Source organism: Nostoc sp., assembly GCF_036917095.1.
GTDB lineage: Bacteria > Cyanobacteriota > Cyanobacteriia > Cyanobacteriales > Nostocaceae > Nostoc.
Map to the genome: position 1 here is coordinate 1 of NZ_JBALFH010000045.1, position 115,343 is coordinate 115,343.

Sequence of the window (115,343 nt, forward strand, 5' to 3'; positions counted from 1 at the left end):
TTTTGAGTCAGCAATATGCCTTTTTGCTTGCTGAATCTACCGAAATTAGTAAGCAATCAAGCATTTTGAGTCAGCAATATGCCTTTTTGCTTGCTGAATCTACCGAAATTAGTAAGCAATCAAGCATTTTGAGTCAGCAATATGCCTTTTTGCTTGCTAAATCTACCGAAATGAGTAAGCGATCGGGTATTTTGAGTAAGCAATATGCCTTTTGCTTATTGAGATGGACTTGATATCGATTTACGGGTTTAATTTGTTTAAGTTGCGATTGTGAGAATGAGTCTGACTCGCTACGATCGCATTAGAAATTTATTGCATCTGAGTATGGCAAAGCAGGACGCTCCACTCACAGGAGAAGCGCTGATTAAAGAAGTCTGTCGGCGGATTCGGGTAGCCCGCAGCTATTGGGATGCTCACAATAACGCTGCCTGTCGGGGTGAACGCGATCGCGCAATCTTCCTTTACAATACACTGAGCAAGGAAGAAAAAGAGCAGATTCCGCAAGCGTTACGGGTGTGGTTGCGCTATCGGAGTGAGAAGTACTTTGGCGCACACCGAACACCGCCTAAATCGGCACGAAAATCAAAATAGTCCTGTTGAGGTGAGCAGGGGGAGCAGGCTACGGTGTACACACAAGTCTTACCGCAGCCATATATTTATTCATAAATCTCGCACTGCGTTTCTATTCCGACTCGGAATTCATTCCGAGTCTCAGAGCTACTGTCCACTAAGCGTGGACTGAATTAATCGTTTAGTCCACGCTTAGTGGACTTGGGCTATCAGCCCTGAACTTCAGTTCTGGGCGGGATATCGGTGAGTGTAACAGTTTCACTCTGACAAAAATGTGGGTAGAGGACGACTTGTGTATACACGGTAGCCTTTATAAGGGGAGGGTTAGGGTGGGGTAAAACTGACGCGAAACAACCAGGTGAGTAAACTTTTTACTACTGGAATAGCCATAAATACACTTATTTCTTTCTCTCCCCAAAGCGATCTAACTTTTCACGGTATCTGAAAAACCTCTCTCTAAATCTCTCTCCTAAAAGGAGAGAGACTTTGAATTTTCCCCCTTCCCGTGTCGGGAAGGGGGTTAGGGGGTTAGGTTTTTGTGGACTTTTCCACATAACGTGAAAAGTCAGCAAAGCGATAGAGCCAGAAAAACTTGAGTGTTTATATGCTGCAAATTTGGGGAATCTTAAATTAGAGTTTACCAACAGCAGCTATGGTTAAAAGATTTGTCCGTCGCCAGAAGAAACCAGTGTTTAACGACAATGAACTGTGTACAGGGATTGTGCAACATCCAGTTACGCAACGTTGGCAGACATGGATTACCTTTACTGGGTATGATATTCAGTGCATCACTGCCCACAATAACCGAAATGATGCTAGTCAGGTGGCTAAACAGATTGCCGATGATTGGATTGAAGGAAAATACAAAACTGGGGAAGAGGTAACAGCTTTTATTAAATCTCTGCCTACCGATGCCCTAACAGATCCATTGCCACAAGATATTGTGATGCAATTGAGCCAACAGGCATTCAAATCAAGAAAGTAATTTGAGCTATGTTTACGCCCATCATAATTTACCAATATTGTTGAAATAGCACTGTCAAAGATAGTTTGAGTATTGTGCGATCGCTGAAACGATAATTCCTTTTTTTGACCTTTATATCTTTCAATTGCTGGGTTTAACCCTTTGCAATTAGCGGATGCTTTTCTTATAGAAAGCTACAGCAAGTAAAAAATGCTTTTTTTATCTATAGCCAGATAAAAATATTCTTACTTAGTATCTTGCAATCTGCTGTATTAAACTCATTGATTCATCAACCACTCGTATACAATAGCCAATGAAATTATGACGAATGACGCCTTTATTCTTGATAAAGCTTTACCCGATAAATAAAATCTAATGGAAAAACAGCAAGTTTTAAAACTGCTAATTGGCGATTTGACTTGGCAACGACTGGTTAAATCTTTAATATTTATCTATATATTTTTTAGTGGATATGTATATTTCCGAGCAGATAGCATGATTTTTCTTTCTCAACCTTCTAGCTATCAGGATAATTCAGAAATTATTAAGTTAACAAGTGGAGAAAATACGAAGATATCAGCTACATACTTGTTGAACAATCAAGCTAAATATACTATTCTTTATTCGCATGGTAATTCCGAAGATTTAGGAGATATCAAACAGGTACTAAAAAAACTACACGCATGGGGTTTTAGTGTCTTCGCTTATGATTATCGTGGTTATGGCACGAGTGAAGGAGAGCCGACAGAAAGTCACGCATACGAAGATATCAATAGCGCTTACAATTATTTGACCCAAAACTTAAAAATCCCTCCAGAAAGAATTATAGTTTTGGGGCGTTCGGTTGGCGGTGGTTCTGCGGTAAATTTAGCAATGCGGAAACCAGTAGCTGGTTTAATTATTGAAAGTTCGTTTATTTCTGCTTTTCAAGTCATAGTACCTTTTCGGATTTTACCTTTTGATAAATTTCCCAATCTGGACAATATCAAAAAAGTAAAATGTCCGATATTGGTGATTCATGGAAAAGCAGATGAGATTATTCCTTTTGCTCATGGAGAAAAATTGTTCAATGCAGCAATATCCCCAAAACTTTCTTTGTGGGTTGAGCAATCAAATCATAATGATTTATTCTGGGTAGCTGAAGAAAAGTATCAGAAAACTTTGCAAGAGTTTACTAGCCTTGTCAAGGCAAATCAGCAAGTAGGAACTTCCAAATAAAAAATATCCCATCGCTTTCAATACGGTTCGGTTAAGGCAAGAGACGCGATAAATCGCGTCTTTCTGATCTAGAATTTTCATCAAAAAACCTTATCCGAACCGTATTGCCATCACTTTTAGTTAATTTGGCAAACTTGAATAGTATCATCTCTACCTCCACTAATCAGGGTTTGTCCATCTGGGCTAATAACAACTGCTGGAACACCAAAAGTTACTTTTTTATGACCAGTCAGCGTGCGAATATATTGAAGATGCGATTAAGACTGAGTAATTGTACTTCTGTCAATAGAGGGATTTAAATTGGAAGAATGTATATTATCACAATGACAGTGATGTTTACTGCGATCGCGCAGCCTCTAGTAGAAAAGAGAGGAAATATGCCAGCAAGGATGTCTGCCAAATCTAACCAGTAGATAGATTTATCAATTGCTATGTGTTTTCTAGTAAATTACTAGCCAGTTGTAGCGAAGCGATGACCGAGCGCTGTAAGCTGCCTGAAAAGATATTCTACAGCGTTGGGCCAACAACTGGCGATTTGCACAAGTACTGAGGCATAGGGTAAACCATTCCTCGTGTAACCTTTGGGCTCTCCCGTTTTCTTGATATCTCATTTAAACTGCAAAACAGAGGCTTGTAATGCCAAATTGGCAGAATCTTTCTGTCTTTATTTAAAATGCCGCCGTCATTTCACCTTTTTCTTAACGGGGAAATGGAAAGAATTGATGGCAGTATGGGAAATGCTAGTTCAAAGAACTTGATTTATAATTTGTCACTGCGGTCAAATAATTGCTCGCTCTACAATTTAGAATAATAAGTTAAGTAATGAAGAGCCTTTATTTCAATAACTTATGCAAAATACTGTCAACACTGAAAACCCTGGATTAACCCTCTTAAAAGTCATTAATTTGACAAAAATCCTTACAATTTTTTGTTTGGTTGGTTTTGCTGTTGTTTTCGGTATCCAAGACTGGCGGCAGCTTATTTATATGTGTCTGCATATTAGCTACTGTCTGTGGTGGTTGCTGGAGCAGTGGTTGTTTCCAGAGCGACAAAAGATATTTAATGAGCCTGCTGGGGTAGGAACTCTCATTTTTACAGTATTAATTGTAGGATTTTTTTATGTCTTACCTGGATACTTAGCATTTATCAATCCTGTTCCCTTATCAATGGCAACAGCTGCTATTGCACTTTTACTCTACATTTTTGGTAGTCTGATCAATGCCACTGCCGATGTCCAAAAACTCACTGCCAAACAGTTTCAAGCGGGGCTAGTACGTGACAACATTTGGCGTTTTTCTCGCAATATCAATTATTTTGCAGATTTGCTACGGTACTTAAGTTTTAGCGTTGTAGCTGGCTCCTTCTGGGCTTATTTAGTACCAGGATACATTTTTATCTTATATCTCTGGCGTATATCTCAAAAAGAACAGGCAATGTCTGTCAAGTATCCAGAGTATGCAGAGTATCAACAATCTAGCTCTCGTTTTATACCATTCATTTGGTAGAACTGCGGCCAAAAGCGAGAACTGAATCTTTCTCAAGCTTAAAAACAAATCAACGCACCCGCGCGATCGCACTGTAGACCAAAGGTAGACACTCAAATCTCTTTCTACCATTTTTTGTGCCCAATTTTATATTTCGGACAGGTCTAATTAGATAACTTTTAGTAAAGTTCGTTAAGCACGTACAATTTAGATCGGTTCTTACACACACCAGTCTGATTGTGATTAGTCATAATGTAGTGTAGTAGTGCAATATATTGCACTGTTACAAAAGCTAAATACAGAGGTAAACTATGTTTCCTTTTTGGGGTAATACCTGTTATGGAAGCGAACCCATTTCGCGCAAAGCTGGCTTAGAGCGGAAATTAAAATTCTTGACTTGGATGCGAGATGATTTAGAGTCCAGACTGGCTGGCATCAATGCTTCTATTGATACCATTCGGCAGCAAATAGAACGCTCAGACTCAGCTATTTAGAACTAAGTTATTGCATTTGTACTTCAGCCGATTGTAACTCCTTTGTGACTGGGCGCTATAAATGGATTGCATTAGTTTTGTAGGTCTTTGTGCAGCGCCCAGTCACTAACTAACGCACAAAACAGCCAGTCTTGAAAACCGAAGCCTAGTCTTTTATGCTGGTGGAACTAACTTTGAATAAATAACTCAAGGCGGAGTTAGAGTCAGCAAAGTTTATTAAAATCTTGAACTTAAAGCCGTAATCGTCACGTAACGCGCAAAAAGTTATAGAAATGAAAAATATTATCTCGATTGGTTGGAATAGCTGGTTAAAACCGCACAAAGAATCTATTTTACTATTTGACTCAATTGCTGCCGCTAGTGAGATTGCCCTTATGCTTAACGCTGAGTGGGATGGCTGCAATGGTGTGATAATAGCTAAATGCGATGAGATAGCTGTTGACACTGCTACCAAACTATTAGAAGCTACATGGTGTTATCAAGGCGCATCAAAAGCTGTTTTAGACAAAGTAGCAACCGATGAAATTTTACGCCGTTATGCGATCGGAGAAAGAAATTTTATTAATGCTAATTTGAGGTGTGCAGTACTTGCATCGGTGAAGCTGAGTGAAATTAACCTAAGTTATGCAAAGTTGAGTTCGGCAGACCTCAGCCAAGCCAATTTAAGTAAAGCTGATTTAACAGCCGCAGACCTAAGTGAAGCTAATTTAAGTGGAGCTGACCTGAGTAAGGCATATCTAATGAGGACAAACCTAACCAAAGCAAACCTGCAACTAGCAGATATGAGGGGGGCTAACCTAAGTAGCGCTAACTTAAGTGAAGTTAACCTCACTGATGCAGACCTAAGAGGAGCCAATCTAGCACTAGCAGACCTAAGAGGGGCAAATTTCCACTCCTGCAATTTGAGTGGGGCTAACCTAACAGGTGCCAAGATAATTGAAAGTGACTTGGCTTTTGCTGAACAATAAGCACGCCTAGAGACGATTGGACTTAGGTGCGGTTTGTTTAAGTAACCAACAACAATAATGATTCATATTCAAATTCAGTAACATTGGAATTTTACTTAGTTTGAAAGATATTTTGTACCATTTTTTTGTCTGTATTCGCCGCCGCCTTATCCAACTCTGCAATCTCACTAGCGTCTAATTGCCAACCCAATGCACCAATATTCTCCCTCGCCTGTTCCACGCTTTTTGCTCCAGGGATGGGAATGGTTCCTTTACAGATACACCAATTAATTGCTACCTGTGACATAGTTTTGTTTCTGGACTGTGCCACCTCTCGCAAACATGCCAAAAGCGATCGCATTCCTGGTAATATCTGCCTAAACAGCAGACCTCGGATGCCTTTGGGCAAAGGGCCTTGCTCGGAGTATTTTCCTGTCAGTAGCCCCAAAGCTAGAGGGCTGTAGGCGATTAATTTAATTCCCAACTCATCACAAAGGTCTTTGAGCTTTAGTTGGGTGACAGGATATGTAGACAACAAAGAGTATTGAACTTGCAGAGTTGTAATCGGAACGCCTCGTTCAGCAAACTTTTTCTGCACTTGCTTAAGCCGTTTAGTCCCATAATTGGATAGTCCCACTCCTTTCACCAGTCCTTGCTCATACAAATCGCCAAGGCCATCTAACAGCCCTTCCTCTTGCCAAGGAGCATAATTCGCTGTAGACCAGTGCATCTGTACCAAATCTACGTTTCTTCCCAAGCGTTGGGCAGATGACTTGCAAGCCCTTACCATTGACTGGCGCGTCCATCTCCACGGGTAAGCAGCAATCTTAGTAGCAATACAAATATTTTCTTTACCCGAACCTACATATTCTCGGCTGAATCGTCCCAGGAGTAACTCACTTTGACCATTCAATTTCCCAGTTCCGTAAGAATCACCTGTATCAAATAAAGTTACACCGTTGCTTACACAAAGGTTAAAGACGGCTTGCAACTGGTCATCCATACTTTCGTCATATCCCCAAAGCAATTGGTTGCCCCAGGCCCAAGTCCCGCAGCCCATACTTGGGAGAGTGAGTTTTTGGAGAGTCTGCATCTTTGCTCTCTGTAGATTGCCTTATTAATTATCAGGCATATAGTAATTCAAAATTCAAAATTCAAAATATTCGCGTAGCGTCTCGTAGAAAAGAAATGCCATCCTAGCCAGCCTTTTAGTAATTGCTAATATCTAGCACGAGTAGCATGATTTCCAGGCAAATATAGCGGTTATCGTTTTGTGGGGTTAATCGGAGGACAGGTGGGTTTGGCAGAAAGGTAAATCGAATTTAAGAGTTTGCTGAATGATTATCGTTAACTCAATTGCAAACGACAAGAGTCAATACGCTTGAGTTAAGATAAATATCTAAATTTGTTGCAACTAATTTTTATTTACTCTAGATGACATTATCAAGAATAAGTAGCTTTAGGAATAACCCAGTTATAGTAATTTACTATCAAAAAAGACAATTTATCATTTAAAGTTATTAGTTTTGTATCTTTAGATAGATGACATTGGCTGCAAGGTTTAAGGAATCTCTATCCAGAGAGTAGTGAAAGAGCGTTAAGTAAGTCGCTGCGAAAAAACAAAACTATGTAAAGAGATGCTTGGTGGGCTGCATGCACTTATAGATGGACTCCATAGACGACAAGACTCATTAAATTAACAACTGTAGAGATAATAACTTTGGCTCATGATTGTGATATTCTATACTTTTTTATCCATTACCCAATCCTGAAAACCTTAAGTCTCACATTGACATCTATCAAAAGTTAGAGATTATTTAAAGCCCTTAAGCTTGATAGCTAGTAAACTTATTGATAAGAATTCTCTATTAATACTTGCTTGCTAAATTATATAGGTTGTCATTATAGTTAAGTGCATAGGCAAGAATAAACCAAATTATGAAAATCGCTCGTAGTAAGCGCTAAAGCTCTTTAGCGCTTACCACAAGCCTTTAACTATTTGTTGATGCTTACCTACTTAAGCATTAAGAGGTACTAAAAACCTTGCCATTATTCGTAAGAATTTAAATTTAGCCTGAATTGAGAGATGAAGCTATACTTCATCCTTGGAGTGCGATTGTTTCGCTTATTTAGAATTTTCTCAAATACTTGTGTGTGTTGTTTTACTTAATATTGAAAGTTTAATTCTGCCAAACAGAGTTTGCTTTAGCATTCACTGAATTTTGGTGGCAATAATGCGTAGTTCAGAAAAGTTAGGGAGTATATAAACATGACGAATACTGACGTAGTTTTTAACCAATATAAACAAAAATTTGAATTTATAAATTCCAAAAATAGCATAATTTTTGATTTTTCAGTATTGCTAATTTGCTGCTTAAGTTTTGGATTTAGCTGGATTGAATCAATTCTTACTTCTGATAGCCCCCATTGGGGATTGATGTATGTACAAGCTCTCGATCTAAAAAGAGGCTTAATTCCTTATAAAGACACATTTACTAGTTATGGAATTATAACAAATTTGATTCAGAGTCTTTCTCTAACATTATTTGGAGAGAGATTGATATCTATAGGTATAGCTACTGGCATATTTTATTCATTGAGTCTTTTTTTGTCATATCAAATATTTTTAAAATTTCTGCCTAAATATGCAGCATTTTTTTCGACTCTTTTAATCTTTCTTTTAAATGCATATATTACACAACCCTGGTCAAATTACTATTGTTATACATTTTTTCTATTATCAATATTTATGTTTTTTAGTAAAATAAACAAGAAGAATGTGTTTTTATCTGGACTATTCTTAGGATTATCTTTATTATGTAGATACACATCATTTCAAGCTATATTACCCCCTTTTATATTATTTTTTGCTTACGAAATTATTTTTCAGAAAAAAACTACTAAGTCCAGACTTGTATTTTTTGGCTTAGGGTTTCTATTTCCAACCTTGTTATTTTTATTATTTTTATTCTCTAATGGTCTTCTGTATGACTTTTGGATTCATAATCAAATCATTCTGTTAGAAGCAGCTAAAAATGAAGATGGATTAACAATTTTAAATATTTTTCCAGATCTATTCAAATCGATGTTTATTACATTTGGAAATGATATAGCTGACTCACGAATAATTTTCTTTACAATCATCTTTTGTTGGAGTTTTATTACACTATTTTATTTATTTAATAAATTGTTTTTGAAGAAAAACTTAGCTCAAGATGAAGCTCTTGTAATGGAATTTTGTCTAGTTACTCTTTTTGGATACTTAAATGGAATTAACTCGTATGATTTTTTTAGATTAATCAATGGTTCATCCCTCGGCGTAGGAGTCATTATTTACTCTGTTATTCAAACATCTCAACGGTTTGGTCGCAAGATTAAAATAATTATACTTTTACCATTAATTTCTATTTGTTTTATTTGGGCAAGTAGTCTTATCTTCTCAGCCTCAGCAACAAGCGCTGCTTATGTTCCTTGGAAATTAGATATTTTGATGGGTAAAGGAATTATTTCGACAGAAATTAGTATTTTTAAAGGAAAGATTTTGAGTCCAAAATACCATGAGTTTTATCGAGAAATATATCAACATATATCAAAATATCAAAATTCACACTACATAATAAATTATACGGAAGACTCTGTTGCTATGGTAATTAATAATTTACCAAAAGTTCAAATGACATCATGGTATATAGGCTTAATCGAACAAGCATACCCTGAAGAAAGAAAAAAAATTCAGCAAATAATTAATACAAAAAAGGCAGTCATACTTTCCGATGAAGATCTTCATCTACCTGGCTACAAAGTTATTTTTAGTAAGCCTTGGTTATCTGGTGAAGTGCAATGGTTAGGTAATCGTAGTTGGTTAGGTGAGCAAGGTTCAGGGAGAATACACATTAGTGTTCCAGAAGAAGAGAAAATTTAGTTTAGAGATAATTTTGGTTGAGGATTGTAGAGGCAATCACTCCTAGAAAATCATAGTAGAATTAGCTAAAAAATATCCGCGAATTAAAGGGATTCAATTTAGTCGCAACTTTGGTCAGCGATATGGTATCACATCTGGTTTATATCATTCTAATTAGTATTAAATGAAGCAGCAGGTTTTGTAAATGCTCATAGAGAAAAACGATGTAGAACTTTCTGTAGTAATACCCATGTACAATGAGGAACTCAACATAGATTACTTATTTGAGCGATTATTATGTGTACTAGCTCGTTTGAAAATGAAATATGAAATTGTTTGTGTAAATGATGGAAGTAAAGATAATACTCTGAAGTATTTAGTTGAGTATCATCAGTGTAATCCTACAATTAAGGTGGTCAACTTGTCCCGTAACTTTGGTAAGGAAATTGCTCTAACGGCTGGTATTGACTATGCAACAGGAGCAGCAGTAGTACCGATTGATGCAGATCTTCAAGATCCGCCCGAATTAATTGAGGAACTAATTGCCAAATGGCGTGAAGGCTATGATGTAGTTTATGCAACTCGTCTTTCACGTCAAGGAGAAACTTGGCTCAAGCGCTTTACAGCCAATGCTTTTTACCAAATAATAGCTCGGTTGAGTCCTATTCCAATCCCCTGCAACACGGGAGATTTTCGTTTGCTTGATCGACGCGTGGTTAATGTTCTTAAACAAATGCCAGAACAGAATCGTTTTATGAAGGGTTTATTTGCTTGGGTTGGTTTTAAGCAAACTTCAATTTTGTTTGAGCGTCCTCAACGTTACAAGGGAACTACTAAGTGGAATTATTGGCGACTTTGGAACTTTGCGATTGGCGGTATTACTTCATTTAGTTTCATACCTTTAAAGGTATGGAGCTACATTGGTCTTGCTTTCTCCTTGTTTTCTTTCTTATACGCTAGCTTTATGATAATTAGGACTTTCCTCTTCGGTATTGTTGTTCCTGGTTACGCTTCTTTAATGGTTGTAGTACTCTTTTTAGGGGGAGTGCAACTGCTTAGTCTTGGCATAATAGGTGAATACCTTGGTCGCGTCTATGAAGAAGTAAAAGGACGTCCTCTTTATGTAGTGCGAGAATGTTACGGCTTTGTGTCTGAATCTCTTAATCACACCTTTGTATCAAAATGAAGAATATTGATCGAAAAGTAAGAAGGAAGTTACTCATATTTATTACTTGCAAACATTTTGTGACTTGCCTTTAAGTTGAAACAAGTTTGGTTTTTTTGCATTCAACATATGATCCACTCTTAATCTTTAATTATTGCTATGACTACCAAATCAGAACTAGTCGAACTTCAACAGACACTTTACATATCAAAGAATCTGACAAGACGGTGGTTACACTGTACACGTCGAGATTGGATCATTAACAAAATACAAGCAATTGTAGCCAATAAGCAACATAATCGTGCTCTAGAGGTTGGTCCTGGGTCTGGTATTTATCTACCGATCCTAGCAGAACTATTTGAGCAAGTGACTGCTAGTGATGTGGAATATGCTTACTTGAAGTATGCTAGCAACCTTAGAGAGATGTATTCTAACCTGAGTTTTATTGTTGATGACATCACTAACACTAAACTACCAGATGCAAGTTTTGATCTTATCCTTTGCACAGAGGTGATTGAGCATATTGCCGATTCAATATCTGCTATTGCAGGAATGCACCGCCTACTTAAGCCAGGTGGCCTATTAATACTCTCGACACCCCAACGTTGGAGTCCTCTTGAGTTAATGGCAAAGATTGCCTTTATGCCAGGCATTATCGACCTAGTTAGGTTGATCTATAGGGAACCGATCCTGGAGACAGGTCATATCAACTTAATGACATCTGAGGAGGTAGTAAGGCAATTAGAAAGTGTCGGTTTTCATATCTGTGAACGCTTTAAATCTGGAATGTACCTCCCGTTTATTGCCGAGTTTGGAGGCAAGATAGGATTGAACTTTGAGCGTTGGTTAGAATCGAAGATTATTAATGGAGCGATTGATTGGTTGCTATGGACTCAGTACTATATTGTGGAAGCATGATATTTAAATCATAAAGCAAGAGATTCACATATTTTCAAGATATCTTTTGTACAAATAGAGATTAGTTATGAGGTTAATTTGGAGAGTATTTTTGTGAATCCTTATCTATCTTTAGCAATTTCAATTCTTATTGGTGTATGTGGTCAGATTAGTCTAAAAGCTGGAGCAATCCAGAGTTTTGGAAATAAAATGTTATTTCTTCAACCTTACGTTGTAATAGGTTTATTATCATATTTTTTGGCTGCACTATTTTATATATATTCCCTTAAATACATACCCATTTCAGTAGCTTTTCCGAGTGTTTCTATTAGCTATGTTGCTGTAGTTTTTCTGGGCCATTTACTCTGGGGAGAGGCTTTTGGAGTAAATCAAATTTTTGCCTTATTGTTGATTGGTCTTGGTATATACATATTAAACTATAGTTAATCATTTTCAGATTTAGTTGCATTACAAAAAGAAGGATTCAGGAAACCAAAAAGCAGAGGATTAGAAAGAGGTTAAAATTCCTTTGATAATCGGTTTCAAGTTTCAAGTCCCTAAATTTCTTCATGGAGAAAAAGGAAAATATTGTGACGAGATTGCTTGCAACGAGGAATTAGAACAGGTTAACACCTCTAAACTAAGACATAAAAATCATGAGTTTGGAGTAGAGACAGGATTAATTATTGTCTCTACTATCCCAGGGTAAGCTCATCTAATTTGGTATAATAAGAACTTGACAAAAGAACAAAGACAAGCTAGGGCACAACTTTTAGGTCGTGCTATCCGCAAACATTGGAGTATTGAAAACCAAGCTCATTGGATTCTTGATTGTACTTTTGCTGAGGATTCTTGCCGCATTCGCTCTTTTCATAGTCCCCGGCATTTTGCTCTTTTACGACGCATTGCTTTCAATGCTCTCAATCGTGAACAAACTTACAAACGTAGTCTCCGACAAAAAATGAAGCGCACTGCTATGGACAACAATTATATGATTCGAGTTCTCAGTTGTTGTTTTCTTGACCTACATTAGATTCCTCTCAGCCCTTATGTCAAGCCTGATTGAGATGCTCTTACCCTGGTTAATACTTGCCTGAATCAAGTACATTCACTTATTACTTCATACCTCTTTACTTCAAATTTGTATCTGCGAAATTCTGCTTAAATTCGCTTAAACATACCTTTACGTAATAACTACGTTAAATATATGATTTTCATGAATTGCTTTATTTATTTTGGCAATTAAATTATTAAGTTAAATCAGATCTAAAGAAAGCAATACGGTTCAGTTAAGGATTTTTAGTACCAGCCGGAAATTTCAGAACACCATCAGTAGTAGGGGCAAGGTTAAAGCGATCGCACTTGTGGAGGAATTGCCAACCATTAGGATATTGTAGAATTTGCAAGGAGCCAAGCTTTCTGCGTCCATGCGTTATTAAAGAACCCAACCTCTGGCACTTCTAATTCAAATGAATGAGGCGGTGATTGTAGTAACAAGGGCGAACCTTTATCATGAGCCTCAACTAAGTTAACTATCCAGGGAAGAAAGTCTAAGATTTCTTTTGGTAGTACAGTTAACTCAAAGTCCCACAGCAAATTTAGACCTCGGCATACTTGTCCTTTTCTTAACATCGCGATCCCAGCACTTTTGTTGATAGCTAGTCGAAGAATGAAGGGGCGAAATGGAACAAATTCATCAGGTGCTGTATAAGCGTATACATTTATATAGTTCAGTCTCTGCTTACGATCCATCCAAGATGCGATCGGAGAATTACTACTATAAGATGTACCAGTTACGATTACCGGCATATTCATCGCAGCAGCAAAGTTAGAGTAGAACTCACGCCTTAGTTCGCCAACAATATGTTTAGCTTCTGGGTTCATGATTGCTACACCTGTTACAAAAATGATACTTACGGTAAGCTATGCGTTAGCGTAGCTTTATAAAAGATAGTTATTATCAATTGCAAAAACTTCTCTGACCCTGTTTGTGCTTTTGCAGAGGCGTTTCAAAGTAACGATACTTTTTAATATCTGGAAAAACCCCGCTTTGGATACTTCTCGCTTAAATCGACGTGAGGCTGATTCAATCCCTTTATTTTCGCCTACAATTATCTTGGTTATATTATATTTCTACTAAATTGACTTAATTAGTAGTTGGGTTGTCCTGAATACTCCAGTCAACCTAAGCACAAAAAAAGGCAGACGCCTTGTCTGCCTTCAAGACTTTAGAGTGAAATTCTTAGTTTTAGACCTTAATAGCGACGAGACGAGCCGCCACCATCACCACCATAGTTTCCTCGTCTACCACCAGAGGAACCTCCGTCTGTTTTCGGCTTCGCTTTATTAACTTTTAAGCTCCGGCCCATCCACTCAGCATTATCAAGGGCCTCAATCGCTGCTTCTTCTTGTGCGTCTGATTCCATTTCGACAAAGCCAAAACCTCTCACCCGACCTGTTTCTCGGTCGATAGGCAATTGAACATTTTTTACAGTTCCGTATTCTGCAAAGACTTGCCGGAGGTCATCTTCTTTAACCTCATAAGATAGGTTACCGACGTAAATTGACATAGAATGTCTCCAGAATCAGGGGGTGTAGAGATTTATATCCGGAGAGGTCTGTAATACAAGTATATATAAAAACAAACTACACAGCCGAATTTAATCTTTCATGCATACTTTAACATAAATTGAGAAGTTATGTTCATAAAGAACACTATACTTATCTATCGATCTAAATACTCGGACAGTTGGCAAAAGCCTTTTAAAATCAACCTACCAGCGATCGCATTGAATGAAAGGTCACCAAAAAAATTGCGATCGCTGAACTTATTTCTCTTCAATGAGTATTAGTAATTTTTAAATTTTATTCACTCAAAATTTCGAGAGAGTGCAATTAAATAAAACCAGTGCGATCGCTTGTAACGTAAAATTAATTTCCATCCGGCATTTGCTAACACTTTGACGCCCATGTTTTGCGACTACCTCATCCAAATCCTGACTGCCCGTGTGTATGATGTTGCCCAGGAAACACCACTGGAGTATGCCCCAAATTTGTCTGCGCGGCTGAATAATCAACTTCTGTTGAAACGTGAAGATATGCAGTCAGTATTTTCCTTTAAATTACGGGGTGCTTATAACAAAATGGTGCAACTGCCACCAGATATATTGGCACAGGGTGTAATCGCCGCGTCTGCGGGGAACCATGCTCAGGGAGTCGCCCTTGCAGCCAATCGCCTGGGAACCAAAGCGATTATCGTTATGCCAGTAACCACACCCCAAGTCAAGGTGGACGCAGTTAGAATGAGGGGCGGAGCAGTCGTGTTACATGGAAACACCTACGATGATGCTTATAGCTATGCCCGTGAATTAGAAGTAGAAAAAGGTTTAACCTTTATTCATCCCTTTGACGATCCGCATGTCATTGCTGGACAGGGAACAATTGGCATGGAAATTTTACGACAATATCAGCAACCCATCCATGCGATTTTTGTCGCAATTGGAGGGGGCGGATTAATTTCTGGGATTGGGGCTTATGTGAAACGCTTACGTCCGGAAATCAAGATTATTGGGGTTGAACCAGTAGATGCTGATGCTATGTCTCAATCGCTAAAAGCTGGACATCGGGTGCGCTTGTCTCAAGTGGGGTTATTTGCTGATGGTGTAGCGGTGCGGGAAGTAGGTGAAGAAACCTTCCGTTTGTGTCAGCAGTATGTAGATGAAATTATTCTGGTGGATACAGACGATACTTGTGCTGCAATTAAAGATGTGTTTGAGGATACACGATCGATTTTAGAACCAGCCGGTGCATTAGCGATCGCAGCTGCCAAAGCCTACGCAGAACGAGAACAAATCCAGGGACAAACCTTAATTGCTGTAGCCTGCGGTGCAAACATGAATTTCGATCGCCTCCGTTTTGTAGCAGAACGCGCAGAATTAGGCGAACGCCGCGAAGCGATCTTTGCAGTCACAATTCCTGAGCAACGGGGAAGTATTCGCCAGTTTTGTGAATGTATTGGCAATCGTAATCTTACGGAGTTTAATTATCGCATTGCCGATGAAAAAACAGCCCATATTTTTGTCGGCGTGCAAATTCAAAATCGTGCTGACGCTGCAAAGATGGTAGAAACCTTTGAAGCTCATGGATTTGAAACCCTTGATTTAACCGACGACGAACTAACTAAATTACATCTGCGGCACATGGTGGGTGGGCACTCTCCCCTTGCTCACAATGAATTGCTCTACCGTTTTGAGTTTCCCGAACGTCCCGGCGCATTGATGAAGTTTGTTACTTCCATGAGTCCCGCTTGGAATATTAGTCTTTTTCACTACCGCAACAATGGTGCAGACTACGGACGAATCGTTGTTGGTATCCAGGTTCCCCCCCATGAGATGGAAGAGTGGCAAGCTTTTCTCGATAACTTGGGCTATCGCTATTGGGATGAAAACAAGAATCCCGCATACAAGCTGTTTTTGGGATAGATGGGGAGTAGGGAGCAGGGGGAAAATTCTTCTCTTCTGCACCCTTCCCCCTGCCCCTCTGCCTCTTCCCAATGCCAATTTAGCGAGAACTACCCTTCAATATCAGATTGTAGTCCAAAGTATAGAAGCCGATTTTGTCAGGAATCTTAGAGAATCTCCCTGTCCGATAGCCTCTAGATAATTCATTCAGCACCTTATTTTTGATCTCTCTAAGTTGCTGAGAATCTAGTTCTCCATAAATTCCGGCGATGACTTCAGCGACGCTGAAAACTTTACCTGGATTTTGTTCAAACAGAGAGGTCAGGGCATCAATTAAAAATTGACCCTCAAAGGCATTGAGCATTGGTACTGTTTTTGTCGGGGGTAAGAAAGGTTTCTTCTTTTTGTTTTTGATGCTTTTAAAAGCACCATTGCCATTACTTGGGACTACCAAACTTAAATCCAGAGTATAACAACCTGGCTCATCGGGAATAGTTACCCAGTAATTCCTTTCTCTGCCTTGGGTGAGGGAAGATTGAACCCTGCCTTTAACTACTTTGAATAGATTGGAATCTAACTCTCCATAAAGCGATCGCACGATAAAATCGATATGACAGACAGTGCCTATCTGCTCTTGCAATAGCTGTTTTATGGCTTCCATTCGCGAGAGAGTGTGCTGATACTTGGGTAGCATGGGTATTTCCGCCACCTTTGCTGCACTATCGTTATTCTCTGGGACGATCTTTGGATCTGGCGATATAGTTGGAGGTTGACTTTCTTTTGTATCAACAGCAGCAGAAAAAGAATTATCTATCTCAACCTTGTCTGAGTCTTTTTGTTCTGACTGTGCAGACTCTACCAAGTTGATTCGATCGATGTCATCAAGAGGTGATAAAAACCGCAGAGAGCCTTCTTGGGAAAGATTTGAGGTTTCATCAACCGCCGTTAGTCTTGATATCTGCTTGTTGGTATCAGAAAAAGACCAGTTAGATAATAATGCTTCTACATGATCTAGTTGCGATCGCGCTTGCACAAAGAGGCGTTCGTACTCTTCTGTAAGGCGAGCATAATAGTCTCGTAATTCCAACAGTGGTGAAACCAAGGTACCCGGAGGTGGTTCTAATTGTCCATTTTGAGTCATAAGGCTTCAATCAATTTAAATCGATGTCACTTTTGTAAGACATTGCTCTGGGTTTTGCTTTGTGAGATGTTGGCTGGGATTTTTTAGGCGCTTGGGGAGGGCGACATCTCTCACAATATAAAGGTCGAGGCCCAAAAGTCTCGCGCTTTGTCAGATCGTTACACTCTTTACAGACAAACTGGAAAACACGAGTATGAATCTGTCTTTTGTGCGCCCTGACAGTATATTCCCTAACATCAATGAATTTACTTGCCATAATCAGGAATTGTGAATTGCCGTCGTATCAATGTCCTATCAATATAGCTATTCAAGCAAATCAAACTGCATCAGTGTGTGTTTATGTAGAAGTTTTATTCAAATCAGTGAATTTAACGCCTAGCATAAAGTGCAGATGAGCGACTTGATAGTTAGCCATAGACTCTTCTCTCAGCATATAATTGGTGATGAGAAAAGACTACTACTATTCTTTAGGCTCTTTAGGCGCAAGCGATTTTCATCGCCTTGGTCAGAGAAATTGCAGATGGGAAAGTACGGGATTGCAAATTAAGCGATCGCCAGTGTGTCTAATTGCCCATCATAAAATTACCGCACTCCTAACCCCTCTTCTTCATGGTAGAGGGGTGATGCTTAACGAAGCCATTCCTGTCTAAAGAACAACCGCCTCCTATTTTTAGGAGGCGGTGAACCGCTAATCAAAGTATGATTCCAGTAAGTTTTGTCCCTCTACTAGTAGTCTGTCAACTCAACTTTGCTGGAACAATAAGTTCGTAATCAGGACTTTAGCCCTTGCGTTAAGCGCCCAAGCGGTTACTAAAAACCTATCAATTTCAACTTAACAGACTACTACTGGTGTGTCTCATTAAATTTCAGGGATAAGAGAACGAACCGCAAAGGCGCGAAGTACACGAAGAAAGAAAGAAAGAAAGAAAGAAGAGAAATTGAAATTTGATTCACCTATCAGAATTAATGGGACAGACTACTACTATGGACTGGGAGCAGCAGGTTGCGATTGAGGTTGTGAGCGTAAACGACGCAAAGAGTCCCGCAACTTGTTCTGGCTGGTGTTATCTCTTCGTCGTCGCCGATTTGGGGTTGCTTGTGGCTTTTGTGATGAATCGGTAGCCGTTTGCTCGCGTTGGATGCGGCGTAAGGAATCTCTTGCACTTCCTTGAGGGCGAGTTGTCCTAGCTCCAGATGATGAGTTTGTAGTAGTACTTTCCCGTCTTTGAGGTTCTAACCGTCTGCTAAATCCAGATATTGCTGGTTTTGGTATTGTGGCTGTAGCTTGATTAGATGCAGGTGTTAACTCTCGTCGCCTGCGTCTTGGATTTTCCTGTGTGGAGCTGGCAGTAGTTGTCTGCCGAGTTCTCTCTTGCGCTTCTCTTTGTGCTTGCCGTTCTCGAACTTGGCGCGATCGCCGCGAACCTTTGATGGCAAATTCAGTGGCGATCGATACTCCTTGTCTACCCCCTTCTGCGGGTTTTAATTTCCACTCACGCGCTTGTCTGGCTGTTTCTTCATCCAAGTCGCGGTTTCCACTGGAGCGAGCAATCCGTACATTGGTAACATTACCTTGTGCATCAGTATCTACAGCTACTTCTACTCTGCCTTCAACTCCTCGCCGTCTTGCTGCCTCTGGATACTTGGCATTACATTCGCGGCAGGCTGCACGACCATTACCATTGCCTGAAGTGTTAATTTTTGGAAGTGTAGGCGCTGTTGCTACTGTGGGACGGTTTCCAGTGCCGCTACCAGTGCCGCTACCAGTTCCACTACCAATTCCACTACCAGTCCCGCTACCAGTTCCACTACCAGTGCCACTGCCAGTGCCGCTACCAATTCCACTACCAGTGCCACTGCCAATTCCACTACCAGTGCCACTACCAATGCCGCTACCAGTGCCAGTGCCAGTTCCACTGCCAATGCCACCGCCAGTGCCAGTGCCAGTTCCTCCGCCAGTGCCAGTACCACTGCTTGTACCTACAGCAATACCACTACCTGAGCCTAAACCAACACCAGAGCCGCCGCCACCACCGCCACCGCCACCGCCACCCGCCGAACTTGCTCCTGATAGAGCCGATTGGGGAATGGGTGCAGATTTCACAGGAGTTTCTGTTGCCGATCGTGCAATGGGTGCAGATTTCACAGGAACTTCTGGCTTGGTAACAATTGCTTTTGGCGGCGTAATTGTCGGTTGTTGCTTCTGAGCGATCGCTGTAATCTGTTCTTGCTGCTGAACTTTTTCTACTGGTGCAGTTTCTATAGGCTGTTTTTGGACAACTTCTGGTTCTTTTGTTATTTCTTCTGGAATCTCTGTAATTGGTTTTTCTGGTTCCGCAGTCGGAGAATCAACGATCGCCACTTCTATTGGTTCATCTTCTCCTGTGGGCACTCTCGTCAAATAATTACTTATGCCTGAGGACAGTACGCCGATATGCAGCGCCAGTGAACCTATCAGACTGTAAGTCAGAAAAGACTTGAGAGCCTCAACTTCTTTGGAACGTTGCTCGACAGTAGTGCCGGAAAAGCTCATAGCTATTGCTACCTATTCTCACTAATCTTAGTCATCTTAGAATGTACGGTTACAAATATCAAGTAAACAATTAAAATTAGGTTGGTTAGCCTTACGGAACCCTGCAATCGCAAAACATCTTTTTAAACCACCAATATCATGGTTTCTACATAAAATTAATTTTTGTTTCAAATAAATTAAATTAAGTTATGTAAAACTAGCGAACAAGTAAATAAAAATCATCAGCATTCTATTTGAAAAATTTATCATTATATTCTATATTTTATTGAGAAAATGTTTCAGCTCTTGTCTAGATTCTGGTAGTCTGATTTTGTATTGTGGATGAGGTTATAGAGGCACTACATGGGAATTCAGAATTTGTTTGCAGCAGGCGGTGTGGTCATGTGGCCCCTGTTAGCGTTTTCAGTATTGGGTGTGGCACTGATCGTCGAGCGGATCAGGTTTTGGGTAAGGATCAACAAGCGTCAAAGCCGGGTGGTGCGAGATGTTTTGAATCTCTACCGTCTTGATAATGTTGTCGGCGCAATGGATAAACTCCAGAAAAACGCAGATTTACCACTCGCTCGGATTTTTCTCGCGGCTTTAGAATTAGAAGAACCAAATCCGGAGGAATTTCGTTTGGCGTTAGAAAGCGAATCGCAGGCTGAGATACCTGTGTTAAAACGTTTCCAAAACATGTTCGAGACAATCATTAGTCTGGCACCACTGTTGGGTCTTCTCGGCACAGTATTAGGATTGATAGCCTCCTTTGCTTCCCTAAATCTTGGTGATGTCGGAGGTAGCAAAACAACTGGTGTTACATCTGGGATCAGTGAAGCTTTGGTATCAACAGCATCAGGATTGATAGTTGCTATATTCATACTCATGTTTGCCAATACCTTCCGGGGACTGTACCAGCGGCAAATTGCACTAATTCAGGAGTATGGGGGACAGCTAGAATTACTTTACCGCCGTCGTTATGAACGAGGAGAAAAAACGTATGCGTCTACCAGATGAACCAGAACTTCCACTACAGATCAACATCGTGCCGATGATTGACGTGATTTTTGCAATTTTGACATTTTTTATCATGTCAACTCTGTTTTTAACGCGTTCAGAAGGTTTGCCAGTAAATTTACCGAAGGCCAGCACAGCCAAACAACAGCAAGTTCCTACTAAAATTACCATTACGGTAGATGATAAAGAACAGGTCAGCCTGAACCGTAAACCAATTGCAGTTGATGATTTGGTAACGCAAGTGCGTGCTCTAGTTGGTTCTAACCCAGAAGTGTTAGTGATTATTAATGCAGATGAGAAAGTTGATTATGGTCGGGTAGTAGCGGTGATGGATCGGGTACGTCAAGTTCAGGGGGCAAAATTAGCGATCGCTACCCAAAGATAAAAACTAGAAATATTGTGGATCGGAAGTTCAGAGAGTCAGGAAAATTCTATATTCTGACTCCTAACTCTTTTTTTTATGTGATGACTATGTTAGCGATGTTTACTACGAGCTACGCTTACGCATCTGCAATTCTTGAGATATCAGTTTAAATAATAATTCTTGCTGTGAGTGGATAAAAAAGTGGTCGCCGTTGAACTCATGTAATGAAAAAGCAGCGATCGTCTGTTCTCGCCATGCTTGCAAATTCTCATGACTAACTTCTTGATCTTGCAAGCCACCAAAAACAGTAATAGGACACTCCAGTGGCTGTTTTTGAGTGTAAATATAAGTTTCCAGAACGGCAAAATCTGCCCGCAAAATAGGCAGGAACATCTGCATTAATTCCGAGGATTCTAATATTGCTTTGGGTGTACCGTTAAGACTGCGTAGCTCCTCCTGCAAATCAGGGTCTGATAGAACGTGGAGGGGTGGTTTTGTGGGCGGAATTTGCGGGGCGCGACGAGCAGATATGAAGAGGTGAAAGGGAGCAAGACTATACTGAGAGCGAAGTAGACGGGTCACCTCGAAGCTAACTAATCCGCCCATACTGTGACCGAAGAAGGCAAATGGTTTGTCTAAGTATGGCATGAGAACTGGAGCGATCGCTTCAGCAAGAGGTTCTAATTGCGTTAAGGGTGCTGACTTAATCTGTCTTCCCCGTCCCGGATATTCCACAGCACAGACTTCAACATTACTAGGTAGATTATTAGGCCATGTGCGAAAAATTGCCGCGCTACCACCAGCGTAGGGGAAGCAGAATAAACGCAAGTTGGCTTGAGGATTTGGTTGAGGACAGATAACCCAGGAATTGAAGCTTGGTGTAGTTGTCATAATAGAGCTTAAAGTTGGATAATATAACTTTGCTTTAATTTTTAAGTATATTAACTGATAATCTTATGACAGGAATGGAACCTTGGGCGATATCAGCCGTTAGCGGTGTCGCCGCTATGTTTGTCCAAATCGGTGGTCAGGTTTTAGGAGGATTGGGCAAAACTCTGGATGAAAAAACCAAGAAGTTAATTTTTGATGCATCAAATCAATATCAAAAGAATTACGAAGAACGGCATGGCATTCTCAAAGTATTAGGAATGCGCGAACCTGTCAAGCTGGAATCACTTTATACAGCAGTACAGTTTTTAGATGATGATACTATTCATAATTTTGAATCTATTGAGAATTTAGAAAATTTTTATCGCAAAGCTAAAGTCCGAAGGTTTCAATTTCAAGATGATCGCAAACAAGAAGGAATAAAAGTTGCTAACGATAAGCAATATCTAATGGTTCTTGGTGGGCCTGGTGCAGGAAAGTCTACATTTGTGAGGAAGATGGGACTAGAAGCGCTCAAAGGTAAAAAAGGGGAGTTTAAACACGCCTGCATTCCAGTTTTTATCGAATTGAAAAGCTTTGCATCCAGCAATATCAATATTGAAACGTTTATTACTGAAGAGCTTCGTATTTGCGGCTTTCCATCACCAGATAAATTTACAGCCAAAGCCTTAGAAGAAGGTAAATTACTAATTTTGCTGGATGGTTTGGATGAAGTACCAACAAAAAACTTGACTGAAGCAATTAGCGAAATTCAAAACTTTGTTGACAAGTATGATCAAAATCGTTTCATTGCCTCCTGTCGCACGGCGGCTTATCGCAGTGGTTTTCGTCGCTTTAGCGATGTATCAATGGCAGATTTCGATGATGCTCAAATTCAGCAATTTATTTATAACTGGTTTCATTCAGATGCAGACAAGCAGCAGAAGACAGGCGAGAAATGCTGGGAGTTACTGCAAAAACCGGAACATAAAGCTGCAAAAGAGTTGGCGCACACACCTTTATTGCTGACATTTTTGTGTTTAATTTATGACCGTTCCCAAAGTTTTCCAGATAATCGCAGTGTTCTTTACCGGAAGGCACTGCGGATATTGCTAGAAGAGTGGGCATCAGAGAAGCGAATTCTCAGAGATGAGATTTATCAAGGACTACATACAGAATTAGAAGAGATATTACTATCAGAGATTGCTTATACAAATTTTGAGTCTGACAGGCTATTCTTTTCACAACGCGATATTGTTCAGCAAATTAAAACATTTTTAGCTAGTAATTTGAATGCACCTCAGCATTTAGATGGGGAATCGGTGCTGAATGCGATCGCTGTTCAACAAGGAATTTTGGTAGAACGCGCCGAGGATGTCTTTTCCTTCTCTCATCTAACGCTACAGGAATATTTAACAGCACAATATATTGATGACCATCGGCAAGTTGAGAAATTAGTTACTGAACACTTAATAGATAAACGCTGGAAAGAAGTGTTTTTGCTCGTAGTTGGGTTAATGCGCGGTGGTGCAGATGATTTGCTGCTGCTGATGGAAAAGGAAGCGCAAAAATATATTAATACCCCGAAGTTACAAGCTTTATTAAACTGGGTAGAACAGGTAACAGCTGGATCGCCAGGGGATTTTAAACCTGTGGGTAAACGCGCAGTTGCGATCGGTATGGTCAACGCTATGGCCATGGACAACGCTATCGCCATCGCCATGGCCATCGCCATGGCCAACGACAACACCTACGCCAAGTCCTACGCCAACGCCTACGTCATCGCCGACGCCAACGCCTACGTCATCGCCGACGCCAACGCCAACGTCATCGCCATCGCCAAGTCCTACGCCAAGTCCTACGCCATGGCCAAGTCCTACGTCATCGCCGACGCCAAGTCCTACGCCAACGCCCACTTCAAGGAGTTCATCGATCATATCATCATCGATGCTATCAACTACTCCAGTGAACTGGAAAAATCAAAAGTTTTCAATAACATCAATTTTACTGTGCTGATTGTTCAGCTAAAAGCACTGATAGCTAAAGTCCCCAATCAGCAACAGCCACAAGAAGCGCGTCTGGTATTTGCTGAACGTCTCCAAGAAACCTTACTTAATGCTTTGAATCTCACCCCTGAAATGGTCAATTTATCAGAGGAAGAAGCGAAAATACTCGGCGATTATCTCTACGTCAATCATCTCATCATCCAGTGTAAACAAGCAGCAGTGCGGGTGTTACCCCAAACCTGGGAAGCAATTGAGGCGCGGATGTTGTTGGTTCCATGTGATTAAGCAACAATAGGAAAATGAAAACATAGCCAGATAAACGCTGCATGAGTTCATTACAACAGGCTAAAGATACAAAAACTCGAACCTTTACAGTAATCTTGCACTGGCAAGAGGATATTTATGTAGCTGAATGTCCAAATGTGGGAACCGCCAGCCAAGGAGAGACGATAGAAGAAGCGATCAAAACTGTATTTAGAAGAGTTCTTGCTTGCTGAAGTCGCTACGCTAAAAGCTTTCATTAACAGAATTTGAGCCGTTGTAACAAACACTCAAGCTGTTGTTACTACAACTCCAGTTGTTATAAGTAGAATTAAAGCTGTTGTTACTACAATTTAAGCTGTTGTTATGAATGCCCAAGCCGTTATTACTACAACTCTTGTTGTGATAAGTAAAGTAGAAGCTGTTGTTATAAATGTTTAACTTGTCATAACAAACACTCAAGCTTTTGTTATGACACTAAGTCTTATCGTTAAGAATGCACAAGCTATTGTTTTCCCTCTTCATCATATATATCATGTTCTCTGTGAATGAAAACCTCAGATAATGCCTGATAAGCTTCAGTCCAAGCTGCTATCACTTCTTCTGTAGCTGCTTCCCCTAAAACATCTTTCATTGCTTGCAGTAAACTTTCTCCGACAATCGGATATTGCTCTGGTGTAACATGGGTTTGCACATGACGATGGGCAATCTTTTCCACCATCGATTTTAAAGCAGGTAGATTATCAATGTGGGTAGCATAGCTATAAACTGCTGTAGCCAACCTCGCAGGCTGAGAACCATTTGCTTGAGCAGACATATCAAATTGTTCTTTGATTTCTGGATGGTTGTGAAACATAATTTCATACATCCGAGTTGTGATTTGCTGACCGTTCTTTTCTAAAACAGGTGCTGTAGATTTGACAATATCTATTGTTTGTTGGCTAACCATAGTATCTTGAACCACTTGGAATGTTGATTAACTCCAATTTAGCGATTATTTCTAGCAGTTACTATGAGCTAGCTCAGTTAACGAGTAATATTATGTCAAAGCCTCTATACCTCTACAGCCAGAGGCATTGTTAAAAAATTGCCACAAAGATGAAAATGTCAGAATGCAACTATGTACATCGATAAGTTTATCAAACAATAATTTGACATGCATACTCTTGAAAGAAAGTCAACTAAAAAAGCTTGGGCTGGTGCGATCGCAGAACCGGCAAAAGAATTTCCCCCTACGCAATTGCCAATTATCTCTGGCAAAATTCCAGATGGCTTGCGTGGAACACTTTACCGCAATGGCCCCGCACGGCTAGAACGCGGTGGCGATGCCAACGGCGGGCTACGCCAACGTGTGGGACACTGGTTTGATGGAGATGGAGCAATTCTGGCTGTAAATTTTACCGATGCAGTTGCAACCGGGGTTTATCGCTACGTGCAAACCTCTGGCTATCAAGAAGAAGCCGCAGCAGGTAAACTACTCTACGGCAATTATGGCATGACTGCACCAGGGCCAATTTGGAATCAATGGCAAAAGCCCATCAAGAATGCTGCCAACACTTCAGTGCTAGCACTTCCAGATAAACTTTTGGCACTGTGGGAAGGTGGTAAACCCCACGCCCTCGATTTACAAACCTTAGAAACTTCGGGCGAAGATGATTTAGGGGGGTTAACTAAAGGATTGCTATATTCCGCACATTATAAGCGTGACAAGCAAACAGGGGAGATTTTTAACTTTGGCATCACCCCTGGACTAAATGCGACGCTGAATATTTACAAAAGCGATTCGACTGGTCGGATTATTCAACAAGCCGCATACCAGCTAGACGGTGTACCATTGGTGCATGATTTTGTTTTAGCAGGACAGTATCTTGTATTTTTCCTTCCACCAGTGCGGTTGAGTATTTTACCCCTGCTAATAGGGATAAACAACTATAGTGATTCGCTAGAGTGGCAACCTAGATTAGGAACTCAGATTTTAGTTATCGATCGCGAAACTCTATCTGTGGTGAGTCGTGGAGAAACCGAACCTTGGTTCCAATGGCATTTTGGTAACGGTTATGTAGATGCTAGCGGTTCTGTGATTGTGGATATCGCCCGTTATGATGATTTTCAAACTAACCAATATCTCAAGGAAGTCGCTACAGGTGAGACTCACACCCCAGCTAAAAGTACACTAACGCGAGTTCATCTGCATCCTCAAACTGGCAAAGTTACGTCAATTCAGCAACTATTAAACCAACATTGTGAATTTCCGAATGTACCACAGCAAAACGTAGGACAACCTTCCCGGTACACATATATGTCAACATTCCGTTCAGGAACAGATATTAGCCAAGAAGTAGTAAATGCGATCGCCCGCTTCGACAACAAAACCGAAACCCTCACCGAAGCAGACTTAGGAGAAAACCGTTATGCTTCAGAACCCATCCCCGTCCAAGACACCCAAAACCCCGAACAAAGTTGGGTACTAACCGTTGTCTACGATGGTAATTCTCATACTAGCGAAGTTTGGATATTTGATAGCGATCGCCTGGATGCCGAACCTGTTTGCAAACTAGGATTACCCAGCGTCATCCCCCACAGCTTCCACGGCACTTGGAACCCAGCCTAATAACCCCTTTGCGTTTCCTCTGCGTTAAAAAACATATCGCACTGGTCACTACATTACGCGGGTTAGAATAGAAGTAAACCTTATATACATTATCCTGATTAAGCAGAATTGCCCATGACCACTTCTAAACGCCACTACCACATCACTACCTTCGGTTGTCAGATGAATAAAGCTGACTCAGAGCGCATGGCTGGCGTTTTGGAAGACATGGGCTTTGAGTGGTCAGAAGATCCGAATAATGCAGATGTGATTCTCTACAATACTTGCACAATTCGGGATAATGCCGAGCAAAAAGTATATTCCTACCTTGGCAGACAAGCAAAGCGCAAACATGAGCAGCCTGATTTAACCCTCATCGTTGCTGGTTGTGTTGCCCAGCAAGAAGGTGAAGCACTATTGCGACGAGTCCCAGAATTAGACTTGGTAATGGGGCCACAACACGCCAACCGCCTCAAAGATTTGCTGGAGTCAGTCTTTGAGGGTAACCAAGTAGTCGCAACCGAGTCGGTTCATATTATTGAAGATATCACCCAACCGCGACGCGATAGCAAAGTTACAGCTTGGGTAAATGTAATTTACGGCTGTAACGAACGCTGCACCTACTGTGTAGTTCCTAATGTGCGAGGTATCGAACAATCTCGCACACCATCAGCTATCCGGGCTGAAATGGAAGAATTAGGACGGCAAGGTTACAAGGAAATTACTTTACTCGGTCAAAATATTGACGCTTACGGCAGAGATTTACCAGGAACCACAGTAGAAGGTCGGCATCTGCACAATTTCACAGATTTACTTTATTACGTCCATGATGTGCCGGGAATTGAAAGGCTAAGATTTGCTACTAGCCATCCCCGTTATTTCACCGAGAGATTAATTAAGGCTTGTGCTGAGTTGCCCAACGTGTGCAAACACTTCCATATTCCCTTTCAATCTGGGGATAATGAACTTTTAAAGGCGATGGCGCGGGGTTATACCCATGAAAAATATCGTCGAATTATCGATACCATTCGGCGATATATGCCAGATGCTTCGATTAGTGCTGATGCGATTGTCGGTTTTCCTGGGGAGACAGAAGCACAGTTTGAAAATACCCTGAAATTGGTGGAAGATATTGGCTTTGATATGTTGAATACAGCAGCATATTCGCCACGTCCAGGGACACCAGCCGCTTTATGGGATAATCAGCTAAGTGAAGAAGTTAAAAGCGATCGCCTCCAACGGCTCAATCATTTAGGAAACTTGAAGGTAGCAGAGCGATCGCAACGTTATTTTGGACGCATCGAAGAAGTTTTAGTAGAAGACCAAAATCCTAAAGATCGAACCCAGGTGATGGGGCGCACTGGCGGTAATCGTCTGACATTCTTCAGTGGCGACATCAAAGAATTGAAAGGGCAGTTAGTGAAGGTAAAAATTACCGAAGTTCGCCCTTTTAGTTTGACGGGCGAACCAGTTGAAGTGCGAGAAGTCATGCCAGTTTAATCCTGAGACTACCGCTCTTTTATCACTCTGGAAAAAGAAAAATCAAAAGACAGCAATTTGACTTATACCAATTTAATGTGAAGTTGAACATATCTTGATCCCCCTAAATCCCCCGATAAATTGGGGGACTTTGAATTCCCCCCTTTTTAAGGGGGGCTAGGGGGGATCGAATTCTATGCAGCTTCAGAAAGAATTGGTATTAGAGCTTTAGTTTTAAAACTATGGCTATAATCGTCTTTTTTACCGAAAAGTATTGTGTAGCAACAATATTTTTTCCTCTAGAGAGACTGATAAAAGAGCGTTGGGTAAATTTATCTCAGCCAGAGCAAACATTTGTGAATAATTTCTTAATTTAATTAGTTGCGGATAATGAATTCTGAGAATATACATAGTGTATGAACGCTGTAATGCGATCTAAGTACGTACTTGAGCAAAGACAAAGGACTTACTGAGAATGGTTAAAAATAAGAACTTGAGTTTGATGATTGCAGCATTAACACTATTTGGATTGAGTCCCTTACCAATAAATGCTCTAGAACAACGTCCATCTAAAGAAATACCTATAGATGAGTTCGTTAAAGAAACATTGCAATTTGCTCAAGTTGGCAATAATCAGATGAATGTGGCGTGGTATCTACCGTTAGAAGTGTTTGGGGCACCTCCTCAACCAGTACTCGTAATTGCAGTTGTCAAAGCAGAGATTTTATCTACTGACAGTTTTAAATTTGCTTCTCAAGTCGAAACTCAAAAAGGTCTAAAAGTTACATATACTGACTCTAGTGGTAAATCTATAGTTTTGGCACAAGCACCGAAAAATGATGACGTTGATCTTTTCATAACGGAAATGAAACCTTTTTTTACCAAACTTGCAGGCAAGTTTGGTGAAGGAATGTGGTTTCTTACATATAAAAATGTTGATGCTTCTGGGAAAAACATCGTCTCACCATATAAACCGGGAAAACTGAAAGTTTCTTTCAATGGAAAGAGTGGTACTCGGCAACCTGAATCTACAGTAGAGTTACCACTAAATTCACTCTTTGTTCCAAAGTTGTGTCCTAACGGGAAACCTGCACATATATCCTGGAAATATTGCCCGTGGGATGGCACTCCACTCACGGTTAAGTAATTATTTCTTGTTACTTTCCTCAAAGTAGGCTAACAAATTATTGCCAAGAGAAGCAAAATTTCACTGTCGTAATTTCTCTACCAGGCTTTGTACCGTAGATTCTGATTGCTGACGTGACACCGGCTTTTGCTGTCCAAAGCCATCAAACAATTCGTCCAGCTTGACTGTTAAACCCAAATACGGCCCGCCTGCGGAACGTGTCCCGGAAAAATCTCGGTCATCGACTTTACCAAAAGCATATCCAGCGGAAAGGCGTAGATTAGGAGTCAGGTAGTAACCTGTTTCCACCACAAAACCTGTCTCACTATAGTTAGATTGACCAATCCAGCGAACCTCACCAACTAAATCCCAGCTATATCCCAAACGATAAGTAGCTCGCAATTGTGCCAGATTAGCCATACTTGTGCCAACTAAATCGTTAGCTAAATAAGAAGTACTGTTACGCAAAGCATACTTCCCGTAAAATTCCCATTGCCAGTTAGGGGCGTAGATAGCTTCTAAAGCAAAGGTATGGTCTTGGGAACCGGTACCACTTCCTAAGAGAATGGTGTCAGGAATAATTGCCGGATTTTGGCGATATTCATAACGCAATAAAGCATTAAATTTATCGCTATTGGGGTCGCGGTAAGCTAAACCCAGCTTCAGGTTGGCGGTATCTCCTAGTCCTGAAAGCAGTTGATTGGAAGAGTTTGCTTGTTGATAGCGTACCAAAGCTGTCAGAGCCGGAGAAATTTTACCTGCGGCACCTGCGGTAATTACTGTATTAGTGCCACCAGAAGAGGAGCGATGTTCGTACCGAGCGCTGGCTTGAAACTGTGGATTATCAGAGTATTCCAACCCAATGCTGTAACTATCGCCACCATCAAATCCGATCGCAGATGCTGATTGACCAAAAGCGTAAGGTTGGGCATATTGTTGACCTGCGGCAGTTCGTGCAAAGAAACCTCCAAATACGTGTTCGTAAGCTAAGTTCAGCCGCAATCCCGAAGCAATAGTCCAACGATTATTCAGACCAATTGCTCCTTGGGTAGTAACTTCATTCGCACCACCCAAAATTGAGTAACGACCAGTCAAGGTGGTATCAGTACCGAGTTTGTGTTCGCCATTGACACTCAAGCTGGTGATGGAATTACCCGAAAATTGACCGCTAGTGTAAAACTGTTGGGCCAGACTGACACTGACACCAGGAATTACTCCCCAATTCAAACCTAAGATAGTACGGTCTGGGTAAACAGTATCTTTTTGGGAAGATAAGCTCAGTTCATTTTGGGCTTGGAAAGTCAGGTTTTTAGCTAGAGGCATAGAAAAACGCGATCGCAATTGATCGGAATTACTACTCAAAGCGTTAGTAGAAATCCGATCTTCCCGATGACGATGAATCCAATCCACATCAAAGGTAGCGCTACCCAAGCGTTGTTGAATCCCAGCGGAAATCGTCGTCAGAGAATTATCAACTTTGCTCCCAGGTATGGCCTCAGAACGGGGTGTAAATAGTTCTTCAAAGGTGTCTAGTGGTTGGGGAGCAATCCCAAAATTGTCTTCGCGATCGTATTGGGCCCTGACGTTGGTACTTGAGGTAAGTTTAGCTGTAACCTGCGCTCCATAACGGGTTTGTCCTGGGACAAAGCTAACAGTGGCATTATTGGCAAAACCCGTATCAGCAAAGCGATAATAGGCACGACCTTGAATCCCATTGATAATTTCTCCCTCAGCTTCCAAGCGATACGCATCACCGCTGACCTTTCCTACAACATCAGAATCATTATTGGAATGGGCATATTCTGCGATTAACTTACCCTTTTCACCCAAAGCTATCAACGCATCTGCACCGTAGAGTTGAAAGTCACGCACTCCGTGATTTTCTTGAACGTAAGTTGCTCCTACCCAACTTTCCTGGTTCAGCTTGCGGGAAAGGTTATATTGCAGACGACCAGCATAGATATTCCCATCAGAGTTTTGGCTGTCATATTGGTAGGTAACAACAATTCGGCGTACCAACACTTGTCCAGTCTGATCGATATCGGTGCGAAGAATCGGTTCGCGGAATAATAAAGTACCGCGATCGTAGTCGATTTCGTAGTCTGGGCCTCGGTTAAGCTGTTTGCGTTCTAGTACAGTCCCAGGACGATTGAGTTCTTCTAACTCGATAAAGACATTTTCACTACCTGCTTGTAGTAGCCTGCGAGAGAGGAAGTAATAACCACTGGTGCCATCGGGAGCAATGGTATCTCGTTGGAATCCTTCTAAATGGTCGCCATAGAAACCTGTAATTTGTAAGTTTCCTAAGTTGTAGTTAGCTTTAAAGCCGTGGAGTTGGCGGGTGATAGAAGTAAATTGCTGCGATCGCCGCGCAAATTCATCTGTGTTGTAGTCACCCCACATCGCATAATCAGGATCGGAGCCGGGGATACGAGTTGAACGCTCAAAACGTAAAAAGAAGCTGTCAATGGAAGGAGCAAGAACATCAACTTTAGAGCTATCGCCGTAGACAGGATAGTTTTGTTCGCTGGATTGGTAAGTTCTAAACAGACGATTATCGCAGTTGCAATCTTCATTGAGATTACGAGAACTGTTGTATGCGCCAGTAAATAACCATTCCCCGATCGCACCAGTGGCAAATATCGCTGAATGGAAATCTAATTGTGTGCCGTTATCTTTGTCGGGAGGGAGGAAATCACGGAAACTTCCGTAATAATTTGTACCTCTAGCCCCCAAACGTAAATCTATGACCCCAGTAACCAAACTCGGACGCAGTGCCGTTTCAAATTGCAATTGGGTAAAGGCTTCTAAATCATTAGCGATCGCGCGAATTCGGACAGTTTGAGCCTTGAGTTGCGATCGTAAAGTCGCTGTAAATTGTCCCGCTTTCGCCTCCACTTGAAATCCGGGTTCATCGGGTTTGAAGTCTTTCCCAACCAACTCGCCAGCACTAGGTATGAGGGTGACAACAGCATCACGGTTAGAGCGATTGCCATTTGCATCAATAAGTTGACCCCGGATTGTTGCTGTGGAACGCCCATCCGCTGGGATACGAGACTCTACCGTTTCCACCGTTAATTGCTGTGGCGCTCCCCGGACTGCGACTTGCACCGTTACAGGGGGTTCTGTTCCCCCAGCTACTTGTGCAGAGATGGTGTTATTGCCTTCTTTTAAGGAGACACCATACCATGTCTGCGTTACTGAGTTAGTGGTAGCATCAGTTTCCGTCCGTCCAACTAAGGAAGAATCTACCAACGCGCCATTTACCCGCAATTCCACTTGACTACCAGCGGGAAACTGCACAATTACCGTGGTAGCTTGTACATCTACAATGCTGTCAGCCGTCGGAGTCAGAATTTTGATTGTTGTGGAGATGGGGGAAGCAGAGGGAGTTTTCTCTTTAGCTTCGGCTATTCCTGCTATTTTGAGTAGTCCTTTAGTAGTCTGCCAAGGAAACTTTGCATGGTGGTTAGCAGAGGGGCAGAGGGGCAGAGGGGCAGAGGGGAAAGAACTTGTATAAGCCTCTCCTCTGCTCCCCTGCTCCCCTTCTCCTCTGCCGACCTCCACCCAGCAATTTTGGGTTGGCGAACTACTAGGTAAACCTACGGTAGTTGCTGGTTGAAATGGTTGTATTTTCGTTGGAAAAGCTTGCAACTGTGTCTCACTATCTTGCCGTTCTTCCTTCTTCTGATGTATTCCGGCTATTTTGCGTAAGCTTCTGGGTAAATCAACAGAAGTTGCAGGTCGAAATGGTTGTATTTTCGTTTCACTTGGCTGGATATTTGAAATTGAAGTATCAGTAGTTATTGCTGGAGAAGCCAAGGGAAGTTGCTTGTCGGAACTTCCCAAGAGATGGGGAGAATTTGAATCCATACTTTTTTCAGCAACTTGATTCCGATCTGCTTGATTTTCGGCCTGACTTTTCAGATCATCTGGAAAAACCAACTTCTGTTGTAGGGAAGAAGGAGAATTCAAAGCCTCTCCTAAAAGAGGAGAGAGGTTTTCCAGATCCCTTGAAAAATCAGGATCTTCCACACCCTTATCTGCTTGCGAAGGGGAATCGGGAAAAAAGAGGTTTTCACTAGTGATTTCTGCTTTGACTATAGCAGGATACAAAACAAGGCTGAGAGCTATTACTGGCATTGCCCCCATCAATTTCAGGTTAAATGTAGTTGCCCAGTGCAGTCTGGTTTTCATTTCTTGACTGGCTCCTGAAATGTGGGGGTGACACCGAAGTTCATGCGTACCAAGCCACCAGGTTCTAAATGCACCAAGCGAGATTGGCTATTCCGTTCGCGGAATTTTTTGTTGGGAGCTAGGGCGTAACCAGCTACACTGCTGAGGTCTAGTACACCTGTGTGGTATCCAGGTAAGACATTAGCTAAGGAGAACAAACCATTAGGATCTGTAGTGATGCGGTTACCGTCTTCTAGAAAAACCACCGCATTGGGTATCCCAGGCTCACCACGCTGTTGTTCGCCGTCAAAGTTTTTATCAACAAACACCCGACCGATAATCGTGCCACAGTCAGAAACGATGCCTGGACGAATTGTCAATTGGTGCGTTGCCGGGCCATCCTTGGTGCTAAAACGGTTATCAGCTCGTTGACCATTAACGATCGCACTATTACGACCATTACCACGTAGAGCATCGGCTGTTAATTGAGCAGCATAAGCAATATTCAGGACTTTATCTGTGGGAACTGTTACGTCTGTGCGGAATGTCACGGTGTTTCCATTGCGTTCCGAGGTCACAGTGACTGGTTGACCATCCAACTCTCCCCGCACAGATTTAGGCAAGAAGTTGAATCCTAAAGGTAGGTTGTCGGTGACAAATATATTATTTAAACCAGTATCAGCAAGATTTTTTATCGACAGGCGGTAGATTACCGTATCTCCAGGTTCAGCAGCAGCGCGATCGCCTGTTTTGACAATCTGTAACTGATTGGCTTGACACAAATTTGTGGTGAATTCAAAGGCTAATAAATCCAGTCCCACAGTTTCTGCATTGGGAACCAAGACAACTGTTTGCTCTATCCTGGTTTCGCCTGTGAGACTGATTGGTTGACCATCCAGAGAAGTAGCTACATATTGCACAACACCACCATTACTTTGTGTGCCACTGTTAGCCAGGATTTCAATCTTGACCCGCCGCTGTTTGTAGATAGAATTTGGTGGTGGATTAACTACAAAAATATAGGTTTTACCTGGATCGGTTTGACCCTTATTCGGATCGAGTAAGAAATTGTAGACACCCGCAGGGTTATTCGTAACGAAGTAGGGGTTACTATTCTCGGTATTTGGCGATTTACCGCCAGGAATATTGTTATTAGGAATATCGGGTAACTCTGTTCGAGTCAACGAAACCAAGCTTCCCAGTTCTGTCCCCGTTGGGTCGCTAGAGTTAGGTTCGTATACACCAACTGAAAAACCTGTATAGTCAGGTAAAATTGTGCCAGCGCAACCTAAGATTCGCCCTAATGGATCGAATAATGGGTTAGGAGTAACATCGATCTGACTAGAACTTCCTTGATATTGATAATTACTGGCAGAATCTGTATAACTATAAGTAGCTTGATTTATTAATGGCAAAGACGCACCCAGATTGTTAGTCTGTTGCGCGATCGCTGGTATAGATATAGTAGTATGCAAAAAACTTCCTAGGAGAACAGTAGCTGTTAACCGTCGCCACCAGCTACTGCTAGAAGTAATTTGCTTTTGGTTTTGAGGACGGCTCACTGAACATATCTCCTCTGGGATGCGAAGCTTCTCGTTAAGAAAAACACTTATTTATTTGTAGAAATCCAAAATTCTTAAAAGTCCGTCGCTACATTAATCCGATTTGATTTGTTAAATGTCGCGTGAGGGTTGTCCCTAGTAGAAAGGGCAAACGATCGAGGAAAAAGGACGACCCCAGTTTCAATCAACGCACTTGGGTTTGATAAGTCGCCTTGACTGTCGTCTTTGCTGAAACTGACGGAACCTGTAAACGGATGTGGGTGTAAGCAATGGCCGGCGCTGGTTTAGTTTCCACTTTGCCGTCAGCAAGAGTAACTTTAACGGTGGGATTTTCTCCAAAGCTGCGCCCACCATCAATGCTGTAAGTAATTTTTCCATTGTTAGTCACATTTGCAGATTTCAGGACATAGACCATTCCTTTGGGAATAGGTTGATTAAAAGTCAAATTCTTCACTGGGCGATCGCTCTTATTTTCGCCACTCAAGGTATATCGCAACACATCTCCTGGCCGCACCAAAACTTGACCTTTCAAAGGTTCCCATTTCTGGCTTTGCTTACCCTGCGGATCTTGAGCCACCACTTGCTTTTCTGCTTCTAAGCGCAATTGAATTTGCGCTTGAGTTTTGATATTTTGGGCGATGGCGCTTCCCGGAATTTGACCGACAAATGGAACTGTAGCAATCAGAGCGAACGCTCCTAAAACAGCAAGAGAAACACGCTTCATATAAATCACCTCAAAAAACTTTTAGAATGTTGATTGTTGACTTATCTTTCCCTGCTTTTGCTAAGAAAAAGTCACTCTCCTCTTTGCTTGCTATTTAGAGGTTGGGGGGGTGAGATATACTGCTTGCGGCGATAGCGCAACCAGAGGCTGCGCCAACGAGTCTGCGAACATCGAAGTCCCCAATCCCAACGAATTAGTTCACCTTGCGTTGGAAGGTAAATGTTCTTTGAATACCCGGTGCGATCGCGCCAGTTACACTATCTACATACTTGGTAATATCAGTGTTTACCGTAGTTCCAGTTTGGTCGATGCCAGAGGTGTTGGCTGGCTTACCACTGTAGAATTGGATGGTTGCAGTTCCAGAATCCTTAGCTGAACCAACAATGTTGCTAGTATCAATTTGACCGCTGGCATCGTTGTCTAATGCCCAGTTGTTGGGGCTTTGCGTACCATCTTCAATAATCACAACTTTGTTAGCATTCAAAATCACGTTGCCCGTTCCAGATTGAGGCTCGGAAATATTTGTGTACTGAATTTGATACTCAATAATGTTTCCTGGTGCAGGCTTCTTCGGATCGATACTGAATGTGCCATCATTCCCCTGAACTACAGGCCCAGTTCCTTGTAAAACTCGTGACTGTTTCAGCAGTTTTAGGAAGCCAGTGTAGACGCGATCGATAGTGATGTTGGATGAATCAAAGTTATTATCATTCCCACTATCCTTTATTCCATCAGCATTAGTATCCGTTGTGTAGTTGTCAATAGAAGCAGTGATGGGTACTGGGAAGCCTTTATTAATATCAGTGGATAACTGCGTACCTGGAGGTAAATCAACTTCCACACCATAGTTGATAGTTGCACCAGGAGCAAAATTGGGGATTGTAATTGCTGCACCAGGTGTTGTAAACGCTCCATTATTGTAGGTATAGACAGCAGACTGACTAGCGTAAGTAATAGTCACCTTCGTACCATTGGGTAAATCTGCTGGTAGCGTTGGTTCTATCTTCAAAAGGCCTGGCTCAGTACCACTATTCTTAACTGTGTTGGTGAAGCCCACTGACTGAGGATCGAGTGTACTACCAGGTACCGTACCAGCAGGAACCAGAGAAGATTTGTTTGTGAAGTCATCATTGGTCAGACCTGATGGCCCAGTAGCATCTGGTGCATTTTGCGGCCCGTTGAATACCGCTGAAGCAACAGGTGCTTGTACTGTGAAGACGTTTGCCTCACCGCCTGTACCAGTACCAGTATTGTTATTACCCGTGTCAGTTCCAGTTTCTGGAGTTGCTGGAGTGTTAATATAGCCATCATCAACGCTGCCGGGCGGTAGAGTATCGGGAATACCATCACCGTTAGTATCTGTACCCACAGGAGGTGTCATACTACCTGGGGAACCGTCGTAGTTGCTGGGATTTTGGTCGCCAGAATCGTCGTATACTGGAAGGTTGCTGCTAGGGGTTTGACCAAACAATTGAGCAATATTGGCGACGGTTAAGGGTGAAGTTGCAGTTGATTCAACAGCTAGCTGAATCGAGAAGCCGTTAACCGTTGTCCCAGGAGCAATGGAAGTAATAGTCGCTGGATTATTGATAAAACCAACGCGAGTGACTGAGGCCAGAGAGGCTGGTGCTGTCGTAGTCCAACTAGCTGTATTAGCATTAGTTGTAACTGGACTAATGGTATAGACAGTTTGCCAACCAGGAGGCGGAGTTGGTGCTACTGCCAAATCTGTACCCGCAGGAATCGCATCAGAAACCAAAATATAGTTGCCAGCAGCACCATTAACATTGATGCTTGTACCCGTCAAAGCTGCTGGTGTGATTCCCAGCCCTGTGGGATCGTTGGACTCAACTCGCAAACTCAAATCATAGGTCAACTTGTCATCTGTAATCGCAGTCGTGCCAGCATTGTTATAGCCACTGCGAACCTTGAGAACAGTAGCTAAAGCGTAGGTTTTGAGCGTTAAACCAACCTTAATTTGCTCGGTGGCGCTAGCTTCCCGTGTACCATTAACTGGTGCGCCAACCACCTCACCAACAACACTACCATCAGGGTTATCTACGGTATAAACGTCACCACCGTCTGGAGTTCGCGATTGATTTTGAGCATTACCAGGAGTATTACCAAGGGTAACGGTAATTATGTCATTGGTTTGAGCGCCAGCCTGTACGGTAACTGGCACACGCACCAATACCGTACCACCAGGCGAAACTGAGGGCGTGAATACCTCAGTACTAGTGATATTTAGCCAGGTTTGACCGCCGTCAACACTGTATTGCAGGTTATTAGGTGTACCACCATTTGGTAATGTTCCAGAAACTGTACCCGGCCCAGTTGTTGTAGCTAAGTTAGGAATCCGGAATTGGGTAGGGTCGTTACCTACGTTCGTCAGAGTGTAGGTGTAGATGAGTAAGTCACCAACCTGAACTGTTGTATTGGTAGGGCTAGAGGTGGCATCTGTGACACCAGAAGCTGTCACGGTAATACCAGCAACCTCTGCTACAGTAACAACGACCGTGTTAGAAGTGGCATTAATTGTTGTCCCTGGACTGTTGGGATCTTCGTATGTCGCTGTCGCGGTGTTACTAATAGATGTACCCGCAGTAGTCCCGTCAGCTAATACAGGTGCGAGAAATTGGAAAAGGCTACCAGTTAATAATGCTGTTGCTACTAGAAATTGGTAAAGTTTACGCTGCTTGTTGACAGATTTATTTCGATTTACCATAAAAGTAGTTTGTTTGTTTGCTGAACTTGTATCTTGGATTTTGAGACAGGATAAAGTTCGGCAATTCCTTAAAGAATTACCGACTATAGCTGCCCAAAACTTCAACGTTATGGGAATGCATATTTCAAGGAGTTAAATTATTGACATTCCTTGAAAATTATATTGAGGCAATAACCAGAAATAACTTGTCTACTTGTTTTACCCTTACCCTTGAGACTCAAGGCTGGCAATCGCAAATATGTGTAATTTATTACTGTATTTTGCTTGCTAAATTTTAGATGTAAATAGCAATGTAGCTTTTATGTCAAAAAAAATCTTCCGTATAAATAAGTAACTTCTCTAGCTATGAATGAGTGCACCAAAGCTGAAAAAGTAACTTTATTTTGGCAACACACATAGCAACTTTAGGGCTTTAAATCAGATTGCTTAAAATACTAAAACTTATATCTGAAAATACTTTTGAGTCTTTGTTGTCAGAAATACACAATCCTCTGTGGGGTTATTTAGATAAAAATATTGAAAGTTAACTAAGCGATTTAGCTCGCTTGAATGAGATAGTTATTTAAATATATGCAAATTATTCATAATTAAAATGCAATTTTATCATGCATTTAGTCAGTGTTAATGCTGCCTATTTGATGCTATTTTATTTTTTTATAACATTACCTGTGTAAGTGTAAATACTAGATAGAGGGATTACTGATATTAAAGTTTTACAAGAATCATTCCTTTCAATACCAAACATACCCGACAAAATTTGTCGGGTATGTTTGACTGGTATTTTTGCTCGTGTTAGTATCAGGCGACAGTGACAGACAAACAGGGAAAGCTAGTTTATGACTCAGGCAATCACAACCCAAACCAAAGCCAGCACTGCCTACTTTCAAGCCTTGAAGTGTAAGGAATGCGGCGCGGAATATGAACTCAAAGCCAGTAATGTTTGTGAGTTATGCTTTGGGCCATTAGAAGTCAAGTATGACTACAGCGCTCTGCGTCTCACTGTCACTCGTGAAACAATTCAAGCTGGGCCCAATTCAATTTGGCGCTACCGTCCCTTTTTACCTGTTGCAACTGACAATGTTATAGATGTGGGAACTGGTATGACTCCCTTGGTTCGTTCCCACCGTCTTGCCCGTCGCCTGGGTCTAAATAAGCTTTATATAAAAAATGATGCCGTTAATATGCCCACCCTTAGCTTTAAGGATCGGGTAGTGTCTGTTGCCCTCTCCAGAGCGCGGGAGTTGGGTTTCACTACTGTTTCTTGCGCTAGCACGGGTAATTTAGCAAATTCTACAGCTGCGATCGCAGCTCACGCCGGTTTAGATTGCTGTGTGTTCATCCCCGCAGATTTAGAAGCCGGTAAAATTATCGGTAGCCTGATTTACAGTCCAACCCTGATGGCAGTCAAGGGCAATTACGATCAAGTCAATCGTCTCTGTTCGGAAGTTGCTAATACACATGGCTGGGGTTTTGTCAACATTAATCTGCGTCCTTATTATTCTGAAGGTTCTAAGACGCTAGGCTTTGAAGTTGCGGAACAACTAGGCTGGGAACTACCCGATCATGTTGTTGCTCCTTTAGCATCTGGTTCGCTCTTTACAAAAATTTATAAAGGGTTCCAAGAATTTATCGAAGTTGGTTTGGTAGAAAATAAGAGCGTCCGTTTCAGCGGTGCTCAAGCTGAAGGTTGTTCGCCCATCGCCCAAGCCTTCAAGGAAGGACGCGACTTTATTAAGCCAGTAAAACCGAATACAATTGCTAAATCGCTAGCGATCGGCAATCCAGCAGATGGCATTTATGCTGTGGAGTTAGCTCAGAAGACTGGTGGTAACATTGAATCAGTCAATGATGCAGAAATTATTGATGGCATCAAGCTGCTGGCAGAAACCGAAGGCATCTTCACAGAAACGGCTGGTGGTACAACCGTTGCCGTGCTGAAAAAACTGGTAGAAGCTGGCAAAATCGATCCAGACGAAACTACCGTGATTTACATCACCGGCAATGGACTGAAAACCCAAGAAGCAATTCAAGGCTACGTTGGCGAACCCTTGACTATTGATGCCAAACTCGATAGTTTTGAACGTGCCCTAGAGCGATCGCGTACTCTAGATCGCTTGGAATGGCAACAAGTCCTCGTTTAGTTAGTAGTTATGAGTTATGAGTTTTTTATTCATAACTCCTAACTTTTAACTGTATTCCTAACTCCTCACTTTTAACTTTGTACTTCTATGGCTGTAACAGTTTTAGTTCCTACGACTCTTCAGAATTTGACTAATAATCAAGCTACTCTAGAATCTAACGGTAGCACCATTGCTGAATTGTTAGACTCCTTAGAACAAAGCTTTCCTGGTATTAAATCCCGGTTGTGCGATGATGAAGGTAAGTTACGTCGGTTTGTAAATTTTTACGTCGATAGCGAAGATATCCGCCATTTAGATGGTATAAACACAACACTTAAAGATGGCGATGAAGTAAGTATTGTCCCAGCTGTCGCCGGTGGTTAGGGACTTTCAGTTAAAAAAATATCCCGTCGTCGGGGCGCAAGGCCTTGCGCCCTGCTACTCGCAGCAAAGATGATGTAGCCAGCATTTCCAGATAAATATAGGTGGAAATGAGATTTTCTCCCATTCATCTTTTGGCTTAATTTGATACTAACTAAGTAATGCCGCACAACTTATCTTGTGGAACCTATTTTACTTGGCTTACTGTACAGCAATAATCTGAGCAAGTCTTTGTTGCCAAGACTCATTGTTATCAATAGTTAAGATAATCCGCTTGTAGGATTCATCTCGCAATTCAATAGTTAAATAATTTGTCTCTCGATTTACATACCAAAACTCTTTACCCCGGTTAGTGTAATAAGTTCCAGCTTTAATCACTCCAGGAACAAAGCTACCAGGGGCACGCAATTCTCGCCAATTACTTTGGGGTTCGGCTGTTGTAACTTGTTCAATATGGGCTAGTGATATTTCCCAAAGCTTATTCAAACGAACAGCTAGCAGTTGCTCTTTAAATGTAAATTCTATCTGCAATTTATCATCAACGATATTTAGGTTCATAAGTAATTATTAAATTATGTTTATTGTAAAATTTATAGCTGATAAAAATATCCAATTACAGAGAAATTAATATTTGTGTTTTATGGGTTAAGTATTTGGCGATTTGGCAGATTGTGATTAGAGTATCTTGATATATTGCATAAATTACCAAGATGTTTTTACTTATTATACAGAAGGCGGGCTAAACCCGTCTTTTTTATTGCTGATTATTTGGCTACGGCAGATTAATTTTATATTTTAGGTATTCTGCAATACCTGGTAAAAATGCATCAGGTTTTAAGATATTTGCACACACCCTATAGGAAGATGCCCAATGAATATAATCATTAGTAAATTAATTTGGGATGTTGTTATGCACTGGATTTATATAGGTTTGGTGGTGAGCCAAACCTTTTTTATATCTATTGAAAATATGGCATTGGGCATAAAAGGAGATATGTTGATTATTTATACCAAATTTATAACATTTCCCCATAAATCAATCTCTGCATCTTCCAAAGTTTTGAGCGCTGGCTTGCAGCGCATCCTGTGCTAAGTCGCAGATGCTTCTTATTATGTGAAACTAAAATTAAAAAGTAAAAGTACTCCGCAGAACGCCGATGGTAACTGAGTCACTATCTGGTGTTTGTCCAGGCTCCAAGATATGAATTATTCCTGGTGTAATGCTGATGTTATCTGTTAGTTGGAAACGATAAAATGCCTCAATTTGAGTGGTCGTGCCTGGTTGCCCACCTGCACGTCCTAAACCAGTATTGATAAAATCAGGAACATTATTCCCTACAGGTAAGTTGCTACTGGTGATTTTAGGAGGTTGACCAACATAAATTCCCCCCAAATTTCCTTTAGCAAATAAATCAGGGAAATTCAAAAACACCATATAATTTGTCGTCTCTACATGTCCCGATTGCCCAGGAATGTAAGATTTAGTATAACCACCCCATGCACCTGCACTAATGCGGGGAGAAATTTGCCAAGTTACTGTCGCACCCACGGCGTTAGTTTGCAGTGGTGCTGATTTTCCGGTAGTGGTATTAACTGTAGTTAAGCATTCATCGCCAACAAAGGTTAGTAAACAACCATCTGAAGAGTAATTGTTAACGTAGTACAAACTTAAATCTAGACTATCGGTTGGTGTCAGCAGCAATTGCACGCCTGTAGTGGTTGTCCCATCAAATAAACCGCTACCTTTACCGGGATTTCCTGGTTGATAACTAGTATAAATTGCCTGCAAACTAGCGCGTTTAGCAAATTGCCAATCAATAGCTATACCGCCATGACCGTATCCCATATTTAAAATTGGGTTTCTTTGGGCAAAATAAGACAACGGCCCTGTTGCAGCACTTTCTACTCGATTAGGGCCTCGAAAAGCAGCTGGCATACTTACGCCTTCTGTTCCCACCATTACTGCTAATTTATCTGTCACCAACCAATGAAAATTGAGGTCACTTACAATCAAGTTATCTGTAGGAAACTCGTAGCCAAGAAAAACATCATTTCGGGAAACACTATTAGTAAATCTAGGCGAAGTTTTTCCTCTACCATCTAAAAGACCTGTAAACAAGTAACTATTGGGAGTAATTTGACTAGTTAAATATAGTTGCGCTAGGGATATGACATTAGTGTTTGTCCCCGCATCATCTGTATCTTTTTGTCCATCTCTAGGATTAACATCACCACGATTGCTAGTCCGTCCTTGAATGCCAACAATTAGTAGTCCACTGAGTTTGGTTGTTGTTGAAAATTCGTAGGCTTCGATTTCAGCGGTTCTGGCTTCTAAACTATCGGTACGACCCCGTAAAGTTGCTAATTCAGCGGCAAATTGTGACTGCAATTTTTGTAATATTGCTAAATCTTCGCGAGTGACTAAATCGCTGGTGGCTGTAGTGATTAATTCGTTGACTCTATCTAAACAAGCATTCACACCAGCAGCAAATTCATACCGAGTTAACGCACGATTACCGCGATAGCTGCTATCTGGATAGCCGGCTATACAGCCATAGCGTTCCACCAAAGACTGTAATGCTTGGAATGCCCAATCGTTGGGTTGTACGTCCTTGAGTTGAGAAACCGATGTAACTTGCGCCATCGGATCTTCCGGAGAGGCGGGGTGAGATGAAGGAATAATATTATCGCTCTTAACTCCTAACTCCTGACTACTGGCTCCTGTCTCCTGAGTAGTTACTGTATTTATGTAATCTTGATTTATGTAATCTTGTGCTAGTGCTTTTTGTGCAACTCCATTTACTCCCGCAATTAGTAACCATGCGAGCATCCAAGTTTTGCTATGACTGCGGCTAATAAGTCTACCTTTCAACTTTTTACACTCTGCTCACATACTTAAGTGAAGAGTGTATTCGCGATCGTGTAGCATTCACATGGGGACATTTACGGATTTTGTCCCAAATTAGATTTAATCCTTCTGGGCAACTTCTGAAAGGGCGAGTATAACAGGGTATTAGGTAATAAAGAGTCGGGAATAGGGAAACAGGGGAGAAGTTGCATTAAATCTTTTCCTCTGCCTCTTGTGCCCAATGCCCAAAAATATCTACTGGATTGATTGAAAACTAATATGGCAAATCGCTCGCGCAAGCTGACGCCAAAAACCTCTAAACAAAATCAACCTCATGCAGGTATGGTGAAACGCGTCGTTAAAAAACCCCAGAAAAAGCTAAAACGGGGAAGTTGGTTGTCATCAATGCTAGCGATCGCAATTCTGTTGAGTAGTGCTAGTCTAATTATGGCTTTTGCCTGGATTAGCGTTCTCTTCATATTCAATCCAGATCGAGTAAGCTGGCTAAATAAAATTTTACCTGCATGGGCACAAATCCCCCTTGGTAACCACGAACTCCCCCTAACTCTCAAACAAATTCAACTCGATTTGAGTAAAAAAAACCAAATATTTGGGGAAACTCTACCTTTAAATCAAGATGCAGAAAACTCATTTTTACTGCCAGTTTTTCAACAGCGTGCTAATTGTCAATTTGATTGTAAAGAACTTGTTGAACTCAGGGTTTACCAGCGCTCAGAAGAGTTAGAGTTTAAATCTCAGTCAGAAAATTACTACTATCTAGCGACTCAATTACCTGTAACTGGGCCAGAAGAATCCTTTGTGATTTCTTCTTTGCTTGATGGAACATCAGAATCCCAGGATATCAACACTCCCTTACCTTTAACTCAAGTGCAACGCTTTGAAGGTGGGACACCATCACCAGGAGTTTGGTTTAATTTGCGGGGTCAACGCCAACAAGGAAGTGGTGCGATCGCTTATGGTTACATCATATACTACAATCCAGAACGCACCAACTTACTACAAATGTTGTCTTGGACGAGTCCTAACGGACAATTGCCCAAATGGCAGCAGGTAACTGGTAATGCTACTAAAGAGTTAGTTATTAATCAAACAGTAGCTTTAGAACCGCGCTTACAGGTTTACCAAGTCAAGTCTGTGAAGTTATTTCTCAAACCAATTCAATTGGAGGCAATTACCCTCAAATCATCATTCCTCAAGGATTCTGCATACCAAAACGCCCTATCAATTGCCCGTAGTGGACTGTGGACACCAGCCTTTGAATGGTTGAAATTTATCAAGAAACAGCACAAAGGAGTTTTGCCAGAGGCGGCGCAAGCGCAAATGGATTTGATTCGCTTGCATTCCCAACTTACTAAAACCCAAGCCCAGAAAAATTGGGCAAGTCCTAGTCAAGAAGCGTTGGCAGATTTAATTGATGGTCGCTGGGGGAAAGCTTTACAGGTGTTTGAGGCATCGCCACATAATGCCCAAGAAATTGCTACCCTACTCAAAGCTGATGAAAAACGGTTGTGGAATCGCACGGCGGCGGCGTTGCGGGTGAACCCAAATAGACTAGAGGTGCAAGCTTGGTTCGCTTTGATTTTAGCCGTTCAGCGGGGAGAAGAACATGCTAATTCTTGGTTGAAGGCGCAACCAAAAATTACAAAAGATGACCTTGCCTATATTCAAGCTTTGTTAGCAAGACTCAATGGTGAGGCTGCATCGCAATTATCATCTACTCACCCTAGTCAAATTATCGGTACAGTGCAACCGATTACTAAAGTTATCAACACCGAGTGGCTGCAACCAAATTCTCCAGCAGACCTGAAACTCACAGATAACCAAGTTTGGTATCAGGTGGAGGTGAGTGCATTTAATGACGGGAAAAGCTGGCTAAATTCCCCCTTTGAGAATTTGAATCCACCCAAAACTGATGCCGCCAAATTTTTCTGGAAAACTTTGGGAATTACTTCTGACCCTGAAATCCAGATTGTGGTTTGGTTGCCTAACGGAGAACAAAAAATTACTATAGCCGCTATCAAAGCGGTGCAATTACAGGGTAAAGTTTTGCGCCTATTAGCTGCTGGGCCAAAAATCCCAGAGAATCAAAATGATCTTCTCCAACCCAAACCTTTAGCTTTGACAAATGCAGCATTGGAATGGGTACAACCATCTCCCATTACTCTACAAGAACTACATCAACAAAATCCGTCAGGGGTCAAGGTAATTTTATCTAGTGTATGGCAATCTTTACAGCAATCTGGTGAAGTTCCGGCTGGCCCTATTCCTAGCTTTGAGCAGATGCAGGAAAATGTGGGCGATTGGCCCGTTCAAGTGATTGATTTAACAAATAACGCTCAACCAGAAATAATACTGACTATCTCAGCAGGAGCAATAGCATCCTTGAATCAGTCTACACCTGAAATTCAGGGGGAAAATACAGAGCAACACGGTGACCGGACTATAATTTTGTCTGATGGTAATAAAGTAATTTACACTGATTTTACAGGAAATAACCTACAAAAACTTTCAGCGATCGCCAAGCTTTCAGGCGTGCAATCCCCAGCTTTATTGGTAGAAAATGCTCATAACTACAGTTTGAGGCGCTGGTCAGAGAAAAATCAGCGCTTTGAATAGCACGCCCTTTACTAAAATCTAAATTAGAAAGGGGAAATAGCGTAGGCGTAGCCCGTCGTAGACATCGCTATCTACAAGATTGACTTATTCTTTTTGGTTGGTGTCGGCTAGACGTTGGTGCTTCAGGTTTTCTAACTGCTGCAACAGGGAGTCTACCTCTGCTTGTAAATGCAAAAATTTAGCTTGCTGATCGTCTTGATAATAAGACTTGGTTAACTTACTGACCCAGTTAGTCTGGGAATCGCGATCGGAAACACTAGATAAACAAGTAGACATCGCTAATTAAATCCACAAATTAACTCACACCATTAGAAATATTATAATAATGCACTTTTAAGCTTTATTAAATTATTGCCTATTTTCAATCAATTACTCTAATGGATTTTAGGTTCAATCATAAGAGACGGCGATCGTAATGGCTGTGTTCCGGAGAGAACATTGCCCCAAGTGTGCAAAGCTTCCGTCCACTCGAAGCTACTTAGCAATACTTAATTGATAGCCCGCCAATTACAAAAGTATAAATTATTTCTGATTTATGAAGAAGTTATCTAAATAATTACACGTAGATTATATTAAATTACGCTAAATTTTGAAAAAATCTAGGGCAAAGCACTTGCCGTCCGTATAGCGTTTCAGTCAAGAGAAGGATAAAACTACCGCAAGCGCAAGGCAATCTCCTGCGTATTTTGACTTAAAAAAATGCAAAAACAGTAGTGAAAAACACATAAATCCGGTCGCAGAGCGCCTTGCACAGAAGTGGCATTTTGCAAAGTAGGAACAAGTGTTTCAGGGAGTTCTTACGTAAGCCCCATATATTTGTCTATCATTTTTCACTCCCTCAGCATCCCCAGGTCGCCGTGGCGGTTATGATAAACTGACATTCTAAATAAAATAAAAATGGCAAAATCAAACGCCTGCACCACAAAAAATAATATTCTTACATAATATTCTTTTGGAATTAGGGGACTCTTAACTGGGAACTGGCAAAGAAAAATTCACTTTCTTCCTCTTCCCCATCCTGCACTTCCCTATGCCACCCTTTCTAAATATCCAATCCTTTACATTAAGAAATCTTAAATCCCGTGACTTTGAGCCTGTCTGTTGCTAAATCTCATCGCCAACCCTGGCCCGGACTGATAGAAGCCTATCGCGAATACTTGCCTGTCAGCGAAGAAACACCGATTGTGACTCTGTTGGAGGGAAACACACCCCTAATACCAGTGCCAGCGATCGCAGAACGCATTGGCAGACAAGTGCGTGTATTTGTAAAATACGACGGTCTAAATCCCACCGGCAGCTTCAAAGACCGGGGGATGACTATGGCAATTTCCAAAGCGAAGGAAGCAGGGGCAAAAGCAGTAATTTGTGCCAGCACGGGCAACACCTCAGCTGCCGCCGCCGCTTATGCGAGGCGTGGGGGAATGAATGCCTTTGTGTTGATTCCCGACGGTTATGTGGCACTAGGTAAGTTAGCTCAAGCATTACTCTACGGTGCAGAAGTATTAGCGATTAAAGGTAATTTTGACCAAGCGCTAGAAATTGTCCGCGAGATGGCCGAAAGCTATCCGGTAACTTTGGTAAATTCGGTCAATCCCTACCGCCTAGAAGGGCAGAAAACAGCAGCCTTTGAAATTGTCGATGTGCTGGGTGATGCACCAGACTGGCTGTGTATCCCCGTGGGCAATGCGGGAAATATCACGGCATATTGGATGGGATTTTGTCAATATCATCAAGATGGAAAGTGCGATCGCCTACCCCGAATGATGGGATTCCAAGCCGCAGGTGCAGCCCCCTTAGTAACCGGTCAGCCAGTAGCACATCCCGAAACCTTAGCAACAGCAATTCGTATTGGTAACCCTGCTAGCTGGGAATTAGCGATCGCAGCCCAAACCGCAAGTCAGGGAAATTTCCACGCCGTTACTGATGCAGAAATTCTGGACGCTTATCGACTTTTGGCATCATCAGAAGGTATCTTCTGCGAACCTGCTAGCGCCGCTTCTGTAGCCGGGTTGTTGCAGGTGAAAGACCAAGTTCCTACAGGGGCGACAGTGGTTTGTGTCCTCACAGGTAATGGTCTAAAAGACCCAGATACAGCCATAAAACACAATCACAGTCAATTTAAACAGGGTATTGCAGCAAAACTGGGCGCAGTAGCCGAGGCAATGGGATTTTAAGCACTTTAGAACTAAAAGCGATCGTAATATCTAATTGAAAAATTGCGTAGGCAAAGCCACCGTAACCTTCCCTGGGGGACGCCTGGGGCGAACGGGATCTTGCTACGCGTAGCGGGCGCACCAGAAGGTATCGTAGCCAGGATTTTTTAGTCTGGCAAGTGTCAAAATAATTCTAGATAATTTTTAAGCAACTACTCGATCGTCTTGTAATGACTCATTCTACTGATATCACCACCTTAGCCCGTTGGATGGCAGCTGACTTTAGCAATCAAGAACAAGCTTTTGAAAATCCGCCTTTTTATGCCCACATTCGCGTGTGCATCCGTCCCCTTCCCTTGGAATTGTTCTCAGGGGTAAGTTTATTTCTCGAACAAGCTTATGATTTTCTGCTCAATCAACCCTACCGGATGCGGGTGATGAAGTTGATTCCGGCAGAAAAGCACATTGTTATTGAACACTACACGGTTAAAGAAGAACAAAAATTTTACGGCGCATCTCGCGACCCCGAACGTTTAAAAGTTTTATCTGTTGACCAATTGGAAAAAATGGCAGGTTGCAACATGGTTGTAGAGTGGACGGGTAAAAGCTTTAAAGGCAGGGTTGAACCTGGAAAATGCTGCATTGTGGTTCGTGACGGTAAAAATACTTATCTGGATAACGAATTTGAGATTGACGCTAAAGAATTTTTCAGCCTCGACCGAGGAAGGGATTTAGACACCGATGAACGTCTCTGGGGTTCTATCGCCGGGCCATTTCACTTTGTGCGATGGAGCAGTTTTGCGGATGAAGTGAAGGTATAACAAGTGAAGAGTGAAAACTCATAACTTAGCGATCGCCTAAAGGCTACCAGAAACATCCCATTAACCCACTATCTCTACCTCAGAATCCTATGCTATCATGGGTTAATTAGCGCCTTATGGCTACTGAATGACTTCTAAGATAGCTTAGGAACATTAGAGTAGTTCAGGGAACTCCGGAGTGGCGGCATAGCCAAGTGGTAAGGCAGAGGTCTGCAAAACCTCCACCCCCGGTTCAAATCCGGGTGCCGCCTTCAAAGAAATATAGATTCCTAAAGCTCTTGCAGTGCAAGGGCTTTACTGTTTTTTCCTACAGGCGAGACAGTAACCCAAACCCTCAACTGGGGTAAAACTGGGGTAATTATTCTCCCTTTTACCTCGCCATACATTGCCAACTTTAGCCTTATTATGCCAAAAGTAGTCACAAAAATTGCTACATTATTTTGGCATGATAGACGCAATCGACAAGAAGATTCAGCAGGCGAACGAGCAGCTGAAGAAGAAAGGGACAAGAGTAATCATCTACAGGCGTGACAATAGATTGTGGCTGCGAGGAACCCTCCCGCCTAAGCCACATATTCAGGGCAAAGATAAGGACTATTCTCAGTTCGTATCCTTGGGCAATAATGCGATCGCCTCAGACAAAGGCATCCAATATGCTGCTACCAAAGCCAGATTGCTATCTGCTCAGTTGCTTGCAGGAACCTTTAAATGGGAGGATTGGATCGATTTAGATAAAATCGCTCCCGACAGAGCAGCTAAATTTATGGGGCATTCTCTTAGCGTGCATTTGCAAGTCTACAGAGCTTGGTTCGACGAATCTGTTTACATCGCCGACTATCAAAAAGCGATCGCCAATGCCAGAAATTGCTACCCGACCACAGTGACGCCAAATCCAAAATTGTCTAACCGCTAAACTCTCAACCATTTCAATACACTTGGATTCTTGTCATAGCGGTACGTCAAGCCGTCTCTAGTAGTGACAGAATCTCCTTTGCTTGCCTTACTTCTAATAGTGCTAATAGAATAGTTAGTTAATTCACTTATTGCCTTATGGGAAAGCCCTTCACTTGTGATTGTTTCTATCAATACTTGTGATTTATTTTGCGACTCATTATTAGGCGTGCTTTGAATATTTATTGTTTTTTGATTTCGATAATCCTGAACAGTCACAAGTTGCCAACTGGAATCTTGTGCAAGTTCCAAAACCCATTGATGATAATCAAACAGGCTTTCCCGATGCCCGACACTGATAAATGTTGTTTTCGTTGATTGTAACTGTTGATATAAACTTCCTTCATTTTTCAAATCCAAAGCACTCGTTGCTTCATCTAATATAGTAAAGCTAGGATGGGTCACTAACAGTCGTGCAAAAGCAAGGCGTTGTTGTTCTCCTACCGATAATATATTTTCCCAAGGAACTTCTGTATCAAAGCCTTCAACTCGACTTAGCAAGTTTTGCAGATTAACTTGTTGCAAAACGTCTTGAAGTTCTGCGTCGGTCATTTGACGATTGGTATTAGGATAAAGTAACTGTTCGCGCAAAGTTCCTAAAATGATGTAAGGACGTTGGGGTAAAAACAAGACTTCTTCTAAAGGAGGTCGCACTAGGCGGCCAGTCCCAGCGTTCCACAAACCAGCGATCGCTCTCAATAAAGAACTTTTACCTCGACCACTAGGCCCTACAATTAATAAACCTTCTCCCGGCTGAACAGAAAGCGACAAATTTTCGACAATCACCTGTTCATAATCAGGTGTTTGTAAGGTAACATTCTCAAAAGCTAGTTGCTTCTCTTCTATTGTTTTAATCGTACTGGTATTTTCAGGTTGTTTAGTTACTGCTTCTAGCGCATTCGACAGTTCAACTAAACGCTCAACATAACTAGAAAATCGTCCTGAAGTAGCAAATTCTCTGATTACTTCAGCCATAGCCGTAGCAAACAGATTACAAGCTAAACTGGCTTGGGCAATTTCTCCAAATTCAATTTCACCTTTAATCTGTAAAGGCCCAAATACTATAAATGGAAATATTTGAATAATCGCTTGATATCCTCTGTTAAAAATATCTTGAGTTACTTCCCAATTAATCTTGCGTTTACTACTTTTAATAATGTTGTTTAATCGTCGCAGGATTATATTGAATTCTTGTTTCTCTCCACGGAAAAAAGCTATTGATTCAGCGTGATTACGAACATGATTTACGCTATAATTATAGTCTCCTTCATATTCGAGTTCTTCTTGTTTAATCTTGTTTAATTCTTGAGCTAAATACACAGCAATTAAATTACCTATTACTGTATAAATAACTAATACAACTGCCACAAAATGAGAAAGAGACCAGAGAATTACTAAAAAAGTTATCATTTCCAGCGCTTTCTCTAAGAAAGTAGCCGAAAAAGAAAGAGCATTTCTTGTTAAAGGTTCTATTTCTTGGGTTATTCGTTGATCTGGATTATCAATATCGGATTTAAAGTTGATTTTATAATAAGCACGATTACTCAAATACTTATTTAAAATTCGGTCGTTTAGCCATTGATACCAATCAAGAGCGATTTGTTTTCTAACAAATCTAGTAAATCCTACTAAAAGCGTTACGCAGACAAGAGCACCACCATAAAGCCATAATGTATTAATAAATTTATTTAAATCTTGCTCTTCAGTAATGAGATCGAGCAAATAGCGGTTAACAAAGCTATTAAACGCAGTTACACTGACGAGCATTATTATTAATAATACTAAGAGAAGAAGCATTCCCCATGTACGGACTACATCTGAAAATGCTCTGGCATTTGCCTCGGTAGGATACAAGAAAGGCCCGACGATCGCTCTGACATTTCCCCAAAAATCCTTAGCAGGTGAAGAATCATTTTTTGAGGATTTACCAATAAAACTTGTAGCTTGCATCTGTAAAAAAATTGTTGTAATTTATTAAGTCTGATGGCTAGTCATAAATTAAGACCAGGAGAAAGAAGTCATAACTGATTTTTATCTTATATGAATTGAGAAAATGTTCTCCTGTGTCTTGAATTCCTTGAATAGGAAATTGTAAATTTTCACAATTTCCTATTCAAAGATACCATCTTCCCATAATTCTAAAACTTCTTGAGCAGTAAAATAACGTTCTTTTTCAGTAGCAAGTGATTTGATAACAGAACGCATCTTCTCATACTGCTTTCTAGGTTGAGGATTGTGTAGTTGCTTTTCAAATAGATATTGGAAATTACTCACTCCACTCCATTTGCCAAATACAACATCTATCTTGTTATAAGGAAATATTGCATAGCTTTTGGGGTCACGCAACAAAGAATTGACATGAATACCTGATTCGTGACGTTGTGCAGTTTGAGAGTAAGGAGCTGCGGGGCGAATCCCCATTTGCTCGATGTAATTAGTCACTGCGGCGATCGCATCATAGTCGATCCCCTCAACTTCAATACCGAAACGGACTCGCAAACCATTTAATACCTGCTCTATCGCCACATTTCCGGCTCGCTCCCCTAAACCACAAAATGTCCCCGATACTAAAGTTGCTCCCGCCATGAGAGACTGGAGAGTATTTTCTAAAGCCAAGCCCATATCGTTGTGATAATGTACTCCCAATGCTACATCTGCGGTAGATTGGAGCAAGTCATTAACCCAGATATAACTCTTTTCTGGAGTCAGAACCCCCACCGTATCACACAATAGGAAATGTTCGATATAAGGACTGCATGAGCGAATACATTGGACTAAAAAGTCAAAATCGGCTCTAGAAGCATCCTCAGCCGCAAAATCTACTCTCAATCCAGCGACTTTTGTAGCATAGTGTAGATTTTCAACAATGACATCAAGAGCATCTTGACGAATTTTATTAATTATTTGAGATGAGATATCATCATCAATGGTTTTATCTTGAAATTCGCTCGCGACGCGAACCTGGGGATTTCGTAAAAACAGCAGGCGATCGGAAACAGCATGGAACAGAATAAGGCGCTTAACTCCGCACTCTTTTGCTCGATCTATGTACTGCTTTCCCATCATCGTATCAGCAGTAATCAATCCATCCCATCCCTCTGAAACTAATGATTTGACTAGCTCTGCTTCTTGTTCGCAAACACTTGGCATGATAGCCAATCCATCAATTCCTGTTTGAGCAATCAGATGAGCAAGTTTGTGTTTGATTGGGTAAGAGAAGAAAATGCCTACTTGTTGTTCTCCATCCCGCAGAGTTTCATCAGAAATTTTAATAGGAAGAGTTTGCATTTTTTTTATCCCACTTCAAAATAAAAAAAGTTAGATTAATAATTGAGAGCAATCGCTTTTTTCGCTTCTTGCATCACCGTTTGTAGTTGTGTTGCTAATACTTTTACATTGGGTTCATAAAGCATTCGTCCATGATTTCCAGGTATATAAATCACCTTGATAGGCTTTTGGGTGTAGGTTTGCCATCCCCAATCAGGTAAATCGTAATCAGAAAAAGCTTGGAGTTCTCGCACAACAATTTCATGCACTTCTTGAGCGCGGAATAAAACAATTGGCACTGAAATTGAATGCTTAGGCTGATAATTGGCGTAATTGAGTGTTAGCATTTTCATCACCTGCATATTGGTTTTTAGTAAATCAAGGCTTGAGTGTTCTGGTAGGACATTATATTTGTATAAATACTCTGCTGCTAAATCCCAACGGGCTTGGTCATTGTTTTGAGCAGCTAAATCAGCGTATTCCAAACTAAAACAAACTCCCTTTAAAGCTTCAATCCGTTGGAGTAATTGCCAAATCCAATCAAGCTCTGTTCTATCAATTAAATGCTGAGGGTGAGTAACCAATCCAGAGTCTAAGATAGCCAGTAATTCTACCTTTTCACCTTGCTGTTCTAGTTGGGAAGCCATTTCAAAAGCAACAGCACAACCTGATGAGTATCCTGCTAGGATGTATGGACTTTTAGGTTGTTGTTGGCGTAATACCTCAATCAGCTGACTTGCATGAAGTTCTACTGAGTCTGGGATTAGGCTGAGTCCATCTCTCCCTGGAGTTTCTAGCCCATAAACAGGATGCTCATTTCCTAAATTGGTAGCCAAGTCTTGAAAATAGAAGCCATGTCCGTTTGCACCAGGGAGACAAAATAGAGAGGTTGCATTTCCTTGAGGTTGGAGTAACAGTAAATCTGGATGGGACTGTTGCACTCCAATATTACAAATTTGTTCGGCTAGTTGAGCAATAGTCGGGTTCTGAAATAAACTGCTCAAGGCAAGTTGTTGCTCAAAAACCTGTTGAATATTATTGAGCAATTTCACCGCCAATAAAGAATGTCCGCCCAAGTCAAAAAAGTTATCATGAATGCCAATTTCTTGACGTTCGAGGACAGCAGACCATAGTTGCGCTAGTTTTTGTTCAACTTCGTTGCGTGGGGCTGTATATAAACCTTCAATCTTAAGATTAGGAGCAGGTAAAGCTTTACGATTAATTTTGCCATTAGGAGTTAAAGGTAACTCATCCAATACCACAATCTGAGCAGGAATCATGTAATCAGGTAGGCGTGATTTCAGCTGATTTTTTAATTCGATAGACAAATGATTAGTGATTCCCGTTACGTATGTAATTAAACTCTGATTGGTTTCGGTTTTATATAAGATAACAGCAGCTTCTTTAACTAATGGATGTTGTAATAAAATTGATTCAATTTCACCAAGTTCAATTCTAAAACCTCGTAATTTAATTTGCTCGTCAATCCGACCTAAATATTCTAAATTGCCCTCAGTATTCCATCTTGCTAAGTCACCAGTTTTATAAATTCGCTCAGTTTGACCAAATAATTCAATTTCAATAAATTTTTGGGCAGTAATTTCAGGACGGTTGAGATAACCTCTGGCTAAACCAACTCCCGCAATACACAATTCCCCTGGTATTCCTGGCGGTAATGGTTGATTATTTGCATCTAGAATATAGATGTGTAAATTAGATATAGGTTTACCAATTGGTGGTTTTTTACCATTGGATTGACAAAGATAAATAGCCGCAGTCACAGTAGATTCTGTCGGGCCGTAGCAATTGTATAAACTTCTTCCCGTTCCCCATTTACTAACTAATTCAGCAGTACAAGCTTCTCCACCCACAGTGATAGATTGCAAGTGAGGTAAACTCGCATTTGGTAATACAGATAAAGCTGAGGGCGATAAAAAGCTATGAGTAATTTTGTGTTGGGTTAAAAAGTCAACTAAGCTTTGACTAGGTAACAAAGTTTCTTTATGGGCTAGATACAAACAAGCACCTGTGACGAAAGTAGTAGCAATTTCAGCCACAGATAAATCAAAACTAAAAGACCCAAACTGAAGCAAACGGCTGTGATTGTGAACTTGAAAAGTTTCAGCCCAACCCAAGGCGAGATTGACAATTGCTTTATGCTCAATCATCACTCCCTTCGGTCGTCCCGTTGAACCGGAGGTGTAGATGACATAAGCTAGATTATCAGGTATACTTTGAGGACTGGGATTATCGGTTAATTCTTCAGCAAAAACTTCCTCATCTAAACTAATGACTTGATGTTTTAGTTGGTTTAGAGGTAATTTTTCTAATAAAAAACTTTGGGCTAATAACACCGATATCCCAGAATCTTCTAACATGAACTTAATCCGTTCTGGGGGATAATTAGGGTCAATCGGTACATAAGCTGCGCCAGCTTTGAGGATACCGAGTACACCAATAATCATTTCTAAAGAACGTTCGACACAGATACCAATTAATGTGTCTGGCTTAATTAGATGATTGTGAATTAAATAATTAGCTAATTGGTTCGCTTTTTGATTTATTTGCTGATAAGTTAAAATTTTAGACTCAAAAACTACAGCAAGATTATCTGGATTTTTCGTAACTTGTTCTTCAAATAAATCAACTAAAGTTTTATGGAGGGGATAATCTGTTTGAGTTTGATTCCAGCGTTGAAGTTGTAGCAGTTCGGCTGCTGTCATCAAAGGTAGAGTATGAATCGGTTGGTTTGGATTACCAATAATTCCCTTGAGCAGAACTTCAAACTGTTCCGCCATCCGTTGAATAGTAGCTTTTTCAAAAAGGTCGGTGGCGTATTCCCAAGAGCAATTTAACTTGTTGTCATATTCCATCACCATCAGGGTTAAGTCAAACTTAGCGATCGCACCCTTCACCCCCAGCCATTCAATCTCTAACCCTGGTAAACTCAAGTCTGGACTTTCATTATTTTCCAGCGCAAACATGACCTGGAATAATGGGTTATAGCTCATACTGCGTTCTGGTTGTAACTTTTCTACCAGAACTTCAAAGGGTATATCTTGATGAGCGTAAGCATCTAAACAAGTTTGGCGAGTTTGTTGTAGAAACTCGATAAAACTTTGCTCAGAATTAATTTGGTTACGCAGTACTAAAGTATTGACAAAAAAGCCAATTAACCCTTCTGTTTGACTATGGGTGCGGTTGGCAATGGGAGAACCAATAGATAAATCGTTTTGGCGACTGTAACGAGATAGTAGAATATTCAAAGTAGCCAACAAAGTCATAAATAGGCTTACACCTTGCTGTTGGCTGAAATTTTTAACGGCAGCAGTTAATTCCGGCGTGAGAGAATAGAAAAAGCGATCGCCTCGGTAACTTTGCTGTGCTGGACGAGGATAATCTGTAGGCAATTCGAGTAATGGGGAAGCATCACCCAGTTGATTTTTCCAGTAATTAATCTGGTTTTCTAATACTTCGCCTTGTAACCAGTTTCTTTGCCAAGCTGCATAATCGCTGTATTGAATAGGCAAGGGAGAAAGGTTTGGGCTTTGACCTTGGGTAAAAGCAGTGTAAGCTTGCCGTAACTCACGCACAAATACCCCCATTGACCAGCCATCACTGATAATGTGGTGCATATTGATGAGCAACACAGATTTTTGCTCTTGCAATTGCAGCAACTTAGCTTTAAACAAAGGGCCAGTATTTAAATCAAAGGGTTCTTGTGCATGAGCATCAATAAAATGCTGAACCACTGGAGACTGGGAAAGAGTTTCTTGATTCCTAGTCCCTAGTCCCCAGTCTCCAGTTCCCAATACTTGGTACATTAAAACTTCGAGTTCGTCTAAATTACGAAGCGCAATTTTGGGTTGTCCGACAACGGTGGGAAAATATATCCTCAGACTCTCGTGCCGACTTAGCAAATAAGCCAAACTAGAACGCAGGGCATCAATATTTAGGTTGCCGTTCAGTTGTAGAGCGATCGGCATATTATAAGTAGCTGATGGCCCTTGGAGTTGTGCTAATAGCCAGAGGCGTTGTTGAGCAAAGGAAAGCGGCTTGGGAGAGTCAGCACTTAAAGTAGGAATTTCTTTTGTAACGGCAACTTGCGTCTTAGCTGCTTTCAAGAAAGCTAGAATTTCAGCTTTGTTGGCTTGAATTTCTTGCTTGAGTTCATCTGTGAGGGCATTTTTGCTAGTACGAATCCGTAACTTATCATTTTCAGCCCAAATTTTGCAGCCCATATTCTGCAAACGAAGCATTAAAGAAACTACTGGCTGATTTTGTGTCATAGTCATAGTTCAATTTCCTCTTCGTCTGAGTTTAAAGGTTGCATATCTGCGGTAGCTGAATTAACCCAAATGCAGCTATCTATATAACTTGCCAATTCCCTGAGAATTGGAGAATCAAATACTTGACGTAGTGGTATTTCTACGTTGAAAGTGTCGCGGATGCGGTAGCACAATTGAGTGGCTAATAATGAATGTCCCCCCAAATTGAAGAAATTATCTTGTCGAGCTACGGCTTCATATTTGAGCAGCTTTGCCCATAATTGAGCCAGCAATTTTTCTGTCTCAGTTACGGGTAATTCAATATCTGTGGCTGTAACTGCTGTACCTGGCGCGGGTAAAGCTTTGCGGTCTACTTTACCATTTGGTGTTAGTGGAAGTTTTTCTAAAATAATAAAATGGTTAGGAATCATATAATCAGGCAGATTTTTTGCCAGTAAATCTCGCCATTCTTCTAATAACTCTGGAGCAACTTGATTGATGCGATATTGTAACGGTTGATTGGCGTAATGTTGCCAAGGTTTCAGTCGTAAATTTTCCCTTTGATTAAATCTTGTTATTGTCTCTTGCCCAGGAATATTTCTTTGCAAAATAACATCGTAGTAAGCAAACCCTGTGGAACTATTTTGAATAAAAGGCGTATAAGGTAAATCTCGCGTTAAAGTGCGGAATACTTCAGGTTCTATACCTGACTTAACTTGTGATATTGCGGCTTTTAAATCTGCAACAAAACCCTCTATTTGGGCAATATTATCTAACAACGCCATTTCTGAAGTTAGACGTGCATTCTGAATATCTTTAATCCTTAATAAATCTGGTTGCTGAGTTGTTAAAATTTTCTCGATAGTTGCCAAATTTAACTGTTGTTCTTGCCAATCTAAGTATTGGGGTTCTGCAACACGAGTATCTGTGCCATCCAAATATAAAACCACATCATAACGAAAACGGCTCATTTCCGTATGATTTTCACCTCGTTTCAATTGAATTTGTACTTGACTAATCCGAGGAAATTTTTGTTTAATAGCGATAAAGAAATCAGGGTCAATTAGTAATTCGCCTTCAGTACGGATGCTTTTTTGAATCTGTTGGCGCAAGTCCTGAATTGATAATTCATCAGAGGCGCGATAAAACTCGACTGCTGTGTGAAAAGCCTCTAATAAATTGAGATTTCGCACATCTCCTATAAAGATTTTTCCCTGATGAACCACAGTTTTAATAGCACCTTCGATTACTGATAACAAGTAATCCAAAGACGGAAAATATTGAATTACAGAATTTATAATTACCAAGTCATAAGCATTTGTTTCAATGCCCTCAAACTGGTTGGCTGCCCTAGTTTTTAAGGTAACTTTATCATTGAGAGACTGCTGTTTTAGATATTGTTCAATATACTGCAATCCATCTGATGAAAAATCTGTGCCTAAATAATGCTGACAATGAGGTGCAACTTTAAACAATAACATCCCTGCCCCGCAACCGATTTCCCATACCTGTTTAGGCGCAAGTTCTAAAATTTGATCGACAGTTGTATCTCGCCATTCTTGCATTACAGTTTTGGGATAAGGGTCTCCCGTATAGCTGTTAATCCAGCTAGCTAAATTCAGGGTAGGATCGTCTTCTGGGTTTTGTTGTTGATAGTACGCATCATTGAAAATTTGTTGCCATAATTCTACTTGTTCACCTTGGAGATAGTTATCCTCTGTTTGTGCGGGGATAATATAGGCGAGTAAACGTCGATCGCTTTCGCTTTCTTCCCGAACTAAAACAACCGCTTCCTGAATTTTGGGGTGTTTGAGTAAAGATGCTTCAATTTCACCTAATTCAATACGGAAACCTCGCAATTTGACTTGGCGATCGATTCGCCCTAAATATTGCAAATTGCCATCCGGTAGCCACCGGGCTAAATCACCAGTTTTATAAATTCGCTCAGTTTTACCAAATAATTCTAATGTGATAAATTTTTCGGCAGTTAAATCGGGACGATTCAAATAGCCCTGTGCTAAACCTGCACCTGCAATGCAGAGTTCCCCAGGAATACCAGGGGGAAGGGGTTGATTGTAGTTATCTAAAATATAGATGCGAGTATTGGCGATCGCCTTTCCAATCGATAATACAGATCCTTGAAAATTTTTGTCTTGCTCAAAAGTATTTACCGAATAGATATCTGACCAAATAGTAGTCTCTGTTGGGCCATAAAGATTCCAAAGTTCACTACATCTTTCTAGTAGTTGATGAGCCAGTTCCCAAGTTAATGCTTCACCGCCGCAGCAAATTTTGAGTTGGGTTGAACTTTTCCATCCTGCGGCTAACAACATCCGCCAAGTAGCTGGAGTAGCTTGCATAAAAGTAGTGGCAGTGTTGACTAATTGTTCTGCTAACTGTAAACCGTCAGAGGCAATTTCCCGACTAACTAGAATTATTTTTGCTCCTACAATTAAAGGTAAATAAATTTCCAGTGCAGCAATATCAAAAGATATAGTTGTAATAGCCAAGAGAGTATCGGACGCAGTTATTCCTGGCTTTTCTTTCATTGAATATAAGAAATTAGTCAATGAGGAGTGACAAATTGCCACGCCTTTTGGCCTTCCAGTCGAACCGGAAGTGTAAATTACATAAGCTAAATCATCAGGATTAGTATTTAGCTGAGGATTATTTGTAGGCTGTTCAGTCCATATTTGTTCGTCTAGAAAAACTAATTTACAGAAATTTTTAAGCGTTTCTAAGGGAAGTTGCTTTTTCTGGAATTTAGTTGTTAGTAATACCGCCGTATTACTATCTTCGAGCATTAAATGAATGCGTTCTTGCGGATAACTCGGATCGATTGGCACGTAAGCCCCACCTGCTTTGAGGATAGCAAGTAAACCAATTATCATTTCTAAAGACCGTTCAACACAAATACCAATTAGAGTGTTGGGCTGAATTTGGTAATTTTGAATTAAATAATGAGCTAGTTGATTAACTTTTTGATTTAGTTGTTGATAAGTAAGTTTCTGTTTCTCGAAAACAACAGCAATATTATTTGGAGTTTTTTCTACCTGGGCTGCAAATAATTCATGTATGCACAAATGTTTAGGATAATCTGCGTCTGTTTTATTCCAAATTTGCAGTTGTTGGCTTTCTGCTGGGGTAATGATAGGTAGCTGATGAATCGGCTGTTGCGGATTTTGGGTAATTGCTGTCAGCAAAACTTCAAAATGTCCCGCCATGCGCTTAATTGTTGATGCTGCAAATAAATCTGTGGCGTATTCCCACATACAATGTAGTTGCTCATCCCTTTCACACAAATCTAGCAATAAATCAAACTTGGCAAACGGAAAACTTTGTTCCAAGTATTGAATATCTAGCCCTGGTAAACTAACATTTACTCCCGCCCCCGCTGCGTTTTGCATCACCATCATCACTTGGAATAATGGATTATGGCTGAGACTGCGTTCTGGTTGCAGTTGTTCTACCAAATACTCAAAGGGAATGTCTTGATTAGCATAAGCATCTAAGCAAGTTTGCCGAGTTTGTTGCAGCAATTCACTAAATCCTTGCTCCGACTTGATTTTGCTCCGCAATACTAAAGTATTGACAAAAAAGCCAATTAACCGTTCTGTGTAGCTATGGGTGCGGTTAGCAATGCCAGAACCAACACATAAATCTTCTTGGCGGCTGTAACGTGATAGTAAAATATTGAAAGCAGCCAACAGGGTCATAAATAAACTCACCCCTTGTTGTTGACTAATAGCTTTAAGTTTCTGAGTCAGTTCTTTACTCAAACAATATTCTTCACGCTCACCTTGGTAACTTTGTTGCGCTGGACGAGGATAATCAGTAGGTAACTCCAGCAAGCGGGACGCATCACTTAATTGTTGTTTCCAATAATTTTCTTGGCTTGATAAACTCTCCCCTTGTAACCAACTGCGCTGCCAAGCTGCATAATCGCTATACTGAATCGGTAACAGTGACAAGTTCGGAGTAGAACCCGTAGCATAAGCAGCATAAGCCTGTTGCCATTCGCGCTTAAACACTCCCATTGACCAGCCATCACTGATAATGTGGTGGATATTAATCAGCAGGATATTTTTCTGTTGGCTCAGTTGCAGTAGTTTAGCTCTGAACAAGGGGTCAGTATTTAAGTTAAAGGGTTCTTGAGCATGGGTATTGGCTAACTGTTGTACAGTTTCCGCTTGCGTTTGAGAATCGAGTGCTTGTAAGTCTGTAATTTCCAGCACTTCCATATCTTCTACATCTTTAACTACTACTTGCGGTTGCCCCTCCAAAGCAGGGAAATAAGTGCGTAAAGTTGTATGGCGTTCCAGCAAATAGGTTAAACTCTGGCGTAAAGCTTCTACATTTAAATTGCCATCAAGTTGGAGTGCAAAAGGCATATTGTAGGTAGCAGAAGTTCCTTTACCTTCAAGTTGGGCTAAAAACCAGAGCCTTGATTGGGCAAAAGACAAAGTTTTCGGCTCATTTTCTGGCTGGGGTGTTATGGAAGGTAAAGCAACACTTGTAGAGGCTTTATCAATTTCCCGCGCTAACTCAGATAAAACGCTTTGCTCAAATACCTTACGGACGGATAATTCAACGCCCAAACTATCACGAACACGGGCAATTAATTGAGTTGCTAACAGCGAATGTCCACCTAATTCAAAGAAGTTGTCAGAGCGACCAACAGACTTAATTTTTAATAAATTTTGCCATATACTAGCTAGTATTTCTTCTGTAGGAGTTACTGGTATTTCTAACTCAGTGGAAGCGTCTGTATTTGGTATTGGTAATGCGCGGCGATCTAATTTACCGTTAGCAGTGAGAGGCAACTGTTCCAAAACCATTATTTGGCTCGGAATCATATAATTCGGCAGCCGATTTTTTAGATATTGTTTAACTTCAATCTCTAAATTGACAGATTTTTTTGCCTCTGTAAGATAAGCTACTAATCTGTGATTACTATCAGCTTCATATAAAATTACAACAGCTTCTTTGACTAATGGATGTTGTAATAACAGTGATTCAATTTCACCAAGTTCAATTCTAAAACCTCGTAATTTTACCTGCTCGTCAATCCGACCTAAATATTCTAAATTTCCATCAGCATTCCATCTTGCTAAGTCACCAGTTTTATAAATTCGCTCAATTTTCCCAAATAATTCAATTTCTATAAATTTTTGGCTAGTAGTTTCGGGACGGTTGAGATAACCTCTAGCTAAACCAACTCCCGCAATACACAATTCCCCTGGTATTCCTGGCGGTAATGGTTGATTATGTGCATCTAAAATATAAATGCGGAGATTGGGAGAAGGTTTACCAATTGATGGTTTTTTGTCATTGGATTGACAAAGAGCTATCGCTACAATAACAGTACATTCTGTTGGGCCGTAGCAGTTATAAAAGCGTCTTCCTGTTCCCCACTGGCTAACTAATTCGGCACTACAAGCCTCTCCACCAACACCTATAGATTGTAAATTGCTGAGAGTTGCCTTTGGTAATATAGCTAAAGCTGACGGAGGTAAAAAGATATGGCTAATTTCATGTTGGGTTAAAAAGTCAACTAAGGCAAGACTTGGTAACAAAGTTTCTTGATTAGCTAGATATAAACAAGCACCTGCGGATAAAGCAGTCGCAATTTCACCAATAGACAAATCGAAACTAAAAGAACCAAATTGAAGCACACGACTGTAGGGTTGCACTTGAAAAGTTTCAGCCCAACCCAAGGCGAGATTGACAATGGCTTTATGCTCAATCATCACACCCTTTGGTTGTCCCGTTGAACCAGAAGTGTAGATGACATAGGCTAAATTATCAGGTTTTCTTTGAGGGCTGGGATTATCGGTTAATTCTTCAGCAAAAACTTCCTCATCTAAACAAATGACCTGGTGTTTGAGTTCGGTTAGAGGTAATTGCTTTTTGAGGTAACTTTGGGTTAGTAATACCGATATCCCAGAATCTTCTAACATGAACTTAATCCGTTCTGAGGGATAATTGGGGTCAATAGGTACATAAGCTCCACCAGCTTTGAGAATACCGAGTACACCAATAATCATTTCTAAAGAACGTTCAACAGATATACCAATTAAGGTGTCTGAGTGGATTTGGTAATTGTTAATTAAATAGTAAGCTAATTGATTAGCTTTTTGATTTAGTTCTTGATAAGTTAAAGTTTGAGACTCAAAAAATACAGCAAGATTATCTGAATTTTTCTTAACTTGTTCTTCAAATAAATCAACTAAAGTTTTATCGTGAGGATAATCTGTTTGAGTTTGATTCCAGCTTTGTAATTTCTGACGCTCATCCTCTGTCAGCAAAGATAAACTATTGATTGGTTGGTTTGGGTTAGCAATAATTTGCTTGAGTAGAACTTGAAAATGTTCCGCCATCCGTTGGATAGTTTCAGCCTCAAACAAATCGCTTGCATATTCCCATTCTCCTGTTAAACCTTGAGGCGTTTCCCGGAAAATCAGCGATAAATCAAACAGCGTCGTGGTGTTTTCCCATTCAAAACGGGAAAGAGTTAAGCCAGGAATTTCTAGTTTCTCTGGAGTTCCGCTTTGCAAGCCAAAAGCGACTTGAAATAGAGGATGATGAGAAAGCGATCGCTCTAATCCCAATTCATCAACTAGTTTCTCAAAGGGTAAATCTTGATGGTCATAAGCATCAAGAGTGACTTGCTTCACCCGTTGCAGTAATTCTAAGAAAGTTGGATTTCCTTGCAATTTGGTACGCAAAGCCAAAGTATTGACAAAAAAGCCAATTAATGGTTCTATTTCACGACGATTACGGTTGGCGATCGCCGAACCAACAACAATATCCTGTTGTCTACTGTAGCGCGACAATAACAGCGCAAATGCTGCAAGCATTGTCATAAACAGAGTGGTTCCTGATTCCTGGCTCAAACGCTTCAACTTCTGCGTTAAATCTGCATTGAGTTCCAAAAACTCACTCCGCCCCTTGAAGCTTTGTACTGATGGGCGTGGTTTATCTGTCGGTAATTCTAACAGTGGCAGAACATCTGCTAATTGTTTTTGCCAGTAATTGAGTTGAGTTTGCAGTACCTCTCCTTGTAACCATTGTCTTTGCCAATGGGCGAAATCAGCATATTGTAAAGGTAATTCGGGTAAAGGAGACGATTCACCATTACAAAAAGCTGTGTAAAGAGCGAACAATTCCCGGCGGAAGATGTCCATTGACCAGCCATCGCAGACAATATGATGGATAACCAGTAACAGCAGATGGGATTTTTCAGCCAATTGCAACAACTTTACTCGCAGTAAAGGCGGCTTTGATAAATGAAATGACTGTTGTAACTCTTCTATTGCTAACTGTCGCGCCTTGCTTAACTGGTGTTCTTTTGGGACTTGTCGCCAGTCTAGCACCTGCATCTTAACTGGAGGATGTGCGCGAATCACCTGTATCGGTGACTCATCCACAACAGCAAAGCTAGTACGTAAGACCTCATGACGTTGGATAATTGTGGCGATCGCTTTTTCCAACGCACTAACATTCAGAACTCCGCTAATTTGCCAGAAAAACGGCACATTATAAACACAATTATCGCCTTCTAATTTGTCAATAAACCACAGCCTTTGTTGAGCAAAACACAGAGGAAGAGACTGTTCCCGCGACACAGGTATAAGAAGAGGCGATTTCTGTTGCTTCTTCAGCTTTTGTAAAACTAATTCTCGTTTTTCAGGTGATAAAGATTCAAGACGTTTTAATAAGTCACTCATAATAATTTGTAATTAAAAACTCTGTCTTGAAAAGTTTCCTACACCGGCAAAATCGGCTTCGAGGAACTTTTCGCTGCATACCTCTGCGCGAACTTCGCGCTCCTGTGCGTTTAAAAAATCCTCACCAAATTAACTGCTCCCTCACCTCTTCCTCCGATAATTCATCCACCTCCGCCAAAATTCTCGCTAAATCATCATTTTCTACTTGCTCGCTCACTTTTTGCGCTAGTTCCGCAATAGTTGGATTTTCAAACAAATAACGTAAAGGAAAATCTAAACTAAAAGCCTCTCTTAAACGAGAAACCGCTTGAGTAGCTAATAAAGAATGTCCTCCTAACTCAAAAAAGTTATTATGAATCCCCACCTGTTTTAATTTCAAAACTTCCGTCCAAATTGTAGCTAATTCTTGTTCAATTTGTGAGCGAGGGGCAACAAAATCAACCTCTATATTTATTTGATAAGTATCGGGGGCAGGTAAAGCGCGGCGATTAATTTTACCATTAGGAGTAAGAGGTAACTTGTCAATAAATACGAAAGCAGCAGGAATCATGTAATCTGGTAGCTTTGCCTTGAGGAAGTTTCGTAAAATGCTAGTAGTTAGCGAATTATTCATTGATACCAAATAGGCTACTAAGAATTTATTTCCTGGTTCATCTTCCCGCGCAATGACGACAACTTGTTTTATGTCAGGATGTTGAACTAAAATCGCTTCAATTTCTGCTAACTCAATGCGAAAACCGCGAATCTTTACTTGTGTATCAATTCTTCCGATAAATTCAATATTTCCATCAGCTAGACGGCAGACTAAATCTCCAGTTTTGTAAAGGATATCTCCTGTAATAAAAGGATTAGGAATAAATTTTTCACTTGTTAATTTTGGTTGATTTAAGTAACCTCTAGCAACACTTGCACCACCCACATAAAGTTCACCAAGAACACCAATTGCAACTCTGTTTAGATTCTCATCTAGTATGTAAACTGTTCTATCACCGATGGGTTTACCAATAGAAACAGAATTTACATTTTCAGCAAGTTGTTGAGGAATTGGATAACAAGAGGTAATTACTGTACATTCGCAAGGCCCATAAGCATTAATAATTTGAGTTTGCGGCAACATTTCTAAAGCGCGGCGAACATCAGCTACAGAAATGGACTCTCCTCCCGTCAACAGTTGTTTTACCCCTGACAATCCTTGTGGCATAGTATCAATCATGAGATTGAATAATGCTTTAGTTAGAAATAGAGTATTAATCCCTTGCTCTTGAATAATCTGGCTTAAGCCTTCTGGTGTTGGAATTTTTTCTGGATAAAGTACACAACGTCCACCATAAAGCAATGGTGGCCAAAGTTCTAAGGTGAGTGCATCCCAGGAAATTGATGAATGTTGTAGCCAAATTTGTTCTGCATCTAGTTGAATGTAATCAACTCCAAACATAAAACCAAGAATGCTACGGTGGGGAACTTCTGTACCTTTTGGTGTTCCCGTTGAGCCAGAGGTATAAATGATATAAGCTAAATTTTCTGGACTAACTTCACTCGGTAAATTATCTTGTCTTTGTTGGGCAATAATTTCCCAATCTGAGTCAAGATGTACGACTATTTGATTATTAATTGGTAGCTGATTTCGTAAATGAGTTTGTATTAACAAGACGGGTGTTTGTACATCTTCCAGCATGAACGATAATCTCTCGGCAGGATAAGCTGGATCTAGTGGTACATACGCCCCTCCCGCTTTGAGAATACCGAGTATTCCGATTACCATTTCTAAGGAACGCTCAACACAAATTCCCACCCGAACTTCTGGTTTAACTCCTAGCGATCGCAAATAATGGGCTAGTTGATTAGCACGGTTATTTAATTCCCGATAAGTTAATTGTTCTTGTTGATATATAACCGCTATGGCATGGGGACTTTTTTCTACCTGTTCTTCAAATAAAACATGAATACATTTATAATTAATAGAATTTTTTTGTTGATGATTTTCTAGTGTAATTATTTGTTGTTCTTCATCTGCACTAAGTATAGATAATTGAGAAATATATTGTTGTAAGTTATCTGCCATTCCTTCTAGCAATCTTTGGAAATGTCCAATCATGCGAGTAATTGTTTGTTCGTCAAAGCAGCTAGTATCATAAACAATTCTGCCAGCTAGTTGTAAACCGGGATTAATTACTACTGTGATAAAATAATTTGTGCGTTCAAAACAACTAAGATGACTAATTTCTAAAGTTTTTTTAATTTCTGGTTTAGCAGAATCTAGTGGATAGTTTTCAAATACTAAAATACTTTCAAAAAGTGGTAATCCGGCTGGGATATCACTTAATTGTTGAATTTCTGCAAGAGAAAAATAAGTATACTGTTCCTGTTCTAGTGCTTGGGTTTGTAATTGCTGAAGCCAAGGTAATAATTCTGTCTTTGCTGTTACTTTTGCCCGGATGGGAAGGGTATTGATAAATAGCCCCACCATCGACTCTACTTGCTCAAGCTGCGGTGGACGACCGGATACAGTTGCACCAAAAACTACATCAGTTTCCCCACTGTAGCGATAAATTAATATAGCCCATGCTCCCTGCACCAAATTATTCAAAGTTAAATGGTGCTGTCGCGCCACAGATTGCAATTTTTCAGTTACCGTTTGAGATAATTGAAACCGTTGCTCATTATATATTCCCCTATTCCCCGTTCCCTGTTCCCTGTTCCCTATAAGAGTAGGAGTTTCAAACCCCTGAAGAGTTTTTTGCCAAAAGTTTTTTGCTTTATCGCTATCTTGTTGCTGTAACCATTCAATATATTCTCGATAAGGGCGAACTCCTTGAAGGCGTAAATTTTCGCCTCGCTGGGTTGCTTCATAAAAAGCCAAAACTTCTTTAAGGATAATCTGCATTGACCAGCCATCAAACAGGATATGATGATGACTCCAAATAAATTGGTATGTCTCCTCTCCTAACTGAATGATGGTGAAGCGCATTAGAGGTGCTTGAGTCACATTAAATCCCTTTTGGCGATCGCTTGACAAAAACTCCTCTAAATGGATTTGTTGTTCATCAGGTGTTAAATGTCGCCAGTCCATTTGCACCCAAGGAAGATCCACTTGCTTATTCACCATTTGCAAGGGCTTTTCTATCTCTTCCCAATAAAAAGAACTGCGTAAAACTGAGTGTCGCGCTACAACCTGTTCCCAAGCTTTTTGGAAAGCAGAAAAATTTAATTTCCCAGAGAGAATGCAAAGTAACTGCTCAAAATAAACTTCCGATTCTGGTGCATAAAGAGTATGAAACAACATCCCTTGTTGCATCGGCGAAAGTTCATAAAGGTCTTCGATATTTTGCATAATTACCTCTGGAGTTAGGGATAGAAAAGGCAGGGGGGTAGGGAGCAGGGGGGAGATTGTTCCCTTTGCTTTTTGACTACTTCTTTTTATTCAGTTTGGTTAGGAATTTATCTAGCTGTTTTTGATTGAGTTTGGCTGCTGCAAAATCGGATGGGGTATAGCTTTGAGAGTCTTTTGATTGACAGTGAGCAATTAGGTTTTTTAATGCTTCCATGAATCCTGAAGCTAACCTTTCAATAGTGTCTCGCTTGTGGACTTTCTCGCTATAAGCCCAAGTCATTTCCAGTTTTCCTGTACGAATAAAGCCGCTTATTCCTAACAGATGGCTACGTTGGTTAAGTAGGCTTTGTTCGGATTTGAATTCTTTAGCTAAACCTAAAACTTCAGATGCTTTGATAACTTGGTCGAATTGTCCCAGGTAGTTAAAACTAACTTGTGCTGCGGGGAGTAACTTTAATTTTTCGTAGATTGTGGTGTTTTGGTTCAAATATCGCAATACACCATAACCAATTCCTCGGTTGGGGATGCGCCGGAGTTGTTCTTTGACTGATTTTAAAGCCTCTCCTGGCTGCTCAATTTGTTGTAGCTGTAAGCCAACGGGGAATAATGTAGTAAACCAACCAACAGTCCGCGACAAATCTACATCTTCAAATAAGTCTTCGCGTCCATGTCCTTCCAAATCAATTAGTAAAGAACTTTTGCCTGTCCGCTTAGTAAAGCTTTGCACCAAGGCAGTTAACAACACATCATTAATTTGAGTATTGTAGGCAGAAGGTACATCTTGTAACAGGGCGCGTGTCTGTTCTTCATTTAAAGCAAGTGTCACAGACGCAGTTGAGGCTACGGTGTTCTTTTCATTACCCGATGGATAGTCTACTGGTAAAGCTGTGACTTGAAGACTAGATTGAGTTAGCCAGTAATCTAACTCTTTGATGGCCTCTGTTTGGGCATATTCTGTTAGGCGATCGCTCCAATATTGCCAAGAGGTTGTTTTTGCTGGTAATTTAATAACCTCGCCTCGGCTAATTTGTTGGTAAGCAGTAGCTAAATCTTCCAATAAAATCCGCCAAGAAACTCCATCGATTGCTAAGTGATGGATGATGAAGAGTAGATAACTTGGTTGATTCTTGCCTAATTGAAATAAGGCGACTCGTGCGATGCCTGCGGCGGGCGTAGCCATCGCTCCTGTAGATAAATCCAAACTAGCCTGTAGTTCAGCGTCTTTAGTTGCGATCGCTGTTTGCTGTTCTGCTGGCGATAGGTGCGATAAATCAAAGACGCTCAATGGTATAGATTCCTGGGTAGCGGCGTTAATTTGCAGCCAGTTTTCCGCTTCCTGGACAAACCGCAGACGCAAAGCATCGTGATGCGCTAACAACTGTTGAACTACTTGCTGCAATAGTTCAGGTTGCACATCTGACGGCACTTCTAACAGTGCTGACTGGTTAAAGTAATGGAGTTCGGGCAATTTCTGCTCAAAAAACCAATGTTGAATCGGTGTCAACGCTACAGAACCAGTTACTAACCCTTGTTCAGCGTTGATTTGGCGAGTAATACCTGCTACAGTCGCTAACTCAGCAATTGTTTGATATTTAAATAGCTGTTTAGCAGCAATTTGGATACCTGCTTGGTTAGCTTTTGAAATTAACTGAATACTGAGAATGGAATCTCCACCCAGTTCAAAAAAGTTATCGTGGATGCCAACATTTTCTACTCTTAAAACTTCCGACCAAATCGCCACTAATTTCTCTTCTATCAGTGTGCGAGGAGCAATAAATTTATCTTCGGCACTGCGAGAAAAATCGGGTGTTGGTAGAGCGCGGTAGTCTACCTTTTGGTTGGGAGTCATCGGTATGCTTTCCAGCACCATGAAGGCAGCCGGAATCATGTAATTCGGTAGTTTCTGCTTGAGGAAATCGCGTAATTCATTGGTGGTTGGTTGCGATTTTTGGGTTACGACGTAAGCCACAAGCCGCTTTTGTCCGGGGGTGTTTTCATGAGCAATGACAACAGCTTGCAATACTTGTGGGTGTTGTCTTAATACTGCTTCAATTTCGCCCAATTCGATGCGGAAACCACGAATTTTCACCTGATTATCAACTCGACCCAAGTATTCCAGCTTGCCATCTTTGCGGAATCTGACTAAATCCCCAGTTTTGTATAGGCGAGATAATTGGTTTTCGTTTGCTCCCCTGCTTTGTAAAGCATTGGAGGCAAATTTTTCGTTTGTTAACTCAGGACGTTGCCAATATCCCCTAGCTAATCCTGCTCCACCAATGTGCAGTTCTCCCGGAACACCTATCGGTACAGGTTGCAGATATTGGTCTAAAACATAAACCTGAGCATTGCTGATGGGTCGTCCAATGCTAACAGAGGTGGCTGCTGGGCTTAAGCGTTCTAAGGTGGCGACAACCGTTGCTTCTGTCGGCCCGTAAGTATTGAATAATTCCGGTACTGGGGAAAAATGAGCCACACAACTATGCCAATGCTGCACTTTTTCTAGTTGAACTGCTTCACCACCAATAATTACAGTTCTCAAACCTTCAGAAATGTGAGAATCTTGGGGTTTAAGTTCGGCTACTAACTGATGCCAGTATGCTGTCGGCAAATCTAAAACAGTTAACTGCCATTTTTGGCAATACCGCCAAAAATCCTCACTGGAGTTGAGCATTTCTTCGGTGCGTAAAACTAAGGTTGCACCGACGCACAAACAAGGAAAGATTTCTTCAATCGATGTATCAAAGCAAATAGATGCAAATTGCAGAACCTTATCGCTGGCCTTGATTCCATATTTATCAATGGCAGTGATGACAAAATTCATCAAGGAGCGATGTTCAATCATTACTCCCTTCGGTTTACCTGTAGAACCGGAGGTGTAGATAATATAAGCCAGGTTATTTACTTGAACGTCGCTAATCGGGTTGGCTGTACTGTGGGTTGCTATGACTTCCCAATCTGTATCTAAACAAATTGTTTTTCCGGTATAACCGAGCAATTTATCTTGAAATTTATCTTGCGTCAGCAAAAAGCCGAGTTGCGTATCTGTGATAATTTCAGCGATGCGCTCTTGGGGATAAGCAGGGTCAAGGGGAACATAAGCACCACCAGCTTTGAGAATACCAAGTAAGCTAGCAATCATGTCTAGGGAACGCTCAACGCAGATACCAACTAGAGTTTCTGGTTTGACTCCCAAACTTTGTAAATAATGGGCTATTTTGTTGGAGCGATCGCTCAATTCGCGGTAAGTTAATCTCTGCCCATCCTGCTCTACAGCTACAGCATCAGGCGTTAACTCTACTTGAGCCTCAAACAATTTATGGATACATTCACCAGAAGAATACTCCTTGTGAGTCTGATTCCACTCCATCAATAATTGCTGCTGAGACTGGGTTAGCAGTGGTAAATTAGAAATTTGCTGCTCTGTGCTAACGACAATCTTTTGTAGTAAATTTTGATACATCTCTACCATCTGCTGGATTGTGGCAGCGTCGAATAAATCAGTGTTGTATTCCCAAATCGCCGTAATTCCTTTCCCTTCGCCATATTGCGGAATTAAGACAACATCCAGGTCAAACTTTGTTGATTTGTTGCTCAGGGCTACATTTGTTGTGATGTTCAAGCCTGGGAGTGTTAAGTCTGGCCGAGGAGAATCATGGAAGCTAAACATCACTTGAAATACAGGATTATAACTCAAGTTCCGGATTGGCTTGAGAACCTCCACGACCTTATCGAAGGGTAAATCTTCGTTAGCAAAAGCTTCCAGCGTGACTTGGCGGACTCGTCCTAGTAACTCCCGAAACGTAGGATTACCAGACAAATCGGTGCGTAATACCAAATTATTGACAATCATGCCAATTAATTGTTCTGTTTCGCGCATCCGCCGATTGGCAACAGCTGTACCCACACACAGATCGTCTTGTGCGGTGTATCGGCGCAATATTATCAAAAAAGCCGCCAGCGTGGTCATGAATAAAGTGGTTCCCTCTTGACGGCTGAGAACTCTCAAAGATTCACACAAGGGAATAGGCAACTCTACCCTGATTTGAGTGCCATTGTAAGTTTGTTCTACTGGTCGGGGGCGGTCATAGGGTAATTCCAACAGAGGCGGACTGCCGGATAATTTTTGCTGCCAAAAAGCCAATTGAGCTTGGGCTTCCTCGCTTTTCACCCACTCTCGCTGCCAATGGGCATAGTCTGCAAATTGGAGTGTTAATTCTGGTAATGGCGAAGGTTGACCTAAGCAGAAGGCTTGATAAAGTGCAAGAAACTCATTCAAAAATACATTGTTGAAAGACCAACCATCATGAACCATGTGATGTTCGATGTGGATTAACAGATGTTCTTGGCCGCTCAACTTCAACAATAACCACCTAACTAACGGCAGTTTATCCAAGTAAAAAGGCTTCTGCACCTCTGCGTCAAATAAACGCTGAATTTCTGCTTGTTGCTCAGACTGAGGAACGGTTTGGACATCTACCACTTTTAAGTTGACTGGCCAGGCTGGATGGATTACTTGAAACAAGCGTCCATCTGCGGCAGGAAAAGTCGTGCGGAAGATTTCATGTCGGCGGACAATCTCGCTGAGGCACTGTTCTAGTGCTGCAACATTAAGTTCCCCGGTAAATCGCAGAGTTACCTGAGCTTGATAGGCGCTACCTTCCGGTGCTACTTCTTGAATGAAATGCACTCGTTCTTGAGCAAAGGAAGCTGGCAAGTATCCTGAGCGTGGAACTGGTTGGATTGCAGGACGTTGTAATTGCTGCTGGAGGTGGCTGGGCTGTTCAATCAGCGCAGCTAAACCCGCTATGGTGGGGTTGGCGAAGATGTGATGAAAGAATAACTCGACTTGGAAACCATCGCGGATGCGGGAAAGCATTTGCGCTGCAATTAAAGAATGACCGCCTAAATTGAAAAAATTGTCATTGATTCCTATAGGCTCAATTTGCAGTAACTCAATCCAGATGCTTGCTAGTTTTTCTTCAATTGGGTTACGCGGTGCGACAAAGGTTTCTTCGAGGTCGGGGCGGATGCGATCGCCAGCTGGCAGATTTTGACGATCTACTTTACCATTTGGAGTCAGGGGTAAAGAATCTAAAATGACAAATACCCCAGGAACCATATATTTAGGCAGCTTTTCTTCCAGAAAGCGTTTAAGAGTAGCAACGATCGCTTCTGGCTTTTGATTCAGGACTATATAAGCAACAAGCCGTTTATCGCCAGGAATGTCTTCACGGGCAATTACAGCTACTTGTTTGACATCTGGGTGTTGAATTAAAAGCTTCTCGATTTCATCCAGTTCAATGCGGAAGCCGCGAATCTTCACCTGATTATCAACTCGTCCCAGAAACTCAATATTCCCGTCTGGTAAATAACGTGCCAAATCCCCAGTTTTATATAATCTACTTCCTGTCGACGCTCGCGGACTCGCTAACGCTGCGCTATCGTCAAATGGATTGGGGATAAATCTTTCTCTAGTCAACTCTGGACGGTTCAGATAGCCTCTGGCCAAACCGTCGCCACCAATATATAATTCGCCAGGAGTCCCAATAGGAACGGGTTGCAAATGGCTATCGAGGATATAAACTTGGGTATTAGCGATCGCTCGACCAATGGTTGCTTGAGTATCCCCAGCATGACACTCTGCAACTGTGGCGCAAACAGTTGATTCCGTTGGCCCATAAGCATTAAAGAAACGCCGCCCTTGTGACCATTGAGCTATCAGCTTATGATTACAAGCTTCTCCAGCAACGATGAGAGTTTGTAAGTTCGGCAATTCCTCTGCTGGTAAAGCTGCTAGCGCGGTAGGTGGTAGTGTGACGTGAGTGATTGATTGCTCGCGCAAAAATTTTATTAAATCGGTTCCTGGGCGCAAGGAATCTTGAGTTCCCATGTAGAGACTAGCTCCAGAACCCAAAGCCATGACAATTTCCCAAACTGAAGCATCAAAGCTGAAAGAAGCAAACTGGAGAATACGGCTGTGTGGGTTTACATCAAACAATTTAACTTGTGCTTGGGCAAGATTGCACGCGCCTTGATGCTGAATCAGCACGCCTTTGGGCGTTCCGGTTGACCCCGATGTATAAATCACATAAGTGAGATTTTCAGCCGTCACATCGCTAGTAGGATTTTCTGGACTCTGGCTGTTAATTGATTCCCAATTACTATCTAAACAAACTGTCTTCACCCCGCTTGCAGAAAATTCATCAACAAACTTCTGCTGAGTTAACAGCACTTGCACTTGTGAATCTGACAGCATGAACGATAGACGTTCCTTAGGATAGGTTGGATCTAGTGGAAGATATGCTGCACCCGCCTTGAGAATTCCCAATAACCCAACGATCGTGTCTAAGGAACGCTCGACACAAATCCCTACCAGAACTTCTGTCCCTACACCCAAAGATTGCAGATAATGAGCTACTTTATTAGCTCGGCGATTCAACTCTTGATAAGTAAGTTTCTGTTCATCGAAGACGACAGCAATATTGTCTGGAGTTTTTTCCACTTGTGCTACAAATAATTCATGTATGCACAAATGTTTAGGATAATCTACCTTTGTATCATTCCATTCCACCAACATTTTGTGTCGTTCCTGCTCGGTTAAAACAGAGAAATTATGAATATCACGAGTAGAGTCGATCGCCATTTCTTTCATATAAATTAGTAGCTTTATTTTTAATCAAGAGAGTGGCTAATTTTGCCTTTTACAGCTGATATCGCAACCGTTCTTGGGGATGCCAAATAATTTTTGCCTGTAGGATCGCCACTGCGTCCTTTAAAATTACGATTGGTTGCATAAATGCCTGTTTCTTCTTTGTCCAAAACTCCAATTCCTGAATTAATACAAGCTCCACAACCTGACTTGAGAATTTGTGCGCCTGCTTGGGTAAAAATGTCGAGATAGCCTAACTTTTGTGCTTTGTCTCTAATTTCTATGCTTGCCGGGACTATAAACAAGTTCACGCCCTCTGCCAATTGCCGACCCTGCAAAACTTCAGCAGCCTGAGCTAAATCATAGAGTTTGCCGCCTGTACAAGAACCAATAAAAGCTTTGGTAATTGGAACTTCTTCTAACTGACTAATCGGTACTACCCGATCCGGTTTCGGGGGACGGGCAACTTGCGGTTCTAGATTACTGAGGTCAAATTGATACACTTTTTCGTACTCAGCATCAGGATCGCCAACAATTTCTGTAAATTTCTGTGCAGTGCGACTTTTCACATAATTTCGGGTAGTCTCATCAGGCACAATCAACCCACAGATAGCACCACACTCAACGGCCATATTAGCTAGAGTCAATCGTTCATCAAAAGGCAGTTGTTCTAGGATTGACCCGCGAAACTCCATTACTTTACTACTAGCACCAGCACAGCCGATTTGTCCCAGAATAAACAAGATAATATCTTTGGCGCTGATATGCGGAGGTAGCGTTCCATTCAACTCGAATACTAATGTTGAGGGAACCCGAATCCACATATCCCCCATTGCATAGATATTGGCCATATCTGTAGTCCCGACGCCGGCGGAAAAAGCTCCTAATGCTCCGTAGGTACAGGTATGGGAGTCTGTACCAGCAATTATCATTCCTGGTCTGACAAATCCTTTTTCTGGTAGTAAGACGTGACAGATGCCCGCAGCTTCGCCTGGGGAAACTATGTCAAATAAATGACAGCCTTGCTCTTGGGCAAACTGAATCATCTCCTCATACATGACATTGGCTTTGCGATCGCTACGAATGTCATTGACTTGGATAAAGTGGTCTGCTACTAGAACTAACTTTTGAGCATCCCACAGCTTGGCATCTTCTCCATAGTGTTTATAAAATGTCGTGGCGACAGGCCCAGCGACGGCATCATGAGATAAAGCTAAATCGACCTGGGCAAAAACTACTTCTTTGGGACGGACGTAGGGATTACCAGAGGCTTTAGCTAAGAGTTTTTCCACTAAAGTCATGGGTCGTTTGGGAGTTACGCTTTGAGGAATGCTGATTTCTCCCTGACGACGCATTTGATTAAAAGGTATCAGTCCACCTGCTTGAGCGATCGCATTTACTACAGGATTCTCTTGTTTTTCTCCTAAAATTTCTAAGGGCAGTCCAATATTGATGCTGTTGCGATAAAAAATTTCTCCAAAGGATTTCGCCTGAATCTTTTCAATTCCTGCGGCTTTGAGGGCAACAGGGGCAATTTCTCGACTCGAACCACAGCCGAAATTTTCCCCGGCAACAATGACGTTATATTTTAATAGCTCCCCTACACCAATCAAATGTTCTAAAGCATATTGTTTTAAATTTTCCGGATCGTAAGTTGTGGCTCGATTGGCAGGAATAATATCATCAGTATTAATATCATCTTCTAAGCGTAAAACTTTATTTAATTGATTCATAAAGCTCCTTGAGTTCAGAATGTTGCTCATTGGAAAGTTCTTCTAGTAAAAGGTCAACTAATGTTTCTGTATTCACCAATATTTCTGCTCCTTGAGGAGACAAATCAGCTGTCCGATATCCTTTAGCTAAAACTCTCTCTTGCGCTGCCATAATTCGTTGGGCAGCACCCAATTCTCCCCACTGCTGGAGCATTAAAACACAAGCTGCCAAAGTTCCTAAAGGATTAGCAATTCCTAACCCTGCAATGTCTGAAGCCGTACCGTGAACTGCTTCGTATAGCCCAAATCCATAAGCATTCAGACTGGCTGACCCTAATAAGCCAAGCGAACCAACTAACGCTCCACCAATATCACTGAGAATATCTCCGAACAGATTGCTTGCCAAAATTACATCGAATCTCTGGGGATTAAGTACCATTTGCATGGCTAAGTTATCCACTAGCATTGGTTCAACAACAACATCTGGAAACTGTAGAGCTTCTTCTTGCACTAAACGAGTCCAAGGCAAATGAGGCAAGGCATTTTCTTTGTGGGCTACAGTCAGCAATCCTCGACGCTGTTGGGCTTTTCCCAAGGCTTGACGAGCTATCCGCCGAATCTCTTCATCGTAATAGAGCATGGTGTGGTAGCCATAAGCACCCTTTTCATCAAAAGACCTTCCTGCCGGGCCAAAATAAATCCCACTGACTAGTTCTCGAATGATGAGTATATCGAGTCCTTGAACTTTTTCTGGTCGCAGACTAGATTTATTTACCAAACTATTAACAATCCGAATTGGTCGCAGATTGCAAAAAAAATCGTAATGCTTTCGCAGTTCTAGCAGTCCGCCCTGAGTCACTGCACCAAATACAATTCCATTAGATCCATTGCATAGTTCGGCTGTAACTTGTGGAAAGTAACTACCAAATTGTTTTAAGGCTGTTGCGCCAAGCCAACCATAGTCTACCTGCAAGCTAAATCCTTCTAGTTTTGCAACAAGTTGCAAAACTCTTAGAGAAGCTTCCACAACTTCTGGGCCAATTCCTTCTCCACTAATAGCAACAATACGATAAGACATATTATTTAAAGGCTTCATTTTTCCGTATTTGTTAATTAATAAGTATTCATATATTCTATATTTTAATATTATTAAGTTAGAACTACCATGATTAAGATAATAAAATATTAATTTATATTTAAATTTATATATTCAAATTGACCATAAAAAATAGTAACGAACAACTATATACTTATTTTTATCACCCACAAGATAGAGTATAAATTCTGATATAAGGCTGTGACTTTTTATGTACAATATTTACTATTAGCATGATTTCTATTGTAATAGATTTGCTCAAACTAGATTATAGGCATTCATGTTTACGCTTATATTTTTATTATTTATTATGATAAAACTTTTTGTTAAATTAATTATGGATAATAGATGGATTCCTGTAATTAATATTAAGATTATTCTCGAATAACTTACTTTATTAACATCAAACTGCTTATATTAAATTATTGCAATATGCATAAAACTGTAAGAGCCGGAATGATTACTAAGCAAAGTTTTTATTTGTTTGTACAACTCATATAAAGTTAATATTAGAACTTTATTTAAACATAATCTCAGATTTACCAAGAAAATACAATAGCAGTTAAGAAAGTTAAAATGACAGTTAAGAAAGTTAGGAAAGTTAAGAAAGTTAAAACCATAAAAAAGTATTTAAAATTGGCTAATTTTTGATCCGCCAGCATTAAAGCCCCTAAATGAAGTCTTTATCTGTTTCAGGACTTACGCAACTGGAACAGCGCGATAGCTTCGCTCGCCGCAGGCATCGCAATTTTATAGTATTTAAGTACTATATTAAGGTGGCGTACCCAGAGGGCATTGCTGAAATTAATAACAGTAATTGGCTGTATTAAGTGTTTTTAAAATTATGAAAAAATGAGTTGAGTATGCATAAAATAAATCTTGTAGTTTATGAGATTTACTAAACTTAACTATTGCCAGTATTTATTAAGTAGTCAGATTAATTATACTCTGACAAATTTGGCAGAGCATTTAGAGCAGATTAGTCATGATAAAATTAGATGCATTTAAATATTCTCAGCATCCTGCGATGCCTAGGTTGGGCTGCACCTACGCAGTACTTGATATTGAATGAGTGCCTAATAGTTGCTTTATCAGACAATTGTCGATAGCTGTTTTGCAAAATAGGACTGGTAGAGTCCGTAACGGGGTAAGACGCGATCGCCCTCAAAGCGAATTAATCCCAAACCTTCAAGCTTGGAAGTGTCAATAGGATTAAGAGAAATATCTTGCTTTGCTGCCAGAATTTCAGCAAAGGTCTTTGCCAGTCTAGGATTTTCTTGCAGTTTGATCAACTGTCGCCATAAATGATCGCGGTAGATGCCACCATTGGCGATCGCTTCCTCTATTATTTCTTCCAGGGTCATTTCTTGAGACTTAAGATAGTACAAACTAATCTGAATTAGTGCTGGATGTCCTCCTACTAATGACATCAGTTTGGCCAAATCTTTAGCTTTAAACGAGTCTAAACTATACCGCCTAGCTAAATCTTCTACTTGTGGTTGAGTAAAATCGTTCAAACGAATAGGTAGACCAATATTAAAAGGAGAAAGATTAATATCCATAGAGATATAGTCTTCGGTTGAGTAAACCATTACTAACCTCAGCTTTTGCCAGTTGGGATTGTGTCGTGCTTCCTCACACCATGACCGCAACAATGCAAAAAACTCTTGACAAATGTGAGGGTATTCAAAAAAACGGTCAACTTCATTCAATATCAAAACTACTGGGTTTTGACATTGAACGAGCAAATAGTTTTCTAAATAGAAGCCGCTACTCAAGTTGTAGCCAATTTCTTCATTCCACTTTTGCTTAAGATTGGGGTCAATACCTAACCCTGTTGCAATTTTCCAGCAAAGACGACGCAACAGTTTATTTAAATCAGTTAGACACTCACTATCGAATTGGTAGCAATTCACATTTACAGTCTGATACCCAAGTTTGTGTGCAAAGGCACAAAGCCTCAACACAAGAGAACTTTTACCCATCTGTTTGGGGGATCTAATCCGAATCACACAGCCACTAGTAGTTATTTCTCGATAAACTTTTCTCTCTAGTGGAGGACGTTCAATATAAAAGTGAGAATCTAAAGGTACGGGGCCATCTGGGTATGACCAAAGATTTTCTATCTGTTCAGTTTGTGTGTGATCTTTTTCGACAAATGAGGTTAATTCAGAAGGTTGAGATAAATCTTTTTCTATATTTGCAATAGGCAATAATTCAGATGTTTCATTCTCATTTGCTTTGTTGACTATGGTGTAATCTTCGCTGTGTAATTCTAGATTAAAAGCGCTAAAGCAGAGTTTTATAGTTTTTTGATCTACACTTTCACTTAAAGACCATAATTTACTCAAAGTTCTACTAGAAACATGAATGCGCGAGCTTATTTCTTCTAAACTCAAGTGTTCGCCTTTATTTTCTACTATCTCCACAGAAAGAATTGCTGATTGTAACCGTTTAATCCCTGTGGAAGTTAGTACAACTCCGCGTGCGCGTTTAGTTTTATACATGGCTATCCCAAGTAGTTGTTATAAATGAGTGTCACAAGCAATAATTTTTTCTATTTGACTACTGAAACTGGAATATAGCTTAGGAATTTTTGATACACTTTAATTTCATTTTTTCTATAATCCATTGGAACTTTAATAAACTAAGTTACATTATAGTAGCTTGATGGTAACCACTGGCATCAATGATCTATTTCTCCTACTTTTCCTACTTTTCCTACTTTTCCAATCGCTGTTTTGATGGTTGTCTTGCAAAAACTCTCCGAATAAATGAAGTTTTTGTATTTACGTGAATTTGTACAAATGCGATCAAATAATGTAATATTTTTTACTTGTATATTTTATTGCTTCTTGTTGGGGTGTTGCAAAAATATTATCGCTTTAGTAAAACTTTAAATACTAAGTATTAATAGTTGTGGAACTATCTGTAATCACGACTTGGTTAAAAAATTGGCAGAAATTACGCACAAGAAAAGTCCAAAGATATACGAATAGATCGTATATAATTTAGTAGTAATTTATACTTATTTATCAGATAAGTAATGCAGAAGCCTAACAGATGTATTCTGATTACTAGCTTCTACCAAGAAAAGGGAAGATTTTCTAACTGTCTTGATACCCATTGAGGAGTGAAAACACTCCGGTAAATCGGATTTTTAACTCTCAAATAGCCGTTATAATTTTCCACTAAACCAGATAGCAACAGTTCTGTCTGTTCTTCACTATTATTGGCTGGTATCAAGTTCTCTATCGGGTTCCTATTGCTTAGTTCCTCTACTTGTAACACCTGTTGATAAATATTTAATAACTTTCCTGCTTTGTGTTCGTCAAAAAGTAAGCGATCTCTTATGGTACGGAGATGTTGAGGTTCATCTTGGAATTCCCAATGTTGAATAATGCGCGATCGCACCAATTGTTCTACCCAATATCCTTCAGCACCGTTCGGTATGGTAATCGGTGCCTTATCACTTTCTAAGGCAACTTGCACAACTAACTGACAAAGCTTTTGAGTGAGAAACGGTTGTCCTCTTGTCCAATGAATAATATGCTGCAATATTACTTGTGGCTGGCTGACTACTTCTTCTAAGCCTTCAAGCAGGGGCATAGCTTCATGTAATTGAAAGTCACATAACTTAATTGCTCGACCAATGTTAAAGGGCGTTCGATGTCGATCGGCAATTAGGTTAGATGGACTAGCTACACCAAACAAAGCAAAACCCAAGCGTTGAAAACTTGGGTTGTGTGCTTGCTGCTCATAACAGTAACGAATCCAGATAAAAAAATCGTTGACCGGAAAATTCAAACTTAGCAGGCTATTAATATTATCGATAAAAATGAAAATGCGATTATTTTGAACTTCTCTCAGCAACACCTGTGCAACAAATTGATACAGTCGTTGTACAGTATCAAGTTCTGATTGTTGCTCGCACCAAGTTTCAAAGTTGATTCGCTCTGTCAGATTTAACTTGTGAAACAAGCTGAAAATAATACCTTTATACCATTGTACATGTGTAATTTGATTACTAGCTAATAGGAATGAATTCAGATAAACACATATATAATTTTCTTTTTCTAAGCGATGAATAGTCCGGTGTAGTAGAGATGATTTCCCTGTTTGGTGCGAGTTGAAGACGTAACAAAAATCTCCTGTTTTTAATCCAGTATAAAGTTGTTCGTCTGCTTGACGGACAATATATGTAGAGTCATCATACTTCAGGCTACCACCAACCTGATATCTCATAGTCAAGTCAATCCCCATAAATAGGGATACTTGTTCTTTTATAAGCGATAGTATATTTAAATACAACAATATTCTGATATGATTTAACTCTTGTTTTCATTATTTTTACTGTTACTTAAGTTTTAACTATCTTATCTTTAGTTGCATTCTTTGATGGCGATCGCCCTGTTTCATCCCTCTCAGGGAATAGTTGATTTATAACTTTTATGCTATATACCTAGCTTTGTCAATCATTGCACTTGCTTCCTCTTAATTGCGTTTAAATTAAACTATAAAGAAAGCAAATTTTTTTGTTTTTTTAAGATAATTAAATAGCAATCGCCTAATAAAAAATATCATTTGCAGGCTTATCTTCTCTTACCTAAAAAGAAAAATCAAGGAAAGTTAAGACATTTAAGTAAATTCTTGAGATAGTTAAGACAGTTAACGGGACTTAAACAAAAATTAAGCCCAAATGTAGCCTAAACTAGCTTTATAAGCGGCAAACACGTCACGATTATGAGTCAACCAATCAAAAAATCGAAAAGACATAGCTGTTCTAAAGGCATCTAAAGCTTCAGTAAAAGTGTTCAAAGGTTTGGAAGCCCACCTTCGTCTCAGACCCCCAGTCATCTGATGCCAAAGGATAAAAGTATAGGCGCAAAAAACCAAGATAAAATGTCGAAGTAGGCTTCTTTTATCTCAAACTTGATATTCTTTTAATCTTCATCTTAGCTCCTCACGGATGGTAGCCGCTAAACTCTCACCCATTTCAGCACTTTAGTATCTTTATCATAGCGATAGGTTAAGCCGTCCGTAGTAGTGATAGATTCTCCTTTGCTCGCCTTACTTCTAATAGTGGAAATGGAATAGTACGTTAATGCATTCATTTCCTTATGAGAAAGCCTTTTGCTTGTACTGATTTCTGACTCATTTTGGTATTGTTCTTGAGATGAATTATCTATTGTAATTTCAGTATTTTCGGAAGGATTAGTGACATTTTCTTTTGCTTTTTGCAACTGATAATCCTGCACAGATACAAGTTGCCAACTAGAATCTTGTGCTAGTTCTAAAACCCATTGATGATAATTAAATAGACTTTCTCTATGTCCAACACTAATAAACGTTGTTTTGGTATCTTGTAACTGTTGATATAAACTTCCTTCATTTGTTAAATCTAAGGCACTTGTTGCTTCATCTAAGATAGTAAAATTAGGATGAGTAACTAACAGCCGTGCAAAGGCAAGGCGTTGTTGTTCTCCCAGAGATAATATATTTTCCCAAGGAACTTCAGTATCAAAGCCTTCAACTCGACTTAGTAAGTTTTGCAAGTTTACTTGTTGCAAAACATCTTTGAGTTCTGCGTCGGTCATTTGACGATTCGTATTAGGATAAAGTAACTGTTCGCGCAAAGTCCCTAAAATGATATAAGGCCGTTGGGGTAAGAATAATACTTCTTTTAGGGGAGGTCGTACCAAACGGCCAGTTCCCGCATTCCACAAACCAGCGATCGCTCTCAACAGAGAACTTTTACCTCGCCCACTCGGCCCAACAATCAATAAGCCTTCTCCTGGTTGAACAGAAAGTGACAAATCTTCAACGATCGCCTGTTCATAGTTTGGCGTTTGTAAGGTGACATTCTCGAAAGCTAAACGGTTTTCTTCTATTGTTTTAATAGTACCGACATTCTCTGGTTGTTTGGTAACTGCTTCTAACGCATCTGAAAACTCAGATAAACGCTCAACATAACTAGAAAATCGCCCAGAAGTCCCAAATTCTCTAATTAATGTTGCCATAGCCGAGGCAAACTGATTACAAGCTACACTGGCTTGAACAACTTCTCCGAAATCAGCTTGACCGCTCATATATAAAGGTGCGAGTACCAGATATGGGAATATTTGGATAGCAGACTTATATGCTCCATCAAAAAGTTCTTGATTGTTCTCCCAATTAATCTTGCGTTCGACATTTTTAAGGAGATTAATAAATCTTCGTTGAATTATATTATATTCTTGGTTTTCTCCCTGAAAAAAAGCTATTGATTCAGCGTGATTACGAACATGAGTCAGAGAATAACTGTATTCTGCTTTCAGTTCTAGTTCTTCTTGATTAATTTTATTTAATTGTTGACCCAAATAAATAGCAATCAAATTGCCTATAACTGTATAAATAATCAGAACAATTGCAATAAATTGGGAAATTGACCAAAGGATTACTAAAAAAGTGGTCATTTCCAGCACTTTTTCTAGGAAAATAGCTGAAAAACTCAGAGCATTACTGGTAATGGGTTCGATTTCTTGGGATATTCGTTGATCTGGGTTATCAATATCGGATTTAAAGTTGATTTTATAATAGGCACGATTGCTCAAATATTTTGATAATGTGTGATTATTTAACCATTTGTACCAATCAAGAGCGATTTTTTTTCTGACAAGTTTAGAAAATCCGTTTAAGAGTGTTATGCAGACAAGAGCAGCTGCGAAAACTACTATCGTATTAATAAAGTTAGGATAATCTTTCTCTTCAATGACATCGGTTATATAGCGAGTAACGAAGCTATTAAAGGCAGTTACGCCCACTAGCGCGATTATCAATAAAATCAGGAGAATCAGCATCCCCCATATCCGAATAACGTCTGGAAATACTCTTTCCCCGGACTCTGTTGGATACCAGTAAGGCTGAATTATCGCTCTTACATTCTCCCAAAATTTCTTAGAAGCCGGAGGAGAAGGATCGTTCTTTAAGGATTGATCGCGTGAAACTGTGGTTGGCATATTTTAAAATCAAATGAACATCTTTTTTGGATTGAAATACAGAAAAATTGAAATTATTAAAAAACACAAGATTTGATATAGAACACAAATATTAAATCTACATATAAAGTTTTTATAATTTATGAACCAAATTAATAATTAGCTATTTTAAAATAGTAAATTTAAAAAATAAAATAATAATTTGGAAACTAGTAAGTAGGTAGACATAATTAAATATAAAATAAATTCCTAGTTTGTAGTGAGCAATTTATCGCTCAGAGCAAGGATTATCAGGACTAAAGTCCTTACTACAAACTTTAAATTTATTTATGCCTAGATACTTAGAGTTTTTAATCTAACCACCACTATGCAACGCCAAATTTAGGATATCAAAGAAACTGCATCATTCTTGCTAGAAGCTGTATCAGCAGCGATCGCAACTGCATTACTAACATTAGGCAGTTCATCTTCCACAAACCGTAGGCGAGGGTACAAGTAGGCAATAGAGGTTTCTAAAATGGTCAAGACTCCCATAATCATCAGTAGAAGTCCCATCCCCCGACCTGACCCAACACCGATGATTTGTCCGATGCTTCCTGCTAAAGAACCGTTAGTAGCCATTAAGGGTTCAAAAACCTTCTCGGCTAGAGGCCCAATCGTGATGTAGCCTAAAGGGAAAGCGGCTGCTTCAATCGCTCCTTTGATCGCAAAAACTCTACCTTGTACACTAGCTTCTACTTTATTTTGCATCACAGCTTGTGTGGAACTGGAAACGATCGGTTGTGTTAGGAAAAATAAGAAGATACCAACAGTGAAGATGACAAGGGAGGGTTGCAAACCGGCGACGAAAATAAATACGCCACTCAAAAGCATACACCCGTATATGGCATATATGTTGCGTTCTAGTCCTCCCCAGATGCTGACAAGCAAGCCACCTGCCAAAATCGCAATGCCAAATAGCGAAAGAATAGTTCCCAAAAAGCTTACTGAAACGAAATTTAAGACTAGCGGAATAGTGATGACATTAATACCTCCCACAAGATAAAAACTGGAGGCTGAGAATAACACTAATCCCAGCAGTCCTGGTCGAGCGATCAAATATCTAAATCCATAAGTTGCTTCACTCATAAATGAACTTTTTGCAGTGGCAACAGCACTTGTATTAACTTCCGGGAACCGAACCAGCATCAGGGAGACAAAAGCAATAAATACAGCCGTTACGTGAAACAAAATAATCCCTTGCAAATGGACAATGCTTAGTAAAACACCTCCGAGAGTTGGTGCAATGATTAGGGAAATACCAAACATCAGACTCATTAGCCCGTTGGCACGATTGAGGTGCTGTTTCGGCACTAGTAAGACTGTTGATGCTGTATAAGCAGGTGTGTGAAAAGCCATGAAAACAGCAGTGAAGGTATTGGCTAGGTAAATGTGCCAGACTTCCAACCGACCGATGACGAATAAAACGCCGATCGCGATCGTTCCCAAACACGCCAAGACATCAGCGATAATCATTGTCTTTCGACGATCCCACTTATCTACCAGAGGCCCAGCGATCGGGGAAATTAAGATTAGCGGTAGAGTATTGAACAGAGAGACTAAAGCAAACTGGGTAACTGATCCGGTGCGATTATAAACCCAGATATCTAAGGCAAAGGCAGTGGTACTCGAACCAATCAAGGCGATCAACTGTCCTACCCAAACAATGATAAACAGCCGCATTTCCCGTAAAACAGTCAGTCTTGTTTTTTCCATAATCTGTATGTCTGACATAATAATTTACTGTCCAAATCTGACCTCTGTATCTTTGTGGTTCAAAAGCGAATTTTATAACCACAAAAACAATCTCAATTTACATTAGTAGTAATGAGTAACGACCAATGACTAAATTAGCGAGCGGCTATTCCTCCCGCACCTTGCAAGGATGGAATTTCCATCGATTTCTTTTGAGAATTATGGCGCTGAAATAGTAAGGAAAGGTCAGTTAGACGACATTCAGGATTAGTAATTAGCAACTCAAGCAACACTAGAAACTGAGTTACCGCACGGCTAATAGTAGTAGCATCAAACAAATTTATTTTGTAGCACCATTTCCCTTCAATACTTCCTAATGTTGTTTGTTGAAGATAAATATCCCAATCAAACTCCGCTGTTTTACTTTCAACTGACCAGGGATGAACAGTTAAATTTGTCAGTTTTAAATCTGATGGAGGTAAGAAGTTAAACATCACTTGATAGAGTAAAGAATGGCTTGGTTCTCGTTTTGGCTGTAGTGCTTCTACTAACTTCACGAAGGGAATTTGTTGTCGATCGGAGGCTGCTAAAAAAGATCCACGCACCTGATACAGCAACTCTCTCAAACTTGGATCGCCCCCCAAGTATGTACGTATTGGTAATGTGTTAATAAAGCATCCAATAAGCCCTTTAGTTTCCACTTGCTGGCGATTGGCAAAGGGAGTGCCCACAATAATATCTGACTGTCCGGTGTAATAAAATAGCACTATTTTAAAGGCTGTTAGCAGAGTCACGAATAGAGTTACATTGTGCTGTTGGCTCAGATGTTTAAGAGCATTTGTTAGGCTCTTAGGGATGATGAAAGTTTGACTTGCACCTTGAAAAGTTCGCACTGGTAAGCGCGGACGGTCAGTAGGTAACTGTAGTAAAAGTGGGCTATTTCCTAGTTGCTGCTTCCAGTAGTTAAGGTCAGACACGAAAGCAGGACGAGCAACCCACTGCTGTTGCCAATGGGCAAAGTCAGCATATTGGATGGGTAAATCGGGAAGCGGTGAAGGCTGACCATGACAAAATGCTGCGTATAATTTTGTTAGCTCCTGTAAAAACACATCCACAGACCAACCATCACAAACCAGATGATGGATAGTTATTATTAGTAAATGCTCGGCATCAGAGAGCCGTAGCAGCTTGATGCGTAACAAAGGCTCTTGTTCTAGATCGAAAGGCTGGTTTTTTTCGTCAGTGATAAATTTTTGAGCCAGAGCCTTTCGCTCAGTTTTAGATTCAGAAAGTTTTCGCAAATCTACCGCCGAAAATGGCAATATGGGCTGTTGAGCAATTTTCTGAACCACTTGCCTATTAGCGATCGCAAAAGTAGTTCGCAAAGCTTCGTGACGACGCACAATTTCCACGAGGCTTTGCACTAGAGCATTGACGTTGAGTAAACCCGTCAAGCGATAAGCCAGTGGAATATTATAGACGGGAATGCCCGGATGCAATTGAGCTAATATCCAAAACTCAAGCTGAGTCAAAGAAATTGGCAACTCTTTTGTATTTCGAGGTACAGGTTTAAGAGATGGGGTCAAGTCATTTTTACAAGAGGGCAGAGGGGCACAGGCGGATGAGAAATAATGATTTCTCCCCCGCTCCCCTGCTCCCCTGCTCCCCTGCTCCCCTGCTCCCCTGCTCCCCTGCTCCCCTGCCTCTTTTTGGCGGTATTCTGAAATTTGCCGATCTAGCTCGACTACTGTCGGGTAATCAAACAGACAGCTTATAGGTAACTCTACTTTGAAAGTTTCTCGCAACCGAGCAATAACTTGCATTGCTGATAGGGAATGCCCTCCTAATGCAAAGAAGTTGTCGTGGATACCAACTTTTTCTAGCCCTAAAACATCACTCCAGATTGCTGTCAAAACTTCTTCAGTTGCAGTACGGGGTGGAATCAAGTCTGTAGAGATGTTACGTGTTTCCCGACTCAAAGGTGCTGGTAAAGCACGGCGTTCTATTTTACCACTGGGGGTTAGAGGTACATCCAGCAACTTTACAAAAGCAGAAGGTAGCATATATTCGGGTAGCTTTTGTTTGAGGTAACAAAGCAGTTCGCTGGTGTCTAGGTGCTGTTTGGGGACAATGTAAGCGACTAAGCGCTTGCCTTCTGATTGGTCAACCCTTGCGATAACTACTGCTTCTTTTACCTGCGGGTGTGCGGCGAGTACGGTTTCAATTTCTCCCAGTTCAATGCGAAAACCCCGCACCTTCACTTGATTGTCAATTCGACCGAGAAATTCGATATTGCCATCAGCTAAATATCGAGCGCGATCGCCTGTCTTGTACAAACGACTCCCGTCTTTCGCAAACGGGTTAGGAATGAATTTTTCAGCAGTCAATTCCGGGGAATTAATATAACTTCTAGCGATCGCAACACCGCCGATATACAGTTCTCCAGCAATTCCAATTGGTAATGGTTGCAGATGGCGGTCAAGGATGTAGATTTGCGTATTTGCGATCGCCCGACCAATAGGGGGAAGTGGCGACCAACTGCTTGCCACATCTTTTAAGGTAAAACTTGTTACTACATGGCTCTCCGTTGGGCCATACTGATTTTGTAGCGTACAACCAGAAAGCTCCTTAAAAAAGTTGACTAAAACAGGGGTAATATGTAACTGTTCTCCTGCTGTCATAATCTGACGCAAAGATGCAGGATAAGATTGAGTAATAGAGGCAGCATGGGCTAATTGCTGAAGGGCGACAAAGGGCAAAAATAATCTTTCCACCTTTTCTTGGGCAATTAACTGTAATAATGCGAACCCATCTTTTTGTATTTCTGCGGTGATTAAAACTAAGGTTCCGCCGTTACACCAGGTAGAGAAGATTTCTTGAAAAGAGACATCGAAACTGATGGAAGCAAATTGCAAAGTTTTGGCACAACTTAAAGCACTTTCGTCCATTTGCCAATATAAAAGGTTCACCAAAGAACGGTGACTCATGGCTACACCTTTGGGTTTGCCTGTAGAACCAGAAGTGTAAATGACATAAGCCAAGTTTTCTGGTATCACTCCACTAACAGGATTTTCCTGACTGTTTTGGCAAAAAATCTCTGATGTATCTAAGCAAACTACTGTTAATGGTTGCCCAGATAAAGTAATTGATGAATCTGTCAGCAATACCGACGCTTGAGAATCACTCAACATATAAGTTAAGCGTTCTTGGGGCGATCGCGGATCTAAAGGTACGTAAGCACCACCAGCTTTCAGGATTGCCAAAAGTCCTACTATCATCGATAAAGAACGCTCAACGCAAATCCCTACCCGCACTTCTGGTTTTACGCCAAGTTTTTGGAGATGGTGCGCTAACTTGTTAGCCTGAGAATTTAACTGCTGGTAAGTCAGTTGTTGGGATTGGAATGACACTGCTACTGCATCCGGTGTCCGTTCCACCTGTTCTTCAAACAACTGAGCGATACATTTGTGAGGATAGTCTGTTTGGGTATCATTCCATACTAATATTTGGCGTTGCTCAGTAGCAGTTAGCATAGGTATTTCTCCTACTGTCTGCTCGATATTTGTAACTATACCCTCTAACAAAGTCACAAGATGCCCCATCATCCGGTTAATTGTTTCCCCATCAAAGCGGCTACCATCATAAAGAATGCGTAGGGATAATTCTTGTCCTGGTACAGCGATGACTGTGAGCGGATAATTGGTTTGTTCAATGACTCGCCGTTTAATAATCTGGATGCTGCCACCTGGATTTGATAAAGACGTATCGTGTGGGTAGTTCTCAAACACCACAATGCTTTCAAACAGGGGTAATTCTGGGGGAATTTCACTAATAGCCTGAATTTCTACTAACGGACACCAAGAATACTGCGATCGCTCTACCTGTTGAGCCTGCAATTTCCTCAGCCATTGCCATAAAGGAGTTGCTGTTGGTACTTTCACCCTGACTGGTAGAGTATTAATGAATAGTCCCACCATAGATTCCACCCCCGATAAAGTGGGAGGACGACCGGACACAGTTGCTCCAAATACTACCTCAGACTCATCGGTGTAGCGACTGAGTAAAAGCGCCCAAGCAGCTTGGACAAAAGTTGAAAGTGTCAGATGATACTGCTGTGCCTGGGACTGTAAAGCAGCAGTTATAGTTGCCGATAAACAGCAGTGCTGCTCGTGGTAGGTTTTTGGTTGTTGTATGTGCGCCTCACCCCGATCTAGTAGCAAACGGGTAGGGCTAGTAAAGCCATGAAGTTGTTGTCGCCAAAAAGTTTCTGCTGCTCTTAAATCTTGTTGCTGTAGCCAATTTATGTAATATCGGTAAGGACGGGGAGTATTTAAATATAAATATTTGCCTTTAAGTAAGGCATTGTAAAATGCAAAGACTTCTTTGCAGAGAATTGGCCAACTCCAGCCATCAATCAGCAAGTGATGAAAGCTCCAGACAAATTCGTAAGTATCATCAGCGATTTGAATTAAGCTAAATCGCATAAGTGGAGCTTTGTCAAGAACAAAACCTTTGACTCGATCTGCTTCTAAAAAAACTTCTAACTGCTCTTGTTGTTCTTCTAAAGATAACGAACGCCAATCATAGTTTTGCCAAGGTAACTCTACTTGCTTACATACTACTTGAAGAGGCTTTTCCTGCTTTTCCCAAACAACAAGGGTACGCAAAACTGGGTGACGCTTCACTACTCGCACACAAGCCTGCTGAAGCACTGTAATATCTAGATTTCCAGAGAGCGTTAAACAGAACTGCTCAATATACACCCCAGACTCTGGCTCATACAGAGTATGAAAAAGCATACCCTGCTGCATAGGAGAAAGAGGGTAAATAGATTCAATATTTTTATTTTTAATTATTTGCAGCTTGCTCATCTATCTTCTCTCTTTCTCTGTGTTCTCTGCGCCTCTGTGGTTCGTTAAAAAAAATTAACTGTTCTTTTTACACTAAAAGAATAATCAAACATTAAAACTGAAAGTAGACAAAAGGTTGAGGACTGATTGCCGTCAGCCGAAATATTGCTGAAGCCAATACCCCAAAGAAAACAGCAAAACTCCAACTAGGAATTTTACGCCACCAATCGGCAAACCAACCCTTATAAGTCGCCCAGTGGAGAATAATTAAAGGTACAAAAATCCATGCAATTTGGAGATTTAGGTTTTCATAACCAAGAGAATTAAAGAATAAAAAGGATTTTTCTATTTGTACAGCACTGCTGAGATCGTTACTCCGAAAGAAAATGGCAGAGGCACAAAACCAATACATTGTTAGGGGGATACCTAGCATCTTTCTCAGTGGTAGTAATTCCTTATAGGGAGCGATCCGAGATGACCATTGCTTGTGAACAACTAAGGCGATTCCATTTAACCCACCCCAAACTACAAAATGCCAAGCAGCCCCATGCCAGAGTCCTGATAAAAGCATCAAAGTGAGAAGATTTCTATAGCCAAATAGTTCTGTGCGTTCAGCTTTTGGTCGCTTTCTCATTAAAGGAATATAAACATAGTCTCGCAACCAACTGTAGAGAGTTATGTGCCAACGTTGCCACAAATCAGTGATATTACCGGAAAGGTAGGGAAAATTAAAGTTCAGAGGTAGTTTGTATCCCAGTAAACCGGCTGAAGCGATCGCCATATCAGAATAACCAGAAAAATCGCAGTATATCTGGATGACGAAAGAAATAACAGCAATCCAACAACTCAAGAAAGTATAATTTTCTGGATTCGTGAAATACTGTTCTACTAAAGGCGAAAGATTATCCGAAATGCAGGCTTTCTTAAAATACCCTACGAAAAAAAGCATTAAACATCCTCGAAAATCAACCTCGCTTAAGTTTTTTGGGGTTAGCAGTTGGGGTAAAAAGGTAGATGCACGGACAATTGGCCCTGCAACCAGTTGAGGGAAAAAAGTTACAAATAGAGAAAAATCCCAAAAACTTCTAACAGGCTTTAGTTTACCTAAATACGCATCAAGGGAATAACTCAGAGTTTGAAACGTGTAAAAACTAATGCCTGCGGGAAGAATAATTTTAAGGGTTGTAAGGCTTATAGGTAAACCTAAAAAAGCTAATAAGTTTGCAGCAGACTCAGTGAAGAAATTATAGTACTTAAAAAACCCTAATATTCCTAGATTTGCTACTAAACTAAGTACCAACCATGCTTGGCGCTGCTGCTGATTGATTGGCTTATTCAGCAAAGCATCCCAATTTCCAAAACTTGTAGCTTTTCTCTTCTCTACTATATCGCTTGTTGCGATTGCTGGCTCTAATACGGCGCTTTGTAAATCATTAACCTGTGGTCTAGACAGCATTAAACCGACAAAGTAATCAATAACTGTCGATAGCAAGAGCAAAAAAAGGAAGCGCCAATCCCAAGCACTATAGAAAATATAACTACAGACTAGCAGCCACAATTTCCGATGATTGTGTTTCTGCAAAGCCCAATAGATGCAGAAAACAATCAGGAAGAAAAATATAAATCGAAATTCTGTGAATACCATATTTATTTATATTTAATTAGTGATTAGGTAATAAAAACTGGGCATTCAAATACCACTAATAAGTTTTTCTCCAGAATTATTCAGATATTGGGTAAATTCTGACGCCAGTAAAAGTGTGAATTCTTCAGCACCTTGATGATTGAGATGTGCGCTATCAATTCTGCGATCTAGTTCATATAAATTATTAAAGTTATTGGGATTATTAAAAGCGAACAGAGTCTCGATGTATCCTGATTTATATGCTCTATAAATAGCAGATGGGTTGGAATCAGTTTCGAGAATTGGAGGAATAAAAAATATGGCTTCCATTTTCTTTTTGTTAATTTGCTGTTGTTCAATCCGGGAAGCAATATTTTTCATCATTTTCGCTCCATATATTGTAGATGGATCGTTAAATGCATTTTCTGAATTTAAATTTGCTAATTTGGTTTGTTCCTTTTTGAGATTTTTTTGATAAGTATCCAAACCATTTGCTCGGAATATAGTCTTCCATTTATCAGCTTTTTTTTGCCAATCTATTGCGTAATATCCAGATTCTTGTATTAGTCTATCCTCAGATACTTTTGCTAATGGATCTGAATTTGATAAATCTAAATTTAATATTCTTTCTTGCCACAAAGTCGAAAGCTGACCAATCCCTAGCCATCGGTAGATAAAGCTTTGAAAGTTAGCGTATATATATGGAACTTTTACTTTCCAATTATCGATTGATGATTCCAAAATTAATTGGAAATTTTCTAGCGTTTTCCGAGGAGTATGCCAGTATATTTCTTGAGCGGAAGTAGAACCAATGTTTGTAAATAGGTCAACTGAACAATCTAGAAATATCCACTTTAAGTTTGCTGGTTCTAAAGCAAGAATTTTTTGTAAGTAAAAATCTAGTTCTGATACATTTGCACCTGCGATACCAAAGTTGAAAGATTTTACACTTTTACCCTCTGTTGTCATGTATTCATCAAACAATTTCGGGATCACCCCAAAGTAGGTAGTACTTGGGCCCAGAAAAATAGCGTCATAATCATCTTTGTGTTCAGTTAAATATTGCCATTTAACACTGATTTCACCAAGATTTTGGATAGTCTTATAATAGGGTAAAATTAGATTCAAGCATCCAGAAGAAAAAAATATAGTAATTATAAAAATTAAACTATAACCAAACATAACTAGTGGTCTTAACATGATTTTTCCTTAGATATCTACAACTACATCTACTTCTGTCTTTGTTAATTGCCAGTTCATCTTCAGGTTGAGCCAGAAATTCCAAAGTGTCACACAAGCGATCGCTACCAATTTAGCTATGTATTCATTCACTTGAAATTGATAAAATAGCCAATTTACAATTAGGCTATTGAAAATAAGCCCAACTAAACAAATGAGATTAAACTTGACAAAGCGTTGCAGCTTTTGACTGATTTTTTGCTGAAAAGACACATCACCAAACGTCCATAAATCATTCCACAGAAAATTATTAATAATTGCTATTTCTGTGGAAAGCATTGCACTCAGAGTTAACGCCAAACATAATGAGCTATGAAAGCAATAGAATGCTCCCAAATCTACAAATACTCCACTAAAACCGACTACAGCAAAGCGGATAAACCGGCTAAAAAGTGCCGAATGAAGATAATAGTAGATTTTATCTCTCAGAAAAATAATATTAAAATAGTCAAGATATTGCTTCATTCAGTTTTTACTCTCTTAATGTTTTTTATTGAGACTGCTACAATCAGTAATCTTCACGTTTTCTGATTTTTATCGAGTTGCCAAAATCCTTCAAGTGGGTAGACTAATTTCAGGAAATTAGTTTTATCCTGCTGAAGTTGATGAGCTAAACTATTCTCCAGGTCGTCAACAAAGAAGATAGATTTATAGTCTTGAGGCATTATTGGTAACTGGTCATTTTGTATGGTAAATAAGCGAACTTTTGGCTCTAAATTATGACTTAAGGTGAGAATAACTCCCAAGTTATAATCATTTTTGCTACTTACCAATAAAATATTATTCTTAGATTGATTAATAAGTTGACTCATTGCTAGCAAATTCTTAGCACCTATTTGTGGCCACCAAGTTTCAGACTGAAAAAATCTGACATCAGAAACTAGCCCAGAGATGAGTAACCCTACCACAATGACTTGCCAAAAGTTTTTCTGCCAGTTATTCGCCAAGAAAAGATGGAAAGCTAAAATATACACTACAGCAATTTGGATGCTGAGGTATAACGGTAACTGATAGCGAAAATGAATAGAGCGAATTCCCCCAAAAATTAGGTCGTAGAAAAGCAATGTTAACCCTGGAAATCCCCCTAATAAAGCAATAAATAAACTAGCGTTAGTTGAGAGATATTTTATAAAAAAAATGATTATATAAATAATTAAAAACAAACTGGCTATTATCGTAGAAATACTATAAAATAAAGGGCTTTCCGCAGGCAAATTATTGACCCAAGCATCATCAGAAGCCAAATTAAAATCAAAAAATATTCGGCTAATCCGACTGAGCCAAATTCCAATCAGGTCAAAAGGGCTATCTGTTTTAAATGTTATCCATGACAAAAGATTTGTTGCTGTGTCAGCTTTAGTAATAAGCACCGTTAGCCAGGGTAAAAACATTAAGCAAGCTGCTATTGAACTCAGTAAATAATTACGCAGGGTTTTGTGAAAGCGAAACTTTTGCCTAATAACTACATAAATACCATGAGCGATCGCAACCATTACCATTAATAAATGGGTGTAGAATCCCAAGGCTAGGGTGAGAGCATACACAGCCCAGGTAAAGAAACTTTCTCGGCGAATGGCTCGCAACAATGCAGCACTTGATACTAGGATCGTTACCATCCACAGACCGTATTCTCGTGCATCTTGGGCAAAGAAAACCTGCAAGGGAGAAATCCCCATCACAGCCATTCCCACCCACCCTACTAGTGGTGATTCAAATAACTCTAAACACAACCAATACACACTAGGAAATATCAACAGACTGATTACTGCTGATAAACTCCTGACTCCCGTCGGAAAATCCCCAAATACTTGTGCCCACAATCTCACCATTACATAATACAAAGGTGGATGTTGTGGGTCTGAAGTTATTAAGTAGCGAACTGTATCAGCCACAGATCGATCTGGGTTAATGTGTTGATATTTGTCTAAAGCGATCGCAGGAATTATGCCTGGATTATTCCCCCAATTGCTAAAAACCTCTTGTTTAACCTCAGCTAGCGTATGACCAGATATTGCCAGCGATGTAGCAATTTCATCGTACCAATACACTTTTTGCCCTAAATGGGTAAAGCGAAAGAAAATACCTAACCCAATCAGGCTAATTACCAGAATTTTTAACCAAGTTGGAGGATTTGATTTTGCTAGCAATTGTAGTTTGTCCATTTATTAAATCTAAATTAGTAGCTATCCTTTTGGCTGCTTGAAATATTCTTGTGCAAGAATTGGTGGATATTTAGGCACTTCATCTATATCTAAGCAAGTCTTAATAGACTTAATTTCAGCATCGTAATTAGGCCCTGTAAAAAAGGCACATGAGTACCTTTGTTTAGCACTGTGAGATTGAGTTGGAACTATAACTCGATGACGTGTGGCGCAAAATTTATCGTTTGTCCATCGCTGCATTAAATCTGCAACCAATACTATAATTGCGTCAGGAATGAAGGGCGCTACAACCCATTCCCCAGCATTTGTATATACTTCTAATCCTTCGGAATCTTGAAATAAAAATGTCAGCGTCCCGATGTCGGTATGTTCTGCCAGATAAACTTTTCCTAGTTCTGGAGGCTGATATATAGATGGATAGTGATGCAAAACTATACCGTGATTCTGCTCTGAATATAAATTTGTAAAGTAATCTTCTGGAATTCTCAGGGAAATAGCCAAAGCTTGGAATACTTTCAGGGCGCTTTCGTGACAACCTGTGAAAAATTCCATCATCACTTCATGAAACTGAGTCGGATTTTTAGGCCATTTATTCGGTTCAAAAAAAGGATCTTCAATCGCACCAACTTCATCAGGAGTAATTTCTTTCCCAAAATGAAATCCTTCAGTCATTAGCTCATTTGCGTTGTGTTTATCTTCACTCTTTTTAAAATTATGATATCCGCGAAGATTCCGGTCTGGAAAGAAGGATACTTGTTCTTTTTCATGCTCCGGTAGTGCAAAAAAGCACTCGGTTTCTGAAAAGACTTGAGCAATTAGAGTCTGAGAAATACCATAATTTTTGAGGTAGAAACATCCGACCTCATGAATAGCAAGAGAAATTTGTGTAGCAACAGCTTCTTTTGCGGTTGAGTCACCTATAAGAAAAGCATTGAAATCAATGATAGGAATTTGCATACAAACCATATCCTCTTTAGTTAATATCAGTCAGTTTCAGGTCATAAGAGTTCCAAAATGTTCCTATTAGGGCAGAGTGTTCAATACCTTGGATACGATTTCGTACTGCCACCATTGAGTAAGGGTTAACTAGATAAATAAATGGCAAATACTCCTGAGTAATTCGTTGAGTTTCTACATAGATAGCTTTACGCTTTGCTTCATCCACCTCAGAGGCTGCCTGAATGTATAAATCACCAATTTTCCGTTCCCAATCTGCAACCTGTCGCCCTATTATCGGCGTTTGTCCTGCTTGGGATTCTTGATTAAAAAAGTGCCAACCAGTCTCAGGCAACCAAACATTAGCCCAATCATTCGGTTCTTGACCGACAGCAACATCAAGCACTTGACATTCCCAATCGAAAGTTTGAGTTAGTTTGTTCATGAAAATGCTAGTAGCAACAGGATTGAAATCAACAGCTATGCCAAGGTCACTCAAATTTTGTTTGATGAGAACTCCCATTGCCTGCAATATATTATTGTTAGCATTCGTCGTTAGGCTAAAGCGGACAATATTTCCTTGCTCGTCTAATAACTGACTTTGATTGTTATATTTAAAGCCTGCTTTTAACAGTAATTCTTTTGCTTTTTGAAGATTGTATTCATAGACCTTTAAACCTGCTTGGACGGGAAAATAATACTTGCTCTGTACAGCAATTGGCGAATTTTGCAGTTGACCCAATCCCCTATAGATATTGTTGAGTATTTGTTGGCGATTAATTCCATAGGCAATTGCTTGTCTAAATTCCACTGTATTAAACCAACGAGATTTGATAGGCTCTACCAGTGGTTGACCATTCCTACTACCTTTATTAAGATTAAAAGTAATAGCAGTTGATCCTATAAAAAGACCGCCATTATAGATAGTAAATTTTCCTTTGCCTTCTTCATGTTTTAATAATGAAAAATAATTGGTATTGACGCTGATGTAATCCAATCCTCCAGAACGGAATTGGATTAAAGAAGTATCTTGACTAGGAATAATTTGCCCAATCACACGCTCGATATAAGGTTGCGAATTGCCTTGAGCATCTTTACGCCAGTAATAAGGATTTTTACGGAAAATTATTCGCTGGCTGGGAGTGTAAGATTCTATTGTGTAAGGGCCGTTGACAATAATATTTTCTGGTGGAGTATCAATCCCCCAAGTAGACATAAATTTAGGTCTGCCTTCCTGGTCTTTTACTTTGACGCTTTTTCGGAAAGCATGGGCTGGTAAAACTTCCAGTTTTGTAGCCCGAATAAATGGAGCAAATGGTTCAGGTAATGTAAATTCAACGCGCAAATCATCAAGTTTCCGCACAGTAGGAAAGGTACGGTTTTTACCAATTAGAAAGAAGTCTTTAGCGTATGTAGGAATGGCTGGATTAGCATAAACTTCATTGTAAGTAAAAACCACATCTTCAGCAGTTAGAGGCTTACCATCTGACCATTTTAGTCCTTTACGGAGGGTAAAAATTATTTGTTTTTTATCTGCATAAGTTTGCCAAGACTCAGCTAGACAAGGTTCAATTTCTCCACGAGCATTTTCTTTAACTAGCCCTTCATAAGTATAGTTTAAAGTATAAGCTGATTCTACGATTAAAGCTGGATTAAAAGTTGTGGGTTCAATTGGAAAAGAGACAATAATTTGAGATATTGGTGCTGCTGGATTTTTTAAGTTAATTTGATTGTAGATAATTATTGCGATCGCAGTTACAAAAGCCAGCAAAATTACTAGCCAACGATGACGAATTAAAGTAGATTTTTTATTATTTTTTAATAACTTAGAATGCGACATCGTGAAACTACTCCGCAATTTATTATTGACTAGGTTGAGATAGTAACCTATGAGCATCTTCTAATAAAGCTGGTATTTTATCAGCATGGGGGCTTTGACGCAGACAATCGCTTAGATCAAATTGTCTCACTCGTTCTGCTGTCAGGCCAGGAAACCAAGGATCGGCAGTATTTAAGTGGTTGTAACGCCTTGTAGCATATTCCCACATATCAAAAGCGATCGCTAAATTTCTCAACCATAAAATAACTAGAATATTAATCTCACCAGGGGTTTCTGGATATCTGGGTAAACCAGTGTGCCAAGTGCGATACCAGTCTTTTCCGAGCGTGGCGATCGCTGCTTTTTCTAAACGATTTAAAATTGGTGGTAAAATTTCATCTGCTCGATCTAAAAGCTCTATAACCTTTAAGTGTTCGTCAAAATCTGATGGTTTAGATGCGCCCAAGCTGAGAGTATGTACTTGCAGATGGCTCAAACAAAACAGATCGTTAAACACCATCGGGCTAAGAGGATGACACAAGTCTAATAACTTTTGTGGAGGCTTATAAAGCATACCACCTTTATCTGATGGGCTAATGATAAATACACCCATGTCATGATGTTTGGCGGCTTCAATGGCGGGCCAGTTGAATTGATTAATGTAGTACCAGTGGAGATTTACATAATCAAATTGATTGGTTTCAATGGTTTTGATAATTAAGTCCGTTGGGGCGTGGGTAGAAAAGCCAATAAACTTTACCTTACCTTCAGCTTGCAATTGTCGCGCTACATCTAGACAGCCATTGGGACGAATGCTATCTTCAAGGTGTTGATAATTATTAATGCCATGCAGTGTTAATAAGTCAATGTAATCTAGCTTTAATAAACCCAAAGATTTCTCACATAAATAGCGGAAGTCTTTAGAGTCAGATGTAGGAGTAACCTTAGTCTGAACAATGATTTTTTCTCTAGGCAACTTAGGTAAAATCGCTCCTAATTGCATCTCAGAAGTCCCATACATTCGGGCAGTTTCGATGTGATTGATGCCAACTTCTAAAGAACGGCGAATAGTGGCTTCTAAATTCTGTTGATTTTCATCGGGAATTTGTTCTTGAGTTAGCTCCTTATACTCAGTATAGACGTAGCGCATTCCACCACAGGAAAAGACTGGCATTGGCAATTCTGTACGCCCAAATCTACGATATTGCATCATAAATGTGTTTTTACTGGAGCGATTCATGAAGAAAACAACCATGTTTACTGACTTTTTGCCGAAATCAAGCCCCGCATTACTTTGAGATGGAACATCAAGTATGATTTTTCAAGATACTCAAGGTGATGTTTAATTAACTCATGTATCTTGGAGTAGTTACACGGTGGCATACTTGGATAAAGATGATGCTCTACATGATAATTATTATTCCAGTAATAAAACCTAATTATCGGGTTGGAAATCATTGTTCGTGTATCATTCCATAGGTTGTGATTTAAATCAGATTCACAGCCATAGTGATCTGTAATACTGAAAATAAAACCGAATGGAGAAGCAAAAGATATTAATGGTATCCAGTAACCAAAAAACAAAATCCAAGGAAAAATTACGGTCAATCCTGCCATTAATACAATCCAACCCAACAGTAGCCAATTATTTTGTAAGACAAATTGGCGTTGTTCTGGTGTTTTAAAATAACTCAAATAAAAGCTAGTTGGTAAGGATGATTCCTCTTGCATATCTGTTTGTAAAGAGTCGAAATATAAATCTTTGGTCACTAACCACCAATTCTTGCATACGGCGAGAGGATAAAAATATGTCAAGGCAAGAAGATAGGTCTTAATATTAGGAAAGGTTTGCCATGCTGAGGTATCTCCTACGATTTTACCTTTGAGTTTTGCTTCTCGATGATGTCCAATATGAATATATTTGTGAAATGAAAAGTTCATTAATAATACTAATGATAAGAAAGTACCCATGAATCGGTTAGCATTTTTTGACTTATACAAACTATAGTGAGAGCAATAATGTATTGCTGCAAAAAAACAGACAAACAAAAATCCTTGAACAAACCAGATTAATAACCACACTGCCCAGTTATTCAACCATAACCCAATAGCTGAGAGGATGAAATATGTACTAATGACAACGAATGTTTGAACAATCGGTCTAAATGTAGGAATCTCATGCAATATACGAAGTTCTTCATTAGATATTTGAGTAACTTCACTAATACTAGGTCTGGCATTCTCAATTATTTGATTATTTTTTGTAATTTCCATGTTGTTCACCTCTACGTTGACAATAACAATTGAAAAACTAGATATCTATTAACTGTTTAATTTATATTGGATGGCTTCTGCTAGCTGAACTACAGTAGGTTTCTCAAACAGGTAGATCGACGGCAGTTCGACTTGCAAAGCTGACTGTAGTTTGCATATAACTTCAAGAGTTTGAGAAGAATGTCCTCCCAGTTCAAAAAAGTTATCTTGAGTGCTAATTTGCTCTATCCCTAAAATTTCTTTCCAGATATTTAACACAACTTCTTCGATAGAATTTTGAGGTGTAACAAAATCCCTCGATATTGGGGAGATAACAGTTATAGTGGGCGACGTTGGAGGTTCAGAGATTAAGATAAGTTCAGCCAGACGTTGGTTATAATTGGTCGTTATTTTTTCCAGGAAACTCTGAAAATTATCGACCATCTTAGTAATAGTGGCAGGTTCAAATAAATCGGTTCTGTATACAAGCAAACCTTCAATACCTGTTGATGTTTCTTCGAGCGTTAACTCTAAATCAAACTCTGCGGTATCTTTTGTATCTCTAGCAATAAACTGCTCCTTCAAAGTGAGATTTGCAAATTGTAAATTATCCTCTGGAGTATTTTGAAAGACAAACATTACTTGATTGATTAATGTGTAACTGGGATCTCTGACTGGCTGGAGTTCTTCTATTAGCTTAATCAGGGGCATTTCTTGATGAGCGTAGACACCCAAGGCTACCTCACGCACTCGGCCAAGTAGTTCCCGAAAGCTGGGGTTTCCTCCTAAGTTGGTACAAAATGGCAGTAAATTGACAAAGAAACCAATCAGTCCCTCAGTTTCTACTCTGGTGCGATTGGCAAGGGCGCTGCTGACAATGATCTCTTCCTGTCTTGTATAAGAGAAGAGTAATGTCTGGAATGCTGCCAACAAGGTCATAAATAGGGTTACGCCTTCCTGTTGACTCAGTACCTTGAGCGCATCGGTTAATTTCTGGGAGAGAACTATTGGTTGGCCTGCACTTTTAAAGGTTCGCGTTAGTGGACGGGGATGATCGGTTGGTAGCTTCAATACAGGCGGACTAGTGCCTAAATGCTTTTTCCAAAACTGAAGCTGAGACTCTAAGACTTGTCCTTGTAACCACTGCCTCTGCCATTGAGCAAAGTCGGTATATTTGATCGGTAACTCAGCCAACGGCGATCGCTTACCCTCACAGAAGGCTTCGTAAACTTTTGCCAGTTCTTGAGTTAGGACACTAAAAGACCAACCGTCAGCAACAATATGGTGGGTGACGGCAACGAATAGATACTCTTGTTCATCCAAGCGCCAAAGCTTGCTGCGTAATAAAGGGCCCCGTGCCAAATCGAAAGGATGCTTAATTTCCTGTTCAGCCTGTTGTGCGGCTTGAGCTTCGCGCTCAGTTTCGGGGAGGTGCTGGAGATCAATTACTGAAAAATCAAAGACAGGCTCGTTAATAACAGCATAAACAACTTGTCCATTTTTAACCTGAAAAGTCGATCGCAATGTCTCATGTCGGCGGACAATTTCTCTTAAACTCTCTGATAATCCTGTCTCATTGAGCGCACCTGTGATGCGATAGACCAAAGGCAGGTTATAGATGGAATTGCCTGGATAAAATTGGTCAAAAAACCACAACTCTAGCTGTGTTAAAGAAATTGGTATTGCCTCATCTTGGGAGGGCAACCGTTTTAGAGATAACTCCTGCCGATCTGGCGCTTTAGCTGTGGCGATTTTTTGGGCTAAAGGTGCGATCGCGGGAGATTCAAATAAACTCAATAGTGGTAATTCTATCCCAAATGCTTTGCGCGTTAAAGCAATCACCTGAGTTGCTAATAAAGAATGTCCCCCCAAATCAAAGAAGTTATCGTAAATGCCAACTTGTTCTAACCCTAAAACATCTCTCCAAATCCCAGCCAAGATTTCTTCGGTGGGAGTACGCGGTTCAACAAAAGTTTGACCTAATTCCGGTCGGCTGGTTGTTGGTTCTGGGAGAGCGCGACGGTTTACTTTACCATTGGGTGTGAGCGGAAACGATTCCATTTCGATAAAAGCCGATGGAATCATATAATCTGGCAATTGCTTAGTCAAAAAAGTCCGCAGTTGTTCGACTGTGATTGTCTCTCCCGGAATGGGGACAAAGTAAGCGACTAAATATTTTTCCCTGGCACTTTCCCCATGCACTTTAGCTACTGCTTGGTTAATTTGAGGATGTTTGCTCAGAACGGCTTCAACTTCTCCCAATTCAACGCGAAAGCCCCGAATTTTTACTAAATCATCTATCCGTCCCAAAAACTCGATATTCCCATCTGGCAAGTATTGAGCTAAGTCACCAGTTTTATAGAGGCGCGAGTTGGCATCGTTACTAAAAGGATTGGGGATAAATTTTTGATTAGTCAAATCTGCACGGTTGAGGTAGCCACGAGCCAAACCATCACCACTAACGTAGAGTTCGCCAGGAACGCCAATCGGCACGGGTTGAAGATTGCTGTCTAACAGATACACTTGCACATTGACGGCAGCTTTACCAATCGGTGGATAAATCGGCCATTCACCCGGCTTTTGGCTAAAAGTATAAGCTGTCACTAAGTCTGCTTCCGTGGGGCCATAGAAATTGTAGAGTGTACAATTTTCCAGACGCTTAAACAGCTTAATCATCGGCTGAGTAATTTGGAGTTGTTCGCCACAAGCGATCGCTTCCCGAATATTCTGAAATAGATGTGATTGCTCTCCGTATATTTCTGCTAATTGCTGCCAAAGGCTAACTGGCAGAAAAACTTTACCAATTGGGTTGTTAGCAAGTAAGTGGATTAATTTATCTAAATCTTTGCGATCGCATTCAGAAATCATATACAGCGTACCTCCGAAGCCCCACGCCACGGATATTTCGTGATAGCTGACATCAAAACTCAGGGAAGCAAACTGAAGCACACCAATACCTGTGGCCATTTTTGCCTGATGGTGTTCTATTAAATTGGTAAGCGATCGCTGGGTAACAAGAGTGCCTTTAGGAGTGCCGGTAGAGCCAGAGGTATATATTATGTAAGCTAAATTATCAGCTGCTATTTCAACTTGCAGATTACTCTCAGATTCCTTGGCGATTTCGTCCCCATCTTCATCTAACACAATCAGACGATGAGCCAAGTTACCATCAAGTAATGATTTCCAACGTGTTTGAGTTAAGACGACTGGTGCTTGAGAATCGTTGAGCATGAAGGCTAAACGCTCTGGCGGATAGGTAGGATCGAGGGGAACGCAAACTCCCCCAGCTTTGAGAGTTCCTAAAATGGCGATCGCAGCAGCTAGCGATCGCTCCACACAAATACCCACTGGAACATCTGGTTTCACACCGAAGCGTTGCAAGTAGTGGGCAATTTGATTAGCTTTCTGATTTAACTCTTCATAAGTCAATTGTTGGTTTTCATATACCACCGCCAAAGCTTGGGGTGTTTTTTCGACTTGCTCCTCAAATAATTGATGGATGCAACGATTGATGGGATGCGCTGGTGAGGTAGCATTCCACTCGACTAAAAGTAAATCTTTCTCTGCTGGAGTTAGTAGCGGTAACTCGCCTGCGGTGCGATGAGGATTGATGGTAATTCCCTCCAACAGGGTGAGGAAATGACCAGCCATGCGATCGATAATGTCTGCATCAAAGCGATCGCGATCGTAGTAAATTTTCACCGTCATTTCCTCGCCAGGAATTGCCAGCAGTGTGAGAGGATAATTGGTTTGTCCCCTGTCTTGTAGCTCCCCGATGCTCAAGTTTCCAGGGAGTTGCTGCAATGTTACATTTACAGGATAGTTTTCAAATACAACGAGGCTTTCAAACAAAAGTTGAGTGCGAGGAACTTCACTCACGCCTTGAATATCCACCAGTGGGGTGTATGAATACTGCTCCCGCTCTATATACTCTTGTTGCAACAACCCCAGCCAGGTTAACAAATCGGTTTTATCAGGGATTTTCAACCGTGCAGGTAAAGTATTAATAAACAACCCCACCATCGACTCCACGCCAGATAAACTAGGAGGGCGACCAGATACAGTAGTGCCAAAAACTACGTCAGACTCACCACTGTAGCGACTTAGTAACAGCCCCCAAGCTGCTTGTACCAAGGTGGCAAGCGTCAGATGATGTTGTTGGGCAAAAGATTTTAAGGTAGTTGTCCTCTCGGCTGATAGATGCTGCGATCGCACATCAATATTTTGCTGTTGGTGAGAACTCTGCCCGATGGTTCGTTCAACTATCAAAGGCGTAGGTGCAGTAAAACCCTGAAGATTTTGTTGCCAAAAAGCCTTCGCCCCAGCCAAATCTTGCTGTTGCAACCAATTAATATAATCCCGGAAAGGGCGACTTGGAGCTAAATATAACTGTTGCCCATTCTGAATTGATTCATATAAAGCAAACAATTCTTTGAAAATAATCGGCCAACTCCAGCCATCAACCAGCAAGTGATGAAAACTCCAGACAAACTCATAAGTTTCATCGGCTACCCGGATTAAAGCAAAGCGCATTAATGGAGCTTTGTCAAGTTCAAAACCTTGTTTTCTATCTGAATCCAAGAAAGAATTGAGACGTATTTCTTGCTCTTGTTTAGAAAACATCCGCCAGTCTAAATTAGACCAAGGCAAATTCACTCCTTTACGCACCACCTGAACAGATTGTTTGCGATTCTTCCAAACAAAAAGAGTCCGCAAAGCCGAATGTCGCTCTACCAAAAGTTGCCAAGCCCGTTCAAATACACCTGTTTCTAAATTGCCATGAAGAGTTAATTGAAACTGCTCAAAATAGATTGTCGATTCCGACTCATAGAGAGTATGAAAGAGTATCCCTTCCTGCGTAGGTGAAAGAGGATAGATAAATTCAATATCTTTACTTTTACTTTGTTTTTGTGCAACTACCATTGTTTTTTAAATAATATTAATTACGTGATTTATCTCTCTTCCTCTCTTATCTCTGTGTCCTCTGCGCCTCTGCGGTTCGTTTAAAAAAAGTAATTGTTAAAAAGCAGAACTTGACAATCCGCCATCTACAGGAATAGTAACACCCGTAATATAACTAGCACATTCTGACGCTAGAAAAGCAACCAAATTAGCAACCTCACTAGAAACACCGCGACGGCCAAGAGGAATCATATTATTCGTTCCTTCAATGATTGAATCAACAGTCCGACCCTCCTCTTGAGCAAATACTTCTAAATATTCTCTATGCCTTGGAGTATCAATCAGACCAGGATTAACACAGGTAACTAAAACATTCCACTTAGCAACTTGCGTAGCAACAGTTTTTGTAAAATTGATTAATCCAGCGTTCGCAACACCCGATTTTACAAGACGACTAGAAGGTTCTTTTCCTGATGTCCCAACAATATTAATAATGCGTCCCCATTGCTGATTTTTCATAGTTGGTAGCACCAAATTCGTCATGCGAATATAGCCCATTAACTTGCCTTCAAAAACAGACAACCAATCTTCATCAGATAGATTTTCTACAGCTTCATTAGAAAATGTTGCCCCCTCAGAATTATTCACCAATATATCAATTTTTCCAAATTGGCTGAGAGCTTCTTGGACTAAATTTTGAGAATCACTTGCATTTTGAACATCAGCACAAATCGGGATAACTTTTGCTTGAGAACCAATCAAACCTTGATAAGCTTGTTCTAATCGCTCAGAATTTCTCCCACAAATTATTAACTTACAACCTTCTGCTGCCAGCTTTTGAGCAACGCTATAACCAATACCAGCACTTGCTCCTGTCACTAAAGCTACTTTCTGTCTTAATCCTAAATCCATGATGAATATCCCTTACGAAGTAGTTAGCGATCGCGCCATCATATCTGTCTTTGAAAAAGCATCTTTTACTGAAAGACGAGAGCGCGGTTTAATCAAAATTTCAATCAAAGATACTGTTTCATCAGAAGGATTATGTCCTCCATAAAGAGCGTTAGCAGGAGCATAATAAACACTACCATATTTTAAATTCTGCTGTTGTTCTGCCACTGCGATCGTCAATCGAGCGTTAAGAATTATTCCCATTGTTTCATTAGCAGATTGGCGAATTGGGATTACTCCTTTCGGAGGAATTTTGGTGATGACAATCTCAAACCAAGAACCAACAACAGACTGACACTCAAAACCTGTAATTTCATCTTGAGTTGCTGTAACTTTCAGAATAGCCTCCTCAGCTTCCTCAGAATTGGTGATGCGTTTCACATCAAACGCTAATGCTGTTTCTGAAAAAGGGTTTTTAGAACCATGAAGAACATTATAACCAGCTACATAAACTTGCCCAAAGGGTTCGAGAATTTCTTTTTTCCCGTTGAGGTTAAATTCCAAACGTCCCGCAATTTGCATTCCAATTTGGCTTTCGGGATGTCGATGCAATTCAAAAGTAGCTCCCGGAGGAATAGAAGCTAATTGCACAACTGTATCTTGACATTGAAATGCGATTAACTCTACATCAGAATTAACTTTGATGGTTTTTGGCTGGGGAAAATATTTAGACATAATTTTCTGTTAATTTAATTTTTTCTGAAAAATCGACCAACTCATACGAATGTTTCCATAGATGGAAATAAATTCTAAATCGTAGGCTTTTACAGCATTCTCATTAGTAATAGCGAAATCGGCTAAACCCTGCATTACCTGAATCGCTGAATCGCTGGTAGAAGGAGATAAATCTACTTGTATTTGTGTTTGATCTTGAGAATCTGGCAAGAGTTTCGTTAATAGAGGTAAAGGAGCCGGATGGGTAACAATTCTAGAACCGTTGAAAACTGCCTCTTTATTTTTTTTCTTAGCCAATCCATAAACTGGAGTAGGAAATATAAAAATGAAGCCTAGCTCAAAACTTGGCTCCATATAAAACTCATTAATTCGGTCGTAAGCATGAGGTACTAAAGCCATATCTACTTTGTCTTGTAGCAAGGCTTCTTTGACTTCTGTAAAAGTATCAAACAACTGAGTTGATACAGTAAATTCTTCTGAGAGCAGATGGTTAGTTATATGCTTGGCAGCATAGTCACTACTAGTAGCATTAGGCCCCAAAGTACCTATGACTAAATTTTTTGAAGGAGGGATACGAGGTTTAAATTCAATCTGAAATTCCAGCATAGTTTTTCCTGAGTAATCATCATGATATTTTTTGGTAGCGAGTCATTAGTAGCTTTGTGATAAATTACCTCCAGGAATTTAGTTTATTTGCAGAAAATCTTGTTAAAATAGAAACCGGGTTTCTAGTATGGACAACTTTATTTAATTAATTTCTGCTAGCAGTTCGTCCAAAGCTTCTTGGCTAAACTCAACTTCCGGGAAATCTGAAGGAGTATAGCCACCTGCCTCTGGGGATAAACAGTGGGTAATAATAGTTTCTAAGGCTTCTATATAGTCATTAGCCAGATTTTTTACAGTGGCCCAGGAATGAAAATGCTCGCTATATTGCCACTCTAATTTCAGCCTCCCTTCAACAACTAATCCATTCACAGTTAACAAATGGCGGCGCTGTCCTTTGGGGCTGTGAATAGAACCGCTAGACTCTTGGGCATATTTCCAGCCAAGGGTTGCTAACTGCGTTTGGTCGAATTGACCTAAGTAGTTAAAGCTCACCTCAGCTTTGGGGAATGCTTGTAATTGATTGCGTTCTGCGCTTCTCCCAAGGGGAGACGCCAAGGGCGAACGCAGCAGCGCTTCTCTACGAGACGCTCCGCGAACGCGATCGCTCTCATCCGGGCTAATATAGCGCCAGATGCCGTAATCAATACCTCGGTTGGGAATACGTCGCAGTTGCTCTTTTACCGACTTGAGAACCTCTCCGGGATCGTTGCGATCCTCAAGTTGTAAGAGAACGGGGAATATACTAGTAAACCAGCCTACCGTGCGGGACAAGTCCACATCATCAAACAAGTCCTCTCGTCCATGACCTTCTAAATCAATCAGTAGGGAGTAAAAACCTGTCCAACGAGTGAAAGTTTGCACCAATGCCGTCAGCAGGACATCGTTAATTTGAGTATTGTAGGCTCCAGGGACATCCTGTAACAGAGCGCGAGTCTGTTCTCCACTCAGGTATACAGATACAATCTGACTAGAAGCTACAGTGTTATCTTGGGCAACAGCAGCATAATCCAACGGTAAAGGAGCAATTGGGAACCGCATTGAGTCCAGCCAGTAATCTAGCTGTGAATGGAGTTCTTGACTGCGGGCATAATTCTGCAATCGAATTGCCCAATCCTTAAAGGAAGTTGTTTTTGCAGGTAGTTGGATACTTTTGCCAACTTCTAATTGTTTGTATGCCTCAGATAAGTCTTCTAGCAAAATCCGCCACGAGATGCCATCGACAGCCAAGTGATGGATGACGATGAGTAACCGTCCGGGGGAATTACCTAAGTTAAACAAAACGACCCGCATCAGCGGCCCATCTGTTAAGTTCAGCGTGCTTTGTGTTTCGTCTGCCCTGATTGCGATCGCTTTTAACTGTTCTGCTGGGGGCAGATATGACAAATCTGCAATGCCCAACGATACATCGCTTGCATCACTGTTGTACTGCTGCCATAGCCCATCCTGCTGCACAAACCGCAGGCGTAAAGCATCGTGATGGGAGAGTAACTTTTGTAATGCCTGCTCTAGTAATTCCGGTTGCAAGTTTGCGGGAACTTCTAGTAGGAAGGATTGGTTAAAGTGATGAGGTTCAGGTAGATTTTGCTCAAAGAACCAGTGCAGAATTGGTGTTAGAGGGACAGCCCCTGTAACTAAACCTTGTTCTGATTGAACCGAATTAATTATACCAGCAACAGTAGCTAGTTCAGCTATTGTTTGGTGTTGAAATAATTGTTTGGGAGTAAGTTTGAGTCCAGCTTGATTAGCTTTGGCAATAATTTGCATACTCATTATAGAGTCTCCACCCAATTCAAAGAAGTTATCGTGGATACCAACTTGTTTTAGTACTAAAACATCCTGCCAAATCTTGGCCAAGACTTCTTGAGTGTGGGTACGAGGTGAGACAAAACCTGTTGATTCATCGGACTCGAACTCCGGTACTGGTAATGCACGACGGTTTACTTTGCCGTTGGGGGTAATCGGCAGAGCTTCTAGAAATGTGAAGGATGCAGGTACCATGTAATTGGGGAGCTTTGACTTGAGAAATAGGCGTAGCTCGTTACTGGTCGGCTGTGTTAGTTCTGGGATGATATATGCTGCCAAACTCTTCACACCGGGTATATCATCTCTGGCGATCGCAACAGCATCCCGTACCAGAGGGTGTTGAGTCAAAATAGCCTCAATTTCCGAAAGTTCAATGCGGAAGCCGCGAATCTTCACTTGATTATCAATGCGACCCAAGAATTCTATATTGCCATCGGCTTGGTAGCGAACCAAATCGCCTGTGCGATAAAGTCGTCCTTTAGGTGCGAAAGGGTTATGAATAAAGCGTTCTGCGGTCAAGTCGGGACGGTGGAGATAACCCCGTGCCAAGCTCTCACCACCAATGTATAATTCGCCAGTCACACCAATGGGTACAGGCTGTAATAAGGAATCTAGTATATAAACTTGGGTATTAGCGATCGCTCGCCCGATCGCAGGTGGTAAATAGGCTTGTTGTCTTTTAGGAACAGTACCGGAGGTTGCGACTACAGTATTCTCTGTTGGCCCGTAATTATTCACCACCTCAAAGGGATGAGAAGTTGAAGGGTACTGATGAAGTTGATCTCCACCTGTGAGCAAAGTTCGCAAAGCAGCATTCGCCGGCCAATTTAATGACAGAATTTTCTCGGCCATTGGTGTCGGTAGAAAGCTAATAGTTATTGCCTTTGACAACAACCAGTCTCGCATTTGCTCAGGGTCAAGCCGGGTTTCATCATCGGGAAAGTGGATGCTAGCTCCCGCCGTCAAATAAGGCCAGATTTCCCAACCACAAGCGTCAAATGCTACTCCAGCAACTTGTGTTACTCGGTCAAGGGACGACACTGCAAAAGCTTGTTGATGCCAAAAGACGAGATTTAACAATCCTCGATGCTCAATTTGCACTCCTTTGGGTCTGCCAGTAGAACCGGAGGTGTAAATCACATAAGCTAGATTGTCAGTTGTCACCGTGTGAGGTAAATTCTCTGCGATCGCGCTGAAGTTTGCGCTATCAAGACAAACTACCTGCGCTTGATGTGGCGGCAGTGTTGTCACCAGACTTTCCTGGGTTAACAGCACTGATACTTGGGTATCTTCTAGCATGAACGCCAACCGCTCTTGGGGATATGCCGGATCAAGTGGTACATAAGCCCCACCAGCCTTGAGAATGCCCAGCAATCCTACCAATATTAAGGGCGATCGCTCGACGCAAATTCCCACTAAAACTTCTGCACCCACACCTAAAGTTTGCAGATATTGCGCCAACTGATTCGCACGGAGGTTCAACTGTAGGTATGTGAGGGACTCGTCCTCATAAACCACAGCCACTGCATTTGGTGTTTTTTCAACCTGTTCCTCAAATAACTGATGGATACATTTGCTCTTAGGATAGGGCGTATAAGTATCATTCCATTCCACTAGTAACTGATGTCGCTCCGGCTGACTCAGCAGTGGTAATTCACTAATGGGTTGATTCGGATTAGCAATAATCGCTGCTAACAAAGTCTGGAAATGACTTGTCATCCTTGCAATGGTATCTGGCTCAAATAGGTCGCTGTTATATTCCCACGAACCTATCAGTCCCCCTTTTGTCTCCCAAACTGCCAAGGTCAAATCAAACTGAGATGTTCCACGTTCTACAAATTGAGGAGTCAGAGTAACATCAGGCAATTCTAATGTATCCAACAAGAAATTCTCTAAGACAAACACCACTTGGAATAGGGGATTGTAACTGAGAGAACGTTCTGGCTGCAACGCTTCTACCACTTGTTCAAAGGGGACATCTTGGTGAGTATAAGCGGATGTTGCAACTTGTCGCACTTGAGAGAGAAACTCATTGAAACTAGGATTTCCTTTGATCTGGTTACGCAATACCAATGTATTGACAAAAAAGCCAATTAATGGTTCTATCTCTCTGCGGTTGCGGTTGGCAATGGGGCTACCAATGCAGATATCATCTTGACCACTGTAACGAAACATTAAAACGACGAAAGCCGCCAGTAGCGTGTGAAATAGAGTAGCTCCTGACTGTTGGCTGAAGGTTTTGATTTGCTTGCTCAAATTCTGGTCAATTTGAAATTTCTGGGTAGCACCACAGAAAGTCTGAACGGGGGGGCGTGGTTTGTCTGTGGGTAGTTCTAATAAGGGTGTAGCACCAGCTAACTGTTGCTTCCAGTAATTTAGTTGCTGTTTTTGAATTTCCTCAGTCAACCACTGTCGCTGCCAAACTGCAAAATCAGCATACTGGATGGGCAACTCAGGGAGGAGCAAAGGGGAACTAAGAGTAAAACCTCGGTAGAGGGTGGACAATTCTTGGATGAATATCCCCATTGACCAGCCATCCGTGATTATATGGTGCATGATCAATACCAGGATATGGGACTCCGATCCCAGGCGCAGTAAAGTAACCCGCAACAAAGGGCCATTACTCAAATCAAAAGGTTGGCGAGCTTCCTTGGTGACAATCTGTTGTACTTCTGATTCTTCTATACCTTGCAAGTCTAAAACTGGCATTGCCAACGCCAAGCTAGGAAAAATTACCTGCAAGGGTTTTCCATCCACTGCTGGAAATGTTGTCCGTAAAATTTCGTGACGACGGATGATTTCGTTGATACTCTGCTGTAGAGCTTCTACGTTGAGTACACCTGCAACGCGCAGCTGTAAACCCTCGTTATAAAATGGGCTTTGGCTTTCTAATTGATAGAGAAACCACATCCTCTGCTGGGCAAAGGATAAAGGCAACTCTTCAGAGCGTTCTATAGATGGTATTGGCTCAAAGGAAGAGTCTGTTGCAATCTGAGCTTCTTTTAGAAAAGCCAGGATTTCTGATTTGCGCCCTAGCAGTTGGTTTTTGAGGTCTGGGTTCATCACTCCCTTGGGAGCGCGATAGTTTAACTGGCCGCCTTCCAGCCAAATTTTTATACCTAAACTATTTAAATAAGATACAAATTCTATTATTGTCATTTATAATACCCCTCCCTCATATTCTTTTTCTGCGTCATCCATAGCGACATTCCACTTTCTGACAACAGTTTGTAGCGCCTCAAGGCTTTCTCCCAAACCAGCTACAGTCGGGGATGCAAAAAAACGATTTGGCGACAATTCAACAGAAAAAGTCTCGCGCAACCGAGAAATGACTTGGAAGGCTAGCAAAGAATTTCCTCCCAGTTCAAAGAAGTTGTCGTGAATGCCGATCTGGGGTATGCCTAAAACTTCTTCCCAGGTTTGAGCTATTTGCCGTTCCGTTTCGTTTCGAGGAGCGATCGCTTCTCTACGAGTCATCCCCCTAGCCAATAATTCTCGATTAATTTCGCCGCTAGCAGTTAGGGGCATTTGTGATAGTTGCACAAAGTCACAGTTAACAGTTGTTGTGAAGCGATCGCGCACTGTAAAATCTGATAATTCTGGTACGGCAGAACCGTTACTCGTAGTGAAATAGGCAGTTAATTTCTGTAACCCTGGAAACTCCGAGGTAAAACGCCGAATTTTGGGATTGCTCCCATCTAAACCGACTATCAGCTGTGCTTGGTCATGATATAAACCAGTCAATAATGAATACAACCCTTGTTGCAGGCTCATCTCATAAAAGCCTTGAGCGCGGGTGATTTCTTGCCTCTGATAACCCTTGTTGATCCCTGTATCACGCCAAATTGTCCAAGCAAAGCAATAGCTGTGCAACTCACCAATAGAACGTTGATATTGATTAAAGCTTTCCAAAAAATTGTTAGCAGCAGCATAAGCAGAAATTGTGGCTCCACCAAAGAAACTCGCCAAAGACGAAAAGCTAATGAAAACCCCCTTTCCTTGCTTTTTCAGCAAGTGGTGTAGAACCCAAGCACCTAATACTTTGGGGCGTAAGATTGCAGCTAAACTTTGTGGTGTTTCATCCACTAGCATTTTTTCCTGGTAAGTTCCCGCCAGATGAATCACCCCATCCAGTTGACTTCCCCAGTTAGCCTTGACCTTTTCTACTACTTGTTCAACGGCTTCAAAGTCGCAGATA

General features: G+C 40.7%; 70 protein-coding genes, 1 tRNA gene and 5 pseudogenes (1 of these 76 running past the window's edge). 30 read left to right on the forward strand and 46 right to left on the reverse strand.

Annotation, left to right across the window (positions count from 1 at the left end):
* The 4 genes from V7L01_RS28500 to V7L01_RS28515 form a co-directional block, all read left to right on the forward strand.
* Positions 1 to 233 (forward strand): hypothetical protein (locus tag V7L01_RS28500; protein ID WP_335040863.1); only part of this gene is annotated, 233 nt, incomplete at its 5' end.
* Positions 234 to 324: 91 nt separating this feature from the next.
* On the forward strand, positions 325 to 591 hold the full coding sequence (locus V7L01_RS28505) for a Precorrin-3B methylase (protein WP_335041156.1): 267 nt from the start codon (positions 325 to 327) through the stop codon (positions 589 to 591).
* Positions 592 to 1,222: 631 nt separating this feature from the next.
* Positions 1,223 to 1,555, forward strand: a complete 333-nt coding sequence (locus tag V7L01_RS28510; RefSeq protein WP_335040865.1) for a hypothetical protein — start codon at positions 1,223 to 1,225, stop codon at positions 1,553 to 1,555.
* Positions 1,556 to 1,909: 354 nt separating this feature from the next.
* Complete coding sequence (locus tag V7L01_RS28515) at positions 1,910 to 2,752, forward strand: alpha/beta hydrolase (RefSeq protein WP_335040867.1); 843 nt, start codon at positions 1,910 to 1,912, stop codon at positions 2,750 to 2,752.
* A gap of 116 nt (positions 2,753 to 2,868) precedes the next feature.
* Here V7L01_RS28515 and V7L01_RS28520 read toward each other — a convergent pair whose 3' ends face one another.
* Positions 2,869 to 2,994, reverse strand: coding sequence for a hypothetical protein (locus V7L01_RS28520; RefSeq protein ID WP_335041158.1), 126 nt, complete (start codon positions 2,992 to 2,994; stop codon positions 2,869 to 2,871).
* A gap of 606 nt (positions 2,995 to 3,600) precedes the next feature.
* Between V7L01_RS28520 and V7L01_RS28525 the strand changes: the two genes are divergently transcribed.
* From V7L01_RS28525 to V7L01_RS28535, 3 genes are all read left to right on the forward strand, one after another.
* Complete coding sequence (locus V7L01_RS28525) at positions 3,601 to 4,257, forward strand: DUF1295 domain-containing protein (protein WP_335040869.1); 657 nt, start codon at positions 3,601 to 3,603, stop codon at positions 4,255 to 4,257.
* A 290-nt stretch (positions 4,258 to 4,547) separates the two neighbouring features.
* Entirely contained in the window at positions 4,548 to 4,730 is a 183-nt protein-coding gene (locus V7L01_RS28530; protein WP_335040871.1) for a hypothetical protein, read from the forward strand.
* Between the two features lie 272 nt (positions 4,731 to 5,002).
* Positions 5,003 to 5,698 (forward strand): pentapeptide repeat-containing protein, encoded by a 696-nt coding sequence (locus V7L01_RS28535; protein ID WP_335040873.1) that lies wholly within the window; start codon positions 5,003 to 5,005, stop codon positions 5,696 to 5,698.
* A 91-nt stretch (positions 5,699 to 5,789) separates the two neighbouring features.
* Here V7L01_RS28535 and V7L01_RS28540 read toward each other — a convergent pair whose 3' ends face one another.
* Positions 5,790 to 6,770, reverse strand: a complete 981-nt coding sequence (locus V7L01_RS28540) for an aldo/keto reductase (RefSeq protein ID WP_335040875.1) — start codon at positions 6,768 to 6,770, stop codon at positions 5,790 to 5,792.
* Between the two features lie 1,176 nt (positions 6,771 to 7,946).
* Between V7L01_RS28540 and V7L01_RS28545 the strand changes: the two genes are divergently transcribed.
* The 5 genes and pseudogenes from V7L01_RS28545 to V7L01_RS28565 all read left to right on the forward strand — a co-directional run.
* A complete protein-coding gene (locus tag V7L01_RS28545; protein WP_335040877.1) occupies positions 7,947 to 9,599 on the forward strand; it encodes a hypothetical protein in 1,653 nt (550 codons plus the stop codon).
* Between the two features lie 184 nt (positions 9,600 to 9,783).
* The gene (locus tag V7L01_RS28550; protein ID WP_335040879.1) at positions 9,784 to 10,764 is read left to right on the forward strand and encodes a glycosyltransferase family 2 protein; all 981 of its coding nucleotides are present in this window, start codon (positions 9,784 to 9,786) and stop codon (positions 10,762 to 10,764) included.
* 138 nt (positions 10,765 to 10,902) lie between these two features.
* Complete coding sequence (locus V7L01_RS28555; RefSeq protein WP_335040881.1) at positions 10,903 to 11,661, forward strand: class I SAM-dependent methyltransferase; 759 nt, start codon at positions 10,903 to 10,905, stop codon at positions 11,659 to 11,661.
* A 93-nt stretch (positions 11,662 to 11,754) separates the two neighbouring features.
* Positions 11,755 to 12,087, forward strand: coding sequence for an EamA family transporter (locus V7L01_RS28560; RefSeq protein WP_335040883.1), 333 nt, complete (start codon positions 11,755 to 11,757; stop codon positions 12,085 to 12,087).
* 316 nt (positions 12,088 to 12,403) lie between these two features.
* Positions 12,404 to 12,673, forward strand: a pseudogene (locus tag V7L01_RS28565) (transposase); the annotation flags it as partial.
* A 350-nt stretch (positions 12,674 to 13,023) separates the two neighbouring features.
* Here V7L01_RS28565 and V7L01_RS28570 read toward each other — a convergent pair.
* The 3 genes and pseudogenes from V7L01_RS28570 to V7L01_RS28580 all read right to left on the reverse strand — a co-directional run bounded on the left by V7L01_RS28570 (position 13,024) and on the right by V7L01_RS28580 (position 14,210).
* Complete coding sequence (locus V7L01_RS28570; RefSeq protein ID WP_335040886.1) at positions 13,024 to 13,524, reverse strand: hypothetical protein; 501 nt, start codon at positions 13,522 to 13,524, stop codon at positions 13,024 to 13,026.
* A 76-nt stretch (positions 13,525 to 13,600) separates the two neighbouring features.
* Positions 13,601 to 13,764, reverse strand: a pseudogene (gene rpsU, locus V7L01_RS28575) (30S ribosomal protein S21).
* Between the two features lie 131 nt (positions 13,765 to 13,895).
* Positions 13,896 to 14,210 (reverse strand): RNA recognition motif domain-containing protein, encoded by a 315-nt coding sequence (locus V7L01_RS28580; protein WP_335040887.1) that lies wholly within the window; start codon positions 14,208 to 14,210, stop codon positions 13,896 to 13,898.
* A 399-nt stretch (positions 14,211 to 14,609) separates the two neighbouring features.
* Between V7L01_RS28580 and ilvA the strand changes: the two genes are divergently transcribed.
* Positions 14,610 to 16,121 (forward strand): threonine ammonia-lyase, biosynthetic, encoded by a 1,512-nt coding sequence (gene ilvA, locus V7L01_RS28585; RefSeq protein WP_335040889.1) that lies wholly within the window; start codon positions 14,610 to 14,612, stop codon positions 16,119 to 16,121.
* A 79-nt stretch (positions 16,122 to 16,200) separates the two neighbouring features.
* Here ilvA and V7L01_RS28590 read toward each other — a convergent pair whose 3' ends face one another.
* Entirely contained in the window at positions 16,201 to 17,241 is a 1,041-nt protein-coding gene (locus V7L01_RS28590) for a hypothetical protein (protein WP_335040891.1), read from the reverse strand.
* Between the two features lie 10 nt (positions 17,242 to 17,251).
* The gene (locus V7L01_RS28595; RefSeq protein ID WP_335040893.1) at positions 17,252 to 17,497 is read right to left on the reverse strand and encodes a hypothetical protein; all 246 of its coding nucleotides are present in this window, start codon (positions 17,495 to 17,497) and stop codon (positions 17,252 to 17,254) included.
* Between the two features lie 187 nt (positions 17,498 to 17,684).
* Between V7L01_RS28595 and V7L01_RS28600 the strand changes: the two genes are divergently transcribed.
* Complete coding sequence (locus V7L01_RS28600; RefSeq protein WP_335040895.1) at positions 17,685 to 17,891, forward strand: hypothetical protein; 207 nt, start codon at positions 17,685 to 17,687, stop codon at positions 17,889 to 17,891.
* Positions 17,892 to 18,223: 332 nt separating this feature from the next.
* Here V7L01_RS28600 and V7L01_RS28605 read toward each other — a convergent pair whose 3' ends face one another.
* Positions 18,224 to 19,774 carry a TonB family protein gene (locus V7L01_RS28605; protein ID WP_335040897.1) on the reverse strand — a complete coding sequence of 517 codons (1,551 nt, stop codon included), beginning with the start codon at positions 19,772 to 19,774 and terminating at the stop codon, positions 18,224 to 18,226.
* Positions 19,775 to 20,116: 342 nt separating this feature from the next.
* On the opposite strand from V7L01_RS28605, the gene V7L01_RS28610 reads away from it, so the two are divergent.
* Together V7L01_RS28610 and V7L01_RS28615 are read left to right on the forward strand one after the other, a co-directional pair.
* Positions 20,117 to 20,770, forward strand: a complete 654-nt coding sequence (locus V7L01_RS28610) for a MotA/TolQ/ExbB proton channel family protein (protein WP_335040899.1) — start codon at positions 20,117 to 20,119, stop codon at positions 20,768 to 20,770.
* On the forward strand, positions 20,754 to 21,155 hold the full coding sequence (locus V7L01_RS28615; protein ID WP_335040901.1) for an ExbD/TolR family protein: 402 nt from the start codon (positions 20,754 to 20,756) through the stop codon (positions 21,153 to 21,155). Before V7L01_RS28610 ends, V7L01_RS28615 begins: the two co-directional genes overlap by 17 nt.
* Positions 21,156 to 21,257: 102 nt before the next feature.
* On the opposite strand, the gene V7L01_RS28620 is transcribed toward V7L01_RS28615, so the two are convergent.
* Positions 21,258 to 22,025 (reverse strand): thioesterase II family protein, encoded by a 768-nt coding sequence (locus tag V7L01_RS28620; protein WP_335040903.1) that lies wholly within the window; start codon positions 22,023 to 22,025, stop codon positions 21,258 to 21,260.
* Between the two features lie 65 nt (positions 22,026 to 22,090).
* On the opposite strand from V7L01_RS28620, the gene V7L01_RS28625 reads away from it, so the two are divergent.
* Both V7L01_RS28625 and V7L01_RS28630 read left to right on the forward strand, forming a co-directional pair.
* Entirely contained in the window at positions 22,091 to 24,292 is a 2,202-nt protein-coding gene (locus V7L01_RS28625) for an NACHT domain-containing protein (RefSeq protein ID WP_335040905.1), read from the forward strand.
* Between the two features lie 41 nt (positions 24,293 to 24,333).
* A complete protein-coding gene (locus tag V7L01_RS28630; RefSeq protein WP_335040906.1) occupies positions 24,334 to 24,504 on the forward strand; it encodes a type II toxin-antitoxin system HicB family antitoxin in 171 nt (56 codons plus the stop codon).
* 269 nt (positions 24,505 to 24,773) lie between these two features.
* Here V7L01_RS28630 and V7L01_RS28635 read toward each other — a convergent pair whose 3' ends face one another.
* Complete coding sequence (locus tag V7L01_RS28635) at positions 24,774 to 25,217, reverse strand: globin domain-containing protein (protein ID WP_335040907.1); 444 nt, start codon at positions 25,215 to 25,217, stop codon at positions 24,774 to 24,776.
* A 207-nt stretch (positions 25,218 to 25,424) separates the two neighbouring features.
* On the opposite strand from V7L01_RS28635, the gene V7L01_RS28640 reads away from it, so the two are divergent.
* The 3 genes from V7L01_RS28640 to V7L01_RS28650 all read left to right on the forward strand — a co-directional run bounded on the left by V7L01_RS28640 (position 25,425) and on the right by V7L01_RS28650 (position 29,484).
* Positions 25,425 to 26,879: a carotenoid oxygenase family protein gene (locus V7L01_RS28640; RefSeq protein WP_335040908.1), complete on the forward strand. Its 1,455-nt coding sequence runs from the start codon at positions 25,425 to 25,427 to the stop codon at positions 26,877 to 26,879.
* Between the two features lie 114 nt (positions 26,880 to 26,993).
* Entirely contained in the window at positions 26,994 to 28,358 is a 1,365-nt protein-coding gene (miaB, locus tag V7L01_RS28645; protein ID WP_335040910.1) for a tRNA (N6-isopentenyl adenosine(37)-C2)-methylthiotransferase MiaB, read from the forward strand.
* A 454-nt stretch (positions 28,359 to 28,812) separates the two neighbouring features.
* Positions 28,813 to 29,484 (forward strand): hypothetical protein, encoded by a 672-nt coding sequence (locus V7L01_RS28650; protein WP_335040912.1) that lies wholly within the window; start codon positions 28,813 to 28,815, stop codon positions 29,482 to 29,484.
* Between the two features lie 60 nt (positions 29,485 to 29,544).
* Here V7L01_RS28650 and V7L01_RS28655 read toward each other — a convergent pair whose 3' ends face one another.
* The 4 genes from V7L01_RS28655 to V7L01_RS28670 form a co-directional block, all read right to left on the reverse strand.
* Positions 29,545 to 33,660: a TonB-dependent receptor gene (locus V7L01_RS28655; protein WP_335040914.1), complete on the reverse strand. Its 4,116-nt coding sequence runs from the start codon at positions 33,658 to 33,660 to the stop codon at positions 29,545 to 29,547.
* Positions 33,657 to 35,201 (reverse strand): hypothetical protein, encoded by a 1,545-nt coding sequence (locus V7L01_RS28660; RefSeq protein ID WP_335040915.1) that lies wholly within the window; start codon positions 35,199 to 35,201, stop codon positions 33,657 to 33,659. The genes V7L01_RS28655 and V7L01_RS28660 overlap by 4 nt, the downstream gene beginning before the upstream one ends.
* Positions 35,202 to 35,385: 184 nt before the next feature.
* A complete protein-coding gene (locus V7L01_RS28665; protein ID WP_335040918.1) occupies positions 35,386 to 35,925 on the reverse strand; it encodes a hypothetical protein in 540 nt (179 codons plus the stop codon).
* A 193-nt stretch (positions 35,926 to 36,118) separates the two neighbouring features.
* A complete protein-coding gene (locus V7L01_RS28670) occupies positions 36,119 to 38,650 on the reverse strand; it encodes a beta strand repeat-containing protein (protein ID WP_335040920.1) in 2,532 nt (843 codons plus the stop codon).
* An 836-nt stretch (positions 38,651 to 39,486) separates the two neighbouring features.
* Here V7L01_RS28670 and thrC (V7L01_RS28675) point away from each other — a divergent pair.
* Positions 39,487 to 40,791 carry a threonine synthase gene (gene thrC / locus V7L01_RS28675; RefSeq protein ID WP_322718389.1) on the forward strand — a complete coding sequence of 435 codons (1,305 nt, stop codon included), beginning with the start codon at positions 39,487 to 39,489 and terminating at the stop codon, positions 40,789 to 40,791.
* 87 nt (positions 40,792 to 40,878) lie between these two features.
* Positions 40,879 to 41,154 carry a ubiquitin-like small modifier protein 1 gene (locus V7L01_RS28680; RefSeq protein ID WP_335040922.1) on the forward strand — a complete coding sequence of 92 codons (276 nt, stop codon included), beginning with the start codon at positions 40,879 to 40,881 and terminating at the stop codon, positions 41,152 to 41,154.
* A 198-nt stretch (positions 41,155 to 41,352) separates the two neighbouring features.
* Here the strand turns inward: V7L01_RS28680 and V7L01_RS28685 are convergent, their stop codons facing one another.
* On the reverse strand, positions 41,353 to 41,709 hold the full coding sequence (locus tag V7L01_RS28685) for a hypothetical protein (RefSeq protein ID WP_335040924.1): 357 nt from the start codon (positions 41,707 to 41,709) through the stop codon (positions 41,353 to 41,355).
* A gap of 313 nt (positions 41,710 to 42,022) precedes the next feature.
* Here V7L01_RS28685 and V7L01_RS28690 point away from each other — a divergent pair, with 313 nt between their 5' ends.
* Complete coding sequence (locus tag V7L01_RS28690; protein ID WP_335040926.1) at positions 42,023 to 42,244, forward strand: hypothetical protein; 222 nt, start codon at positions 42,023 to 42,025, stop codon at positions 42,242 to 42,244.
* Between the two features lie 33 nt (positions 42,245 to 42,277).
* On the opposite strand, the gene V7L01_RS28695 is transcribed toward V7L01_RS28690, so the two are convergent.
* Entirely contained in the window at positions 42,278 to 43,981 is a 1,704-nt protein-coding gene (locus V7L01_RS28695; RefSeq protein WP_335040928.1) for an iron uptake porin, read from the reverse strand.
* A gap of 297 nt (positions 43,982 to 44,278) precedes the next feature.
* Between V7L01_RS28695 and V7L01_RS28700 the strand changes: the two genes are divergently transcribed.
* Positions 44,279 to 46,636 (forward strand): hypothetical protein, encoded by a 2,358-nt coding sequence (locus V7L01_RS28700; protein WP_335040930.1) that lies wholly within the window; start codon positions 44,279 to 44,281, stop codon positions 46,634 to 46,636.
* Positions 46,637 to 46,720: 84 nt separating this feature from the next.
* Here V7L01_RS28700 and V7L01_RS28705 read toward each other — a convergent pair whose 3' ends face one another.
* Entirely contained in the window at positions 46,721 to 46,912 is a 192-nt protein-coding gene (locus V7L01_RS28705) for a hypothetical protein (protein ID WP_335040932.1), read from the reverse strand.
* Positions 46,913 to 47,718: 806 nt separating this feature from the next.
* On the opposite strand from V7L01_RS28705, the gene thrC (V7L01_RS28710) reads away from it, so the two are divergent.
* The 4 genes from thrC (V7L01_RS28710) (at position 47,719) to V7L01_RS28725 (ending at position 50,523) form a co-directional block, all read left to right on the forward strand.
* The gene (gene thrC / locus V7L01_RS28710) at positions 47,719 to 48,810 is read left to right on the forward strand and encodes a threonine synthase (protein WP_335040934.1); all 1,092 of its coding nucleotides are present in this window, start codon (positions 47,719 to 47,721) and stop codon (positions 48,808 to 48,810) included.
* A 209-nt stretch (positions 48,811 to 49,019) separates the two neighbouring features.
* Positions 49,020 to 49,610: a chromophore lyase CpcT/CpeT gene (locus V7L01_RS28715; protein ID WP_335040936.1), complete on the forward strand. Its 591-nt coding sequence runs from the start codon at positions 49,020 to 49,022 to the stop codon at positions 49,608 to 49,610.
* Positions 49,611 to 49,790: 180 nt separating this feature from the next.
* Positions 49,791 to 49,861, forward strand: a tRNA-Cys gene (locus tag V7L01_RS28720).
* A gap of 194 nt (positions 49,862 to 50,055) precedes the next feature.
* The gene (locus V7L01_RS28725; RefSeq protein WP_335040939.1) at positions 50,056 to 50,523 is read left to right on the forward strand and encodes a hypothetical protein; all 468 of its coding nucleotides are present in this window, start codon (positions 50,056 to 50,058) and stop codon (positions 50,521 to 50,523) included.
* Here the strand turns inward: V7L01_RS28725 and V7L01_RS28730 are convergent.
* From V7L01_RS28730 to leuB, 9 genes and pseudogenes are all read right to left on the reverse strand, one after another.
* Entirely contained in the window at positions 50,520 to 52,511 is a 1,992-nt protein-coding gene (locus V7L01_RS28730) for an ABC transporter ATP-binding protein/permease (protein WP_335040941.1), read from the reverse strand. The two genes, V7L01_RS28725 and V7L01_RS28730, sit on opposite strands and share 4 nt — an antisense overlap.
* Positions 52,512 to 52,670: 159 nt before the next feature.
* Positions 52,671 to 53,849, reverse strand: coding sequence for a 2-isopropylmalate synthase (locus V7L01_RS28735; protein ID WP_335040944.1), 1,179 nt, complete (start codon positions 53,847 to 53,849; stop codon positions 52,671 to 52,673).
* A gap of 35 nt (positions 53,850 to 53,884) precedes the next feature.
* On the reverse strand, positions 53,885 to 58,123 hold the full coding sequence (locus V7L01_RS28740; protein WP_335040947.1) for a non-ribosomal peptide synthetase: 4,239 nt from the start codon (positions 58,121 to 58,123) through the stop codon (positions 53,885 to 53,887).
* On the reverse strand, positions 58,120 to 65,826 hold the full coding sequence (locus tag V7L01_RS28745; protein ID WP_335040949.1) for an amino acid adenylation domain-containing protein: 7,707 nt from the start codon (positions 65,824 to 65,826) through the stop codon (positions 58,120 to 58,122). The genes V7L01_RS28740 and V7L01_RS28745 overlap by 4 nt, the downstream gene beginning before the upstream one ends.
* A gap of 121 nt (positions 65,827 to 65,947) precedes the next feature.
* Positions 65,948 to 69,157, reverse strand: coding sequence for an amino acid adenylation domain-containing protein (locus V7L01_RS28750; protein ID WP_335040951.1), 3,210 nt, complete (start codon positions 69,155 to 69,157; stop codon positions 65,948 to 65,950).
* Positions 69,158 to 69,233: 76 nt separating this feature from the next.
* A complete protein-coding gene (locus tag V7L01_RS28755; RefSeq protein WP_442937033.1) occupies positions 69,234 to 75,809 on the reverse strand; it encodes an amino acid adenylation domain-containing protein in 6,576 nt (2,191 codons plus the stop codon).
* 20 nt (positions 75,810 to 75,829) lie between these two features.
* Positions 75,830 to 77,161, reverse strand: a complete 1,332-nt coding sequence (locus tag V7L01_RS28760; RefSeq protein ID WP_442937036.1) for a 3-isopropylmalate dehydratase large subunit — start codon at positions 77,159 to 77,161, stop codon at positions 75,830 to 75,832.
* Positions 77,162 to 77,239: 78 nt separating this feature from the next.
* Positions 77,240 to 77,389 (reverse strand): annotated as a pseudogene (locus V7L01_RS35515) (3-isopropylmalate dehydratase); the annotation flags it as partial.
* A 133-nt stretch (positions 77,390 to 77,522) separates the two neighbouring features.
* Positions 77,523 to 78,596 carry a 3-isopropylmalate dehydrogenase gene (leuB, locus tag V7L01_RS28765; protein ID WP_335040959.1) on the reverse strand — a complete coding sequence of 358 codons (1,074 nt, stop codon included), beginning with the start codon at positions 78,594 to 78,596 and terminating at the stop codon, positions 77,523 to 77,525.
* 906 nt (positions 78,597 to 79,502) lie between these two features.
* Here leuB and V7L01_RS28770 point away from each other — a divergent pair.
* Positions 79,503 to 79,610 (forward strand): annotated as a pseudogene (locus tag V7L01_RS28770) (IS701 family transposase); the annotation flags it as partial.
* Positions 79,611 to 79,705: 95 nt separating this feature from the next.
* Here the strand turns inward: V7L01_RS28770 and V7L01_RS28775 are convergent.
* The 20 genes and pseudogenes from V7L01_RS28775 to V7L01_RS28870 form a co-directional block, all read right to left on the reverse strand.
* Complete coding sequence (locus tag V7L01_RS28775; RefSeq protein ID WP_335040961.1) at positions 79,706 to 81,121, reverse strand: AAA-like domain-containing protein; 1,416 nt, start codon at positions 81,119 to 81,121, stop codon at positions 79,706 to 79,708.
* A gap of 577 nt (positions 81,122 to 81,698) precedes the next feature.
* On the reverse strand, positions 81,699 to 82,859 hold the full coding sequence (locus tag V7L01_RS28780) for an AAA-like domain-containing protein (RefSeq protein WP_335040963.1): 1,161 nt from the start codon (positions 82,857 to 82,859) through the stop codon (positions 81,699 to 81,701).
* 444 nt (positions 82,860 to 83,303) lie between these two features.
* A pseudogene (locus V7L01_RS28785) lies at positions 83,304 to 83,561 on the reverse strand (IS701 family transposase); the annotation flags it as partial.
* Between the two features lie 32 nt (positions 83,562 to 83,593).
* Positions 83,594 to 85,612, reverse strand: coding sequence for an ABC transporter ATP-binding protein/permease (locus V7L01_RS28790; RefSeq protein WP_335040965.1), 2,019 nt, complete (start codon positions 85,610 to 85,612; stop codon positions 83,594 to 83,596).
* Between the two features lie 360 nt (positions 85,613 to 85,972).
* Positions 85,973 to 87,346, reverse strand: a complete 1,374-nt coding sequence (locus V7L01_RS28795; protein WP_335040967.1) for an MFS transporter — start codon at positions 87,344 to 87,346, stop codon at positions 85,973 to 85,975.
* Positions 87,347 to 87,480: 134 nt separating this feature from the next.
* Entirely contained in the window at positions 87,481 to 92,196 is a 4,716-nt protein-coding gene (locus tag V7L01_RS28800; RefSeq protein ID WP_335040969.1) for an amino acid adenylation domain-containing protein, read from the reverse strand.
* Positions 92,197 to 92,287: 91 nt separating this feature from the next.
* Positions 92,288 to 93,820: an MBOAT family O-acyltransferase gene (locus V7L01_RS28805; protein WP_335040971.1), complete on the reverse strand. Its 1,533-nt coding sequence runs from the start codon at positions 93,818 to 93,820 to the stop codon at positions 92,288 to 92,290.
* A gap of 45 nt (positions 93,821 to 93,865) precedes the next feature.
* Complete coding sequence (locus tag V7L01_RS28810) at positions 93,866 to 94,999, reverse strand: hypothetical protein (protein ID WP_335040973.1); 1,134 nt, start codon at positions 94,997 to 94,999, stop codon at positions 93,866 to 93,868.
* 9 nt (positions 95,000 to 95,008) lie between these two features.
* The gene (locus V7L01_RS28815) at positions 95,009 to 95,503 is read right to left on the reverse strand and encodes a GtrA family protein (protein ID WP_335040976.1); all 495 of its coding nucleotides are present in this window, start codon (positions 95,501 to 95,503) and stop codon (positions 95,009 to 95,011) included.
* Positions 95,504 to 95,556: 53 nt separating this feature from the next.
* Positions 95,557 to 97,200, reverse strand: coding sequence for a glycosyltransferase family 39 protein (locus V7L01_RS28820; RefSeq protein ID WP_335040978.1), 1,644 nt, complete (start codon positions 97,198 to 97,200; stop codon positions 95,557 to 95,559).
* Between the two features lie 21 nt (positions 97,201 to 97,221).
* Entirely contained in the window at positions 97,222 to 98,157 is a 936-nt protein-coding gene (locus V7L01_RS28825) for an isopenicillin N synthase family dioxygenase (protein ID WP_335040980.1), read from the reverse strand.
* A gap of 16 nt (positions 98,158 to 98,173) precedes the next feature.
* Positions 98,174 to 99,976, reverse strand: coding sequence for an ABC transporter substrate-binding protein (locus tag V7L01_RS28830; RefSeq protein ID WP_335040982.1), 1,803 nt, complete (start codon positions 99,974 to 99,976; stop codon positions 98,174 to 98,176).
* A 22-nt stretch (positions 99,977 to 99,998) separates the two neighbouring features.
* A complete protein-coding gene (locus V7L01_RS28835) occupies positions 99,999 to 101,165 on the reverse strand; it encodes an aldo/keto reductase (protein ID WP_335041160.1) in 1,167 nt (388 codons plus the stop codon).
* A 47-nt stretch (positions 101,166 to 101,212) separates the two neighbouring features.
* Positions 101,213 to 102,229: a fatty acid desaturase family protein gene (locus tag V7L01_RS28840; protein ID WP_335040984.1), complete on the reverse strand. Its 1,017-nt coding sequence runs from the start codon at positions 102,227 to 102,229 to the stop codon at positions 101,213 to 101,215.
* 48 nt (positions 102,230 to 102,277) lie between these two features.
* Positions 102,278 to 107,131: an amino acid adenylation domain-containing protein gene (locus V7L01_RS28845; protein ID WP_335040986.1), complete on the reverse strand. Its 4,854-nt coding sequence runs from the start codon at positions 107,129 to 107,131 to the stop codon at positions 102,278 to 102,280.
* A gap of 96 nt (positions 107,132 to 107,227) precedes the next feature.
* Positions 107,228 to 108,022 carry an SDR family oxidoreductase gene (locus tag V7L01_RS28850; RefSeq protein ID WP_335040988.1) on the reverse strand — a complete coding sequence of 265 codons (795 nt, stop codon included), beginning with the start codon at positions 108,020 to 108,022 and terminating at the stop codon, positions 107,228 to 107,230.
* 12 nt (positions 108,023 to 108,034) lie between these two features.
* Complete coding sequence (locus V7L01_RS28855) at positions 108,035 to 108,736, reverse strand: cupin domain-containing protein (RefSeq protein ID WP_335040990.1); 702 nt, start codon at positions 108,734 to 108,736, stop codon at positions 108,035 to 108,037.
* A gap of 9 nt (positions 108,737 to 108,745) precedes the next feature.
* Positions 108,746 to 109,342 carry a LysR family transcriptional regulator gene (locus tag V7L01_RS28860; RefSeq protein ID WP_335040992.1) on the reverse strand — a complete coding sequence of 199 codons (597 nt, stop codon included), beginning with the start codon at positions 109,340 to 109,342 and terminating at the stop codon, positions 108,746 to 108,748.
* 141 nt (positions 109,343 to 109,483) lie between these two features.
* Complete coding sequence (locus tag V7L01_RS28865) at positions 109,484 to 114,304, reverse strand: amino acid adenylation domain-containing protein (RefSeq protein WP_335040994.1); 4,821 nt, start codon at positions 114,302 to 114,304, stop codon at positions 109,484 to 109,486.
* Positions 114,305 to 115,343: the 3' portion of an SDR family NAD(P)-dependent oxidoreductase gene (locus V7L01_RS28870; RefSeq protein ID WP_335040996.1), read on the reverse strand. Its footprint extends 3,140 nt past the window's final position; only the last 1,039 of its 4,179 coding nucleotides appear in the window; the start codon falls outside the window, past its right edge; the stop codon is at positions 114,305 to 114,307.

Excerpts from the sequence above, each read along its gene's own strand:
- V7L01_RS28505 (WP_335041156.1), top strand. The coding sequence starts at position 325 with ATGGCAAAGCAGGACGCTCCACTCACAGGAGAAGCGCTGATTAAAGAA.
- V7L01_RS28510 (WP_335040865.1), top strand. The coding sequence starts at position 1,223 with ATGGTTAAAAGATTTGTCCGTCGCCAGAAGAAACCAGTGTTTAACGAC.
- V7L01_RS28515 (WP_335040867.1), top strand. The coding sequence starts at position 1,910 with ATGGAAAAACAGCAAGTTTTAAAACTGCTAATTGGCGATTTGACTTGG.
- V7L01_RS28525 (WP_335040869.1), top strand. The coding sequence starts at position 3,601 with ATGCAAAATACTGTCAACACTGAAAACCCTGGATTAACCCTCTTAAAA.
- V7L01_RS28530 (WP_335040871.1), top strand. The coding sequence starts at position 4,548 with ATGTTTCCTTTTTGGGGTAATACCTGTTATGGAAGCGAACCCATTTCG.
- V7L01_RS28535 (WP_335040873.1), top strand. The coding sequence starts at position 5,003 with ATGAAAAATATTATCTCGATTGGTTGGAATAGCTGGTTAAAACCGCAC.
- V7L01_RS28540 (WP_335040875.1), bottom strand. The coding sequence starts at position 6,770 with ATGCAGACTCTCCAAAAACTCACTCTCCCAAGTATGGGCTGCGGGACT.
- V7L01_RS28545 (WP_335040877.1), top strand. The coding sequence starts at position 7,947 with ATGACGAATACTGACGTAGTTTTTAACCAATATAAACAAAAATTTGAA.
- V7L01_RS28550 (WP_335040879.1), top strand. The coding sequence starts at position 9,784 with ATGCTCATAGAGAAAAACGATGTAGAACTTTCTGTAGTAATACCCATG.
- V7L01_RS28555 (WP_335040881.1), top strand. The coding sequence starts at position 10,903 with ATGACTACCAAATCAGAACTAGTCGAACTTCAACAGACACTTTACATA.
- V7L01_RS28570 (WP_335040886.1), bottom strand. The coding sequence starts at position 13,524 with ATGAACCCAGAAGCTAAACATATTGTTGGCGAACTAAGGCGTGAGTTC.
- V7L01_RS28580 (WP_335040887.1), bottom strand. The coding sequence starts at position 14,210 with ATGTCAATTTACGTCGGTAACCTATCTTATGAGGTTAAAGAAGATGAC.
- ilvA (WP_335040889.1), top strand. The coding sequence starts at position 14,610 with ATGTTTTGCGACTACCTCATCCAAATCCTGACTGCCCGTGTGTATGAT.
- V7L01_RS28590 (WP_335040891.1), bottom strand. The coding sequence starts at position 17,241 with ATGACTCAAAATGGACAATTAGAACCACCTCCGGGTACCTTGGTTTCA.
- V7L01_RS28595 (WP_335040893.1), bottom strand. The coding sequence starts at position 17,497 with ATGGCAAGTAAATTCATTGATGTTAGGGAATATACTGTCAGGGCGCAC.
- V7L01_RS28600 (WP_335040895.1), top strand. The coding sequence starts at position 17,685 with ATGAGAAAAGACTACTACTATTCTTTAGGCTCTTTAGGCGCAAGCGAT.
- V7L01_RS28605 (WP_335040897.1), bottom strand. The coding sequence starts at position 19,774 with ATGAGCTTTTCCGGCACTACTGTCGAGCAACGTTCCAAAGAAGTTGAG.
- V7L01_RS28610 (WP_335040899.1), top strand. The coding sequence starts at position 20,117 with ATGGGAATTCAGAATTTGTTTGCAGCAGGCGGTGTGGTCATGTGGCCC.
- V7L01_RS28615 (WP_335040901.1), top strand. The coding sequence starts at position 20,754 with ATGCGTCTACCAGATGAACCAGAACTTCCACTACAGATCAACATCGTG.
- V7L01_RS28620 (WP_335040903.1), bottom strand. The coding sequence starts at position 22,025 with ATGACAACTACACCAAGCTTCAATTCCTGGGTTATCTGTCCTCAACCA.
- V7L01_RS28625 (WP_335040905.1), top strand. The coding sequence starts at position 22,091 with ATGACAGGAATGGAACCTTGGGCGATATCAGCCGTTAGCGGTGTCGCC.
- V7L01_RS28630 (WP_335040906.1), top strand. The coding sequence starts at position 24,334 with ATGAGTTCATTACAACAGGCTAAAGATACAAAAACTCGAACCTTTACA.
- V7L01_RS28635 (WP_335040907.1), bottom strand. The coding sequence starts at position 25,217 with ATGGTTAGCCAACAAACAATAGATATTGTCAAATCTACAGCACCTGTT.
- V7L01_RS28640 (WP_335040908.1), top strand. The coding sequence starts at position 25,425 with ATGCATACTCTTGAAAGAAAGTCAACTAAAAAAGCTTGGGCTGGTGCG.
- miaB (WP_335040910.1), top strand. The coding sequence starts at position 26,994 with ATGACCACTTCTAAACGCCACTACCACATCACTACCTTCGGTTGTCAG.
- V7L01_RS28650 (WP_335040912.1), top strand. The coding sequence starts at position 28,813 with ATGGTTAAAAATAAGAACTTGAGTTTGATGATTGCAGCATTAACACTA.
- V7L01_RS28655 (WP_335040914.1), bottom strand. The coding sequence starts at position 33,660 with ATGAAAACCAGACTGCACTGGGCAACTACATTTAACCTGAAATTGATG.
- V7L01_RS28665 (WP_335040918.1), bottom strand. The coding sequence starts at position 35,925 with ATGAAGCGTGTTTCTCTTGCTGTTTTAGGAGCGTTCGCTCTGATTGCT.
- V7L01_RS28670 (WP_335040920.1), bottom strand. The coding sequence starts at position 38,650 with ATGGTAAATCGAAATAAATCTGTCAACAAGCAGCGTAAACTTTACCAA.
- thrC (WP_322718389.1), top strand. The coding sequence starts at position 39,487 with ATGACTCAGGCAATCACAACCCAAACCAAAGCCAGCACTGCCTACTTT.
- V7L01_RS28680 (WP_335040922.1), top strand. The coding sequence starts at position 40,879 with ATGGCTGTAACAGTTTTAGTTCCTACGACTCTTCAGAATTTGACTAAT.
- V7L01_RS28685 (WP_335040924.1), bottom strand. The coding sequence starts at position 41,709 with ATGAACCTAAATATCGTTGATGATAAATTGCAGATAGAATTTACATTT.
- V7L01_RS28690 (WP_335040926.1), top strand. The coding sequence starts at position 42,023 with ATGAATATAATCATTAGTAAATTAATTTGGGATGTTGTTATGCACTGG.
- V7L01_RS28695 (WP_335040928.1), bottom strand. The coding sequence starts at position 43,981 with ATGCTCGCATGGTTACTAATTGCGGGAGTAAATGGAGTTGCACAAAAA.
- V7L01_RS28700 (WP_335040930.1), top strand. The coding sequence starts at position 44,279 with ATGGCAAATCGCTCGCGCAAGCTGACGCCAAAAACCTCTAAACAAAAT.
- V7L01_RS28705 (WP_335040932.1), bottom strand. The coding sequence starts at position 46,912 with ATGTCTACTTGTTTATCTAGTGTTTCCGATCGCGATTCCCAGACTAAC.
- V7L01_RS28715 (WP_335040936.1), top strand. The coding sequence starts at position 49,020 with ATGACTCATTCTACTGATATCACCACCTTAGCCCGTTGGATGGCAGCT.
- V7L01_RS28725 (WP_335040939.1), top strand. The coding sequence starts at position 50,056 with ATGATAGACGCAATCGACAAGAAGATTCAGCAGGCGAACGAGCAGCTG.
- V7L01_RS28730 (WP_335040941.1), bottom strand. The coding sequence starts at position 52,511 with ATGCAAGCTACAAGTTTTATTGGTAAATCCTCAAAAAATGATTCTTCA.
- V7L01_RS28735 (WP_335040944.1), bottom strand. The coding sequence starts at position 53,849 with ATGCAAACTCTTCCTATTAAAATTTCTGATGAAACTCTGCGGGATGGA.
- V7L01_RS28740 (WP_335040947.1), bottom strand. The coding sequence starts at position 58,123 with ATGACTATGACACAAAATCAGCCAGTAGTTTCTTTAATGCTTCGTTTG.
- V7L01_RS28745 (WP_335040949.1), bottom strand. The coding sequence starts at position 65,826 with ATGAGTGACTTATTAAAACGTCTTGAATCTTTATCACCTGAAAAACGA.
- V7L01_RS28750 (WP_335040951.1), bottom strand. The coding sequence starts at position 69,157 with ATGCAAAATATCGAAGACCTTTATGAACTTTCGCCGATGCAACAAGGG.
- V7L01_RS28755 (WP_442937033.1), bottom strand. The coding sequence starts at position 75,809 with ATGAAAGAAATGGCGATCGACTCTACTCGTGATATTCATAATTTCTCT.
- V7L01_RS28760 (WP_442937036.1), bottom strand. The coding sequence starts at position 77,161 with ATGCGTCGTCAGGGAGAAATCAGCATTCCTCAAAGCGTAACTCCCAAA.
- leuB (WP_335040959.1), bottom strand. The coding sequence starts at position 78,596 with ATGTCTTATCGTATTGTTGCTATTAGTGGAGAAGGAATTGGCCCAGAA.
- V7L01_RS28775 (WP_335040961.1), bottom strand. The coding sequence starts at position 81,121 with ATGTATAAAACTAAACGCGCACGCGGAGTTGTACTAACTTCCACAGGG.
- V7L01_RS28780 (WP_335040963.1), bottom strand. The coding sequence starts at position 82,859 with ATGAGATATCAGGTTGGTGGTAGCCTGAAGTATGATGACTCTACATAT.
- V7L01_RS28790 (WP_335040965.1), bottom strand. The coding sequence starts at position 85,612 with ATGCCAACCACAGTTTCACGCGATCAATCCTTAAAGAACGATCCTTCT.
- V7L01_RS28795 (WP_335040967.1), bottom strand. The coding sequence starts at position 87,346 with ATGGAAAAAACAAGACTGACTGTTTTACGGGAAATGCGGCTGTTTATC.
- V7L01_RS28800 (WP_335040969.1), bottom strand. The coding sequence starts at position 92,196 with ATGAGCAAGCTGCAAATAATTAAAAATAAAAATATTGAATCTATTTAC.
- V7L01_RS28805 (WP_335040971.1), bottom strand. The coding sequence starts at position 93,820 with ATGGTATTCACAGAATTTCGATTTATATTTTTCTTCCTGATTGTTTTC.
- V7L01_RS28810 (WP_335040973.1), bottom strand. The coding sequence starts at position 94,999 with ATGTTAAGACCACTAGTTATGTTTGGTTATAGTTTAATTTTTATAATT.
- V7L01_RS28815 (WP_335040976.1), bottom strand. The coding sequence starts at position 95,503 with ATGAAGCAATATCTTGACTATTTTAATATTATTTTTCTGAGAGATAAA.
- V7L01_RS28820 (WP_335040978.1), bottom strand. The coding sequence starts at position 97,200 with ATGGACAAACTACAATTGCTAGCAAAATCAAATCCTCCAACTTGGTTA.
- V7L01_RS28825 (WP_335040980.1), bottom strand. The coding sequence starts at position 98,157 with ATGCAAATTCCTATCATTGATTTCAATGCTTTTCTTATAGGTGACTCA.
- V7L01_RS28830 (WP_335040982.1), bottom strand. The coding sequence starts at position 99,976 with ATGTCGCATTCTAAGTTATTAAAAAATAATAAAAAATCTACTTTAATT.
- V7L01_RS28835 (WP_335041160.1), bottom strand. The coding sequence starts at position 101,165 with ATGCAATATCGTAGATTTGGGCGTACAGAATTGCCAATGCCAGTCTTT.
- V7L01_RS28840 (WP_335040984.1), bottom strand. The coding sequence starts at position 102,229 with ATGGAAATTACAAAAAATAATCAAATAATTGAGAATGCCAGACCTAGT.
- V7L01_RS28845 (WP_335040986.1), bottom strand. The coding sequence starts at position 107,131 with ATGGTAGTTGCACAAAAACAAAGTAAAAGTAAAGATATTGAATTTATC.
- V7L01_RS28850 (WP_335040988.1), bottom strand. The coding sequence starts at position 108,022 with ATGGATTTAGGATTAAGACAGAAAGTAGCTTTAGTGACAGGAGCAAGT.
- V7L01_RS28855 (WP_335040990.1), bottom strand. The coding sequence starts at position 108,736 with ATGTCTAAATATTTTCCCCAGCCAAAAACCATCAAAGTTAATTCTGAT.
- V7L01_RS28860 (WP_335040992.1), bottom strand. The coding sequence starts at position 109,342 with ATGCTGGAATTTCAGATTGAATTTAAACCTCGTATCCCTCCTTCAAAA.
- V7L01_RS28865 (WP_335040994.1), bottom strand. The coding sequence starts at position 114,304 with ATGACAATAATAGAATTTGTATCTTATTTAAATAGTTTAGGTATAAAA.